This window comes from Asticcacaulis sp. P2_C5, from assembly GCF_056404555.1.
Map to the genome: position 1 here is coordinate 288,358 of NZ_JBFUDU010000004.1, position 111,574 is coordinate 399,931.

Sequence of the window (111,574 nt, forward strand, 5' to 3'; positions counted from 1 at the left end):
ACCGCATTTCGACAGCCCCAATGCCGACAACGGCTACGATATTCGCGACTATCGCCAGGTGATGGAGACGTTCGGCACCATGGCCGATTTCGACGCCCTGCTGGCCGAAGTCCACGCCGCCGGCATGAAGCTGATCATCGACCTGGTCGTCAACCACAGCAGCGACGAACACGCCTGGTTCGTCGAAAGCCGCAAGAGCCGCGAAAATCCGTATCGCGACTACTATATCTGGCACGAGGGCGACCCGCCCAATGACTGGACCTCGATCTTTCGCGGCCCCGCCTGGCAGAAGGACGACGCCACCGGCGACCACTATCTGCACCTGTTCCACGTCAAGCAGCCGGACCTCAACTGGGATAATCCCGCCTTGCGCGAGGAAGTCTACGACCTGATGCGCTTCTGGCTCGACAAGGGCGTCGATGGGTTCCGCATGGACGTCATCGCCTTTGTGTCCAAGGACCGCGTCTGGCCGAACCTGAACGGCCGCCGGCCCCAGGACGTCTATGCCAATGGGCCCAGGCGCGACGACTACCTGCGCGAAATGCGCCGCGAAGCCCTTGCGCCCTTCGGTGCGGTATCGGTCGGCGAAGCCTTCGGCGTGGCGCTGGATGAGACGCCATTACTGATCGACGAACGGCGCGGTGAACTCGACATGGTGTTCCAGTTCGACGCCGTGGATATCGACCGCGGCCCGGACGGCCGGTGGCGGCCGTGGTCCCTGCCGGAATTCAAGGCGATATTCACCCGGCACGATGCCGTATTCGATCGTCACTGCTGGCCGACCGTCTTCTTTTCCAATCACGACAATCCACGTATCGTTTCCCGCTATGGCGATGACGATCCGGCGTGGCGGGTCAAGTCGGCCATGGTCATGGCAACCCTGCTGCTGACCCTGAAAAGCACGCCCTATATCTATCAGGGCGACGAACTGGGCATGACCAATGTCGCCTTCGAACGGATCGAGCAGTTCGACGATATCTGGACGAAGAATGCCTGGCGCGAGGAGGTTGTCGAAGGCGGCGCCTCGCCTGAGGCCTTTATCGCCAACCAGAACAAGGTCAGCCGCGATCATGCTCGAACACCCATGCCATGGACGGCCGACGGCGGGTTCACGAGCGGTGAGCCGTGGTTCGCGCTCAATCCGAACTTCGGCGAGATCAATGCCCGAGCCGCCGTTAATGATCCGGGTTCGGTCTATCACGGCTACAGGCGGTTGATTGCCCTGCGGCATGCCAACCCGGCCCTTGTCTATGGTGACTACCTGGACCTGGCGCCGGATCATGCCCAGCTATTTGCCTACAGCAGGACACTTGGCGATGAGACCTGGTTGATTTTGCTAAATTTTTCCCGTGCGGCCGTGGTGTTCGACGTCCCGGATGGTTTTGTGCGGATCGATGGCAATTATCCTGACATGGCCGCCGATCTGCGCGGCTGGGAAGCGCGTATCTATCGCCGTGACGGCTAAGTCAGGCGCGCCGCTTCACACTATGCGGCGCACTGGCCAGCAGGTTGCGGATATTGGTCAACAGACGCTCCGGATCGAACGGTTTGGTCATGTAATTGTCAGCGCCCAGTTCGATCGCCGTCAATACTTCGCGATTGCCGTCGCGCGCCGACAGGACCATGAGCGGAATATCGCGGAACGACAGAAGCCGGCTGCGGCGGCGTAGAAATTCCGGCCCGTCCATATCGGGCATGCCCATGTCGAGCAGGATCAGGTCGGGCATAAAGGTTTCGAGACTGGCAAGTCCCGTCGTCCCGCTATCGGCGGTTTCGACCTGATAGCCTGCGCCGCGCAACACGGCATATAGCAGATCGCGGATGCTGGCATCATCCTCGATCGCCAGAATCTTGCCGGGCGTAGTATGTGAGCCTGTCATGGACGGTAGTCTCCCGCGCTGACCGAAAAAGGAGAAGCTGACACGGAAATCGTAGCAGGGCAGACTTAAGGCCTATGGAATCAATTCTTACGTCGACGTAACAATTGCAATGGCCGCCGTGACCATTGCCGTCATTCTGACCTGTGGGGCTTGCCCTGCCTAAGGCCTGAAAGTCCAGTAGCATCCCGCCCCGGCGTGTGGCATAGGCTCGGCGCATGAACGATCCCGTGCTCGAAACCCTTTGCCTGCCGCTCGACAGCGGCGATGTCCTGCCGCCTGCCGAAGGGCCGGTGCTGTTCCTGCGGGCGCGCTATGCCGATGACCTTAACGTCCTGCCGCGCGAAGCCTGGCTGTGCGACCAGAGTTTCAAGCCCGACCATGACGCCCTGGCGCGTCAGGGCTTTGCGTTACGCGAAGCTGAGGACGGGACACAATACGGCCTGACCTGCGTCCTGCCGCCGCGCCAGCGCGAAGAATACCGCGCCCTGCTGGCCCGGGCGATCCTGGACACGCGCGAAGGCGGCATCGTCCTGGCGGCAGTGAGCAATCTGGAAGGCGCCAAGACGGTCGAAAACGAACTGAAGGCGTTGTGCGGCAATGTCACCAGCGTGTCGAAGAACAAGTGCCGCGCCTTCTGGGCCAAGGTCGGGGCAGAGGTCGATCGGGAGATGGTCGGTGAATGGGCCAAGTTGGACGCGCCGCGCGAGGTCGCCGGCGGCCTGGTCAGCCGGCCCGGCCTGTTCGCCTGGGACAGGATCGATGCCGGCTCGCAGATGCTGGCCGATCATCTGCCGCAACTGTCGGGGCGCGGCGCGGACCTGGGTTCGGGCGTCGGTTTTCTCGCTCGCGAAGTGCTGCAACGCTGCAAGAACGTCAGCCACATGACCCTGTTCGAGGCCGAGGCACGCGCCCTGCCCCTGGCGCGGCAGAACCTGGCGGCCTTCGACGGGCGCTGCGATTTCCACTGGCACGACGTGACAAAAGGTGTGACGGGACCGTTCGACTTTATTGTCAGCAATCCGCCCTTCCATACCAGCCGCGCCGATCGCCACGACCTGGGCCAGGGCTTCATCCGGGCCGCCGCCGGAGCCTTGGACAAGGGGGGAGCCCTGTGGATGGTCGCCAACCGCCACCTGCCCTATGAAGAGACGCTGAAAGCCGTGTTCCGCACGGTGCTGACGGTCGCCGAAAATGGCCAGTACAAGGTCTTCCGGGGGATCAAATGAAGCTGGTCAAGCTTCTGGCCAATCTGGGCTATGGCAGCCGCAAGGAGGCCGCCGCGCTGATCCGCAACGGCCTGGTCACCGACGCGGCAGGTGAGCCGCTGGATGACGATTCGGATGTGGCGCATAGCGATATCCGCCTGCGCGGACGGCCGCTCGATCCCGCCGCCGGCATGGTTTTGCTGTTGCACAAGCCGACCGGCTATGTCTGCTCGACCAAGGACCGCGGCAAGCTGGTCTATGAACTGTTGCCCGATCGTTTCGCCGTGCGAAAGCCGGTACTTTCGACCGTGGGCCGACTCGATTCCGAGACGTCGGGCTTGTTGCTGATGACCGATGACGGCGATTTTCTGCACAAGGTGATCTCGCCGAAAAACCATGTCGCCAAGATCTATGAGGTGACGACCGCGCGGCCGATTTCACCAGCCTATGTGCCGGTCTTTGCCTCGGGCGAACTGATGCTGGAAAGCGAAAAGACGCCGCTGAAACCGGCCACCATGGAGATCACCGGCGAGCGTTCAGCGCGGCTGACCTTGTTTGAAGGGCGTTACCATCAGGTGCGGCGCATGTTCGCCGCCGTCGGCAATCACGTCGAGGCGCTGCACCGGGCGCAGATGGGCGAATTGACCCTGGATGGGCTGAAACCCGGGGCCTGGCGGCTGATGAGACCGGACGACATCGCCAAGGTTCTCAAGGATTAGGACATCCAGGTCGTCCTGCGGTTGGTGACCTTCCAGCGGCCGCCCTGCAGCGCGATGGTCAGTTCCTCACCGTGGCCGCACAGATTGCGGCAAACAAAATCCATCTTGACCACGGCAATCGTGTCGTCGGTGAATTGCGGCGCCCAGAAGACATAGCCACGATCCTGAACCGCCTGATTGACGCGTGGATCGTTCATCCGGCCTGCCGCAAATATTGGCAGCCCGGCCGCTTTGAATTCGTTCTGGCAGTCGATGACACCGCCATCGCTCTTGACATCAGCATCGAACGGACCGTCGCCGACCTGGCGCGCTACCTGGACGATCACATCGCAAGTCTGGGCCTCGGTCAGGGGACGGCGGCGGGCGTTGTCACGAGAGTCTCCCATGTGCGACTCGCTGTCGGACGCCGAGGCTTCGGGTGCCGGCGCCGAGGAACAGGCGGTCACCATCAGGGCAAGGGCGGCGGCGGAGATGATTTTCAGGCTCATGGGCATTTCCTCTTCGTCGCCAGCCTAACTCGCCTTTACGGCAAAATCACGCCGTCATGCCGTTGGCGTCAAGTATGGCCGTGGTCGCGCGTTTCATGATCTGCGCCACGTGATCCGGTGTGCGTCCGACGATCAGGGTGCGAAACACCTGCATGCTGGTCAGGCTGAACAACAGGTCCGCGACGTCCTTGCGCGCGGTGGCGCCGCCGGCAAGCCGCTCCAGCAGGGTGGTGATAACCAGACGGCGGCGTTCGTTGCGCGCCGCGATGGCTTCGGCAAAGTCCGCGTCGACGGCGGCGGCGTCGTGCAACCTGGCAAAGCCCGGATGGTTGCCCCAGAAATCGCACATGATGTCGATGGCATGCAGCAGGCCGGCCCGGCCGTCCGGATTCTGCATCGCTTCGACCATGCGCATGACCCCGCCACGAATGGCGTTTTCATCGAACACGGCTTCCAGCAGGCCGCGCCGCGAGCCGAATTGCTTGTAGACCGTCAATCGCGTCACGCCTGCCGCCTTGGCGACCGCTTCCATCGACATCAGGGCGGAACCCTCGTCCATCAGGCGGATGGCCGTGTCGAGCACCTGTCGGCGTTTCTCGGCCGCCGCCGCGTCGCGCTTCGGGCTGGCATAGGCACGGGTGTCAGGAATAGGGGCGTCAGGTATGGGCATTTTTTGACTTGATATTCAATTTACAAAGTGTATATCTAATTTAGGTGAACAGTCTGTATATTTAATTGCAACACGGATAGATACGGAGTCTGCCATGCAAATCGCCCTCATTCTAGCGGTTTCACTGCACGCCCTGGCCGCCATCTTCTGGATGGGTTCGACGGCCAACCTGGCGCGCATGGGAGGCCAGGGCGCGGAGATCGTTTTTCCGCGCCAGATGGGCGGTGTGGCGATCACGGTGCTGACAGGTGGGTTTTTGTGGAGCCAGCTCCACGCGGGTGGGTTCAGCACCTATGAGATGGTTTTGGGTGCAGGGATTGTGTGCGCCCTGATCGCGGCCCTGCTGCAGATCGTTGTGATCGGCGGGGCCTTGAAACAGCTAAAAGCGGGCGATGCCGGGGCGCGAAAGCGGGCTGGTATCGCGCATCGCGTTGCTGCCGGATTGCTCAGCCTGACGGTGATCGCCATGGTCGCGGCGCGGTACGTCTAATTCCTATGCCGGCCTCGGACTGGCCAGGGCAGCGTAGAGATCCGGCCGGCGGTCGCGGAAGAAACCCCAGGCGGCGCGGTGGGTGTTGAGATAGTCGAGATCGAACTCGGCGACCAGAACGCCCTCTTCAGCGGCACCGAAGGACTTGACCAGATCTCCACGGTTGTTGGCGATAAAGCTATGGCCATAGAAGGTCTGGCCGGCCGCCGTTACCCGTTCCGTGCCGATACGGTTCGACGCCACGACCGGGATGACATTGGCGACCGCGTGCCCCTGCATGACGCGCTGCCATGGGGCGGCGGTGTCGAGCGAGGCATCGTGCGGCTCGGAACCGATGGCCGTCGGATAGAACAGGACCTCGGCGCCCAGCAAGGCCATGGCGCGGGCCGCTTCCGGATACCACTGATCCCAGCAAATGCCGACGCCGATGTGGGCGTATTTAGTGTCCCACACCTTGAAGCCCGTATCGCCGGGGCGGAAATAGTATTTTTCCTGATAACCGGGACCGTCGGGGATGTGGCTCTTGCGATAGACGCCCAACAATTCGCCGCCGGCGTCGATGACGACCAGACTGTTGAAATAGTGCGGTCCTTCCTTCTCATAGATCGAGGTTGGAATGACGACATCCAGTTCCGCCGCCAGTTTTTGCATGGCCACGACGCAAGGGTGCGTACGCCACGGATGGGCGGTGGCGAACCACTTTTCTTCCTGGCTGACGCAGAAATATTCGCCCTGGAACAGTTCCGACGGCAGGACGATCTGGGCGCCCTGGGCCGCCGCGTCGCGCACCAGCGCTTCGGTCCTGGCGATATTGGCCTGAAGGTCCGGGCCATAGGCGGTCTGCAGGGCGGCGACTTTAACTGTACGGGTCATAGACCATTACTCCAACTCAGGAAAAAAGGCCGGCAGATCCGGCGCCTGGGGAATCACCCCTCCACCACTTCGTGGTCCCCGTCCCCATTCGCTTACGCCTTCGGCTGCAGCGAACAAGGAGGAGGGAGATAGCCTTGTTCCGGCCTAATAGATTACGCCTTCACCAGCGGGACCTGCTGGCTGATGCAGTGGAAACTGCCGCCACCGGTCAGTATGGCGCGCGATGACAGGCCCAACACCTGGCGCTCAGGGAAAAGGCTTTGCAGGGCCTCGACCATAAGCTCACCCGGACGTTCTTCATAGATCGGCACCACCACGCAATCATTGGCGATCAGGAAGTTCATATGGGAAGCCGGAATGATTTCGCCATCCTCGTCGACCACGCGCCCGGGGGACGGGATGCGCACGACCTGAAGCGGCTGGCCGCGGGCGTCGGTCTGCGAGGCCAACAGCCTGGCGGTCGCATCATAGACTCCCGCATTCGGGTCATCGCGGCCAAACGCGACGGGACAGGCCACGACGCCGGGCGCCACAAAGCGCGCCAGATTATCGACATGGCCATCGGTATGGTCGTTCATCAGGCCGTCATCGAGCCAGATGACCTTGCGCACGCCCAGAGCCTGGAACAGGGCCTGTTCGGCAAGGGATTGGGTCCAGCCGGGGTTACGGTTGGGATTGAGCAGGCACTGCCGTGTCGTCAGGACCGTGCCGTGGCCATCGTGGTCGAGCGCGCCCCCTTCGAGGATAAAATCCTCTATCTGGCTGACAAAACCGTCAGCCTCGCTGATCTGGCGGGCGACCTCGTCGTCATATTTCAGGTGATACTTGCCGCCCCAGCCATTGTTAAGGAAGCCCACCGGCAAGGCCTGATGCAGATCGTCGTCATCGGCATCGTCGGCAACATAGATGGGGCCGGTGTCGCGGAACCAGATGTCGCCGAAACGGCCGTCGATGATCTCGACCTTCTTCACATCGCTCAAAAGACCTTCGGCGGCGGCGCGCGCGCCCTCGCCCATCACCATCAGGCGGACATGCTCGTCACCGATCTCGGCCAGCACCCTGGCCAGGGCCGCGACCTCGGCCTGGGCTGGGATCAGGTCGTCCTGCCACAGGGTTTCATGGCTGGGAAAGCCGATCCAGATTGCCTTGTGAGCTTCCCATTCCGCCGGAACGATTCGTGTCATTCTTCTAACCAGTTGCTGATGAGCGCCCGCCTCTTACCATCGCACCAGGGGTTTGGCCATGGAAAACACGGCGCAAAAAAACGGCCTCCGGCGGAACCGGAGGCCGTCTGTTTTAGCAATGCTGCGGGTACTTAGAAAGCCGTGCGCAGCGACAGGACGAAGGTTTGCGGCGCGCCGACGTTCAGGAAGGGCTTGGTGCCGTTCTTGGTGGCGCCGGTATTGTCGACCACAGTGTAGGCGTTGTTCTGCGAGCCTACGCTGCCGATATATTTCTTGTCGAACAGATTGATGGCGTTCAGCTGCAGATAGGTGCCCGACTTAAGGAACGGCAGGTCGTAACGCAGCGAGCCATTCCACACCACGTAGTGCGGGGCAACGTCGTCATTGACATCGGTCGTAAAGCGGTCGCCGACATATTTGGCGTTCAGGTTCAGAGCCAGCGAAGACATGATCTGGTAGTCCATGCCGACAGTCCACATCCACTTGGGCATTTCGACCAGTTGCTTGCCGGCGGTCGGCAGGTAACGGGCAACACCGGCTGTGGTACGGGCAAAGTCGAGATTGTCCTGCAGTTCGGTCTTGGTATAGGTCACGCTGGCGCTCAGCACCAAAGGCTCAACGGGGTTATAGGCCGCCGAAGCTTCGAAACCCTTACGCTTGACGTCGCCGATGTTGCGGTCGAACGAAGCGCCCGAGTCACGGTCGAACGCCGTGACGATCCGGTCCTTGTCGGACGCGGCCCATACGGTCGCCGTCGCCTGGAAGGTCGGCGACTTGTAGCGGTAACCCAGTTCGACGGTCTGGCTGGTTTCCGGGTTCGGCGTGGCAACGCTGAGGCTGTTGGCGGTCACCAGGGCGACATTGGCGGCCAGGTTGGCCGAGGTCAGGGTCAAGGTGGGCGGCAGGTCGGTGCCGAACACGGCAGCGTAGTAGCTGTCGGTACGCGGCGACGACATCGACTCGGCGTAGGTGGCGAAAATCTGGTTCGACGCGTCGAAGTTCCAGGTCAGGCCAATGTTCGGCAGGCTCTTTTCAAACGACACGTTGCTCTTGTAGGGGGCGAAATACAGGGTCGTCGCACCTTCGAGCTGCACAACCTTATTGCCATCGGCCATGGTCGTCGTGCTGACGATCTTTTGCGTCGAGCAATAGGGCGCGGTCGAACCCGTGCCGTTGAGCGGCGAGTAGCAGTTCTGGTTCAGCTCGCGCTCCAGCTTTTGCTTGCGCACGCCGACATCGACCAGCAACTTTTCTTCGAAGAAGCGGCCGCGGTATTCGAACGACAAAACGTCGACATTGGCAAACGACAGACGGTCACGGCGGCGCCAGAAGGAGCCATCGCCATCGGCGGTCAGGATGCGCAGGTCTTCGTTCAGCTTGCCACCGAAGACGTCGAGCGGCGCGTTGTTTTCATCGACCAGGGTGGCCTCGCCAGTTTGGCGGTGACGAGCGCGATCGATCGAGTAACCGACGCGGATCGTCTGGCTGTCGGTCAGGCTATAGATCAGGCCGGTGTTCAGGCCGTAGCGGTGCGTGTTGGTCGTGTTCGGACGATAGATAGTAACCGTGTCGCCAAAGTCGTGGTCGCCGTTCAGATCGACGCCGGCGACCGTGCTGACCTTGGAGCCGCGCAGTTGCAGGCTGGTTTCCGACAGGGTCGAGTTACCGCCGCCATTGGCCAGGACGTACTGGAACTGCGGGTCGACGGTCACGGTCAGCTTGTCGCTGATGACCCACTTCGACTGGCCGCGGATATTGCCGGTGTTGGACGGATTAATATTGCCGGCATTGATGCTGTTGTAATCGTAACCGCAGGTCGGGAAGACGTTACCAGGCGCGCCGCCTACGTCGTTCGTCGTCTGGGTGGCGCAATCGGCCTGGGGCTTCGAGGGACCGAACATGAAGTGGTTGCGGTTTTCGTTCCAGTGGAACGACAGGCTCATGAACGAGCCATTGTCACCGACGTCCTGATAGATGCGGGCGTTGTACTGATTCTTTTGCAGGTGGGCGCGAACGTCCGGGTCGACGTTCGGTTCGCGCGTCCAGGTGTCGTAGTCCTGGCCGGTATAGGCGAAGAACAACTTGGTGCCCCAGGGACCGATCTTGCCGCTGTCGAGGCGGATGAAGGCTTGCTTGAAGTTATCCGAACCGACGCTGGCCTTGACGACCGCGCTCATCGTGTCTTCGGGCTTGCAGGTATTGTAGTTGATGGTACCGCCCGAGGCGGAGGCCGTCATCGAGTCGACGTCGGTGGCACCGGTCTGGACCGAGGCGGCGCAGATCAGTTCCGGCTCAAGCTGCTGGTTGGTATAGATGGCATAGTTGCCGGAGTCGTTGAGCTGCATGCCGTCGAAGGTCAGCGAGACCCGCGAACCATCCAGGCCGCGCATCATGACGTTGCCGCCCGACGAACCGAACGCGTCGTTGTTGGTGAAGTTGTAGCCGGGAATCAGGTTCAGGGTGTCGGCGATCGTCTGACCTGCCGAGCCCTTGGAGATCGTGGCCTGATCGATCGTCGCCTTGGCCTTGGGGCCGGTTTCGCGCTTGATCGGTCCGGTGGCCTTCTTCCCCTTAATGATGACTTCTGTCGTCTTGTCCTCGACCTGCTGAGTCGCGGTCGACTGGGCCAGGGCGCCAGAGGCTACTACCAGGCCGGCCAGGGCCGTACCGGCCAGGATGATGGTTTTATTCAGTTTCATTAGGAGGATCCCTCTCCAGATTTACGTACAAAGCAAAAACTTACCCTGCCGCACGGGACAGCGCGCAACAGCCCAGGCATGCCCAGGTTGGCTGTCAATCGTGGTCAGTAGAATTGTGCTGTTAATTCTTTAGTAGGTTTTCCGTCACTTTTTGAGCGAAAAGTGCAAACCTTTTGTGACGCTTGTCACATCAGCAACCTGTTGCAGCCTTATTGTCACACTATGTTGCTGTGCGGCAGGCCTGATTTTGCCGCAATTGCCGGCGTAATCCCTGATTTATTCAGCCATAGCCACCACATTTATGGCCTCAAAGCTAAAGACCGCCTAGATATGCGCATGTAACAATCGTTATCACATTGCGACGGCGGATATTTCAGACCTTTGCAACATCGTGATTATTTTGTGGCAAGACTGCCATAATGCTGCGCTGCACCGTGAGGTTTTCGCAACGTCAACTACGGGCAGGGATACGGCCCAGACGTCGATGGCTCTCCTCTTGTCATCCTGCATTTCTGCAATTTTGCAGCCTCAGGCGCAACAAAAACCCGGCCTGTTTGCACAGGCCGGGTTTCCGATTTTCGCTTGCGATGTAATCGCGTTCTGAACGCTTAGAACGTGATGTCGATCGTCGAACGACGGTTCAGGGGTTCCTTCACGCCGTCGCCGGTGGCGACTGCCGGTTGGGATTCACCCTTCCAGTCAACGGCCAGCTTCGAACCGTCAACACCGAGGCCAACCAGGGCATCAGCAACAGTCTTGGCGCGGCGTTCCGACAGGCGGATGTTGTAAGCGGCCGAACCGGAGGTGTCGGCGTGACCGACGACCACGACGCGAGCAGCGCCACCGGCCTTGGCATAATCAGCCGCGGCCTGGACCACCGACTGCGCATCCGATGTGAGAGCGGACTTGTCGAATTCAAAGTAGACGATGAATTCGCGGTCGCCATAGGTCGGCGCCGGGTTAACAGGCGGCGGAGGAGGAGGAGGAGGCGGGGGAGGAGGCGGCGGAGGAGGCGCCTGAACCGGCTCTTCAACAACCGGGGCCGGCGGCGAGCCGAAGGCCCAACGCAGACCGACCGACAGGGTCTGATCGCTCAGCTTACCCGAGAATTCGCCCGGCTGTTCCCAGCCAGCGCCCGTATCGGCATGACCAGGTTCCATGTCGTAGGCTGCGAGCGGCGAAACCATGCCGTCGAAGCTAGCCTTGCCAGCCGCCAGATAGCGGTAGGTGACGTCGAGGCTGAGGCGGTCGGACAGAGCCCAGGCGATACCAGCCAGGAACTGAGCGGCCGGAACCGTGTCGTCGCCAGCCATGCTGAGATCAGCAACGCCCTTGGACGGGCTGGTCGACAGTTGGCCGATCAGCTTCGTCTTGACGTGGTCAAGACCGACGCCGACGCCGACGAACGGATGGACCGAGGATTCCGGCAGGATGTCGTAATACAGATTGACCATGAAGGTCGTCTGATCGAGCGAGCCCTTCGGCGAGCCGCAAGGATCATTCGCGGTGCGGATGACGCCGACGGTGCAGAGCGCGGTGTCAACAGTCGTCGTACCCGGGATGGTCGGATAGTCACGACCGAACGGAGCGATGGCCGAGGTGATGTCGCCGGGGCGGTAGCCACCTTCGAATTCAACGCGCCAGTTGGGGTTATAACGGTAACCGAGACGGGCGAACCCAGCCCAATCGTTGTCCGTTCCGACGTCATACATATAGGCGCCACCGTCGGCCATATGACCCGTCGAAACGGCCTTGTAATCGCCCAGGGTGTTAGAACCGAGATCAACGGCTCCGTACCAACCCGGATATTGTTCAGCAGAGGCACCGGTTGCCCCCACTGCCATCGCGGCGAGAGCAACGCCCGCCAGCAAATTGAGTTTCATAGTTGTGCCCTCTCTTGGCCTTCGAACGAACAGCCGATCATCTCGACTGAAACTTTTAGTACACGACTTCATAACTTTCCGAAGTCGTTTTGCATAGCACCCAAATGCGACTTTGGTTAAAAAACTGCACTTTTCTATCCGCTTTGGCGAGAACTGACACCAGAAAGACACGCTTGTGGGGACGCGATCGTACAGAGCGATATAATGCGTGAACTTTACCGTAAAAAATCTATAGGCCCACATGGGGGGCATATAAAAATATCATAAGGCACGCAAAAAAGCTTGCGAAATATGCGGGCCTTGAGTAGAGACACCCGCTCTGATCGACCCCTGGGCGCGCAAACGCCCTGGAATTGGCCAAAATGCCTCCAATATATAATTGTATATAAAGGCGTTTTGATAATTCACCCCTGACGGAGAGGTGGCTGAGTGGTCGAAAGCACCGCACTCGAAATGCGGCATAGGGGCAACTCTATCGTGGGTTCGAATCCCACCCTCTCCGCCATTTTCTCCATGAAAAACAGCCCCGACACGGGGCCTTTTTTATGGTTTTATAACAGAGCAGCCATTCAGTCCCGATTGCGCGCGTATCGCCTGCGCGTTGCTGCGTTTTCGCCCGAAAGGCGACATTTTACTGCGACGCAACATACATTGTTTGAGCTCAAACGCCGCATGGCTCGCGCAAATGCGCGGCGGCCAATAAGCGTTTTCTGGCGCCCTTGCCAAGCTGCAATGATCGCAGCTTGGAATTACAGGTGCAATTTCAAGGCGATCTGGGCCTGGTTCTGGGTCTGCCTGGGGTCAAGGCCGTGCGACGCCCTGGCCGGCCGGTAGCTGCGGACCTGCATGACTTCGCACGCCACATCCAGGTGATCATTAAGCGGATGCAACCAGGCCAGTGTGGCGGCGTAGCCCCGGTCGGTATTGTCGTCCACAGCGCGCCGCGAATTGTCGCGGGCGGCGAAGTAGTCGATTCGCCCGGTCAGGCGTTCGACGCCCAGCTTGCGTGAAACCAGCAGATAGGCCGAATCAAAATTGACGTCGACCGCCCATTTGCCGTCGCGACCTTTCCAACCCATGGCCGTCTGGCCCATCATGTATTGGCCAAGGACCTCCCAGTTGGCGGCGGGCTGGTACTGGATACCCAGGTTATAGAAGCGCGTCGCCCAGCCCCACTGGCCGTTGCGGTCAACCTCAGGATCACCCTGATTGTCATAAAATTCGAGATTGACGGCGAACGGCGCCGGCGGGCGCCAATCGAGACGGACATAGTAGCCAAGGCGGTGATCGATCTCGACCACCGGCCGCGAATAGGCCGCCTGATCGTCGTCGAATAACTGGTACCAGCCCTGATCGTCGCCGTCCGGCAGGGCCAGTCCGGTCGAATCAGCCGAGGAGATGTCGTGCAGCGCCCAGCCGCGCCAGGCGAGAATCGTCCCGGCCGTGTCGTCACGGCTGAACACACCGGCCGTCGCGCCGAACTTCGAATCACCAGCCGCAACGGTTACCGTGCCTTCGACGCCGTCGACCAGGACTTCTTCGCCGATCCAACTGTTGATGGCCGAGGGCGTCAGGGTACGCGAGGACGTCCATCCGACGCCATCATGCTCCTGCGAGACCGGTGGGAACATCTGGCCGGCGCGCAGGCTGTAGCGCACGGCGCCCGTCGGCACCGGCTTCCATTTAATGTAGGCTTCCTCGACACCCAACGGATTGTGCTTGCCCGAAGGCGTATAAGAGTCTGGCACACTCTGGACCAGGACGTAGGCGGTGACAGTGTCGAGAAGGCGCGGCTGCCACAGCAGGGCGGCCTGGGCCAGATGGGCGCCGGCATCGCCGTCGCCGTAGCGCGTCTTGCCAAAGCCGCCACGAGTCCAACTGCGCTCGCCCTCCCCGCTGGTCAGGCGGACGTCGGCCCAGGCCTTTATGGTCTCGGCGCTGAACAGCTGGGTTTCGGCATGGGCTGAAGCCGGCAGCAGACACGGCATGGCCGCCATGGTTAAGACGGCGGCGCAGGCGGAAGAGATAGGCGTTCTGATCTGGGTCATGAGCGAACTTTGCGAGGCCTGAATTCGGGCATGCGCGCACGGGCGTCGGCCACGTCGCGGAAATCGGTAAGGAAGGGAATGAGCGCTTCAAACGGCATGGGCTTGGCGATACCGTAGCCCTGGGCGATATCGCAGCCCATGGCTTGCAGCAGGGTGAAGGAGGTGGCGGTCTCGACGCCTTCGGCCGTAACCTTCATACCCAGGCCGTGGGCCAGGTCGATGGTTGAGCGCACCAGCAGGGCGTCGCGCTGACCCTGCTCTATCTCCATGATAAAGGCGCGGTCGATCTTCAGTTCGTGGGCCGGGATCTGCTTGAGATAAGACAGGGACGACAGGCCGGTGCCGAAATCATCGATCGAGATTTCGACGCCGTGGTCGACAAAGGTATTGATGGCGGCCAGGCCGATCTTCGGGTCTTCGATGACCGCGGTTTCGGTAATTTCCAGGCATATCTGGCCGACGGCGCCATCGCACAGCGCGACCGTCTTGGCGTTGAAGGCCTCATCCGACAGCAGGCGGCCGGAATAGTTGATGCTCATATCGATATCGAAACCTGCGGCCTGCAGGCGTGCCTGGTCGGCCAGGACGATGGTCAGGACATGCTGGGTCAGGTCGCGGATGGCGCCGGTTTCTTCGGCGATCGCGACGAAGCGCTGGGGCGAGACAAATCCGCGTTCCGGATGGTTCCAGCGCACCAGGGCCTCAGCCGCCGTGATGCGGCCGTCGCGATAGCTGAACTTCGGCTGATAATAGACCTCCAGGACGCCGGCCTGCAGGGCGGCGAAGAGCTGGTCGGTAAGCAGCAGCGTATCGGCCAGTTCGGAATAGACCCGCGGGTCGAACAGGGTAATGCCTGTCTTGGCGGCGCGCGACTGGTCCAGTGCGATCAGGGCGCGTTCGATCATTTCATCGGCTGTCGGGCGTATATGACCAACATGAAAGATGCCCTGCGAAACATTAACGTCCAGGCTTTGATCATCGGTGACACGGATGCGCTTGACCAGGCGCGACGCAATGGCCTTGGCCAGCGGCAGAGCCTGATCGGCTTCGCACGGCGACAGGCACAGGCCCAGGGTGTCGGCCGATAGACGGGCGATAAAGGCTCGCTCGAACAATCGGGCCAGAATGCCCTGCAGCCTGGAGACCAGCGTGTGGGCATAGTTGCCGCCCCAGACAGCGCGGATATGGGCGTAACGTTCGATGCCGATGGCGACGATGACGACACCGGATTCCGGCCCGGAGTCCGGCTGTTCGCGCAGGTCGGCAATGTGGTCTTCGAAGGCCGACCGGTTGGGCATGTTGGTCGCGAGATCGGTCTTGGCCAGACGCATGATGTCGCGCTCGCGATCTTCGATCGATATCGCCATGTCGTTAAAGGCATGGGCAAGGTCGGCCATCTCGTCATTGGTCGAGATCTTCACCTGGCCCGAGCGGCCGTCGCGCAAGGCAGCGGCCGCTTCCTTGAGCGCCTGGATCGGCCGCGTCAGGGAGCGCGCCAGATACAGGCTGGCCATGATGACCAGCATAAAGCCGGCGGCGCCGATGGTGAACAAGACGGTGAGCAGCGGCTGATAGGCCTTGAGCGCAGAGCTGAGCGGGTAGCTGAGCAAAAGTACGCTGCGCTGATCGCCTTCCAGATTAGGCAAGGGCGTGGCCACCGCGATGACCGTGCCATGGTTGCTGGCCACCATGCTGACCGACTTGGTCAGCAGGCTCTGGTCGATGAAGAAACTTAAAGACGACGGCTTGTAGTCGCGGGTCTGGTCCTGGGGGCCCTGCCACAGGCCGCCGCGCGTCTGGGTCAGGATGCTGGCCTTGATCGGGATCGAGGACAGTCCCTGCAGATTGGCCATTTCCTCTTCGTCGAGTCGCGAAGCAAAGACAACCCAGCCCAGGCGATCGGGCGCCATGACGGGCGCTGCCACCGCCTGGTACGGGTGGCTGTCCACGGCGATGACGCCGATCTGCGATTCGTATTCGTCACGCGACGCCAGGGCATGGGCCAGGTTCTGTCCCAACTCCGTGGTATCGCCGACCAGGGGCTTGCCGTCAGGGCCGATAATCAGGCCGGTCTCCGTCTTCAGGCGCCCCTGCAGGTTGGAAAAGGCCGATTCGACCGTCGCCATGTCCCGGGTCGCCAGGGCCTGCTTGAAACCAAAATCGCGTGAGAGCAGCATGGCATTGGTCTGCAGGGCGTCGGATTTCAATGTCCAGATGCGCTTGAACACGCTTGCCGAGGCCTGCAACTCGTTCTGGACGGAATCTCGCGCGTAGGACACCACTGCCATGTAGCAGGCAAGGGAGATCACGAGCAGGGCCAGGGAAAACAGGCCGCCGAACATGACCGTCAGTTTGGTGCTGAGACGCTTGAATATCATCTTCTGTTTTTAGTCCTATCGACTCTGTCTAGTATGAACTGGCTAGTAGGAACCGGACATGGTCATCATCTGACGCACCTTGACCGAGAAGGCCTGGGTTGCGTTCGTCTTGCCGACCGCGAAGCTGCGGCCGGTTTCGTGATCGGGGGCCTCCATCAAGGGTTGCCAGACCTTGAGACTGCCCGCCCCTTCCGGCACGCCTTTGAGCACGACCTTGCCGGTGGCGCCGGTCGTGGCGAAGTAAGGGGTCGAGACGATTCGGATATAGGCCGACATCGAGTCGTGGATATTGCAGCCCAAAGCCTCCGTACCGACCTTGGTGAAGGTGACCGAACGCGTCTGGCCCGTGCCGTAGAGCGGCAGTTGGAAGGGCTGGGTCGGCGAGAAGGAATAGACGTGGTGGTTGACGCGATCCTGGTTGGGAAAAGCGACCGTCGCGCCGACCGGCACGGCCAGGACGAAGGGCTGGAACTGCACGCCCTTTTGCGCCATGACGTAGGCGCCTCCCTTTAGTCCTGCGGGAATCGCCGCTCCGGCTTCGGGCGTAAACGTGATCACGGCGCTGCTGACCGGCTTGCCCGCGGCGTCACTGACGGTCACGGTCACGTCGGCCGCCCCGGCTGCGGACGCTATGGCGAATATGGCGGCAAGCGTTGCCAGGCTTGGGAAAACGGATTTCATACCTGCTGAATATCACAACAGGTCTAAAACTCGGTTAAGCGGCACAAGCGAAGCGATTATTGTTCTGAAAATCGTATTGCCGGAGTCATATTAAGGCTTGCACTGGCCTTGGCGGCACCGTTACCAAGGTCCTTTTTATGAAACCTTCGCCAGAGAAAGTCGTTCACGCGCATGGCCAATTTCGCCAGTGATAATACCGCTCCTGTCCATCCGAACGTTCTCGCGTCCCTGAGCAAGGTCAATAGCGGCAATGTGCCGGCCTACGGCAACGACCCCGTAACTCAGACCCTGCGCCAAAGGATGGCCGAGGTCTTCGAGGCACCGGATGTAACGGTGTTTCCGGTGTTCAACGGTTCGGCGTGCAATGGCCTGGCCCTGGCGCAGATGATCCGGCCGTATGAATCTGTGCTGTGCCATCGCCAATCCCATATCCACAACGACGAATGCGGCCTGCCGGAGTTCTTTACCGGCGGCAAGCTGGTCGGCCTGGGCGGTGACGGCGCCAAGTTGACGGTCGAAGCCATCGGTGACCTGGTCGCGCGGACACTCGACCACGCGCCGCATACCTCGCGGCCGCGCGTCCTCAGCCTGACCCAGAGCACCGAACTGGGCACGGTCTACAGCCTGGAGGAACTCCGCGCCCTGACGGCCTTCGCCCGGGCGAACGGACTTTATGTCCATATGGACGGGGCGCGGTTTGCCAATGCGGTAGCGGCCCTCGCCTGCCGACCTGCCGAGGTCGTGGCGGGCGTCGACATCCTGTCATTCGGCGGCACCAAGAACGGCGCCATGCTGGCCGAGGCGGCGGTGATCTTCAATCCGCAATTGGCGGCGAACTTCGCCTATGTCCACAAGCGCGGCGGGCAGTTGCCGTCAAAGGCGCGCTATGTCTCGGCGCAGTTGGTGGCCTTGCTGGAAGATGGCCTGTGGCTGGACCTGGCGAGACATGCCAATGCCATGGCGCTGCGACTGGAAGCCGGCCTGCGGACGATGGAGGTCGGCATTATCCATCCCGTCGAAGCCAATGAGCTGTTCGTCAGATTGCCGGCGGAAAAAGCCAAAGCCGTGCTGGCGCGCGGGCACTTCTTCTATCTGTGGCCCAATGAAGGCGCCAACGCCTATCGCCTGGTCACCAGCTTTGCGACGACCGAAGATGATGTCGACGGGTTACTGGCGGATTTGAAGGCAGGCTAGAATTTTACGCCCAGGGCTTGATCCGGCTTTTTGATCGTAAACCAGATCACCACCACGACGGCCAGCATGACCGGAAAGGCCAGCAGGCTGCCTTCCGGACCGGTGACGCCACCGCCCAGCCAGGCCGGGCCGGACGTATGGGCTACAAAAAAGGTCCCGACCGAAGGATGGCCGCTGTCGGCCACACCATAAAGGAAGGATTGCGCCCAGTCCCAAGCGGCATGGAAACCGACGGCCCACCAGACGGCGCCCGTCTTCCAGACGCTCAGCGACAGCAGCAGCGCAAATCCGAAACCCATGGCCAGGCTGATAGGTGTCTCACCCGGATTGCCCGAATGGGCCGCGGCAAACAGGACGCCGAGGATCAGGGTGGCCCAGCGGAAGTTGAGGCCGCGCGCCAGGGTCTGCTGCAGGTAACCGCGAAAGGCCAGTTCTTCGGCGATCCCCACCAGCACGAAAGCCCCTGCCCATTGCAGACCGTACATCGTCATGGCGGGATTACCCAAAGGGTTGCGCTCGAAAGTGATCGCCTTGCACAGCCACAACAGGCCGATCAGCGCCGAAAGCGCCAGGAGGCCGAAAAAGACGCCTTGCAGAAAGCGCGGCAGGGCGTTCTTCAGCCCGAAGCCCACCGCGGAGGCTTTTCGCCGCTCAATCACCAGCATGACGAAGGTGGCGATGACCAGGACGCCGGCAAGGATCCCTTCCTGAAACAGGGTGCTGATGGGGTCGAGTATATTGGGATCGCTCTTCGGTGCGTGGAAGTGCACGGCGTGCAACCCGATATTGAGCGCGACGACAAGCGCCACGCACAGGATCGCAAACAGGGCGACGCCCCAGCCGGCGCGCAGGCCCTGGGAACCGATGAATATCGCTGGCTTTTTACCGCTCGTTGCGATCTCGTTATCCGTCACCTGAGGCCCCTGCTATTCTGAATTGTCACAGGTGATACGAAGTGCGCCGGAGCCTGGCAACTTAACATTGTTTCATGAAACCGGCGGGCATTCCGTTCAACCCACGAGCGCCGCCAATAACGGCACCAGGGCGGCGCTGACCGGGGTCGGTATGCCGTGTTTCAGCCCCTTGCGCACGAGCACCGCGTTGCGCGCATCCCACTCACTTTCGCGTCCGGCGCGGACATCCTCCAGCATCGAATTGCTGTCGCTTGGCGATGCCGACATGTAACCCGCCATCTGTTCATCGAGCACGCTGTCGGGCAGTTGCGCCCCTTCGGCACGGCCGACGGCTATACATTCGGCCAAAAGCGCACGGGCAATATCCGCAACACCCGCGCGATGGAAAACGCCCATGGGCTGGCGTGTCAAGGCCAGGACTGCGCCCGCCGGGGCATTGACGCACAGCTTGCGCCACATCTTTGTCGTCAGGTCGGGCGTGGTCGAGGCCATGATGAAACTGCTCTCGAACAACGCAGTAAAGGCCCGGCCGGGTTCGTTGTCCTGGACGGCAAGCGTGGCCCTGCCGCGCCACGCGACATGGCCCGACGCGATTTTGACGCCCGGTATGTCGACCACCACCGGCACGACCGGCGTTGTATCTGTGACAAAGGGGGCAAGGCGGTCAGCGTGTTCAACGCCGTTCTGCAGGACGGCAATGCATGTTTCCGGACCGGTAGCCTGACGGATGGCTTCGGCGGCGGAGGCGGTCTGATGCGCCTTGGTGCATATCAGGACCCAATCGGTCACCGCCGGCGGATTGGACAGTTGTGCCGGATGAAGGCGGAACAGGCCGTCGCGGTCGTCGACGATCAGGGTGGCAAAGGGCTGGCGCGACACGAAGGCCACCTCATGGCCGTTGTCGATCAGGGCCGCCGCGACGGTCAGGCCGACCGCGCCGGGGCCAATCAGGGTAATGGAGGACATCACGCACCTTGTCAGTTGGGTTGCGCCGAATTATCACGGGAGCATGTCCAAAACCACACCCGCCACCCTGTTTTTGAGCAAGCTCGGCATTGCGTTCGATCTGCACCCCTATGACTATGATCCGGATGCACCGCGCGTCGGCTTGCAGGCAGCCGAGGCCCTGGGTATCGATCCCGACCAGACCTTCAAGACCTTGATGGCCGAGGCCGATGGCAAGGCCGTGTGCGTCGTTGTGCCCTCGCCGCTTGAGGTCAGCATGAAGAAGCTGGCCGCGCATTTTGGCGCCAAGGCGGCGCATATGATGAAGGTGCCCGACGCTGAGCGGCTGACCGGGTTCAAGGTCGGGGGGATTTCACCTTTCGGCCAACGTAAATTGGCGCCGACGGCGATCGATGAGACGGCGCAACTGTTCGACACGGTCTATATCAATGCCGGCCAGCGGGGGCTGTTGCTAAGCATCGCACCCGAAGATGCGGCGCGCGTGCTGGAAGCGGGGTTTGTGGATTTGATGGCGTAGGAAAGCTTGGAACCGCGAATGAACGCGAATAAACGCGAATTTTAGGTTAGCTGGACGTTTTCGAGAACCTATTGAACTGTAGCGAGCAAAGCTCGCAAACCTATTCGCGTTCATTCGCGTTCATTCGCGGTTCCAAAAAACCTTTAACTCCCCCCGAACCAGTTATAGCCCTTGTCTTCCCAGTAGCCGCCCGGATAGTCATTGGTGACAAAGATTTCCATGATGTGCTTCGGGTTTTTGTAGCCCAGCTTGGTCGGCATGCGCAGCTTCATCGGGAAGCCGTAATAGACGGGCAGAGTCTTGTCGCGGAAGGTAAAGGCCAGCAGGGTCTGGCTGTGCAGGGCCGTCGGCATGTCGATCGAAGTGTAATAACCATCGGCGCATTTGAAGCCGATATATTTGCACGTCGTGTCGGCGCCTACCCGCTTCAGGAACTCGGAAAAGACCACCCCGCCCCATTCACCTATGGCGCTCCAGCCCTCGACGCAGATATGGCGGGTGACCATGGATATCTGCGGCAAGGCATACAGCGCCGGCAAGTCCCACTCGCGCTTGTCGGCGATCTTGCCCGACAGCTGCAATCTATAGCCCTCCGCCGCGACGACCGGCGCCTGGTCGCGGCCGTAGAAGGCGTTGAACGGAAATGGATCGGTGATCATCGACCGGCTGTAGACCGGGGCCTTGTCGTTCGGATCGAACAATAGCCACTGAGCACCGTCATTGAAGCGCGAAATCCGGTTGAGGATCTTTTTGATCGAGCCGTGGTCGTGGATCAGCACGCCGGTAGCGATCGACAGCCCGCCCAAGGTCAGCAGATTACCGAACAGGCGGCGCTTCGACGGATCCTTCAGCAGGCCGTTGGCCTCCTTCAGAATGGCGTCCTTGTCCTTCTTGATGTCGTCCGGGATGTTGCGATCATTCATGTCAGCGTCCCCACAGCATGGCCTTGATGGTCTTGGGCACCAGAAGCGCCATGACCACGTGAACCAGGATAAAACCAACCATCAGCGACATGGCGATAAAGTGAACCAGGCGCGCGCCTTCGTAACCGCCCAGAAGCGTACGCAGGATCGGAAACTGAACGCTTTTGAACAGGACAAGCCCTGAACAGATCAGGACGATGATGTCGAGCATGGCGAACAGATAGGCCGCCTTCTGGACGTAGTTGTAATGGCGGATATCGGCGTGGCTGAGCTTGCCGGTAAAGGTCGCCACCAGGTCGCGGAAGATGCCCGGTATCGACACCGGCGTGAACTGGCGGCCGAAGCGCTTGGTGACGATCACCATGACGAGATAGAAGAAGGCCGTGCCGAACAGCAGCCACATGGCGGCGAAATGCCACTGCAGCGCGCCGCCCAGCCAGCCGCCGAGGGTGACGCAGTGCGGAAAACCGCGCGCGATGCCGCCGTGACAGTTCGGGGAGGTAAAATGCAGGAAGTTGGTGGCGTTGTAGATCCGCCAGCCACTCATGATCAGCAGGACAATGGCCACGGCATTGCACCAATGTATGGCGCGCAGCCACCATGGATGGATGGAGCGCTTGTCACCAGGGTCATTGTCTGAGTGGTCTGCCATAATGCCTCCGCCCTTCGCTAAAGCTTCGGGCGGCGGGCCGCCCAAACTCCATAGATCGTTACTTAACATGAATACGCCCGAAACCAATCGCGGGTTACATCTTGAATTTTGTGCATTTCAGTATAAAAATAACGACAACTTCAGGAGGTTCCATGGCCAACGCCAAGCTGTTCAGAATGATCAACTGGTATCCGCCGATGATCGGGGCCGGGATCAAGGTGGTCGAGACCAATGCCGACGTGACGCAGATCACCGTCGAGATGAAACTGCGCTGGTGGAACCGAAACGTCGTCGGCACGCAGTTCGGCGGATCGCTGTATATGATGTGCGATCCGTTCTTCATGGCCATACTGATGACCAATCTCGGGCGCGATTACGTCGTCTGGGACAAGGCGGCGTCGATCCAGTTCCTGAAACCCGGCCGGTCGCACGTCAGGGCGCATTTCCATATCCCGCCGGAGGAGATCGCCCGGGTAAGGGGCTTGGCCGATTCCGGCTCAAAGGTCGAACCGGAATATGATGTCGATATTGTCGGCAGCGATGGCGTCCTGGTCGCCCGGGTCCACAAGGTGCTGTATGTCCGACGCAAGGACAAGGATGGCAAGCGCCCGAAAGCGTGATAGGATCTGACGAAAATGGGGGGATTTTGATGCGCAAACTGTGTCTGACCATGGCAGCCATTATGCTGGCCGCCTGCACGCCGCCACAGGGCGGCGACTCCACTGATGCGCAGTCAGTCGACGCTGAACAGGCCAGCAAGACGGCGGCCGATCTCGCGTTTCTATTAAAGAATCAGGCATTTTACCGCAAAGAAGAAGCGCCTTTGCTGGCAGCGCAGGGCGCCCTGGCGGTGCGTGACGGTGACCTGCTCACCGTATCTGCCGCGGGCCACCCGATCGTCACGTTTCAGGACCATGTAGACGGCTGTGTTGAAACCAAGGTCTGTCTGGTCTGGGCATTCAAGGGGCCGGTCGAGTTGGCCGCGCCCGGGACACCTGGGCGAACCGCCTATGCCGCGATCGAGCGGACGCACGGCTATGTCATATCTAATATCGCTTTTGTCGAGCCCGGCCACGGACTGACCTGGTTTGGTCCCTCCCCGATGACCTCGCCGGACGGGCGCTTTGTCGCAGATGGCTCGCTGGGGACGGCCTCGGACGACGACTTCCTGTGGATCAGCGACTGGACCACGCCTTACCCTCACAGGCGTTACGTATTCACGGCCGGCTGTGAAGTCCTGAACTGGTTGTCACCGGTGCAGTTCCGCGCCATCTGTTCGCACCTTGACAGCGAGGCCTATACGGTGGCGACTGTGACGCGAATGAAGGACGGCAACTGGCGGCTGGTCGAAACCGCCGAGATCGAACCGAGCGATGACAACAATACCGATCCAGTGCCAGGATCCATACTGTCGTTGCTGACACTCAGCTCCACCACCGCGGCCGATCAGGAAGCCGCTATGGACAGCGTCGCGGAACGACAAAAACCCGCCGTCCTGGCGGGGCGAACGGGCGAGGGCATTAACTGGCGCCCCTAACGTTTGACGCAATGCGGCGAAAGGCATACTCTCCTTAGAGTATCGAAGGGGAGCAAGATGCGCGATAAGGGATTGTTTCGGTTGCTGGCGTTGGGCGGACTGGCCGTACTGGCCGCCTGTACGGCCAAGCCAGTGCCGCCTTTGAAGGTGACGCCACCGGTCGCGACAGCCGTACCCGCCGCTCCCAGGATCGAGATGAGGCTATATGCCGACGAAGCTCCTGCGCTGGGGGCCTATGCAGGCTATGCGCGACGTGAAGGTGGCAAGCTCGTTATCTCCTATGACGGCCACGATGTCGTGCGACTGACCAGTTCGCCGGCAACGGATTGCGAAGGCTGGGAAACGTGCAGCCTGTGGCGCTTTGCCGGCCTTATCGGCCTGGAGGACCACGGTGTGATCCAGCCCTTTGCCGTTGTGTCGCGCGAACACGGTGAAGGCCTGCAGACCATCGTGATCGACCGCCAGGGCCGCCTGGAATGGAGCAGCGGCAAGCTGCTGCCTTCCGCCGATGGCCGCTTCGTGGCATCCGGCGAGACCGCGTCGATGCTCGGTGACGGTTTCCTGCAAGTCATCGAATGGCCCTATCCCCGGGCGACTTATCAGTCCTTCTCGCCCTGCGAACCGAAGGCCTGGGTGTCGGCAGGCGTGCTGAAGTTAAGCTGCGCCGATGACGACGAAGGCAAGGCAGTCTTCGGCGCCACCATGACGTGGAACAATGGCACCGGCTGGAAGATTACCGCTGACAATCCTGCCGACTCAGGCCGTCTGAAACCGGTGACGCTGAAGGTCATGAGCGCAAAACAAGTCAGGGATCTCGCCGCCTGGGAAACGGCAAAGGGCGTTGAGCACCTGAATTAGGGAAGCTTGAAGCCGCGTTGTACGCCTTCGCGGGCGCCGACTCGATCCAGCCAGGCCAGGACATTGGGATGATCCTGCACCATGGGCTCGATATGGTCCTTGACGCGCACCCGATACTGCGAAATCCACGGCCAGATCGCCATATCGGCAATGGTGTAGTCGTCGCCGGCAACATAGGGAGCTTCTCCGAGGCGCTTGTCGAGGACGCCCAGCAGACGGCGGCATTCCTTGGCATAGCGCTCGACACCGGTCGGAGTCTGTTCCTTGTCCGACACCACGAACCAGCCCAGTTGGCCGAACATCGGCCCCAGGCCGCCCATCTGCCACATCAGCCACTGGATCGCGGTATAGCGCGCAGGCCCTGAGGGAGCGAGGAAGCGGCTATATTTGTCGGCGAGATAGATCATGATGGCGCCGGATTCGAACAAGGGCAGAGGCCCGCCTTCGGCGGCATCGTCGACAATGGCCGGGATCTTGTTGTTGGGCGAAATCTTGAGGAATTCGGGATCGAATTGCTCGTCCTTGCCGATATTGACCGGATGAAGGTCGTAGGGAACGCCCAGTTCCTCCATCATGATGGTCAGCTTGCGGCCATTGGGCGTACCCCAGGTGTAGAGATGAATCATGAGGGCTCCTTCAGTTATTGCAGAAATTGGCGTGAATACGGCCATTTGCAAGGGCGGTCGGGCTTGCGGCTGGGGATGTTTTGGCCGAAAGTCACTTCATGTTGCGGCGTGAAGTTCTTGTCGGTCTGGGTATGATGGCGGTGACGCCGGCTGGGGCGCGCGATGTCGCCACCGTCAAGGCCGATATCCTGCGGCTGGCGCGCCAAATCACGGCCACTCAAACTACGGCGGCGGCGAAGGCGGGTCGGGCAGCGTTGCGAGCGCAACTGGACGGCCTGGTGCAGGAGCTTCTGCATCTGGTGCCGCAAAAACCGTTGAAGCAACGCCTGCCGCAGTTGATCGGAACCTGGGCGACTGTGCTGGCGCCATCGGACAAGCCCGACCAGGGCCGCAAGAATCCGCGCATCGCCGTCGACAAGGTCATTCAAGTGGTCAATGGCGCCGGCTGGTACTACAACATCATCCCGTTTATTGACGCGATCCATCCGGAAAAATCGAAGACCGGCCTGTTACGCGGCGAGTACGGCTTTTCAGATACGGAACCGACGGTGCTGAAAATCCATTACACGCGTTTCTACGGTTGCCTCGGCGGACTGGACGATCCGGCGCCGTGGCGGTTCGCCGCACTGGAAGAGGCCGGAAAGCTGCCCAACCGGGTCAATATCGTTCCCGACCTGCTGCTGCACGTTATCCTGCCCGACGAAACGGTCCTGGAGGTGTGGTCCGACAACGAGCTGCGTCTGGCCTACGGCACCAGGGGCAAGCAGAGCGGTAAGCGCAGCCTGTATGTGATGCAGAAACTGGCCGCGTGACGGGCAAGATGCCGCATTGCCGACAGCGCAGTGCATGCTATCGTGATGTCATGGCGGAGGCGGACTATATCGAACTGGTCTATGACGGTGATTGTCCGTTCTGCTCGGCGTCGGCACATATGGTGCGACTGAAACAAGCCGTCGGGCAACTTCGTATTCACAATGCGCGCGACATCACCGATACGCCCCTGATGGCGCAGATCCGCGCCCAGGGCTTCGACCTGAACCAGGGTATTATCGTCAGCTATCAGGACCGGTTGTACCATGGTGAGGACGCGCTGTATCTGCTGGCCCTGCTGGGGTCGGAAAACGGTTGGCTGAACCGGCTGAATGTTGCCCTGTTTCGCAACCGCCGCACCGTCGCCCTGGCCTATCCCTTCCTGAAGGCTGTGCGGAGCTGCGCCCTGTTTTTGAACGGGAAGAAGCCGATATGACTGAGCCGACATCTCTCCCGATCTTCGCAGACGTGTTCGGTGACCAGTGGGAGGCCTTGCCCCCGGCATTGAAGGCGCATTACGCCAACCGTCCGTTCAGCCATGACGTCGTCACCCACCACGGCCAGCTTGACATCACCCTGTCGCCCATGATGCGGCGCTTCAAATGGCTTCTGCGGCTCACCCGCGTGCTCGTGCCGTTCGAGGGCCATGGCGTTCCCTGCACTGTCTATACGCGCAGCGATCCGAAATCGAAGACCTACATTTTCGAGCGCCATTTCTTCCCGCCGGACCAGGCGGAATATGTCTTCCGCTCCGAATTGGTGTGCATAAAACCGCATGTCGTGGTCGAATATTTTGCCTTCGGTGGCGGCTGGAAGGCGAGCTACTATTACGAAGGCGACAAGGTCATACTGCGCCATCTCGGCTTTTGCTGGCGGGTTTTCGGGATCAGCATCCCCCTGCCCGACTGGCTCGATATATTTGCCGGCCAGGGTGGAGCCTTCGAGCAGTCGACCGGCGACGACCGTTTCCGCATGAAGACCGAGTTGAACCACTTTATGCACGACGGGCCGATGATCGGTTATGCCGGGGAATTCACGGTGACGGAGGTCAGACTTGAGCCGTGACGATCTGAGCCGGGAGGTCCTGATCCTGGGAGGCTACGGCAATTTCGGCAAGCGCATCGCCGCAGGACTGGCGCGGCACGGCGTGGCCATGATCCTTGCCGGCCGTGACGCGGCCAAGGCCGACGCCCTGGCCGCAAGCCTGCCCAGGGCGCGTGGGCTCGCCATCGATATTCACCATGATCTGGTCGGCGTGCTGAGGCGCGAGAAGCCCATCGCGGTCATCCATACCTGCGGGCCGTTCCAAGGCGCGGATTACAGCGTAGCGCGGGCCTGTATCGCGGCGGGCATCGCCTATATCGACCTGGCCGACGGCCGAGATTTTGTAAGTGAGTTTGTTGGGCTCGATGCCGAAGCAAAGGCGGCCGGTGTAGCGCTGATCACCGGCGCCAGTACGGTGCCGGGGTTGTCGTCGGCGGTGATCGAGCATTATCTGCCGCAGTTTTCACGCATCGACAGCGTTGATTTCGGTATCACGCCAGGCCAGAAAACCGAGCGCGGCATGGCTACGGTGCAGGCCATCCTCAGCTATGTCGGCAAGCCCCTGCGTCCGTGGCCCGGCAATGTCGACGCCTATGGTTGGCAGGATATGCGGGTACACACCTATCCTGTGTTCGGCCGGCGCTGGCTGGCAAATTGCGAAATTCCTGATCTGGACCTGCTGGGCCCGGCCTATGGCCTGAGCGCAATCCGTTTCGGCGCAGGGGTCGAGTTGGGTTTCATGCAGTGGGGATTATGGCTGATGTCATGGCTGGTGCGCTGGGGATGGCTCAGCGATCTGACGCCGTTCGCCGCCCCCTTGCTCAAGATCAGCCGTTGGTTTGATTGGCTGGGCAGCGATACCGGCGGCATGCATATGATCCTGCGCGGCGTCGGACACGATGGACAGTCTCTAACCCGGACATGGCATGTCGTGGCGGAAAAGGGCGATGGCCCGAACATTCCGTGCGTTCCGGCCATTGTCCTGGCGCGCCGGCTGGCGGCGGGTGAAGTGCTGACGCCCGGCGCCCGGGCCTGTGTCGGGCTGGTCAGTCTGGAAGACTATCTGCGCGAACTTAAACCCTTCGCGGTCAGCACGTGCGAGAACTGACAGCGCATTACCAGGCTAGGCTCAAAATAGCTCCGACCAGTTCGCCGAGCAGAACCGCCAACCAGGGTTCTCCATCGGCGTTGCGCGCGCCGTGAAGCCTGCGGCGGTGCGTTGCCCCCGAGCTGCGGCTCAGGGGCAATACATCGTTCGGATATCTATCCACCCAGGAAGTCCGACTTGCCAAGGGGGACGCCTGAATGTCGCAGAATGGCGTAGGCGGTGGTCACGTGGAAAAAGATGTTCGGAATGGCAAAGCCGGTCAGATAGCTAAGGCCGGTAAATTCCATCGTACGGCTGGGAAATTTCAGCACGATTTCACGCCCTTCGGCGCCTTCGAAACCGGATTGCGGCACGCTGCTTACGAAGTCGATCGTCTTTTGCAGGCGTTCGTGCAGTTCGGCGAAGGTCGTTTCTTCGTCGGCATAGGCGGGGTTCTCGACGCCGCCGAGGCGGGCAGCCAGGCCCTTGGCATTGTCGCTGACGATGCGAATCTGGGCAACGAAGGGCAGCATGTCGAGCGCCAGGCGGGCATTCAGCACGGTCGCTTCCTTGACGTTCTTTTCGGCGGCCCAGGCCTCGGCCTTGCCCAGAATGGATTTAAGATTGGTAAGCGCACGCAGAACAATCGGCACGGACGCGTGGTACATGTCGATCTTGGTGATGGTTACGGCTGTATCTGGCATGGAAACCCTCCTGTATGATCCGTTGTCGGACCCGGCGCATATAGGAAGGCGAAGCTATGAATGCGAGGCATCTTCGCATGGATTAAGTGGAAAATCTGCGCTCCGTTTAGTGCTTTTGCTGCGCGATATAGTCCAGTTCGCCCATGGCCACCGCATTGCCGGGCTCGAGCCGAAGCGATTCTTCATAGGCCGCCCTTGCCTCGTCCAGCCGCTGCAGTTCGACCAGGATATAACCGCGCTTGCGCTGCAGGGCCGCTTTTGCCTTGTCGTCGAGCGTGTCATGTGCGGCCAGGAAATCATCGACCAGGGCCAGACCTTCGTCATTGCGACGCAGGTGGCTCAGGGTCAGCGCCATCTCATTAATCAGCGTAAAGTCGTTGGGATCGTTGCGCAGGCCGCGCGCATAGGCCTTATACGCGGCGGCGAACTTTTCGTGCTCGAAGCGGATCCAGCCGACGATGAAACCGAGCTGGCCATAGGGCAAGGCGCCGTACTGGACGACCGATACCTTCTCCAGACCCGGCGTACGGCTGACAAAGGCCGTCATCAGGAACATCTGCCCCATGTCGTCGGTGTAGAGATTGATCTTGTCGCCACAGCGTTCCGAACTGGACGGGACGTCCGGCGCGCGGTCCAGCGCCGCCTCGAGCTTGCGCGTCATGGAATCGAGCGTCGACATGTCATGCGCCTGCATAAGGCCGAAGGCCTCCAGCGCCAGATCGCGGTCCTTCTGCTCCTGCACTGCGTCGTGCTGACGGCAATCGACAATCTTGATATCGCTGAAGGCCGCCGGCGATGCTTCATCGGCATATGTGCCGGTCGCAAATGCGCCCAGAGTCAAAACCGTAGCCAGGACGGCAAGGTTACAGAATTTCATGACAAGTCCCCCTCCAGATAGCCTGTCACACTCAATCATAAACCGCAGCGACGGGCAATGGGCTGACCTCGCCACACGACTGACGCAATTTCCGGCCAGCATGGAGAAAATTTGCGGTGAGCGGCCGGGGCGGTCTTGCAAACCAAAACAGTAACCATTATTGTTACATTTGTAGTTTTCGACTCACCCCGAGAAAGATTCCCCCATGAAAGTCTTCCGCTCCCTGTTCGCCGTCTCCGCACTGGTCCTTGGTCTCGCGGCCGCGCCGGCTTTTGCCGCCGACACCTATACGCTGGACCCTAACCATACTTTCGTATCGTTCGAATATTTCCATGGCGGATTTTCGCATATGAACGGCAAGTTCATGAACGCCGTCGGTACGGTCACGCTGGACGACGCCAACCCGGCTGCGTCTTCGGTCGAGGTCACGTTCGCCATCGCCGGCGTCAACACTGGCGTCGTCAAGCTCGATGACCACCTGAAGAGCCCCGATTTCTTCGACGCGGCCAACTTTCCGACAGCCACTTTCAAGAGCACAACCGTGGCGCTCACAGGCGCCGATACGGCCGATGTCACGGGTGACCTCACCATCCATGGCGTGACCAAGCCCGTTACCCTGCACGTCAAGCTGAACAAGCGCGCCGATGACAAGAGCAAGTCCGGCTTTTCAGCGACGGGTTCGATCCTGCGCAGCGACTTCGGTGTCGGCAAGTTCGCGCCGATGGTCAGCGACCAGATCGACCTGTATATCGAAGCCGAAGCCAAGAAATAACCAGTAAGCAGGAGGCCGGGATGAAGGCGTTCATATTGGCAGGTCTGTTGGCGGCGCTGGCTTTACCGGTGTCGGCCGAGACCTATAAGATCGAGGCGAAGCACAGCTCCGCCCAGTTCACCTACGAACATTTCGGCCTCTCGCACCCCAATGGCAAGATCATGGGCGCCAATGGCACCCTTGTCCTTGACTGGGACCATCCCGAAAACAGCACGGTCGAGTCCAGCCTCGACATGGCCACCCTGACCACGGCCCTGCCCGAATTCGACACCCTGCTGAAGAGCGACAAGTATTTCGACGTCACCCAATATCCCAGCGCGACCTTCAAGAGCACGGCGGTGGAGGTGGTACCCGACCCGACGCGCCCTGCCGATGCGGCGGCAACGGATGGCCCGAGACACGCCAAGGTGACCGGTGACCTGACCCTTCACGGCGCCACCCAAAGCGTCGTGCTGGACGTCACCTACAACAAGAAGGCGTTCAATCCGGCCCTGTTCAAGACCGGCGTCGGCTTTACCGCCACGACCCACCTTAGCCGCAAGGCGTTCGGTCTGAGCAATCTTGAACCGTTCGTCGGTGACGATATCGACCTGGTGATCGAGGCGGAAGCTTATCCTTAGGCTCTCGATCAGTAAACTTGCCCCCTCCGTCTCGCTTCGCGAGCCACCTCCCCCGTAACGCCCTGTGGGCTACGGTGGAGGACTGGTTTTTAAGTTTCCCAAGGCCCTCTTTTCAGTCCTCCACCGCTTTGTCGAGCCGGCCTGCGACCCGAAGCCTTGGCGAAGGGTTGAGGGGGCACCTTAAAATTCAACGGATTCACGAAAATGACAACGACCAAAACGCCTACCGTCTATATACCCCATGGCGGCGGGCCGTGCTTCTTCATGGCGTGGAGCCCGGCCGACATGTGGGACGAAATGGGCGCCTATCTCAAACGCCTGCCGGCCGATATCGGCGAACGGCCGAAAGCCATTCTGGTGATCTCCGCCCATTGGGAAGCGCCCGAATTCACTGTCCAGACCAAGCCCGCGCCCGGTATGTTGTTCGACTATTACGGCTTTCCTCCGCATACCTATGAGCTCAGCTATCCGGCGCCCGGCTCGCTCGCCCTGGCCCAGCGGGTGCGCCAGCTGGCCGACGCCGCAGGTATCACGGTCGCCGAGGACGCGGAGCGCGACTACGACCACGGCGTATACATTCCCCTGCTGATGTCGTGGCCCGACGCCACCATCCCGACCATCCAGTTATCGCTGAAACAAGGCCTGGACGCGTCCGAACACCTCGCCCTGGGCCGCGCCCTGGCGCCCTTGCGCGACGAGGGGGTACTGATCCTGGGCAGTGGCATGAGCTATCATAATCTGCGTCGGCTGATGCAACGCGACAGCGGCGGCAATATTCGCCACGTGTCGCACGACTTCGACGCCTGGCTACAGGAGGTCGTCGCCGGGGATCGCGACCGTCTCAAGGGCTGGGCCGGCGCGCCCAATGCCCGCGAATGCCATCCGCGCGAGGAGCACCTGATCCCGCTGATGGTGGTGGCCGGTGCATCGGGCAACGACGCTGTTCGCATGACCTATCACGAGGACAGCCTGGGGCCGACGGGCGTCGCGATCAGCGCCTTCCAGTTCGGATAAGGACCTCTACTGGGTCAGCGGTTTGACCGCTTCTGTTGAGGTGCTCAGCGGATAGACATAGATCCCGGCCGCCTTGGACCGGGTCTCGATCTCCTGCAGACGCTGCCTTCGCCTGGCCGTGACCGCCTCGATCTGTTGCGGCGTAACTTGATCCTTGATGGTGGCGAAGTCCTCCTGAGCATTGACCTCGCCGCGCTCGGCGGCGATGGTCATCCAGACATAGGCCTCGATGTCGTCGTTCTTTACGCCTTCGGCATTGTAATACATGCGAGCCAGTTGATACTGCGCCTGGGGCAGGTTCCAGTAGGCCGCCATTTCGTACCACGGAAAAGCCTGGGCCGGGTCGGCCTTGATACCGCCGCGGCCGTTATAATAGATCTCGCCGACCGTATAGGCCGCCCAGACGCTGTTGGCGCGCGCCGCCTTCTTGCCCCAGTCCAGGGCCAGGTCCATCTTTCCGTCGGCTTCGTACATCCGGGCCAGATTGCCCATGGCCGAACCCAGCCCCTTGTTCGCTGCCTGTGTGTACCAGTTGAGCGCCGTCGCGCGGTCTGCCGTCACAGGGCCACCGCGCTCGTAATAGCGGCCCATGGCGTCCATCGAAACCATGTCGCCGGCGGCCGCCGCCTTTGAATACCACTGGAAGGCCAGGGTATCGTTTTTCGCCGTGCCCGCGCCGCCTTCATAGGCCGAAGCCGTCATCAGCATACCGGAAACATTGCCCTTCTGCGCCGCCTTTTGGTACCAGTAGAAGCTCAGCTTGTAGTCCTGCGGCAGGCCCTGGCCCATAAAGTAGCGCCGGCCCATCTCGTAGTCGCAGACCGCCTGCCCCGCGGTTACGCAGGCTTGCAACTGATCGAAGGTCATCTGCGTGTTCTGCGAGACTTGCGACTGGCCCGCAGTCGGTTGCACAGTCGACGGGATGGTGCCCGCGCCGACCGATCCTGCGGCAAGAATGGCGATCAGGGTGCCGCTTAGCGACATGACGGTTTCCTCACTATGGTTTTGAGCAAAACGATAGCAAGATTGGCGCCGCTAATCTACTTGCACGTAGCGCAATTGATCTGCGGCGGCGTACCGTCATAGCTCGGCTTTGCGGCGACATAGCCCGGCAGGTCGCTGTCGGAAAGCGCGACCACGAAGATCATGTTCGGATCATCGGTGAAGTCGTTGTCGCCGGAAATCCACAGGGTATGCACGGTCTGGCCATCCAGCGCGATATCAGGTCCGAAGGTCATGCCTTCGATCTTGGCCGGAATCTGGGTCGGTGTAATACCTGTACGGCCCGCCAGATCCACGAGATCGAGCACCTGCACCTTGGCAACGGCTTTCGGCAGCAAAGCCGCTTCGCCGGCCAAGTCATCGACCGGGACGGCGCCGGCGAGATCGATCCGATAGACGCGCTTGAATTTGGCTTCCGGGTTGTCCGGATCGCCCAGACCCTTGCCATCGCGTTCATCGACAAGGAATTCGTGGTTATTGACGGCCAGGATTTCGTTGACGCCGCCGTACTTAACATTGCCGGACTTGCCGATATTATCGAGAGCGTAGGCATATTCGTGGGTCGCGCCGGACGCGATATCGAAAGTGACAATGCGTACGACACCTGCATCGACACTGTCGGGACGCCCGTCCTGGCGCAAGGGCGCCTGCATGATGCCAACTAATGTCTTGCCGTCCGGAGTCAGGGCCAGGCCTTCCATGCCCTTGTTGCCAGAACGGCCGGAAGTATTGCCGGCGTCTTCCGCCGGGCCAGTGGCCGCCGGGTGTGCGACAGCCAGGTTAGCCGGCAGGTTATAGCCCCACAGGCGCTCGCCGGTCAGACTGTTGAATCGGTAAAGGACGGGGCCATATTCGTCGGAAATATACACCGTGCCGTCCGGAGCGACGCGAATGCCTTCCGGGTCCAACCGGCCATTGGCCGGATCACTCGACGGTTTAGCGGGATCGAAATTGTCCGAACGGCCGCTGAAATACCATGACTTGCCGGTGTTGATCGCTGGCGCACCGGCAGGCAGAGCGTACGGCGTTCCGCTGCCATAAACCAGCGGCGTCGCGCTGGACAGCAGGGTTGTGGCGACCAGTTTCGGTTCGACGGTAAACGGCAGGGATGCGCCCGGAGGAGACGGCGTCAGTGCCATGTCGATCGTCTGGAAACGCGGAATGTAGGAGGTCGTGTGGTCGACCGCGGCGTTGTAGGTTTTGGCATTGGGACCGCGGTCCGGCAGGGCGACGAAACGGTCCAGGCCGAGATAGCTCAGACCCGAGCCGATGCCACCGTACATGTTGCCGGCATTGCCGTTTTCCAACGGAGCTGCGGTCTCTTGCGACAGGTCGGAGGCACCCGACGGTATGCTGACCAGCGCAATCAACCGGGGCTCGGACTGGGCTGTAACGGCGAAACCGGCGATCAGGGCGGCAAGGCAGAGGACGTAACGGCGCATGACAAACCCTTTTGAGATGATCGCCTGTCAGAGCAGGGAATTATGACACGGTCAAGACAGACGGGTCGCGGACATTTTGACAAACTTTGCCAAAACAGATATGTTAGCGAGGTCAGGAGCACGCCATGGCCACGATGAACATATCCCTGCCCGACCAGATGAAGGCGTGGGCCGAAGCCCAGGCTGAAACCGGCAAATACAGCAATACCAGCGACTATGTCCGCGACCTGATCCGCCGCGACCAGGAGAAGGCGGAAAAGATCGCCACCATGCAGGACGTCGTCACCAGAAGCCTGGCCAGCGGCGTCAGTGCGCGCTCAACGAAAGACATTCTGGAAGCTGCCAAGGCGCAGGTACGGGCTGAGGCCAAGACCTGACCGTGGCTTTTCGGCTAACTGAAGCGGCTGACGCCGATCTCATACGTGTCTTCAGGGAAGGCGCGTACCTGTTCGGTCTTCAGCAGGCTGAAACCTATTATCTTGCGCTCGAAGAACGATTCGAATTTTTGGCAGCCAATCCACGGGCCGCGCGCGAACGGCGCGAAATCGATCCGCCGGTTCGCGTTCACCCTTACAAAGCGCATTTGATACTGTACCGGATCGACGGCGACGGCATTTTGATTGTCGGCATTCGTCACAGCCGCGAGGATTGGCTGCCTTCGGACCGATAAGGTTTCGCATATTCCCGAGGCGTTATGCATATTGACTGCATAACGCCAACATGCTTCGCCTGTCGGATCAAACGCGAACCGAAAAGGCGCCATGCATGCCGATTTCCCGCCCTGCCCTCGTCCTTGCCGGTCTGCTCTCCTTATGGACGGGCGACGCAATAGCGGAAGACGCCACGCCGGTATGCCCGGTCGCCCCGGTTCTGTCGCCGGAGTTGGCCGGTTGGGTCAACAAAACTCCCCTGATCGGGACAAGCCTGCCGCTAAGCGGCGCCGTCACAGCGCCCCTCAGTTTACACACAGAGGTTACCTTCCAGCCGGCGCCCGACAAGGCGCCCGATCCGGCAGGCTTCGGCGGCGTCTTCCAGTTGGAGATCCCGACGGCCGGCACCTACGGCCTCGCGGCGGGTTCGGCGGTGTGGATCGAAGTCGTCCGCGATGACAAGGCGTTGACGGCAGCCAGTTTTGGCCACGGTCCGGACTGCTCCGGCATCCGTAAGATCGTCTGGTTCGCATTGGAACCTGGCGTCTATCGGGTGCAGATCGTCAATGGCCGCGCTGCGACCGTCGACCTGATGGTTATTTCACCGGCCCCTATAGCCCCATAAACGACAGCATCAGGAAGGCGCAGAACAGCACGAAATGCGTCGTGCCTTCGATGGCATTGGTTTCGCCGTCGTGCAGGTTGATGCCGGCGACGATCAGGGTCAGGAAGGTCATCACGGTCTGGGAAGGCGTCATGGCCATCTGGATCGGCTGGTTGTGAATGAGCGCCAGCAGTTCCATGGCCGGCACGGTCAGCACCACTGTCGACAGGGATGCGCCCAGCGCGATATTGACGACCGGTTGCATGCGGTTGGCCATGGCCGAGCGCAGGGCGGTGAGGATTTCCGGACTGGCCGATATGGTCGCCACGACCAGGGCCGAAAAGACCGGCGGTACGCCTGCCCCTTCCAGACCAACGTCCAAAGCCTGAGACATGACCTCGGCCAGTAGGCCGATAATCACCAGACCCGCCACCAGTATGGCGGCGGAGTGCCAGGTCTTGCCGCCATGAACGTGGTGTTCCACACCGGTTTCAGCATAGGTGTAGCTGAAGAAATAGCTGTGCTTGGTCGTCTGCAGGCGCAGGAACATGGCGTACAAAAAGACCATGATGCACAGCGAGAAGACAGAATAGACGTGCCAGTGGGCTTCGCCGATGAATTCCGGCACCAGCATCGACACGCCCATACCGGTCATGATCATGACGATATAGGTGTTGCTCGATTGGCCGTTATAGGGCTGGGCGCCGTGACGCAGACCGCCCAGTATGGCCGCGATCCCCAGTATGCCGTTGATGTCGAGCATGACCGCCGAATAGATGGTATCGCGCGCCAGGGTCGGCGACGGATCGTGGCCCATCATGATGCCCAGGATCACCACCTCGACCAGAACGGCCGACAGGGTCAGGATCATAGTGCCGTAGGGTTCACCTACCTTTTCGGCCAGGACCTCGGCGTGGTGAGCGACGCGCAGCGACGCCAGGATGATGATCCCGACCAGACCAATGCCGGCAACCAGCGACGCCGCCTGCCCGGATTCGAGGATCATGTGCTCAAGCGGCAGGGCAAGGACGGCCGTCAGGCCGGCAATGATCAGGAACAGTTCTCTTTTGACAAGGGCAAGCATGACGATTCCGTGGAGGTTATCCTTCCTCGTCACCGCTTCGCAGCTAGAAATCAAGCTTATTTGTTGGCTTTCTCACCGGCGGCGAGGACAAGGAACATATAGTTGGTCTCGCCGCCGCCCATGACATATTCGGTTTGCTGCCAGAAATAGGGCCAGACCTTCAGTTCGGGCAGGTCGGGCCGGATCAAAGCCGTACCTGAAATCACCCCGCCCGGTATGTACGACCAGTCGGCGCGGTTGGCGCCATAGGCCGTCGTCGCCGACACCGCGCCGACGCCCGAGGCAAAGGATTCGGTGTTCTGGCCAGGGTGTACGCCCAGCACAAAGTTGAGCGCTTCCATCTGCAAAGCATCGGGCGTCGCCTGCGGCCAGGCCTTACGGAAGAAGTACTGGTCGACGCCGAATTCCTGGATCTGCCAGCCGGCGCCCCAGATATAGGGCACATAGGGCACGCCATAAGGTGTCTCGGTCGCTTTCTGGGTCAGGCCTGCCTGATAGGTTTTGACAGCGGCCGCGACATCGCGCTGGAAGCCCTTATCCTTGATCAGCGGCATGGCCGAGGCCAGGACGGCGCCCGTCTGGTCGATATGGGCGACGATCTCGGGCTTGAGCGCCACCAGACGCTTGATCACCGCCGGGTCGTGCGTCGTCTGGGCCAGTTCGGACAGGACGAAAACCTTGGACCGCAGGGAGGTCGCGCGGTCATAGGCCTTGACATACAGGTCCTTCGCGGCGGCCTCGGAATCGGCCGACAGTTGCGGATTGCTTGCCTTGATAACGCGCGACGCGGTCAGCAATTGCGCCGCCGTATCCAGTTCGCGATTGGGATTGTCCTCCGTGAAGACGTAGCGATCGTCGTCGATGCCTGAGGTCGTGCCGGTCTGTTCACCGGGTTTGAGGCTCGAGTCGTAGTTGAGATTGTCGGTCTGGGTCGAGATGTCGCCCAGCAGGGTATATTGCGCCAGATGCGGCTCGATAATGCCGCGATAGATCCGGCCCATGGATTTGTAACCGCCGACCACTGACAGCAGGCCGTGCTCGATCTGCTGGATCGCGTCGTTCTTGCCATCAGGCTGATGGATCTCGGCGACGCGCGTCGTTTCATCGATCGAGGTGGCGTCGTAGTCGAGCCCGAACTCCTCGACCATTTTCGACAGCAGCCACACTGTGCCCATCTGCGATTCGACACGCAGGTCGTAGTCGCCGGCGTCGTGCCAGCCGCCATGATCCAGCCCCGGCACGCGGTCGCCGGGCTGGTACTTCGTCAGGGTCGAACCGCCCTGCAGATAGCCGTCGAAATGGTTGAGATTAACCGGCGCCATTCGAACATCGTCCTTGTGGTCCAGGCCGTGCCAAGTGCGGTATTTCTCCCTGACCAGCATATGGCACATCTGGACCGGCAGGAAATATTCCAGGGTCGGCTGCCAGACATGGCGGTCATAGACGTCGTCGCCGATGCGGAAGACGTGGCTGGTCTGGCCGCGATAGCGCAGTTCGTACATGCCGGGTTCGGTCACGGCGCTCAGGTCGGCGGTCAGGTAGTTGTAGCGCAGGAACTTACCCCAACCCTTGGGCGCATAGGTCTCAACCAGTTGCGCACCCTGGTCGGTCAGCCTGAACAGGGTCAGAGGATCGGCCTGGCTGTCGCGCGCATCCTGTTCAATGATGATGGTCTTGGCCTGGTCCGGACGATAACCGACCTGAGACACCTGGACTACGGGTGCGTAGCGCCAAGCGGGATCGACATTGGGCGTAATGACCCAGGTGATGGCGTCCTTCGTTGCGCCGGGCCTGGTGATTTCGCGAACGATATACCAGCCGTTATTGAAGTTGCCGCGGCCATCCAGCAGCTCCAGTTGCCCTGTCCGGCTTTCGATCTTCATGCGTTGCAGGTTGCTGTCGGGCGCGATGGTCAGGCTTTTGCCGTGGCCGAGATCGGCGGCGACCGTAACGCCATGATCGTCGCGCATCGGACCGTCGGCCTGACGCGGGAAGATGCCCGAGGTCTGGTCCATCAGCCACGCCTTGCCGAACAGGTCGCCGGGAAACAGTTCGAAATTGAAGCCAACCTTGCCTTCCCATTCGGCCGGCAACGGCTTGTCGAGGTCGACCGAGACCTGGAAGGCATTGCCCTCCAGCGGCGTGACGCGAACATGGTAGCTGAAGTTCAGGTCGGGATAGTCGATCGGATTGAAGCCGGTACGGTTCTTCGAGGCGTCGGGATAATGCAGGGCCTGGCTGACGGTGTTGGTCGCGGCGTCTACCTGCATCTGGCCGTCGCCAGCCGGCATGGGCGACCATTGGCCTGGGCTTGGCTCCAGGCGCAGATCGCCATTGGCCGCCACGCGAACGCCATGCTGGATGACGGTGACGCCGGTCTGGTGACCGTCGGGATAGATGTCGGCAAAGACCGTGACATTGAGGCCGGGCGTTTCGAAATAGCCCTTGTCATTGAGTTTTAGATTGGGTTCGGCCCAGGCCTGGCCAGCATAGGCAACACCGGTCAGAACCCATACGGCCGCTGCCGCCATTAAAGCGCGTTTCATTGTGACTTCCTTCCCAAGACGGGCCGTGTCTCCGGCCTCGTTGTAATCCATTACAACGACATTACAGGCGGGCGTAATGCGGCACAAGGGCGGATTTGATCTGTTTCAACTATCCGCCCAGCGGCGCAACAGATTGTGATAGATGCCGGTCAACTGGACGATCGACGGATCGTCCTGGCCCGTTTTCGACCCCAAGGCCTGGAGGGCCGTATCCATCTGAAATAGGGTCGTACGCGCGGCGTCATCGCGCACCAGGCTCTGGATCCAGAAGAAGGATGCCGTGCGCGCACCGCGCGTCACCGGCGTGACGTGATGCAGACTCGACGCCGGATACAGGATCATGTCGCCGGCAGGTAGCTTGACGCTGTGGGCGCCATAGGTGTCCTCGACCACCAGTTCACCGCCGTCATAGTCGTTCGGATCGCACAGGAAAACCGTCGCCGACAGGTCCGTGCGGATACGGAAATTCGTCCCGCGCAACTGGCGAATGGCGTTGTCGATATGGGCGCCGAAAGCGTGGCCGCCTTCGTAACGGTTGAACAAGGGTGGATAGACCTTGGCCGGCAGGGCGGCCGAAACAAACAGCGGGTTGTTGGCCAGTGCGGTCTCGATCATCGCGCCAACTTCACGCGCCGCCGGTGAGCCTTCCGCCAGCTGGACATTATGCTTGGCCTGGGTCGATTGATAACCGGCGGTCACCGCTCCGTCGATCCACGATGCAGCATCGATCAGCGCACGCGCCTGGACGACCTGATCCACGTTCAGCAGGTTGGGGATACGCAGCATCATGATCCGTTGTCTTCCATAGCAAAATGGCGTTCATCCAGCCAGGCGGTCATCTTGTCGACAAAGGCCGGGGGCGCGGACTGCCGCGCTTTGGCGAACAGGGCACGCGCTTCGTTGGTACGGCCCTCTTCGGCCAGGAAACGGCCGTAGTTGAAGTGGCCACGGAAATCGCCGCTTTCCGATGCCCGGCGGTAGTGGTCGCGGGCGCGGTCGAGGTTCTTTTCAACCTCCCAGCCGTCTTCATAGAAACCACCGATGATGTTGAGCGACTTGGCGTGGCCCAAGACTGCCGCGCGGCGGTACAGGACCAGGGCTTCGGCGCGATCCTGCGTCACGCCACGCCCCAAGGCCAGAAGCGTGGCCAGGTTATACATGCCCCAATCGAGCCCGAGATCGGCGGCGCGGCGATACCACGGAGCGGCGGCTTCATCGCTCGCTATGGCGCCCCAGCCGTTTTCGTAACAACGCCCGACCATGTTGGTCGCCATAACGTGGCCCGTCTGCGCCGCCTTGATAAACCAGGCGAAGGCAGCGGCAGGATCGACGGCGACGCCCCTGCCATCCAGCAGGCATTGCGCGTACAGGGCCTGGGCCTCAGCGACACCGCGTTGCGCCTGTTCGCGCAGCCACGCCGCCGCCGCTTCGGGCGGGCCATTCAGTATGGCTGCGATGTCATCGCGGCTGAGGTCGTCGGCAGGTGGGTCGCTCATGCTTTGACGTATCAGAATCTGGAGTTGAGCGACACCACGACCGAACGACCGGCGCCAACGGTGGCATAGTGATTGGTATAGGCCTGGGTGAAATAGACCTCGTCGGTCAGGTTCTGCACATTGACCTGCAGGCTCAGCTTTTCATTGACGACATAGACGGCGCTGGCGTCAAACCGCGTGTAGGACGGGATGAACTTGGGCGCCAGGGGATTGGCGTTGCCGTAGACCTTGGCCATGTAGTTAGCACCGCCGCTGACCGACAGGCGCGGCGTGATCTTGTAGGTCGTCCACAGCGACAGACTGTCCTTCGGCGTATTGGGGAAGGGCTGTCCATCCAGCAGACCGGCCGCAGCACCCGCCCCGCCATTTTTGACCAGGATGGCGTCGAGATAGGTATAGCCACCGAAGATGTCCCATTTGTCGGTAATCGAGCCCGACAGGCCGATTTCCAGGCCGCGAAGGCGCTTTTCACCAACCTGGGCAATGCTGCCATCGGTCTGGGTGATGCGGGCATTCCTGGTCTCGATCTGGAAGACCGCGCCGGTCAGGGACAGCCGGCCGTCCAGCGTATCCCACTTTCCGCCGGCCTCGAGGGTCTTGTCCTTCTGCGGCTTCAGGCTGGCATTGATCGCGCTGGACAGGGCGCTGCCGTCAACACCCTGGGCCAGACCATTGCCGGCCGGAGTCGCGGCCGTCGAATAGGACAGGTAGAAAGCACTGGCGGCCGTCGGCTTGTAGACCACGGCGACCTGGTAATTGATCAGATCATCCTGGCGCTTGAAGGTCGTGCGGGCAAACGGGGTGGTGGTCGCGGCGGCCGTGACGAAGGTGGCGTCGTAGCTGTCGAAACGCGCCCCCAGATTGGCCTGCCAGTGTTCGTTGAACTCGATGGTGTCGAAGGCGTACAGCGCCTTGGTCACCGTCTTGGCATTGGTCGGATTGTTGGCGCGGACGATGGTGCCGGTAAAGGCGTCATGCGGATCCGGGTTGAACACCGACGTACAGACCTTGGCGGCAATCGCCGATGCCGGGCAGGTGTTGAGCGAAGCGATCGCTGTCCCGTCCTGGAAGATGGTGTAGCTGTCGTTCTCGCCTTCTTCCTGGGACAGTTCCAGGCCGCTCGAAAAGTTGTGCTTGATCGACCCGGTCATGAAGATGCCGTAGAAGTCCGTCTGGTTGGTCAGGGTTTCGACCTCGCTGATGCGGTTATTGCCGCGGCGCCACAACAGGCCATAATAGATATTGCCCTTGCTGTCGTCGGGCAGGGTCCAGATATAGTCCTGGGCGCTCTGGCTGTAGCGCGTGGTGTTGCGCAGGTGCAGGTCGTGGCTGAAATCATGCTCGAAACGCAGGGTCGCCATATCGACTCTTTCCTTGCGGAAGTCGCGATCGACCAGGCCGTAGAAGGTGTTGCGGTCAACCTTCAGCGGCGAACCGTCACCCGTCTCCAGGACGCGCGGCATACCGTCGGTGCGGGCCGCAAAGGTCGGGTTGTTGTACGGCAGGCCGCTGTCGGGCAGGTCGTCGCTTTGCAGGTGATAGTAGCTGGCGGTGAACTTGTTGTTGGTCCCGAGGCCAAAGGCGATCGACGGCGCGATGCCCCAGCGGCTCTGATGGACCTCGTCGCGGCCGGCAACGCCGGCATCGTGAACCAGGGCGTTGAAGCGGACGGCGACGCCGTCGCCGATAACATGGTTGATGTCGAAGGTGGCGCGCTTATAGTCGGCCGAACCGATCCCGACCTGGACCGTCGTGAAGTCCTGGCGCGTCGGCGCCTTGTTGTTGATATAGATGCCACCACCGGCGCCGCCGCGACCGGCATAGGCGCCGCTGGCGCCCTTGACCACTTCGATGCTCTCGACATTGAACACTTCGCGCGACTGCGAACCGATGTCGCGCAGTCCGTCGACGAAGGTGCTCGACTGGGCGTCATAGCCGCGCAGGAAGGGACGGTCACCGACCGGATTGCCGCCCTCGCCGGCCCCGAAAGTAATGCCGGGCACGGTACGCAGCGCGTCGACCAGGGTGGCAGAGCCTGTGCTCTGGATCAGTTCCTGCGGAATGACGGTGATCGATTTCGGCGTATCGCGCAGCGGCACCGGGCGCTTCGGCTCGATATTGCGTTCGCCCTTGATGATCACCTCGGTCGCATCGCTATTCGCATCGCCCGTTGCATCGGCTGCCATCGTTTCGCCATGAGCGGCGCCACCGCTCAACATGGCAAAGGCAAGACTGGCGGCGCCCGCCGCCTGCAGCGCTACGGCGCCCCGATGTGAACTCAACATAATATAGCCCCAACTACGCAGAATGCGAATTATTTGCAAGATGAATTGCGAATAAGTCGCAATTCGGACGGTGTCAATCGGAAAATGACATTCATTCGCATTTCCAGTGCGTCTCGGACGGACCTACGCCGTTTTCGGTTGATTTGGACAGTCTTTACAAAGCCGCTGGCTGTTGCCATATGCGCGATCATGCCCAAACCTGTTGCCCCTGAACCTGTAGCTTCTGTGCGCCTGGATGTCTGGCTGTGGCGCGCCCGCTTCTTCAAGACACGCGCCTTGTCGGCGACACTATGCGAGTCCGGCCACCTGCGACTGGAGCGTTTCGGCCAGATATCGCGGGTGGACAAATCGTCGCAGGCCGTCAAGCCGGGCGACAGGCTCATCTTTACCATCGGCGCCCGCCTAATCGATATCGAAATTCTCGATACGGGCGAACGGCGCGGTCCGGCCAGTGAGGCCCGGGCGCTCTATCAGGCCTCAGGCCCTATATCGAGCTAATGCCTCCGTTTAGAACAAATGGCTTTCGCAGATTCGGGAAATGCTTGACATTGCGGGCTTAAATTAGCATGACGCCCGCACCATATTGTGTGTGTTGCGAACCTCTTAAGGCCTGCCTGCCATGACCTATATCGTCACCGACCCCTGCGTGAAATGCAAGTTCATGGACTGCGTCGAGGTGTGTCCGGTGGATTGCTTCTACGAAGGTGAAAACTTCCTGGTGATCAATCCGGACGAATGTATCGACTGCGGTGTCTGCGAACCGGAATGCCCGGTCGATGCCATCAAGCCGGATACCGAGGACGAAGGTACCAAGTGGTTGGAAATCAATACGAAATATGCCGCTGTATGGCCCAATATTTCGGAAAAAGGTACACCGCCGGCCGACCGCGAAGACTTTGAGCGCGAAGAAGGCAAGTTCGAAAAATATTTTTCCGAAAAGCCCGGCGACGGTAAATAGATACCATTTCGCATCCGCAAACGGTTGAATCCGGGCGGTTTGGGGTCGGGGGCGCCGATTACTTACAAACGCTTTATTTTGTCGCAAAATTGTGATATAAAGTTTCGTATTGCAAGAGTCGGCACGGCCCCGCCTCTGTCCTCGCGGACATCCTTTGGGCCATTTCGATCCGCGCAAATCTTCGTTTGTTTTATGCGTTCAGACCGGTATCCTTCTCCGGCCCTCGAACGCGCCATCGACGCAGGTCGGATGCCAACCTTGTCTTAGTCAGGAAATTGCGCGCACAGTCAGCCCCTGGGGGAAAGCCTCCCTCTCGGAACGTTTTTTTGTGCGCTTTCATCGTGCCTGCCTCTCCCCGGCGCAGGCCTGATGGCTTCTGACACTTTTTTGAGATGATGGTTAACAGACCGTACTGCCTTTACTTTGAGCGAAAGGGACGCACCCATGTCCGCAGACACACTCACCATTTCCCGTTATGATTTCTCGGTTGGCGACAAGGTCGTCTATCCGGCTCACGGCGTCGGCACAGTCGCCGCGGTCGAGACCCAGGAAGTCGCCGGTTATGCGCTCGAAGTCTTTGTCGTCACCTTCGACCACGAAAAGATGACCCTGCGCGTCCCGACCAAGAAGGCCAAGACGGCCGGCCTGCGCCATCTGGCCGCCGAAGCCGTCATGTCGCAAGCGCTTGTCACCCTGAAGGGCCGCGCCCGCATCAAGCGCACCATGTGGTCGCGCCGCGCCCAGGAATACGAAGCCAAGATCAACTCCGGTTGCCTGGTCTCGCTGGCCGAGGTCGTGCGCGATCTGTACCGTTCGGACAGCCAGCCGGAACAGTCCTATTCGGAACGCCAGCTGTATGAGTCGGCCCTGGACCGCATGGCCCGTGAAGTCGCCGCCATCGAAAAGATCGATCGCGACGCTGCCGTAGCCCTGCTCAACAAGAACCTGACCAAGGCGGCGTAAGCTTCCCGTCAAACCAAGACAAATGGCCTCCCGGTTATGCCGGGAGGCCATTTTATTTTTGGACCAAAGGCGTCTTAAGGCTGGGGCCGCAACGTGATGCGGGCTTCCGTCGTTATGACGATGCCGCCGTTAAAGCGCGCCAGATCGTAGCAGGCGACCAGACCGTCATCATAGGTCCGGCTGCCGTCCGTGGTTACGATCGTGACGGGGACAGTCGCAGCGATCGCGACCCGATCCGGACCACAAACCTTCTGATCCTTGCCATTACTGGCCAGGCGCGTGCCGTCGGTCTGGGTGGTGACCGAGGCGCCGTCGCCGAACGCGAGACCGCCGGCCGAGGCCAGGGTGATATCGCCGGCGACAGCCGGGACGGGCATGGCCATGACGATAAACGGGAGAACAATGCTGCGTAACGAATGGATCATGGCGGCTTCCTTTCGGTCGAATGCCCAGCTTATAGCATCGCGAGGTCACGACGTCCTTCAACTCTTTGTGCCGGTTAAACCAGCAAAGCCGCATCAAACCTAACTGCGTGAAAGCCTGTCGGCTGAACCGGCAGCGACCATTTCGAACAGACCATCGCAGGCCATGAACACGTCCCAACGCGCCACGCCCAGCCTCGCTGCGACGGCATCAATCACCAGCAGTTCAAGGCTTTCCTCGCGCTTGCCCTTCCACAACTTGTCGGCAAGCGCCACGACCCGTTCCTCGAAACGGACGTCCGGCCCCTGCCAGGCGGCGTGGGACACGCAGCATTTCGCAATCTCTGGCTGGACGCCGTGCGCCAGCATCAGTGACTGGCCCGCGACCTCATGCACCGAACCGGGCCCATCCAACTCTTCCGGGCGCACTATCTTGCCTGCATCATGAACAGCGACGCCCAAGCGAACCAGGTTTGCGTCGAAGTCCATTCTCATGTCGCGGAGGCCGTCGATCAGGATATCCGCAGCCTCACCTACCAGGTGGAGGTGACGGAGCAACCGCTCCGGCGCGCGCAAGGTAACCAGTAGCGCGTGAGCATCCTCACGATTCTTCAGCGGCTCCTTCTTCCTATTACGTGCGCCGCCCGCCTCTTCCTCGTCTTCGTTGGAGCGTCCGCGTACATTAAATACCGCCAGTGCATTCTGCGCCGTCTCGGCAACACGTTGCGGCCAGCCGGTTGCGACAAAGGCATCGTCCGCCATTAACGGAGGTGTTTCGAGGCTGGCAGCGTCCATCATCACATACACGACGGCCAGAGCGTCATGCTCGTCCGGCGTCATCGCCGAATTGGGCCAGATCACTGGATCGGAAACCAGGAAGTCGAAGTCATTGAAATAGTTGTTAAATCCCCAGTGCTGAACGTAGGCGTCACCTTCTGCCAGGGACTCTAGCTGTTCTATTGCCCGGTTGCGCAGACGCTGGGCGACAAGCTGTTCTGAAACTTTCTCTTCCATGCATGTGATGTAGCCCAACTTACCATGGCCGGAAAGCCACACACGGTAGTTTCGTTTCCAACCAACTTGCCCAGCCACCTAGTCTGCTGTAAGCACACCGTCGTTCGAAACTTCCTTATGGAGAGCCGCATGTTGTTCGCAAAGAACAAGCCGCCCGCCTCTCCCCTCGGCCACATCGGCGCCTGAGGGCGTCTCACCCTGCCCGAAAATCTGTAAGGAAGGCGCGTCCGCATGTCCGGGCGCGAACACATCATGTATGTGCGGTTTGTCACGCCGCTTCGCGACCGGGCTACCGGCGCGGAGACGGGTTTTTTCCGCGCCAGTTGGTACCTGCGCCGCGTCGGCTGTCCAGACTGGATCCACCGTGAACTCGAATACCAGTTCGGCTGGTTCAATGAGCACCTGCCGGTCCCCAATCGCGTCCAGCGTCAGTTCCGGCGTGGGCGCGCCAGTATCGCGGGCGTGTGCTGGTTTCGCTCGGAAGCCAGGGAATGCATCGAGCGGGCGCGTTACTGCGCCTGGCTGATCAGCGAGGGCGGTGTTCCAGTAGCGCCCATCAAGCTGCGGAGTCCACGCGAGATTATCTGGTGCGACGACCACCAATTGGTCATTCGACCGGATTCGGATACGCCCCAGGCCTTCCCCGGCCAGAGGTTTATCGAACGCGAAACTTAGTAGCTGACGTTATTGGGGCGCAGAAGCAGTTCACCGTCCGCACGGCTGGAATAGGCCGTGCCGCCGAAATCCGAGAGATTGTAACAGGCGACCAGACCGTAAGGGTACATGGTCTCACCGCGCACCGTCTCGATCGTGGTGAACTGCGTGCTGGCGATCGCAATCTGGTCGTGCTTGCAAACGACGTGCTTGTGACCGTCACTGGCCGCCCAACTGCCGTCGGACCGCGCCTCGACCTTTGTACCTTCGCCGGCGGCGATGCCGGTACCAGCCTTGATAATGGCGGTCAGGTCTTTAGCAGCGGCCGGCATGACCAGAAAGAGGCTGACGCCGGCTATAAGACACAATAGAGTACGCATAATCCCCCCGAGACGGAACGGCATCCTTACCGCAACTGCGAAGGTAGCCACCCATTGTGCGTTTTACAAGGCAGGCCGCCGGCAAAATTGCGGTTTTCCCCTTGACCGTCGTCCGGGCTTTGCCTATAGAACCGCCTCCCGCGCGACGGAAGGGTTCCGATCGCGCCCCAGTCATTCTATGCGAAGGTATATCACATGTCGCGTCGTTGCGAACTCACCGGTGTCGGTCCCCTGGTCGGCCACAGCGTGAGCCACTCAAATGTCAAGACGAAGCGCCGCTTCCTGCCGTCCCTTCGTCAAACCGCCCTGGCCTCCGAGGCCCTGGGTCAGTCCTTCCGCCTGAAGATCTCGAACGCTGCCCTGCGCACGCTCGACTTCCGCGGCGGCCTGGACGTTTTCCTGGTCAAGGCTGACGATGCCGATCTCTCCCTGCGCGCGCGCCGCCTGAAGAAGCAGATCAAGGACAAGCTGGCTGCGAAAGCCTAAGTTTTTGGGCCTAAGCTTTTCGGTTACCGAACACATGAAAAACCCCAGGCTGGTCCTGGGGTTTTTTGTTGCGTAGGTTTACGAGAATCAGTGGGTCCAGTCGAACATCAGCAGCTTCGGCTTGCCGTCGTCCTCCAGGCTGTCGGAGACGAGATACAGCCGATACCCGCCCTCCGTTTTGACCGCCGCCACACCTTCATAATTGTCGGCCGGCAGGGGGGGCGCGATCCGGGCCAACTCACCGGCATCGACCAGGCTATGCCCTTCCAGGCGCAACAGGCTCACGATCGACTTCAGATGAAAGCCATCGAAATAGCGATACAGGGCCAGGGCCTCGTCGCCATGGCCTGGCACAGGCGCCAGGCCGCTCAGCTTATATAGAAAGCCCGGTACCGATGGCCCCTTGATCGCCGTGCAGCCGGCGCCCGACCGCTCGCATAGCCAGAAGCCGCCCGATTCGGCGCCGGCCAACAGACGGTCGCCAAGGATGGCAATGCCTTCCAGACCTTCATTATTGGGCAGTTTCTGAATACCGCCGGTGGCCAGCGCCATCGGCGTACCGTTCCAGCCTACACCCGGCCCGAAGACCATGATGCGCTGAAAACGTTCGTAGGACACATAGTGGGTGCCGTCGGCGGCGATCGCCAGGCCTTCGGCATCGTTGAAGTCACGGTTGATCGATGTCTTGCCGTCGGCGTCGCGCAGCAGGTCGATCTTGACCGGGCTGGTCTTCATGCCGCCTTGACCGTCCGGCACCAGGTCGAAGCGGATCATGGCGCCGAGATCGCTGACGGCCTCTACCTTAAGGCCCGTGTCCGACGGTGTCAGTTGCAGGTCCGACAGGCCCATGACCTGGGACGTGCCGTGGGCGTCGATCTCATAGCCGCCGACGTAGCGCACTGCAGGGTTCAGCGGATGGAGATCGCTGGCCTTGGGCAGCGGTTTGAAGCTGACCGATTCGCTGCCATAGGGCACAAGTTCTGCATGAGCGGGCAGTGACGTAAACAGACCGAGCAGAACCAGATGCGACCATCTCATCATGTGACTTTCTTTATTCCACCGTCAGCCAAATGACCGTGATTTTGGATGACATGCTAGCCGGCAAGCGCCACGGGTACACTTAGTACCCGCTAGCGCACATTCTGCGTTGCGCTAACGCTTCGCTTCTTGAGCGTGGGGCTCCGCCCTCACGAAAAAAACGATTCACTGGATCGTTTTTTTCGTTCGATGCCAAAAGCACGCTTCATTTGGTTTCCTCGAAGAGTTCGGTGAGCTTATCCATTAGCCCGCCGGCGAGATGTTCGACGTCGATCAGGGTCAGGGCGCGCTTGTAATAACGCGTCACATCGTGGCCGATGCCGATCGCGACCAGTTCGACGCGTTTTACCGTCTCGATCTCGTTGATCGTCTTGCGCAGATGGTTTTCGAGATAGTGGCCGTTATTGACCGACAGGGTCGAGTCGTCGACCGGCGCGCCGTCGGAAATCACCATCAAAATCTTGCGCTGCTCCGGCCGGTTGACCAGGCGCGAATAGGCCCATTGCAGGGCCTCGCCGTCGATATTTTCCTTCAGCAGGCCTTCGCGCATCATCAGGCCCAGGTTCTTGTGCGTCCGGCGCCACGGGCTGTCGGCCGCCTTGTAGATGATGTGACGCAGGTCGTTGAGCCGGCCGGGATTCTGCGGCTTGCCCTCGCGCACCCACTTCTCGCGCGACAGCCCGCCCTTCCACGCCTTGGTGGTGAAGCCCAGGATCTCGACCTTGACACCGCAGCGTTCCAGGGTCCGCGCCAGGACGTCGGCGCAGATGGCGGCGACCATGATCGGCCGGCCGCGCATCGAGCCCGAATTGTCGAGCAACAGGGTCACCACCGTGTCGCGGAACTCGGTGTCCTTTTCCTGCTTGAACGACAGAGGCGCGCTGGGGTCGATGATCACCCGCGTCAGTTTCGAGGCGTCCAGCACGCCCTCTTCCAGGTCGAACGACCACGAACGGCTCTGTTGCGCCAGCAGCTTGCGCTGCAAACGGTTGGCCAGACGCGACACGACGCTGGCCAGATTGGCCAGTTGTGCATTCAAAAAGCCGCGTAGCCGTTCCAGTTCTTCGGGCTCGCACAATTCCTCGGCCGTGACCACCTCGTCGAACTGGCGCGTAAAAACGTCGTAGTCCTTCTTGATCTTGCCGTCGAAGGGCGCCTCGTCGCGACGCTCGGCCTCACCCGCCTCACCGTCCGGCGTCTCGTCGGTCGCCGATTCCGACGCCATCTGCGGATCGCCCGACATCTGGGTGTAGTCGTCCTCACCCTCCTGCGCCTGTTCCTGGCCTTGCTGGTCTGGTTCAGGCTGCTCGGGTTGCTGCTCGCTGTCGTCGCGTTCGTCGTCGTCGGGGGCGTCGTCTTTTGGACTATCGCCGTCGTTCTCGCCCTCTTCGCCGGCGTCCTTTTCCTCTTCCTCGGCATCGAGACTGTCATCGACCAGGTCGAGCGACGTCAGCACCTTGCGCGCCTGCTGGGTAAAGGCCTTCTGGTCGTGGATCAGCCCGGCCAGCCGTTCCAGTCCGTCACCGGTCTTTTCGGCGATCTCATGGCGCAACATATTGACCACGCGCTGGACCGAGGCCGGAACGGGATCGCCGGTCACCGCCTCGCGCGCCATCAGGCCGAGGATTTCCGGAATGCCGATATCGGCCTTGTCGTCCTTGCGCATCAGGCCCGATCGTTCAAGATCGTTTTCCAGCGCCGACTGCAGATTGACGCGGACACCGGCCATGGCGCGGGCGCCGATAGCGTCGATGCGGGCGGCTTCCAGGGCGTCGAAGGCCTCGCCCGAAACATGGTCGCGCGGGCGGGCGCGGGCATCGATAGCATCGTCGTGATGGGCGTGGCGCAGCGCCATGCGGTCGGCCTGGCCACGTACACGCTGCGCCAGTTTCGGCGCCAGGTCGCGCGGCGGATGCGGCAGGATCAGCTTGTGGCCTTCCATCCGCGGCCCGTCCGAGCCGAACACGACCTCCAGGTCGGCATCCTCCGCCAGGGCGCGGGTGGAATGGACCAGCGCCTTCTTGAACGGTTCGGACAATATGGTCGGCTTTTGCGCCATGGAGTTCCTGTTGATCCGCCCTTACGGCGGTTTCGTAGGGATCCACAGATTACACCGATTACACAGATTAAGAAAAATGGCGCTTCGCGCCTTTCAAATTCGAACATTCAGGCGCTGAACTATCGAATAAATCTCTGACAAATCTGTGTAATCGGTGTCATCTGTGGATAAAAATCTTACGTCGGCTACGCTATCCACCGGCAGCCCTAGATGACCTTCACCTTCAGGGCGGATTCCTTCACATCGGTCCCGAAGGCCCGCTGATAGAATTCGGCCAGGGTGTGGCGTTCCAGTTCATCGCTCTTGTTGAGGAACGACAGACGAAACGCCAGTTCCGGATCATTGCTGAAGATCAGGGTATTCTGCGCCCAGGTGATGACAGTCCGCGGCGACATGACGGTCGAGATATCGCCATTGGCAAAGGCCGAACGCGACATGTCGGCGACGCGGACCATGGCGTCGATCATCGGCCGGCGCTCGGCGGTATCGAATTCCGGCACCTTGGCCAGCACGATCTGGACCTCGGCTTCGTGGCTGAGATAGTTGAGCGTGGTGACCAGGGACCAGCGGTCCATCTGGCCCTGGTTGATCTGCTGAGTGCCGTGATAGAGCCCTGTCGTATCGCCCAAACCGATGGTGTTGGTGGTCGAAAACAGGCGGAAATACGGGTTCGGCTTGATGACCTTGTTCTGGTCAAGCAGGGTCAGGCGCCCCTGGGCTTCCAGCACGCGCTGGATGACGAACATGACGTCCGGGCGGCCGGCGTCGTATTCGTCGAACACCAGGGCGACGGGGCGCTGAATGGCCCAGGGCAGGATGCCTTCGCGGAATTCGGTGACCTGCTGGCCGTCCTTCAGGACGATGGCGTCCTTGCCGATCAGGTCGATCCGCGAAACGTGGCTGTCGAGGTTCACCCGAACCATCGGCCAGTTCAGCCGGGCGCCGATCTGCTCGATATGGGTCGACTTGCCGGTGCCGTGGAAGCCCTGCACCATCACCCGGCGGTCATAGGTAAAGCCGGCGCATATGGCCAGGGTCGTCTGCGGATCGAAGCGATAGGCGCTGTCGATTTCCGGCACATGGCTATCGCGGTGTGTGAAGGCCGGCACCATCATGTCGGAGTCGACGCCGAAAACCTCGCGAATGCTAACCTTTTTATCGGGCGCGAGCGACAACAGGGGGTCTATATATTCGAGTTCGGCAGGCATGGCGGGCTTTCGGGCGGATCAGGGCTTTCGGGGCGAAACAACGTGGTTTCAGCTAAGACTTAGACGCCCGCGACACAACCCAAATATTGACCGTGAACGAAGTTTTTTGCGGCTGTGACGGCAAAAGAAATTTGGAACCGCGAATGAACGCCAATGAACGCGAATAGATAAGGTGAAGGCACTTATGCAAAGACAGAGCGCTTCCCGTAAAAATGGTCCGGAATAGCTTGCAAATTCGCGTTCATTCGCGTTCATTCGCGGTTCCAAAAATGCGAGATCCACCATGTCCGCCGGCCGCAACCGACTGACCATCGTCCGCTACTATAAGGCCTTGGAAGACGCCGATGGCGACGCCCTGTTCGCGCTCTACGATCCGACCGTGATCCAGACCGAATGGCCGAACCAGCTCAAACCCAACGGCGATGAGCGCACGCTTGATCAGCTGAAGGCCGATTTCGAACGCGGCAAGGGCGTCATGCAAAGCCAGGCCTACGATATCAAGACTTTGATCTGCACCGACGATACCGCCGCCGTCGAAGCGACCTGGAAAGGCACCCTGGCTGTTCCCATCGGTAAGCTTCAGACCGGCGACGTCATGACGGCACATATCTCGACTTTCTTCACCCTGAAGGACGGCAAGATCACGTCACAACGCAATTACGACTGTTTCGAAGCGTTTACGTAAGGTAATCTATCAGGAACAGGTGATAAAACACCGTCACCAAAAAGCCCAGCATGGCAACAAATATCACTCCGCCGACGATCCGCAGCCAGATCACCCACAGGCGCAGCTCCGGTCCCATGTCCTGCGAAATCGGCTTGTGCATGAACAACTGCCAAACCATGTCACGTCGCCTGAGACGATTCTCCCACCACGCACCCGGTTTCAACGGTTCCTCACCACGCACCTCGCGGCAATAGGCGATATACAGATCAGCGACGCGATGCTGCAAAATTGCGAAGCCGCCAAGGCAGGCAAGGACGCTATAGCCCGCGATTGCAGCGCCATGGGTCTGCCACCAGGCCGTCCAGTTCATCATACCCCCCTCCACCGCAATCATGACTCGTCAGGATACACGTAACGGAAAATTCCACCCGAAGACATAGGCCATCACGGCCAGGACAATTGCCACCAGAGTCACGCGTAGCCACACCACCTGGCGCCTTAGCGCCGGCGGCATGCGCGGGTCGTCGCTCAATAGCATCTCGATGAAGGCGAAATCCTGCATCACGGAGCTGCTCCACGACGTGCTCCAAAGATTGGGGATCACCCGGCCATAGGTCTCCCACTGGAAACGTTCATAGGCGGAATAGGCTACGCAACTCAGGACACAGGCCGCACACAGCAGACCTATCACCACTCCACCCATGCCATTGACCAACACATATGCCAATGCCCTGCCCTCCACTTGCGCCCAAATCTGGCATATCAGACTTAAGAATCGATCAAGGCTCGTCCGGGTACTGATAACTGACCAGTTCATCGAGAAACGGCGCCTCGTCCAGATCCTCCATGGTGGTGCGCGATGGCCAGTCATTGACATGGACGAACCACGGTACGCGACCTTCGGAGCCATATTCGATGTCCGGCACGATCCCTCCGGGATGGTCGAAGGCGCCGATCGACAGGGCCATGCCGTCGGGCGCCTCATAGGTCAGCGGGGTTCCGCATTGCGGACAAAAGCCGCGCTTGACCAGGTTCGAGCTTTGAAAGCGTTTCGGCTCCGTCTTCGTCCAGCGAACACCGTCCGCCTCGCGCACCGACACCAGCGGTGCGAAGACATTGCCGAACGCCTTCTGGCACATGCGGCAATGACACACCGAGGCCCGGCCCAGCCGCCCCGTCACTTCGAACCGCACGGCGCCGCACTGACACCCGCCCTTGTATATTTCGATCATGGTTTGCCTCCGCCGAATCGTTTCCTATATGACGATACGCAGTTCCGGCAGCAAGGCGAACCATGCTCCATTCCTTCGACTCCTTGGCACTCGACAATCCGGCCTGGTCGGCACTGAACGGCCGCCACGCTCATCTTGCCATCGGCGACGGCCCCGTCCGCCGCTATCCGGCCGAGGTCTCGCCCTTTGCGGCCATTGAAAACCACGCCGCCCTGACAGTACTGGCTGAACGGATGACCGAAGGTGACACCGCCGTCCTGTGGTCGCCTGTCGATCTCGATACGCCGGACGGCCTGGAACTGGTTATCCGCTTTCCGGTGTTGCAGATGGAAGGGGCCGGCTTTCGCCCGGCGGAGGTGACCGATGACGTGCCGCCCCTGACCATCGACGACGTCCCCGATATGCTGGACCTGACCGCCCTGACCAAACCCGGCCCCTTCGGCACGCGAACGCGCGACATGGGACACTATATCGGCCTGCGCATCGACGGTCGCCTGGCTTCCATGGCCGGCGAACGCATGAAGCCCGACGGCTATAGCGAGATCAGCGCCATCTGCACCCATCCCGATTTCCAGGGCCGCGGCCTGGCGCGACGGCTAACCTCGATCATGGGCAAACGGATCCTGGCCGAGGGCCTGACGCCGTTTCTCAATGTCCTGCCGGAAAATGTCACGGCCATCGGATTGTACGAAAGCCTCGGCTTCAAGCCGCGCCTGGTGAATCAGGTCCACCTCTTCCGCAAACCCGGCGGTGAAGCGGCGACAGACGGCTTTTTCAGCAGCCTGTAGCGAAAACGGGGCCGCGCATGGCGGCCCCGTCCCGTACGCTTACACTCAACCCAATCAGAACAGGAAGTCGGTCGAAGCCATCGAGGTGACATTCATCACATCGATCGAGAAGTCGGCCGTGCCGTCGCCATTGACATCACCATAAACACGGACGAACTGGCTGCTATAGGCGGAGGCACCGAAATACTGCGTCCAGGCGGTACCGGCGTGGCCCGCACCCGGCGCGGCCGCACCGCCCCAACTGAACGCCTGATTGCCGGACAGCAGTATATTGGCGTCCATGATCGACAGATCGATCCTGTCCTGACCGGCGGCGAAGTCCTGGATTCGGTCGATGCCCGTGCCGATATTGCTGTCGGTCAGTGCGGAGAAGAAAAACACGTCATTGCCCACGCCGCCGTACAGATAGTCGCTGCCGCCTTCGCCGTAGATGCGGTCATTGCCGCCTTCGCCATAGACATAGTCGTTGTCCGCCCCAGCGCGAATAAGGTCATCACCGTCCTCGCCGTGGAGCTGGTCGTAGCCCCCGCCACCATTGACGAGGTCGCCGCCATTGCCGCCCCACACCGTGTCATTGCCGTTCTCGCCGATGACGTAGTCGTTACCGTCATTGCCCGCGATCACGTCATTGCCTTCGCCGCCATAGGCATAATCCGCGCCGGTGCCACCGGCCATGGTATCGTTGCCGGCATCGCCGTACAGCAGATCATTGCCGGTTTCGCCCCACACCCGGTCATCATTGTCGCCGCCACGCAGAACGTCGTTGCCGCCTTTGCCATACAGCGAATCCGCGCCTGCCATGCCTTCCATGGTATTGACGTCGTCATTGCCAGTGATGGTGTTGGCCAGGGCGTTGCCGGTGATTTCGGTGGCCCCGTGATAGCCGACCGAGGTGCCACGCGGATCGTTGACATGGGTCAGGTTCTCGACATTGGCGCTCATCACGAACCACGGGCCATAGAACTGGATCGTGTCGACGCCTTCATTGGCGTTTTCGACGATGGTCGTGCCCATGCCTTCGACGACGTAGGTGTCGTTGCCGGTTCCGCCGAACATGGTCGCCGTGCCCCACTTGCTCATGATGGTGTCGTTGCCGGCGTCGCCATGCAGCCGGTCGCTTCCCGGACCACCGTCAATGCTGTCGTCACCGTCGCCACCATAGATATAGTCGTCCTGTGAGGAACCGGTCGAGTCCCAGATCGAGCCGCCACTCAGGTTGTCGTTGCCCAGGCCGCCATAGATGATGTCCTGGCCATCGCCGCCATTGATACCGTCATTGCCGTCGCCGCCCCAGATCGTGTCGTTGCCCTCACCGGCGCTTACCCGGTCATCGCCACCGCGCATGTCGAAATAATCGTTTTCGCCCCAGGAATCGACCGTGTTGGCCTGGTCGTTGCCGATGCAGGTGAAGTTGCCGCCATACTCGCCGTGATATTCTTCGATATTGGCGCCGAAAACGTACTTGGTGAATCTGCCGTGGACGACATCGTAGCCCTGGTCGGCATATTCGATGATCGTGACATTGGCTTGGTCGTTCTCGAAGGTCCAGTAGGCGTCGTCGCCGGTGCCGCCATAGGCCTTGTTGTGCAGCTCCATCGAGAAGAAGTCATTGCCCGAGTCGCCGTACATCACGTCGTAAGCGCCTCCCAGGCCCCCAAAATAATCGTTTCCATCACCGCCATGCATGATGGCGACACCATCGTCGAATTGGTTCGTCCCGTGATCGAAGTCGTCGTCGCCGGAACCGCCGTAGACGGTCGCAGTACCCGAGCCGTTGATGTAGATCTTGTCGTCGCCCGACCCCATGTCGACCCAGGATGTACCATCGACGTATAAGGTAATGTCGTCGTTACCGCCATAGGTGCGGATAGTGTAGTCGTCGCCGTCATCCCAGTTGCTGCTGCCGATCGCAACCGTGTCGTTGCCGTCGCCGTAGTTCAGAGTGTGCTTGGTCATTGTTTTTCTCCCGATGCTCCAGGTTCGGAGCTGATGGGAGGATGTTTAGGTGCGCCATGTCAGCGGTTGATGTCGCAGGGCGCAGAATTGTGTTTCAATTGTTACAGCCCAAAGCGTAAAAAAAACGGGACCGCACATGGCGGCCCCGTCTCGCACGCTTACGCTTACAGTAGGAAGTCGCTCGCCGCCATCGAGGTGACGTTCATAACGTCGATCGAGAAGTCGGCCGTACCGTCGCCATTGACGTCGCCGTAGACACGGACGAACTGCGAGCTGGAATTGGTGGCCGCGATATACTGTCCCCAAGCGGTACCGGCGTGGCCCGCGCCCGGTGCGGTCATGCCGCCCCAGCTAAAGGCCTGGTTGCCGGACAGCGCGCCGTTGGCGTCGATTGCCGAGATGTCGATCTTGTCCTCGCCGGCGGCAAAGTCGCGGATCATGTCGATACCCGTCGCAATATTGCTGTCGGACAGGCTGGCAAATGCGAAGACGTCCGCGTCCCACCCGCCATAGAGGTTGTCGCTGCCACCGTCGCCATACAGCCGGTCGTTGCCGCCGTCGCCATAGACATAGTCGTTCATCGCCCCGGCGTGGAGCGCGTCATTTCCCCAGCCGCCCGACAGGTTGTCGTAGCCGGCGCCGCCGGTCATAAGGTCGTCGTCATTGCCGCCGTTGATCGTGTCGTTGCCGGCCTCGCCGATAAGGACGTCGTTTCCGTCACCACCGTCGACATAGTCATTGGCGTCGCCGCCATAGACGTAGTCGGCGCCGGTACCGCCGAACAGCGAGTCGTTGCCGGCATCGCCGTATATCAGGTCGTTGCCGCTATCGCCGTAGATGCCGTCATTGCCGTCATTGCCATGCAGGACGTCATTGCCGCCCTGGGCGTAAATCACATCTGCGCCGCCCATGCCGTCGATGATATTCACATAGTCATTGGCGAGAACCATGTTGGCAAGGTCGTTACCGATGATGTGGCTCTCGCCCTTGAAGTTGTAGAGCGTGCCGTCCGGATGCGAAATATAGCGCAGGTTCTCGATGTTCGCCTCAATGGTATGGTACTTGCCGTAGAACTCGATCGTATCGATCCCCTCATTGGCCTTTTCGATAAGCGTTGCGGCGCCGTCTATACGATAGATGTCGTTACCGATGCCGCCATACAGGTTGCCGAACCCATGCGGGGAGGTCAGGATATCGTTGCCGGCCTCGCCGTAACAGTTGTCATAGCCGGTGCCACCATCGATATAGTCGTCGCCGTCACCGCCGTGGAGCGTGTCCACATCGTTGCTCCAGTCTCCGCTGGCGTCATAGCCGCCGCGCAGGGTATCGTTGCCCGCGCCGCCAAAGATCACGTCCTGGCCGTGGCCACCATCACCCTGGTCATTGCCGTCACCGAGATAGATGGTGTCGTTTCCGCCGCCGCCATAGACGCCGTCATTACCGCCGCGCATGTCGAAATAGTCGTTGCCGCCCATCGCATACACGCTGTTATTCTGGTCGTTGCCGACAGCGGTAAAGGTCTTGGTGAAGCGCATCTCGTAGTGTTCGATATTGCTGCCAAAGGTGTACTTGGCGAAGTTGCCGTGGATCGTGTCGTCACCACCGTTGGCATATTCCACGATAGTGTAGTCAGCCTGGTTCGTCCCATCCAACCAGTAGTCATCGTCGCCGGTTCCGCCGTAGGCTTTGTTGCCAGTGCCGAGCGACAGAAAGTCATTGCCTTCGTCACCATACAACTGGTCAGCGGCGCCATCGAGGCCGACCAGGGCGTCGTTACCGGTACCGCCATGCATGATGGCGACACCGTCATCAAAATCGTTTCCGTGATGCGTCAGGTCGTCGTCACCGGAGCCACCATAGGCCGTCGTCGTACCCGAACCGTTGATATAGATCGTGTCGTCGCCCGAGCCCAGATTGACCCAGGAGGTGCCGTCGACATACAGCTTAACGGAATCATTGCCGGCGCCGGTCGCGATATCGTAGTCATCGCCGTCGTCCCAGCTCGACGAACCGATTTGAACCGTGTCATTGCCGTCGCCGTAGTTCAGTGTGTGCTTGGTCATTGTCGTTCTCCCTGCGCCCCGTGTATCGGAGCTGATGGGAGGACGTTTAGAGCCGCCATGTCAGCGGCTGATGTCATGAAGTGCGCTATTGTGTGTCAATTGTCACAGAGGCAGCCGCCGATGCTCACAACGTGGCCTTACCAGTGTTCATAACCGTTCGTGAGATTCGTGGTCAAAACCTGGCAAGGACCGGCCGCAGCCAGGACCTTAAGCCAGGCTCATCTTCTTTAAAACCTTATAGGCCTTGATCACGCGTTGCAGCTTATCCTCCGCCGAACGGTCGCCGCCGTTATTGTCCGGGTGGCAGCGCTTCAGCAGTTCGGTATAGCGCACACGGATCGTCTCGGCATTGACGCCGACTTCCAGGTCGAGGTCGGCAAATGCCTGGCGCTCGATCTTGCCATACTGGCGTGCAGCCTGGGCCGGTGTCTCCTTGGTGGGGGCAGCCCCGGCGCCGAATACACTGTGCGGATCGAAGAAGGTCTTGGACTGGGTGCCCTTGGCGGCGATATTGGCTGCCTCGCGCGACAGGCGCGACGCACGAAAAGCCCAGGTCGGGCGGTCGCCGGTCGCGGTCGCTTCGCGATGGCGGCGCGCCTCACCTTCGCTCATGCCGGCGAAGAAGTTCCAGTTCTTGTTATATTCGGCGGCGTGACCCGAGCAGAAGTTGTAATACTCGTTCATCATATCGCGCGACTTCGGCGCACGCGCGCTGGCCGCCTTGTGGCACTCAGGCCATTCGCACGGTTTCTGACCAGGTTTCAGTTGCAGGACATCGTCTTCGGGACGGCGCAGATGTTCTTCGCCTTCCTTCGGCGGCCGAATGCGCATATCCATGAATTTGGGCTTGTACTTGAAACCTTCGCTCATATGATGACGTCTTACCTAAAACCTACTAACAAACAAAATCTAACCCGCAAAGAGGGCCGAATTATGGGATTTGTCGTGGACCGAATTCGGCTGAAGCTCGAACGGGCCTTCTCGCCCCAGCGCCTGGAGATTCTCGACGACAGCGCCAAACATAGTGGACATATGGGTGCGCGTGAAGGGGGGGAGAGCCATTTTTCCGTCCTTATCGTATCTGAGAGCTTCGAAGGGCTCAACCGTGTGGCCCGGCAGAGACGGATCAATGCCGAATTGGCCGAGGAACTGGCCGGCCCCATCCATGCCCTGTCGCTGCAAACCCTTACGCCGGCGGAAGCAGAAAACAGTTGATTAAGCTGTTTGTGGCATAGTCACGGCATATTTCCACACCGGGGCGCAAAACGTGCTGCAAACGCTAAACCGATTACTTAGCAACAGGTTCTGGGCCAACCGGTCCGGCAATGCCGCCATGATCATGGCCCTGGCGCTTCCGGTCGTGCTGCTGGCCATCGGCGGCGCCATCGACTTCAGCCGCATGACCCAGCTGCGCAAGGAAATGCAGGACGCTGCCGATATTGCCAGCCTGGGGGCGATCGCGCCCAACTCGATTGCTTACAAGGCAAAGGTCAAGGGCGATGACGATTTCGCCTCGGCGGGCGGTGAAAAGCAGGCACGCGCCATCTTCTTCTCCAACATGTCGGGCTCAAACGAACTGTCGATGTTCAAAGTGGCCGCCCAGTTCAGCCAGACCGACACAACCCTGACGACCGCTGTCCTGGTCAAGGCGCGCTACCGGCCGTACATTCTGGGCCTGATGGGCAAGGCCTATTTCCCCATCTCCGTCACCTCGACCTCGACCTCGACGATGGCGCCCTATATGGACTTCTACCTCTTGCTCGACAACAGCCCGTCCATGGGGCTGGGCGCGACCTATGCCGATATCGACAAGCTGATGGTGGCGACCACGGGCAAGTCCGAAGGCACCTGCGCCTTTGCCTGCCACGAAAGCGGCGCCAATGCCGGCAATGACTATTATACTATCGCCAAAAAGGCCGGCGTTACCATGCGCATCGATGTCGTGCGCCTGGCAACCCAGAACCTGATGACGACCGCCAAGAAGACGCAGAGCAAGACCGGTCAGTTCCGCATGGCCATCTACAATTTTGGTTTGGCGGCGGACCAGATCGATCAAAAGAGCCCGCCAGCCTACCAGATCAGCGCGCTGACCACGGATCTCGACGCCTCGGCCAAAAATGCCGCCGCGATCGATTTGATGACCATTCCTTACCAGAATTACAATTCCGACCGCCAAACCAACTTCAAATCCGTCTTCAGCTCGATGAACGCGCTCATCTCCGCCGCCGGCGACGGCACCTCAGCCAAGAAGCCGCAAAAGGTGCTATTCTTCGTCTCGGACGGCGCGACCGACAGCTATGACTGTTCAGCTTCAGGCTGCCGTCGCCTCGGTCCGCTGGATGTCACCACCTGCAAGGCCATGAAGAACCGTGGGATCAAGGTCGCGGTCCTCTACACCAAATATCTGCGCCTGGTCGATAAGTACAAAAACCAGTGGTACATCGACAATATGGACAAATATGTATCGCCCACCGAGCAGTTGTCGGCTGAGATGAAGGCCTGCGCCTCGGACGGCCTGTTTTTCGAGGTCGGCCCGAACCAGGGCATTTCCGAAGCTATGGCCGCCCTGTTCGCCAAGGTCGTCACCAGCGTGCGAATCAATTCCTGACGCTCAACGGCACATGGCGGCGATCTCGTTGGTGTCGCTCAGCACCGGCACGTCGGGCGTCCAGATATTGATGCCCTTTTCCTGCGCCGTGCGTTCGATCAGCGTCCCCTGCCCGGCCTTCGGTCCCGTCTCGTCATAGGCCGCATCGCTTTCCGCATCTGCCAGTGTGACGTAGGACACGCCCTGCGCCTCAAAAGCGTCCAGCACCTGGGGCAGCATTTCGCCGGTAAACGCCCCCACGTGGATCAGCAGGACGTGCGGAATATCGTGGCCATAGACCTTTTGGGCCAGCAGCCGCGACCGCTTCATCGACGCCACGACGTCGCCCATATAGCGCGTTTTCAGGGCCTCGACCGTGGCGGTATCCCCCTTGGCCATGCAACGGGCATAGGTATCCGTATAGGCCCAGTCATTGAAGCTCATCGACACGTCGGCGACCTTGTAGCCGTGATCGGCGACATAGGTCATGATCTCGGCGTGGGTCTGGTCCGAGCCCGCGACGAGGAACGGAAAGCGTAGCCAGTGCCAGTCCTGGCCGGACATCAACTCGCCCAGCAGCGCTTCGTTGCCGGCGATATCGCCCTCGAAAGCCGCGGCTGTGTTCTGGCCGGAGTTCATATGGGTGTAGCCGTGATTGCCCAGCGGATAGCCTGCCGCCCGCCAGGCAGTCAGGACGCCCTTGCTGTCGGGCTCGCGCTCCAACTGGACGCCGTTGATGAAACCGTAGGCTTCGGGGACCTTGTGCGCCTTGAAGGCAGCCAGGAACTTGTCGGCGACCTGCTGGCGGGTAACGCCGGGCGGCAGGCTGCCGTGGGCCGAAAGGTCGTCGACCGTGATGGCCAGCTTGAAGCCTGACGGCTTCACTGCGTCGTCGGCATGGGCGCAGGCGGTCACGGCCAGGGCGGCTGCTAAGCCGGTCAGAGTCAAGCCAAGGGTGCGTAGACAGTTCATAAGCGAAATCTCCCAATAGACGGGCTCTGCATGGCCGTTAGCGCTAACCTGCACGCATCGCCGGCGCCCCGCAAGTCCGCGATTTGCCAAATCAGAGTTTCACTTGTAATCATTTACCCGCAACATGGTCTGGGAGGGCCTAAAAATGAACGGTAATATCTTTCTGCGTACCAGTATGCTGTTCCTGCTCGTCGGTATCTGTCTCGGCCTCTATATGGGCATGCACGAAGAGTTTACCCAGGCGCCGACCCATGCCCATATCAACCTGCTGGGCGGCGTGTGGTTATTCCTCGCCGGGCTGTTCTACAACGCCCATCCGCAGATCTCGAAACGCCTGACCCTGATCCACTACTTTCTGGCGGTGATCGGCCTGCTGGTCTTTATCCCCGGTATCTGGGGGGCGCAGATCCAGGCGCCCTGGTTCGGTCCGGTCGTCGGCATCGGCTCGTTGCTGACCGCCGTGCAACTGATCTATTTCACGGTCATGGTCTTTATGGCCACGGGCAAGAAGCCGGCCTGATCGGATACCAAAGCTTACTCAGATTATCGTCTCCTGCCGGGCCAGCTTTTCAAGAATAGCCTTCATCCGTTTGTCACGCGTTTCCGGACGTTTGGCGTTGTGCAGGCGGAAATAGATGGAAAACAGGTTGGCCCGGTTCAGGGTGTCGTAAAACGCTTTGGCGTCAGGATTTTCATCCAGCGCCTGCAAGAAGTCGTCCGGAATGACCATGTCGGACGACCCGGCATAGGCCGCATCCCAGCGTCCGTCCTGACGGGCCGCCTCGACATGCGCCAAACCGGCCGGCTGCATCCGGCCCTCGGCAATCAGGCGTTCGACATGGTCACAATTCTTCTTCGACCAGTTCGACCGCGCCTTCCGCGGCGAGAGGCGTTGCAGGTAGGAGACGTCGTCCAGCGACTGCCTCTGGCCGTCGATCCAGCCCCAGGCCAGGGCCGTGACGACGCAATCTTCCCAGGTGACCGAAGGCGTTCCACTCTGCTTCTTATGAAGCTGCACCCATAGTTCACGCGCAGTGGCATGGTTTACCGCCATCCAGTCCGACAGGTGCTGCGGCGTGGCAAAGGGCAGATATTCCGTCGGAGTCATACGGCGCCTTCTGTGGACAGGGGATTGGCCAGTTCCTCTACGTGTGTCTCCTGCCAAACTCTGGCAGCAGTCATCACTCTCCCGTATCAGGCAGGGCCAGTTCGCCTGTACGCGAGGCCTGCGCCACAGCAGCCTCGTAGGCTGACTGCATCCTGGCCAGCGCCGACCTCTCCGGCCGTGGCGCGTCCAGATGGAGATGCCGCAATTCGTCCATAAACTCGGACCAGAGCTGCGAACCGCCGTCTTCGAGAATTTCGGCACGTATCGACAGCTCTGTCGATGCGAGCGTGTGACGCAGGCCCCAACTGCCCATGATGGCCATCAAGGGGACGAGGTCGATGGCTTTCGCCGTCAGACTGTAGACGGCCTTCTGCTTATGGCCCGGGTCTCCGCTGCGCGCGAGAAGACCATGGGCGGTCAGGCGTTTAAGGCGATCGGCCAGAATATTGGAGGCGATCCCCTCGATGCTTCCACCCAACAGGGCGCGGAAGGTTCGGCTGCGGCCGAACATGATGTCGCGAAGGACGATCAGGCTCCAGCGGTCGCCGAAGGTTTCCAGGGTGAGGTTGATTGGACATCCTGAGCGTCGCCGGTTCATCGCATTCATCCATCAAACTAGTTGCAAATTGGTGGTGGTTTTAGCCGATATGGACTGGTAGCACAGCGCAGGTGATTTGCAGAGGATGACCAGTATGATCACAGTTTTCGGCGAAGGCAGGGGCTTCCGGGTTGTGTGGCTGCTGGAAGAGATGGGGCTGCCATATACCCTGAGGGGCGTGGACTTGCTGGCCGGTGTCGAGAACGACCCTGAGTTCCTGGCCATCAATCCCGCGGGCTTCATCCCGGCTCTTCAGGACGGCGATGTGATCATGGTCGAGTCGATCGCGATCATGGAGTACCTGCTGGCGCGCTATGGCCAAGGATCGCCGCTCGCCCCCGGCCCGCAGGAACAGGCCTTCCCCCTGTACCAACAGTTCCTTCATCTTGGTGAGGCCGGCTTGGCCGGCTCCATGTACTTTGTCTCCGGCGCCCGTAATATTGCGCCTGAAGCTGAGCGGAATAACTGGAGCGCCCGCCAGGCGCTGGACGTGTTCGAAACCCGGTTGAGCCTGGTGACCCGGCAGCTGCGGCGCTCGCCGTATCTGGCCGGTGAGTCCTTTACAGCGGCCGATATTTCGGTGGTCTATGCCCTGCAGATGGCGAGACGAAACGTCGGCTACATTCTGGGGGAGACGGAAAAGGCCTATCTCGCGCGGATCGTCGAACGCGACGGCTATAAACGGGCGTTGGACACCTGTAAGGCCACCAAGGGATGGTGGTCCTCAGGCCCGGCTGACGCGTAGATGTTCACCGCAACAGGGGATCGCTGGAAATTTCTTCCCTCATGTCGATTCCGGCCTTGCCCGTTCGATGTGTTGACAGGGGCGTCAGCAGTGACATGGTGTCATCCGGCGGACGAACTGAGGCCTGAACAAGAACGGGAAAAACCATGGCGACAATTACCCCCAATGCCCCGGAAGACGCTCGTATAACATCACAAATCGATGCGTATATTTCCAGCCAGCCTGAGCCAAAACGCAGCGACATGCGCGACCTGCACCGCATCATTCAGGATGTGATGCCCGGATGTAAATTATGGTTCCTGGACGGAAAAGACAGTGAAAACAAAACTGTCTCCAATCCCAATATTGGATATGGACTTTACACGATCACATATGCCGATGGAAAAACCAGAGATTTTTATCAGATTGGCCTGAGCGCAAACACAACGGGGATTTCCGTTTACGTCCTCGGGATCAAGGACAAGACCTACCTGGCGCAAACCTACGGGAAAACTCTGGGGAAGGCGAGTGTGAGCGGCTATTGCATCAAGTTCAAATCTCTCAAAGATATCAATATGGATGTCCTTCAAGAGGCCATACGATACAGGGCGTCCATCGTCGAAGATACCGGAACGATCGAGACGGTAAAATAGAGGAGAGATATGACCGCTTCAATGTGCGAATACAGCTAAGTGGCCATATCCCGGTTACTCGGTCAGCCTCGCAGCAAAATGCTGTTTTCTGCGCTTGCCGTTATCACCGACGCGCTTTCCAGATGGGTCAAATCGGTCGACCGGGTCGTTGTAAGGATTAAGGAGACACACACCCAGGCCTCTCATATCCTTTGTATTGCGGGTCACCAAGATCATCCCATTGACCTTGGCGACGGCAACCATCATGGGATCCTTCTCGTTCACACCTTTTTCGGCAACAAGCCGTGCTGCCACCTCGGCAGCCGAGGCGTCAAAAGATGCGATTCTATCGCGATGATACGCCTCAAGATCGTCAATAAAGGCAAGGCCGGACAGGGCGCCCGGATTTACCGTGTCTTTCGCCAGCACCTTCTGCACGCCGAGGCGCGCTTCATAAAGGGTGTGAGCGCTCAGCCAGATCTCGCTGTCATTGACCGTGCCAAGCCATTTTATGACCGCACAGTTTTTCGCCATAAGTCCGCGTACAAGATTGGTGTCGAGCAGATAGCGGGTCAATCGCCGCTCGAATCTGTTCCGTCACTGCCAAACATGACGTCCAGCGTCTCCTCGTCGAGGCCGTTGGCCATATGGCTCAAGGTGCGCTTCAGACTAAGCGACGGATAGGGCTTGCCCTTCTTAGGGTAGACTTCAGCATAGTCGATGGCCGCCCGAACCATTTCGATCGTCAGCGAAGGATAATCCTCCGCGATGTCTTCGATGGTCTGCGATTTGTTGAGCGCAGCCACGCGATAGGCGGAAATATCCGTGCCCTTGAAGACAACGTCGCCATCCATGGCGACGAACCTGGCCTTCAACGCCTCAAGGCTCGCTTCGCGCGCTTTAAGCTCGGCATCTATAGGCGCCAAGTCGTATCTGGCGTTGCGAAGCTCGAGAACTTTCTTCTTCAAACTCAAACTACGCATGGAATGGAAGACCGAGCGACGTAAGTCCGGACTGAAGTCATTTCCCCAGTATTTCATCAATCGGAAATAGCGAAGGTCTTCGGGCGTAAACTTCCGGGCCGTATATCTGGCGCGCAGTTCCTTCGGCTTTTCGTTCGCATTGAACACGCCTTCGTCGAACTCGCGCGTGAGCACCTTCGCGGGACGCTCGGTTACGAAAGCTGCTTCATTGACGGAGTAGGCTCTGTTGTGCATGGCTTACCTTCTAATAAATCCGATTATGCGGACGAATTAGAAAAAATGCAAGCCTGATGCCGTTATCGCACTCGGTTAACAGCCCGCCCCTACGCCGCGAACTTCTGCGCCGCTTGCCGCGTCAGGGCTTCCAGTTCATTGAAGCGTTCCGGATTGGCGTCATGGAACACGAAGCACGTTTTGCTGGTCGACATACGCTTGAGGCTTTCCGGCACGTCCAGGTCGCGGCCTTCCTTCATGGCGAGCGGCGGCAGGTAATAGGACACATTGTTGCCGCTCAGGCGCACGGACCCGAACCACACCGGATCCTTTGCCGCCATGATATTGCGCGCCACATTCAGGGTCAGTTCGCCCGACGCATCCTTGCCGATCTGCATGGCGGGAGCGGCGCGCACCATCAGTCCGCGCAAGGCGATATAAACGGAATAAAGGTCAGCCATTTTTGTCCACTCAAACTGGGCCGCTGTCTCACGGCTATTTTAAGAAGCGATTATACGCGCCAATTACAAAAAATTCCCAAACGCGGCGCCAAAGGCCACCAAGCCCATTGCCAGCCCATCCTAACAGGTATAGTTTCATTAGATACGATTACATTCGATACCGGGACTCGATATGCCTGCAAGCCTGACCACAGCCCCTGCCCAGACCGGCCTGATGGATGCCCTGGGCGACCTGCCGCTCGACCCCATGCTGGCCTTGCTGCAATTGCTGCGCAACGACCCACGCCCCGGCAAGATCGACCTCGGCATCGGCGTCTATCGCGACGCCTCCGGCCACACCCCCATCCTGGCCTCGGTCAAGCGCGCCGAACAGCATCTGGTCGACACCCAGACGACCAAGGACTACCTGTCTCCCGAAGGCGATCCCGGCTTTATCGCCGCCCTCGCCCCCGTCGTCCTGGGGGCAGACCGCGCGCACGATGAACGTCTGTGGGGCATGCAGACGCCCGGCGGCACCGGTGCGTTGCGCCTGGCCGCAGCCCTGATCCAGCGCACCAATCCGGATGCCCGGGTCTGGCTGGGCACGCCCACCTGGGCCAACCACGCCATGCTGATGCAGGTCGCCGGACTCGAAGTGATCGACCATTCCTTCTTCGACATCCTCACCCAGACGCTCGAGTTCGACGCCATGATGGCAGCGCTCGAGCACGCCCGTGCCGGCGACGCCGTCGTCCTGCACGGCGCCTGCCACAACCCGACCGGCGCCGGCTTCAACCGCGACCAATGGCGCGCCATAACCGACCTGGTCGCCCGTCGCGGCGTCATCCCACTGATCGACAGCGCCTATCAGGGCCTGGGCCACGGCCTGGAAGACGATGCCTGGGCGATGCGCCACATCCTGGCTCATGTGCCGGAAGCCCTGGTCTGCGTCTCGTGTTCGAAGAATTTCGGCCTCTATCGCGACCGTATCGGCGCGCTCTGGGTCCAGGGCGCCAATGCCGGCAGCGTCCGCCGCGCCCGCGCCAATCTCAATCCCATGGCGCGCCTGCTGTGGTCCATGCCACCCGATCATGGCGCCGCCGTCGTTCGGACGATTCTGGAAACGCCGGCGCTGACCAGCCTGTGGCACGGCGAAGTCGACGCCATGCGCGACCGGCTGAACAGCCTGCGCCGCAACCTGGCTGATGCCCTGCCGGAATTTGCCGCGGTGGCCGGCCAAACCGGCATGTTCAGCCTGCTGCCGATCGGCCGCGACGCCGTGGCGCGCCTGCGCAACGACCATGGCATCTACATGATGGACAGCGGCCGGATCAATATTGCCGGACTAAATGACGACAATCTCACGGCCTTCGCGACGGCCGTGCGGTCGTGTCTGTAATCACCTAAGGAGAGCGGATCATGGCACATATCACAGCGGAAAACCCCCTGGGTCTTGACGGTTTCGCCTTTGTCGAATTCACCGGCCCCGACGCCGCCGGCATGGCCGGGCAGCTTGAGATGCTGGGCTTCACCGCCTTCGCCCGCCATCCCTCGCGCGACATCACCCTGTACCGCCAGGGGCGCATCGCCTTTGTGCTCAACAACCTCGGTACACCCCAGGCGCAGGTCTTCGCCGACCTGCACGGTCCGTCAGCCAATGGCATGGCCTTCCGCGTCGATGACGCCGCCAGGGCCTATGACCTGGCCCTGCAAAGCGGCGCCCGGGCGGTGACGGGAGGCGGCCTGCTCGATTCCTATGTTCTGGAAGGGATCGGCGGTTCGCTGCTGTATCTGGTCGATCACGACGTCTTTGCCGGCTGGACGCAGATTGCCGGTGCGGACAAGGCCATGGCGGCCAACAGCGTCGGTTTCGATGTGCTGGATCACCTGACGCACAATGTGAAGCGTGGCGAGATGCGCACCTGGTCGAGCTTCTATCGCAACATCTTCGGCTTCGAGGAGCAGAAGTATTTCGACATCAAGGGCCAGGCGACCGGCCTGTTCAGCCAGGCGATGATCGCCCCCGACGGCGCCATCCGTATCCCGCTCAACGAAAGCCAGGACGACACCTCGCAGATCGAGGAATTCCTGCGCCAGTATAATGGCGAAGGCATCCAGCATATCGCCCTGACCACGTCCAACATCTATGCCACGGTCGAAAAGCTGCGGGCGCGCGGCGTCAAGCTGCAGGACACGATCGACACCTATTACGACCTGGTCGACAAGCGCGTCCCGGGCCACGGCGAGAACGTCGCGCGGCTGCGGGCGAACCGTATCCTGATCGATGGAAATGTCGGCGACGAGGGCATCCTGCTGCAGATCTTCACCGAGAATACGTTTGGACCGATCTTCTTCGAAATCATCCAGCGCAAGGGCAATGAAGGCTTCGGCAACGGCAATTTCCAGGCGCTATTCGAGTCGATCGAACTGGACCAGATCCGAAGGGGTGTCATTAAAGTCGCGTGACGGAGCCATAAGGACCGGTTCCGCACCCACCTCCCCACTCGTGGGCTAGGCGATTCACACATCTCAAAAAGGCAAGTAAACTCAGTAAGATTTTGGTGTGAGATGTCAGGGCTTCGACGCTAAAATCCGGAGCCATGTTTACGCAGTAGCTAAGGCCCCCCACCGTCACGGCTTACGCGCCGAAGACGCGCGAGCGCCGCGCCACCTCCCCCGCTCACGGGGGAGTATAAGAAAAACAAATACTTATACCGCCCCGTGAGCGGGGCGGGGGACCGCCCGAGACATTGCGAAGCGTAGCGCAGCTTTGGCGAAGGGTGGTGGTGGGGGCCTTCGGTCGTTCGGTCACTCAAACCAAGCACATATGTGCATACCCTAGCACTCGTGGGGAGGTGGCTCGCGAAGCGAGACGGAGGGGTTCCAGCGCAGTCGAATCCTTACCGTCCGCGCCGCAACTCCGCCCTTACCGGCCCGTCCCCTCCCCTCCTCACACCGTTGTGAGTCGCCAAGTCTTTCGCTGCAGCGCAACCTTCGCTATCCTGCCATTGGGACGGGCGAACCGGAGTCACAGATGTTGAAACTGCACGGCTATTGGCGCTCCAGCGCTGCCTACCGCGTCCGCATTGCCCTCAATCTGAAGAACCTGCCCTACGAACAGGTCACCCATGATCTGCGGACCGGCGCCCAGAACAGTGCAGCCTATAAGGCCTTGAATCCACAGGGCCTTGTGCCGGCACTGGAACACGACGGCGAGGTTATTACCCAAAGCACTGCCATCCTCGAATGGCTGGAGGAACGTTTCCCCGAGCCCGCCCTGTTGCCGGCGACGCCCGACGCCCGTGCGGCGGTGCGCGCCATGGCCGCCCTGATCGCCTGCGATATTCATCCGCTCAATAATCTGCGGGTTCTGAAAACCCTGAAACATGACCTGTCCGCCGGCGAGGACGTCATCAAGCGCTGGACCAAGGGCTGGATCGCCGAAGGCTTTTCGGCGCTGGACCAGTTGATCGCTCAACAGGGCCACGGCTTCTGCTTCGGCAATACGCCGACCCTGGCCGACTGCCTGCTGGTCCCGCAAATGTTTTCGGCCCAGCGCTTCGAGGTCGACCTGAAGCCCTATCCCAATATCCGCGCGGTAGGCGAACACTGCGCCGACCTGCCGGCCTTTAATCGCGCCCATCCCCGCCACCAGCCCGACGCGGACACGGTCAACGCTTGACGAACCAGCGCGTCTTTGTCACCCCGGCCGGCGTCAGTTTGGGCCCGCTCGACCAGATTGCTCCGGGAGGCGCGCGCAATTTCGTTTTGCAGATCGGCGAGGCCTATTTTCATGGCTTCGTCGTTCGCCAGGAGACGCAGGTCTATGGCTATGTCGATCGCTGCCCGCACGCCGGCATGCCGTTGGCCCAGGAACTGGACGATTACCTGACGCCCCAAGGCGACCTGATCGTCTGTTCATGGCACGGCGCCTTGTTTCGCATTGCCTCGGGGCTTTGCATCGGCGGCCCATGCGGCGGGCAGTCGCTGACCCGATGGCCGGTCACAGTCAAGGACGACCAGATCGTAACCGCGTAGCTACCACCGCCCCGGCACAGGCACAAAGCGAAACGCCCCCGGTACGTCGTCGGCCCGAATTTCAAACGATTCCAGCTGGTTCAGCATAAATTCCCGATGGCAAAAGTCATAGAAGCTTTGCCGGGCGTGCGCAGAGGCGAGGTCCGAAACCGCTGTTACCAGTGCGTCCAGTCGCACCTTGAGTTTTGTGGCGGCATAACCGATCAAAACCAGGCACCTGATATTTTCACGGTAATCCGTCCTGAAGCCCTCGATAATATGCAGGGTCAGGGCGTCCCTGAGCACGGACGGATCATTTTGATTGATCGCCGTTTCCGCGAGATATCCACTGAGTCCCAGCAATTTCATGCCGACGGAGGTGTTGACCAGCGCCGCCGAAGCCACCTCTCTTTCAGACTTCGACATTTTCCGAAACGCCCCGGCAAGGCGTGAAGCGGTCCCGAGCTGTACCTCAGCCGGCGGCCGGCGACGCAGGCTCAGCCCTTCAAGACCGGCGATCTCAGCGCGAAAATCCTCAACAGCATTCATGACAAGAGGCTCATGGATCTGGGAACGATGACGAGCAACAGCTTATCACAAAAACGCAGATGATTGCCTACTCACGCGATCAAGTCTTAGATGGAGGTATGAGTTATTACCACCCAGCCGTTCGGAAAGCCGTCCATGTCCAAACCACGTCTCATTCTGCCCCTGCTACTCTGTCTGGCAGGTCTCGGTCTGCGTGCCGGCCTGCATGCTTTTGACGCCTACGCCGTCCAGCACTACACCGACAACGGGGCAGCCTTGCTATGGGTCGTTCCGCCTTCGTCGATCTACCTGTGGATCATCGGCCTGACCAGTTGGGCTCTGGCTATCGGCGGCACAGTCTGGTTTATCGCGTCGATTGTTCGCAGACTGACGCTGCGTCGCGCTACATGATCGCAGCACGTCTGCTGCACGCCCCCACTGGTTCGGCGAAACTATGTGCTTGTCAGTCAGCAGGTTTTGGCCTGATACTGCCTGTATCAGTAAAAACGGGCCGCTCGATCGGGAGGCGCACGCCCGTTCATTCAGCCGGGGGAAGAATGACACAGTTCCGCAAGTCCATGATCCGTGCAACCGCGATAGCCGGAATATTGCTACTCGCGTCCTGCGCCACGGGCCAGTCCTATCAGGGTCTGACAGCTTCTGAACCCGGTGCGGAGGTGACCTTCGCCAAGAGTTACCAGGGCCTGAGAGTTGGCGTGTCGGCGTTGCAAATGTATATGCTGAGTACAAGTCAAAACTGCGAAAACCTGAAGCTGGCAGCGAGCTTCACCTGGACCAATGGGGCTGAGAAAACATTGCGGCTTCCGGCGGGGGCGCCGACCTATATCTATAGCCAGACCAGCTATCTTTACACCAGCAGCGTCTCGATGATCGCCGGCAGTCCGGCCGCCAATGTTGCAAGCGAAAAATGCGGGAACGCGGTGCAATTCACGCCCGAGGCCGGCCATGCCTATTCCGTACGCCAGACGACGAGTTTCCGCGTCAAGACCTGTCCGATTGATATCATCGACAAGGCGACCGGGACCAGCGTTTCGGATCTCAAGCCGGCGCCGAAAATGGCCCAATGCGCCTCCTACACCGGATAGCGGCTGCGCGGCGTTTAAGCTCGCAATATTGCAGATTATTGCATTTTCCCGGGGGCTATGTTAACCGCCGAACATGTCAGCCAGCCATAAGATTACACAGCAACCCGCGGAACCGCTGGCTTCCGTTTGCCTTGCTGTATCCCCGCCTGATTTGACCAGGGTCGGCCTCGCCGGAGCGCCGCCCCCACCGGCCGCGCTCAACGCGCTGCACTAACCTACCCGGTCAAAAGTCTCGTGTCGTCACGGGACGCAAACTCAATTCAGGTGTTATCATGCTAAATCGTCTTGCGTCGGCCCTGGGGCCAACGACGGTCTTCGTCTTGCTGTGGAGCAGCGGAGCCATTGTCTCCGAAATCGGACTTCGGCACGGCTCGCCCTTTGCCCTGCTGATCTGTCGCTACCTGATCGCGTTCGTCGTTCTGGTCGGCCTTGCCGCCTGGAACCGTAAGCTGCTGCCGGCAGCGGGAACGCGGCTGAGGGCTTTTCTCACCGGCTTCTGTATGGCGGGCCTCTATTCGACCTGCTACCTCTTCGCGCTTGATAAGGGCATAACGCCGGGCGCACTGGCCACCTTGCTCGGCATTCAGCCCATACTCACGCTCTTTCTTACTGAGCGTAAGATTACCAGGGCCCGTCTTGTCGGGTTGCTCCTGGCCATTGTCGGCCTTGGCTTTGTCGTATCGGAAGGCCTGATGTCGATGCGATTCAATATCGTGGGCTTGATGTTCGCCGCCCTTTCCCTGGCCGGCATTACCCTCGGCTCCATTCTGCAGAAGCAGGAAAAACAGGCGCCGTGGGAAGTGCTGCCCGCTCAGTACGCGGCGGGCCTGCTGTTCGCAGGTGCTGTTTCACCCTTTGGCCCGTTCCATGCATCGTGGGATGTGGGTTTCGTCCTGCCGGTCCTGTGGCTGGGCCTGGTGATTTCCGTCGGCGCGACCTTCCTGCTCTATCGCTTGATCGCGCGCGGCAATCTCGTCGATGTCACCAGCCTGTTCTATCTGGTGCCGGGCGTCACTGCGGTCATGGATTGGTTGGTTCTGGGCAACCCGATGTCGGCGCCGGCGATTATGGGCCTGGGCCTGATCGTCACCGGACTCATGCTGGTGTTTCGGCGACCGCGGGTTTGAGACAGAGACGCGGCGAGCGGAAGGAAAAACGCCTTCCGCTCGCCAATAGCCGGGCCAGGGTGATAGGAATATCCGAACCTAGTGATGATCACCGTCTTCGTCGTCGTGTTCATGTTTCAGCCAGGTGCAGAGTTCTGGCGGCAACAGCTTCTCATAGGCGTCGTCACTGCCGACAAACTCGCCCAGATCCTCGACACTGACAAATCCGACATTGGGAAACTTGCTGGCCGCCCGGCGCAGGAAGCGGAAGTCCGCATTTCCGATGCCGACCATGATGTAGTAGATCTGCGATTCCGCGTGTTCAGCCTCGCTCAGTATCTCCCAGGCGGCCTCGTGATCGGAGTTCTCGCCATCGGTCAGGAAGTAGTTGATGGCCGGCGTTCCTGAGCGCGTTTCCTCACCATAGGTCTCACGCGTCAGTCCGAAGATCATGCCGAGCAAGCCACCCGGTGAATTTTCTTCGATCAGGCCATAGGCCATCAGGTTGGACCTCAGCACGGGAGCGTAGTCCGTCGTGCCGCCAATAATGCCGTTCAGGCTCGCGTTCGTCAGGATTTCGCGTTCCACATAGTCCGTGTAGTTTTTTGCCGTGACGGGCCTGATCGAAGCCATGTTCTCACCGCCGGAAAACACCCAGGTGTCGATGCGTCCGTCATCGTCGAAATAGAGGGCCACAGGCAGGATACGTTCGATGGCCGACTGCACGGCGCCCGAAAGGTAGAGATTTTTCATCGAACCCGAGACATCGATATTGATCCCGACCTGCGCCGGGATCCGCTCGTGAATACCCTGTTTTTGCAGAACAAAACCGACGCGCCGGATTTCCTCTTCGGGCTTCTGCAATTTGAACGTGGTCATGGGCTTCCCTTTCGCTGAATCTGGCCGTCAGTTTGGCCGCTTTAGGTGTGACAAAAGTTGCTGGTGGGCTTTGAGAGCGGCTTCGAAAATCCCGCTGTCCTGCGATTTCATACGCCTGGCCAGGAGGGCGGCGGAAAACGCCGCGTACCAGGCCGGCAATTCTTCGCGCGTAAAATTCTTCCCGGACAGCCCGAACTCATCCATGCTGCGCGCGAGCACCTTAAGGGTCTGCTGGCCCACCTCAAGCGTCGCGCGCGTCGCAGACAGGCTGCTTTCGCGGTTAGCCAGAGCCTCTCTTTGCGATTGATAATGTACGGTCAGGCCCCGATCGTCGCGGATGGATGTGTCGATATAGGTGACGATAAAGCGACAGGCCAGGACATGCGCGCTGAGCGATTGCGACAGGGTGACATAGCGCCGCGAAAGCCGCTGAAGCGTTTCGGCAAAACTGTTGATCACCGGCATGCTGGCCTCAAGCGTCTGTGACAACGCCTTGATCCTGGCAAATTCCACCGCAAAACTGCGCTCGGTCAACCCGCCCTGAAAAAACTGCTTCAGCTTTTTCAGGGGGCCGGGGCTGCCGGCAAACACCTGTTCCGGATCGAGTTTTTCCAGGCGGTCAATCAGTTCGAGATAGTTGGTCTTGATCGACGTCAGGGCGTCATCGCTGACCAGGTCAAGCTCGGCCTCGGCGAGCTTGCCATGCTCCGACTGCAGGGCCGCGCCAAAACGCACCACGTCCTCGAAATGGTGATCGTCAAGATTGACGCCGTTCACCGCCTGCAAGGCCTCCGCCAGCACATGGGGCGCGGCGTCCGCGTCCAGCGCCTTCAACTGTTGAAGGTCGCAGGGAATGCGGTTGCGCGCCTTGCCGGCCGCCACTATTTTCGGCCGGTCGCTTTTTGCCGAAGGCGCCGTCGGGGTCCCAAACAATATGGCGGGCTTCTTTTCCAAATGCCTTGGGTCCCGCAGTTGACGTGCAAATTATTGCAGATAGGCGTTGATGACGTCACCAAGGCCGGCGTTCGAAGCGGCCCCCACGGCATGGAACTTCCACGAACCGTCCTCCTGCTTGATGAAGGACGCCACCTGAATGGTCGTCTTGCCGGCAAATTCGGAGGTCAGTTGATAACGGCACAGTTCGGAGTCCATGGCGTCACAGACCTCGATATAGGCATTTCTGACCTTGCCGAAATGCTGGTTCTTGCGTTCGGCTTCGTGGATGGAGGCCCAGACCGCGAGCTCGGAAATTTCGTCGGGCAGTTTTGCCAGCTCGATCTTGAACTCCTCGCGGAAACCCTCGTCATGATGTCCGCCGCCATGACCGGCCTCTTCTTCCTCGCCTTCCTCTTCCTTATGGCCCATGCCGCCACGTCCCGTGCGATCGTCACGTTCATGCCACATCGATCCGTCGTCGGTCTGAAACGAACCATCGGGGTTCTTGAGCAGTGAGCCCTCCCGGTTACCGGGCCCGCGGACAAAGGCATAGCACAGGGCGTGCGAACCATCATTGTAAAGGCGCGCCCGATTGGCGTCGCCGCGCGGATGCACCAGGGCAAAACAATGGACATCGAGATCGAAGGCTGCTTCCGAGCCTTCAGGCGGGTCCCAGACAAGGCCGGAATGGATCAACTGGATTTCTTTTTCGAGTTGAAAGGACTGGCCCTTGCTGAGCTTGAACGTCGCCATCGTGTAAATTCCCTATCGTTATCGCGCTTTTATCGACCAGGCCTTAAGAGGCAATCGGCCGATCGACAGCCAGTTGCCGCGCCTGTTCCAGCTTGACGCGGGCGGCGGCATAACGCTGCTTGTTGCGCTCACCTTCGGCTACAACCTTGTCCGCAATCACCCGCAGGCGCTGGGCCGCGCCGAGCACCAGGTCGGCATCGGCCAACCGCGCTTCGCCGGACGCCTTAGCGGCGTCGACCGACACGTTTTCCAGAACGTCCAGCCCGTAACCCTGCAGGGAAGCGCGAAGTTCACGCCGCATGAGGTTCATCTGCTGCACGGACTGCGTCTGGAACAGGGCATGCAGGCGGATCAGGATGGATTTCACATCGTTGAATTCGGCGTGGGCCGAGGTCACCGTGTCGGCCAGGGTCGCAAGGGCGGCGCCGCGCGCCAGGCCGATCGAATCAAGATCGGTCGGCGCCTTCGCATAGGCGCTCTCCAGGACCAGGACGCGGTTCTGGAAAAGATCGACCTTTTGCGCAAAATCCCGCGCCTGCTGGACCTTCAGCGGATCACCCGACTTGGCCAGTTCCGTCTGGTTGGCGAGTTCGGTCTGGGCCAGGGCCAGGATGTGCCGTCCGGCCTCGACATAGACGCCCAGGGATTCAATATTGTCGCGATAACCGTCGGCCAAGGTGCTCATGCGCGACACTTCACCAATCAGCTTGGTGGTCTCGCTTTCGATCTGGACTTCCATAGGCCTGATAAGATCGGCCAGCGACTTGGCCTTGCTTTGCAGCATGCCGCGCACCTCATCCGTCACCCGCTTCAGGCGGGCGGCCGGATCGCTCAGGCCAAGCGCCATCAATATCCGTTCGAAGAACCCGGCCTGCAGCTTCTTGCGAATGCTCTGTTCAAGTTCCCCCAGGTCGGCCCCGTTTACCCCATCCTTGATGGTGCGGAACAGTTCAAACAGGACGGGCGAATCGGCCTTGGTAATTTCCGAGAGAATATCGTCGAGCTTGGCGCCGAAGCTCGAAATCGCCTCCTGGCCGAAGGTGACGACCATATGCTCGGCCGTTTTGACCAGGGGCGCCTTGCGGGCCATGTCCTCGGCCACAACGCGCTTTTCGGGCGGCAGGATAACCTTGACCACCGCCGGCAGATTGCCCGTCGGTGCGGGCTGCAATTCGATCAGGGCGTCAGTTTCGGTCTTGGTTATTGTGGTATCCGACATTGCCATTGCTTCCCCATTCTGGCCCGACGTAACCTTTCACGTGGGCTTTTATCTATCTTTTTTCAAGCCACTATACACAGAAAAATCAGGAATCGCCTGTTTTGTGTTAGCGTCGAAACCCAAGTTACGACGAGACATCAGAGGGATTAATAATGGTAGCCCAGACCCGCTTCAACATCCAGGGCATGGACTGCGGCGCCTGCGCCCGAAAAATCGATACCGTCGTGCGCCGCATGCCGGGCGTCAAGGACGTCAATGTCTCGGTAACGTCCAATGCGATGACTGTGGTGCACGAGACCGGCGCCGCGGTGAATGAGGCCATCCCGCAAAAACTGAAAAGCCTGGGCTATGGCGCAACCCTGGCTCCGGTGAGTGCCGGAAACCTGAGCCCGCAGAAAATTGAACATGACCACCATGCCGGATGTGACGGCCATGATCACGAAGGTCATGACCACGCCCACGATCATGATCATGGGGAGCACGATCACGAGAGCCATGATCACGAGGGTCACGACCATGAGGACCATGATCACGAAGGTCACGACCATGAAGGTCACGATCACGAGGGCCATGACCATGCCGGGCAGGATCATGCCGAGGCAGCCGCAGACAACCGCGGCCATGTTCACGAGGCGCACGACGGTCCATGGTGGTCGTCCAACAAAGGCCGGTTGACGATCGCCGTCGCCCTTGCCTCGGCCGCCGCCTGGATCCTGAACCATTTCGTCCCTGAATACGGCAAATGGGCCTTCATTGCCGCCGTGCTCGTCGGCCTGCTGCCCATTGCCAAGCGGGCCTTCATGGCCGCAATCAACGGCGTCCCCTTCACGATTGAAAGCCTGATGACGGTGGCGGCGACGGGCGCCATGTTTATCGGCGCCACGCAGGAAGCGGCCTCGGTCATACTGCTGTTTCTGATCGGCGAAATGCTCGAAGGTGCGGCGGCCGGAAAGGCCCGCCAGAGCATCAAGGCCCTCACCTCGCTTATGCCCAGTACGGCCATGTTGCGTGACGGCGACAGCTTCCGGGAGGTTCCGGCCAGCACATTGCAGGTCGGCGATACCATCATGATTCCGCCGGGCGATCGCATCTCCGCCGACGGCGTCATTGCGTCCGGCGAAGGCAATATCAACGAAGCCTCGGTCACCGGCGAAAGCCTGCCGGTCTTCAAAAAGCCGGACGCCGTCGTTTTTGCCGGCACGGTCAATGAAGACGCCACCCTGCTGGTTCGCGTGACCGCCCAGGCTTCCGACAATACCATTGCGCGGGTGGTGCGCCTGGTTGAGGAAGCGCAGGAATCGAAGGCGCCGATGGAGCGCTTCATCGATCGCTTTTCCTACTACTATACGCCGGCGGTCTTTCTGACCGGGCTGCTGGTCGCCATTGTGCCGCCCCTGCTGTTGGGCGCCTCGTGGTCGGCATGGATCTACAAGGGCCTCGCTATTCTGTTGATCGGCTGTCCGTGCGCGCTGGTCATCTCGACACCGGCGGCGATTGCGGCATCGCTGTCGACGGGTGCGCGGCGCGGACTGTTGATCAAGGGCGGCGCGGCCCTCGAAGGCCTGGCCCGCATCACCACCGCCGCCATCGACAAGACAGGAACCCTGACGCAGGGCAAGCCCGTCATAACCGACATTATCGCGGTCACCGGCAGCGAACTCGACGTGCTGGCCATGGCCGCATCGCTGGAGGTGGGCTCAACCCATCCTCTCGCCACGGCCATCATGAAAAGGGCCGAGGCCGAAAAGCTGAAGATCGTCGCCGCAAGCTCCATTGTTGCCGTGGGCGGCAAGGGTGTGGTGGGCCAGGCGTCGGGCCAGTCGCTTTTCCTGGCCTCGTTACAGGCAGCCCAGGAAAAAGTACAACTCGATCCGACCGTCCTGAAGCAGATTGAAGCCCTGCATGGCGACGGCAAGAGCGTCTCCGTTCTGCTCGCGGATGCAAGCCTTGTCGGCATTATCGCCATGCGCGACGAACCGAGGGCCGATGTGAAGACGGGCCTGCAGGCCCTGCGCGATCTGGGCGTGTCGATCGTCATGCTGACGGGCGACAATCGCCGTACGGCGGAAGCTGTCGGGCGCGACCTGGGCATCGATGTGCGGGCTGAACTGCTGCCCGCCCAGAAGCTGCAAATCATCCGCGACCTGCAAAAGGCCGGGCAAAAGGTGGTGAAGGTCGGCGACGGGATCAATGACGCACCGGCCCTGGCCGCCGCCGATATTGGCATTGCCATGGGCGGCGGGACCGATGTTGCCCTTGAAACCGCCGACGCCGCCATTCTTCACGGCCGGGTTGGCGATATCGCGTCGATGATTCACCTGGCCAAGGCCACCATGGCCAATATCTGGCAAAACATCACCATATCGCTGGGGCTGAAGGTCGTTTTCCTCATCACAACTATACTGGGCCTGACCGGCCTGTGGCCCGCCATCCTGGCCGACACGGGCGCCACCGTCCTGGTCACGGCCAATGCGTTGCGGCTGCTGAAAAAGAAATAAGGCCTCGGCAGGCCTTCGCGGGTGCGCGGAAAATGTCGCACCCGCCCGTAATGCGTCACGTCCCAGCGCAAAATCTGTGATGTCGCAAATTCGTCGTTGAACCGACACCGAACCGTTGTGCATTTCTGCGACGAGCCCCCCTCGTTCCTGCGGCGCGCCTATATGCGCCCGCCTTCTTACTCGGGGTAGCCTTCATGTTCTCGACGTTTTCATCCAGCCTGAAGCACATGCTTCTGGTTTCCACGGCGCTTGTCGCCACCGGCCTGGCTGCGCCGGTCCTCGCCCAGGACGCTGCTTCGGCCGGCGATGGGCAAGATACGACCGACGTCGGCGACAAGACAATGACCACAGTCATCATCAAGGCCGAGCGCTCGCGCGCCGCCGCCAATGCCCCGACCAAGTCGAGCATCGACGCAACCCAGCCGCAGTCGATCATTTCGCGTCCCTATATCGAGCTGGTTGTTCCGGAAACCGGCGATTTCACCTCGGTTGCCAATATCGCGCCTTCGATCTCGGGCAACAGCGGCAACGGCGCCGGCTATTCCGATACCAAGTTGGTGCTGCGCGGTTTCCAGGACGGCGAATACAATGTCACCTATGACGGTATCCCCTATGGCGACACCAATGACCCGACCCACCACTCCAACACCTTCTTCCCCGCCTCGACCATCGGCGCCCTGACCATCGATCGCGGCCCGGGCGCGGCGGGCGACCTGGGCCAGGAGAATTACGGCGGCGCGCTGCACATGTTCTCGAACAAGGTGAAGGACGATTTCGGCTTTACCCAGAAGGTTTCTGTTGGCAGTTTCAATTCCTGGCAGACGGTGTCGATCCTGCAAACCGGCAAGATCGAGCGGCTGGGCGGCCTGAAGGTGCTGCTCAATCTGCAGGAACGGGGCACCGACGGCGCCCTCAGCTATTTCAGCCTGAAAAGCAGCAACCAGTCGATCAAGGCCGAACTGCCGCTGGGCGATCACTGGACCGCGTCGGCCTTGTTCACCCACAATATGAACTACAGCCACCAGCCCGATAATGACGGCATCACCAGGACCCAGGAAGCCCTGTACGGCAAGAACTTCTACCTCAACAACGACCCCAACAGCTATAACTACTACAAGTACAACAACATCCTGAAGCACACCGATTTCGGCTATGTTCGCGTCAATGGCGACCTGGGCGGCGGCTTCACGGTCGAAGATACGCTTTACACCTACTTCTATTCCAACAAGACGATCTCGGCCCTCGACGCCACAGGCGGCACCGGCTACGGCACGTCGGCCACCTCCACCCTGGCTCCCGATGGCGTGACCAGCGTCAAGGGCGTCCTCAAGGTCGCCGGGGCAGGCGCCGGCGACATCCCCGGCTACGACAAACTCAACCACTATACCGTCAACGGCAATATCCTGCGCCTCAACAAGCAGTTCAGCTTCGGCGTGCTGAAGGTCGGCGGCCTGATCGAAACCTCGGATACCGAGCGTCACCGCTATGACCTCGACATGAACTTCCAGGGGGTCGCCGGCAATATGGTCCGCGATCCGCGTGAAAAAGCGTGCACCGGTCCCCTGCCGGTTCCGGCCGCCGGCACGACAAACCTCCCCTGCCCAACCGACGACAAGTCGGTACAGCTCGATGAGCGTTCCTACTGGTGGCAATATCAGGTGTTCGGCGATTTCGCCTGGACCCCGACCGACAAGCTGACCATCACGCCGGGCCTGAAGATCGTCAACATGACCCGCGCCGTCTCGGGCAAGATCAAGGCCAAGCCGCTGGCCTATGTCGCCCCCTGGGCCAAGGCCAAGTATGGCGCCACCCTGCCCTTCCTGACGGTGAACTACAAACTTCAGCCCAACTGGTCGGTTTACGGTCAATACGCCAAGGGCTTCGTCCTGCCGCCGCTCAGCTCGCTCTATGTCAACACCCTGACCGTCAGCACGGGTGAACCGCAAACCACGGTCAACTATCAGGCCGGCACGGTCTACAACGCCGGTCGCTTCTCGATCGACGGCGATATCTACAAGATCGATGTCGACAACAAATACACCTGCAACAACGATATCTGCTTCAACCAGGGCAAGGTGGCGTACAAGGGCATCGAAGGCCAGGCCGCCTACGCCTTCGACTTCGGCCTGACCGCCTTTGTCAACGGCTCGATCAATGAAGCCAAAAACAACGACCCGACCCATGCCAATTTCAAGAAGACGATCGCCAAGGCGCCTGAGAGCACCTTCGCCATGGGCGGCATTTATCGCAAGGGCCCGCTGAACCTGGCCCTGACCTACAAGGTGGTGGGTGAACAATGGGCCGATGACGCCCAAAGCGCGGCCTACAAGCTCGAGGCCTACAATGTCGCCGATTTCGCGATCTCGTACGACTTCGGCCATGTTTCCGCCAAGCTGGGCGTTGACAACCTGTTCGACAGCCGCGCCACGACCAAGGTCGCCATCAACGGCCTGGTCGGCGCCTACAACACCGACCAGTACTTCTTCCAGTCGCCGCGCAATGTCATGCTGACCCTGACCGGCAAGTTCTAAACGACCGTCGGCCGAAAGCGTTGAAGGGGCGCGGATGGTGAAAACCACCCGCGCCCTTTTCGCGTCTGGTCAGATGGGCTGAAATTTTTGGCGTTCAGGATTATTGACGTAAGTATCGCAAACGACGCAGGCCCATGTAGGACCATGTCATGAATGCAAATCGCAAGATCGGACGAGCACCTTGCGGCCTTCAACCGCTAGATGGAGGCGCCACGGAGGACAAGACGATGACAGCGGCGCTTCACAACTACCATACCCGAATGCAGCGGGTGCTGGACTACATAGACCAGCATCTCGACGGCACTCTGGACCTGGACACGTTGAGCGGTGTCGCGGCCTTCTCGAAGTTCCATTTTCACCGGCAGTTTACGGCGACCTTCGAGTTGTCCGTACATAGCTATGTCCAGCTGGCCCGTATGAAGCGCGCTTCACACCGGCTGGCCTATCGCGACGCCGAAAGCGTCACGGACATAGCGATGGATGCCGGTTACGATGCACCCGACGCCTTCGCCCGCGCCTTTCGGCAAAGGTTCGGGCAATCGCCTTCGTCGTTCCGCAAGTCGCCCGACTGGGAGCCGTGGTTTTCGGCCTTTGAGCCTCTCGACAATGCAAGGAGCAAAATCATGCAGAAGACCTTTACCCCTGACGACGTGACACTTCGCGACGTATCCCCGACGCCGGTGGCGATCATGGAGCATCGCGGCGATCCGGCGACGCTTGGCGCCACCATCCAGCGCTTCATCGCCTGGCGCAAGGCGGCAGGCCTGCATCCAAAGACAAGTCCGACCTTCACGGTTTGGCGTTCGGAGCGGCGCCCGACCTCGCCTGCCGATTACAGCGCCGACCTGTGCGTCGGAACCGACCGACCGATGGACCCCAACGACGATCAAGTGAAGGCCGGCGTGATCCCGGGCGGACGCTGCGCCGTGCTGCGCGTCGTCGGCAATACCGACAATCTGGAGCCCGCCGCGCTCTACCTGTATCGCAACTGGCTTCCGGCCAGCGGCGAGGAAGCCCGCGACTTCCCGATCTATTGCCAGAGGCTGAGCTTCTTCCCGGAGGTACCGGAGAACGACGCTGTGGCGGAGCTGTTCCTGCCGCTGAAATAGGGCGTTTTCACCGCAATTCGGCCTGCGGCGGTCAATCGCAGCCGCGGGTCTCGTTTTCACACAGGCTCGCCCAAGCGCGGCAGTTGGCCATCGACCACACCTTGCCAGTCATAAATGTTGTGTACTCACAACATTTTTATTGACGGTCGCGCGAGGCAATGTAATGTATACACAACATTATGTTAGAAGGGCACAACAATATGTACAGCTGGCCAAGGTCTCCTGCTTACGTCGTCACGTCGCTATGTCTTTGGTTGATTTTCCTCGCTGCCATTTTCGGCGTTACCTGGGGCAAGTACAACGGCTGGCCTAAGGTCGCGCTGTGGGCTCTGGCAGCCGTGCCTGCCGTCACGGTCGTTATCCAGACCTTCATGGCCTACCGGCTTATTTCGAGACAGGATGAGTTCGTCCGCGCGCTCACAGCAAAACGTATGTTGGGTGCCATCGGAGCGACAATTGCCGTTGTCGTCGCCTACGGGCCTTTTCAGCAACTCCTTGGCGCACCCTACGTTCCCGTCTGGCTCATCTACCCGCTGTTTTGGTGCCTGTTCGGCCTGGTAAGCGGGTTTATCCGTGATGGCGGACGCGCATGAAGAGCAGGATGAAGGTTCTGCGGGCTGAGCGCGACCTTACCCAAGAGCAGCTTGCCGTCCTCATCAATGTCTCACGCTATGCCATCAACGCGCTTGAGACCGAGCGGCATGACCCGTCACTCGACCTTGCCTATCGCATTGCAGCTGCGTTCTCCCTGCCTGTCGAGCAAGTATTTCCCAACCCCTATTCGAAAGACTAACACGATGAGACTTCAAATCTCCTGGTTGGCCGCGGTCGTGGCCAGCCTCGCTCTAGCTTTGCCTGCGTTTGCCGGCGATTTTAAAAGCGACCGCATCACTGTCACTGTTCACGGCGAGGGGCGGGACGTTGTCCTGATTCCAGGCTTGTCGTCCTCGGCCGACGTTTGGGACTCAACGATCGCAGCCCTCCCCGGCTATCGTTATCACGTCGTCCAGGTAAAGGGGTTCGCAGGCACTCAGCCGGAAGCGAACGCAAGCGGTCCCGTCGTGGCGCCGGTCGCGGAAGAAATCGCCCGATATATCGGCACCGAAAAGTTGGAGAACCCTGCCTTGGTCGGTCATTCCATGGGCGGCACCCTGGGCATCATGGTTGCGGCCCGCCATCCGGGCCTGGCATCAAAATTAATGGTGGTCGATATGTTGCCCTTTATGGGGGCCATGTTCGCTCCGAATGCGACCCCGGAATCGGTCGCCCCTGTTGCAAGCCAAATTCGTGATGGCATCATCGGTGCGCCCGAGGCTTCGCGCAAAGCCATGGCCGAGCAAACGATTGCCGGCATGATCAAGGCGGAGTCCTTTCGTCCGATCGCCATCAAGCACTCGCTCGACAGCGACCCAGGCACATCGGGTCAGGCCATGTATGACCTTATCACGACGAACCTGTCCCCTGAACTTGCTAACATCCAGGTACCGCTGAGGGTGCTGTGGGTCCTGCCGCCAGGTGCGCCCATAACCGCTGAGCAGATGGAGGGTTATTATCGCATGGCTTACGCGAACGCGCCCGACGTGACGATGCGGCAAATCACCGACAGCTACCACTTCATCATGTATGACCAGCCCGAGGTGTTCCAGGCCGAGCTAAAGACCTTTCTGCAATAAGCCTGTGACGCCCCAGGAAAATGGGCACCCTTGCCGGCTTTCATCCAGGCCCCAAAAGCCTGGATGAAAGCTGTGACACAGGGCTGGCTCAGGAGCGTTCGTTCGCTTTGCGGGCCTGGCGTTTTCGGCGTCACAGCGTCACGCGCTGGCCCGTGTGACAACCTGTGACGGCCTGCCCGCTCCGACACGCCCAGGCGTCACACATGTCACACCCCCCTTATAGGGGTGTGACATGTGTGACGGTGTGACCGGGGGCACCCAAAAATAAATTTGCGTGTTAAGACATTAATATATTACCTTATTTATGCCAAAAACAGCCATTTTCATGTATTACAACAATTACTTGACATGCATTTGACGCGCTTCAAAAACCGTATTATCCAGTCATGACCGTCCAGCGATGGACAGGCCCGGGTTATCGGACACGATAATCCTGCGTAGCCATGAGCGCTTGGCGCTCCTCCCTCCACGACCTGCTAAAACCTCCTCTTCCCGCCTGCGGGGAGAGGGTGGCGCGAAGCGCCGGGTGAGGGGCATTCCACCGTCAAAACAGCCGGTGCGACCGTGCAGACCAGAGCTCCCGCTATCGGCAATGAACAGCTTCCCCCCGCACAGGATATCAACCGCCCCCTGACCGGGCCGCTGCATCTGCAGTGGAATGCCCCTCACCCGGCGCTTTGCGCCACCCTCTCCCCGTAAACGGGAAGAGGAGGTTTTATGCCCCTTTCCGCCGCTCCATCCGTCCAATCCTGAGGTAAAGCCATGAATGCCGTGACGTTAAACCTGGCCAGCGTCGAGGTCGAGCAGGCCCTGTGCGGGGCCTGCCTCAACATTCCGGCCGCCGTCAACAACGCCCACGGCGTCACGGCCAACCACTTCGCCTCCCCGGTCCTCGGCCGGATGTGGCAGCTCATCCAGGACCTGGCGCTGACCGGCGGCGATATCGCCCCCTCGGTCGTCGTGTCGCGCCTGAAGGCCGATCCGGAGTTCGCGTCCATGGGCGGCAAGGGCTATCTCGCCGACCTGATCGACAAGGCGCCCTGCTCGGCGACCAGATGGTGCGCGAACTGGCCAAGGGCGGACCGGTGGGGCATGTCCTGGCCTATTTCGGCGCCGAACTGGACAAGATCCAATCGCTCGACACCAAGACCTCGCGTTACGCGCCGGAGCCCTTCGCGGCGGTCGCTCCCGTGGCGTCGCCGTGGCTGATCAAGGGCGTCCTGCCGTCGAAAGGCGTCGGCTTTATCGTCGGCCAGACCAAGGCCGGCAAGAGCTTCCTGGCGCTCGATACCTGCCTGCGCCTGGCGGCCGGCGCACCGAAGATCTTCGGCGCAAAGGCCAGGCGCTCCGGGGTGGTCTATATCGCGGGCGAGGACGACAATGGCTGTCGCGCGCGCGTCCTGGCCTGGCGCCGGAAACACCACCGCGCAACCCCCATGCCGTTCGAGCTGATCGGCCAGGGGCTGAACCTGCTCGACCCTTCCGCCGTGCACGACCTGAAAAAGGCCCTGCACGCCGCGTCCGATCGCTTCGGCGCCATCGGCTGTCACCTCGACGTTATCGTGATCGACACCCTGTCACGCTGCGCACCGGGGGCCGATGAGAACAGCTCCGCCGACATGTCGCGGGCCTTCCACGCCCTGGAAGACATAGCCAGGTCGACCGGGGCGCTGGTCCTGGCCGTCGCCCACTTCGGCAAGGCCGGCGCTGACAAGGGTATCCGCGGCTGGTCCGGCCTTGACGCCAATTCGGACGCCACCCTGACCGTGGAACGCTCGACCGACGATGACGGTCTGCGCGTCGTCACCTTTGCCAAGGTCAAGAACGGCGTCGACGGCGGCCAGATTGCCTTTCGGCTGGAAGAGGTCGGGCTGGGCATGGTCGATGACGATGGCGACGAACTGACCTCATGCGTCGTGGCCTTTGAACCCCTATCGGACAGGCCTGAGCGGCAGAAGCGGTCACGTGTCCTGAGCCGGCCGGAACAGGTCGTTTTCGCCGCCATCTGCCATGTGACGGACCATGAAAAGACGCTGCCCCTGCCCGCTTCCATCGAGGGCCAAAAAACGTGGATGAAGGCTGTGACTCGGGAGCAGGTCAAGGCCCGATCCCTCGCCACCGGCCTTGCCGGCGACGACAAGGGCGGCACGGTCCGGATGCGCTTTTCTCGCGCCCTGGAAGGCCTTGGCGCGACCGGCAAGGTCAGGATCGAAGGGGATCTGGTGTGGTTGATTTAGAGCGACAGGGTCAGATCAGGTCACGTGTGACCGGCTGTGACGCCTCCCGTCTGCAGACCCGTCTACGGTCACAACAGTCACACACTCCCTATAGGGGTGTGACTGTTGTGACCGGGTGACGCTGGCCACGGTTCAAAAAGGCATAGAGTGAATAACGACTCTGACCTCTTAAATTCCCGCTTTTCCCGTGCTTTGGCAGGCCTTAGCGCGGCCCGAAAGATCAAGATCGAAGGCGACCTGTTATGTCTGATCTAGGATGACGGGGTCAGGTCGATAACGACACTAACCTCATTTTTCTTGCAGAAAAAAGGAGCAGAGTGGTCGGCGCTCACGTCGTCTGCGTGCTCAGCAAATGTCCAGCTATCGACGATTACGAGGATGGCTTTCGATTGACGGTTGCATCCCATAATGTCAGGAGTCGCATACGGATTATACGCGAAAGTCGATTCCAAATTGAAAACGCTCCCTCAAGTTGTTGCAACTGCTGAACAATTGCCTTTGATCAGCCAAAACCGGCGAGGTGTTGAGATCATCTGCGGCGCAGCGGGAAGCGGGAAAACATCTACTGCTCTCCTTCGCCTCCGTTCCCTGAGCTATATGTTTGATGAGCGTAACCAGCGAGAACAACGTGACGAACCGGTGCGTGTGCTGGTGTTGACTTTCAACAGCACTTTGGCGGGTTACGTGACGGCCCTTGCTGAGCAGCAAATTCAAGGCGATGGAAACATTTCCATTGAAATAGACACCTTCGGTCGGTGGGCACGCAACTACGTAGGCGCCACAAATATTGTAGATTCTGAGGCGACCAGAGAAAAACTTGAATCGTTGGCGCGCGGAATCGACGGCCTCAGCCGGGATTACGTAGTAAAGGAAGTGGAATATGTTTTAGGAAGGTTTGAGCCAGAAGATTTAGAAGATTATATTGTAGCAACTCGGGCCGGCCGAGGCTCAACGCCAAGAGTTCTACAAGGAACACGCAGAATAATACTTGACGAAGTGATATTTCCTTACTTGGCCTGGCTTGAAGAGAACGAAAGCCTAGACTGGAACTTGCTTGCCGTCAAAATGGCTAGGGAGATTACTCCGCTCGATTACGATATTATCGTGGTAGACGAGACACAAGATTTTTCCGCAAACCAACTGAGGGCTGTGCGTCAACATCTTGCGGCTGAACACGCTATAACCTTTGTAATAGACACCGTGCAACGAATCTACGCTCGCGGGTTTACGTGGGCCGAGGCAGGTTTCGACGTCAGACCCGAACGTTCGCATGTGCTCAGAATAAATCACAGAAACACAGCAGAAATTGCGGCATTTGCCGCCGGTATCCTTGAAGGAATAAGCGTAGACACAGATGGTGCCCTTCCAGATCTCACAGCAACAAATTCCCATGGCCCACGCCCTATAGTTTTGAAAGGGAGATACTTTCCACAACTTAACTGGGCTATAGATTTTATTAACAATGAGGTTAATTTGGCTGAGGAATCTGTAGCTTTCCTTAAACCGCGTGGCCAAGGATGGTTTAAGGATGATAAGAACAAGCTGAGCGAAGCCGGTATTGAGTTCGTCGATATAACTCGAAATCCGGATTGGCCAGATGGAGACGTAAATGTGGCGCTCTCGACTTTCCACTCTGCGAAGGGCCTGGAGTTCGATTACGTATTCATACTTGGAATAAGCGCAAAAAACGCACCTTTTGCTGATGAGGATTCAGACGATCAAATTTTACTCCTCCGACGGCTTTTAGCCGTCGCGGTCGCTCGCGCACGAAAGCAAGTAATTGTTGGTTATAAGCCCGGCGAAGAATCACAAATTATTGAATTTTTCGTTCCAGGCACCTTTGACGAGCTTATGTTGTGAGCATTGAATTGGACATTCAGCGATGGGGTATTTCTGAGGTACTCCATTTTACGACCAACCGCGGCATTGTCGGCGTCTTGGCCACAAAAGAGCTTTTGTCACGGCATCGGCTACCGACAACAGACTATTTGCAATATGTGCTCCACAACAATGCTGCAATTCGTCCCGAAGCGGCTACCTATTTCGATAAGAGCCAAAATTGGCTGGATTTTGTGAACCTGTCGATCTCTGAGGTCAATAAGCGTTTTTTGAGCGTGTCCCAACGGTGGCATGAACGCGCCGACGTCTGGTGGGGGATATTGGCGTTTGATCCCGTCATTATGACCCATCCAAAAGTGGTGTTCGCCACGACCAATAACGGCTATGATCTTTGCAGACGAGCTCCGGGCTATGCCGGATTTAGCGCACTTTTTTCGCCGACTATAGACCGAAAACCACAGCCTTCGGGAATTGGTATTTGGAGAGCACTCCGCGGACTACGAGCTGCAAATCTACCCACCTGCGAGCAGGCCGAAATTCTATACCCGGAACGAGTCCCAGTAGCGTATTTGCGACGAATATATGTAAAGGTACCAGAACAGCGCGACCTCGTGAGAGGCTGGCTACGAGAATTTGGCATAGGCGGCGTTGAGGTTCTTGTTGCGCCAGAGAAATTTGTAGGAAAGCCGAATTGAACACCGAATTGGCCTTTGATATTTCGGTCCTTGGCATGTCGAGCAAGATGGAGCGATCAATCGTGCTATCCGCTCTGTGGGCGGCAGCCGGCGACAGCATTGGTTGGATTACAGAGTTGGCAAGAGATTCCCATTTGATCTCCTATCGAACGGGTGGGTCTTCTGTCACTGAGCCAGTGGCTTGGCAAAGGAATATCGGCGGCCGCAATGGACCGAGAGTTGACCTGCCTGCCGGAACCTACTCCGACGACACGCAACTCCGACTTGCCGTTTGTCGGTCCATAAGAGGGAATGGAAGTTTTGACGCGGAGACATTCGCAAAAATCGAACTTACTGTTTGGCCAACTTACGCCTTGGGAGGCGGGTTGGGAACGAAGGCCGCGGCACTAAACCTGTCGAAGCGTGGAGTAAACTGGTTTTCGAACTTCTTTGCTTCCGGAGAGCAAAAATATGTCTACGGGGGTGGAAACGGCGCAGCGATGCGCGTTCAACCTCATGTCTGGGCCTCACGCCAGAAAGCCAATCGACTATACACGAACGTTTTAAAGGACGCCCTGATAACGCATGGTCATCCGCATGGTTTTTGCGGTGCGTTCTTTCATGCGATGGCGTTGGCTGATGCATTGGCTTCGAACGAAATCCCTCCGCCAGCAGCTTGGAAAATCTATGTCGAGCGATTCACCGACATTTCCGATCTTGTAAGTTCCGAACCGCAACTCGCTGCGTTCTGGCTAGCACCTTGGGAAAAGCTTAACGGTGAAAGTCTGCCGCATGCACTCGAAAGGACTAAGACTGAGGCTCTTAGCGACATCGAAAAAATTTCAGGCCTGCTTCAAACGGGTGGCGTCCATGCATATCGCCTAATTCTCGAGGAGCTTGGGTGCTTCAGCCCAAGATTCAGAGGATCGGGCCTTAAGACCGCAATTGCGGCGCTGGCCCTTGCCTTTCTGTTCAAAAACTCAAATCCGAGCGAGGCATTGGTCGTCGCTGCTAACGAACTCGAAAGCGATACCGACACCATTGCGACCATGGCTGGAGCTTTACTTGGAACCGTGGCATTGGAAGCTCCGGGTTGGCATATTCAAGACCGAGACTACCTAATTCGCGAGGCGCGGCGGCTGTTTGAAATTTCGGATGGCAATAGGAGTGAAAGTTTTAATTATCCTAGCCTTAGCCAATGGAATCCACCTACAAAACAGACTGACGCTGTTTCCTTATTCGAAAATGGTTTCGCGATAGCGGGTCTGGGGGTTCTGAAGTCCGTCAGCCGAGAGTATTCCGCAGGTGACGCCACTTGGCAGTGGTTTGAGCTGCCTTTTGGTCAAACGATTTTAGCGAAGCGTAAGGCAAAACTGAAAGATGCTATTGCGCTAAGCCAACTGCCAGGTATGCCGAGAAAGATGAACGTGGAAACCCCCAATACACGCATAAGCAGAAGTGGTGGTAATGCTGCTCAAAGTGACTTGCCCCTAGGAGACATATCTGGAAACCTTCGCACAGCGCCTTCCGACGCGCGAAAGTCAGTCGCTCCTGCATTGAATCAGGACTATCTAGATAGTCTATCCGATGAAATCATTCGATCAGGTTTTGACGACCTAACGCTTGGACGCCTCCTCAATCGTTACATCGACCGGACGCACTCGGTCGATCTGGCCGTCGCCCTAACTGCGATAGTGGCGAAAGCGAAATTGGCTCGATCGCGTCGGAGCTCAAGCTCATGATTTTAGATCGTGGGGAAATTTCGGGGACAGGTTTTCGTGTAAAACAGGGGTCGCGGTAGGGACGCTCATTACTGAGCGCCCCTACCGCGATCCTTCACATGACGATCGAACTCGTGCGCGCTGAGGGCGGCCAACTCACGACGCCCGTACTCGGAACAAACTTATCAAGTTTTCCAGTCTTGCGAGGAGGTCATCATAAGTGATGATATCGACGACATTGGCATATTTGCGCCGGAGTATGTCGAAGTCGAACTGTCGCTGAGCATCGAACCGATGCGACCGGCCACTGATCACCAAACCTTTCGGGTTCGTAACCTTGATTCCCAAGCCCGTAGGCAGTTGATCGGCGTATTTTGTTGTCAAAGCCCGTTCACCCAAGACGCCCCATTTGCTTAGGTGCATTAGATATTTTTCGGTCTGCATGATCGTGCCTGACAAAGCATATCTGGGGACGTAATTGTTACGGTATGTCCCATTGGCTAACAGTCCGTCTTCCGAAGGTTTCTTAATTTCGATTATGTCAAGATTTCCTGAGGCATCGACCAGGGCGAAGTCGATATACCTGTTCTTGGCCTTTCCGGGTTCGGAATAAAAATCTTTCACTTGCACGTTCTCCAGCACGGCGACATACTTTGGAAAGATGACCAGAAGAAAATCGACCATCAATTTTTGCCAGTCTTTTTCCGCATAACCTGTTTCTTCCAGAAGCATCTCTTGGATTCGAGCCCGGATGAATTCAAACTTCTCTACTTCCAACGCGTATAGTTGGTTGTTGCGCTTTAAAACGCCGCCAGTCTTTTTTCGCTTGCTTAGGTAGGTTTGATACTGCTGCTCCGCGTCCGACATGGTCCCAAAGAAGTCCTTCACGATGTTATGTATCCTGGCCCGGGCGTATCGGGTTAGCTCGGTGCTGGTCGGAAATTTACGAATTAGCTCTTCGAAAGCTTCGAGGGGCAACGAATCCTCCTTGGGGCCACCGACGATAATCGGCTGCTCGACGACCGCTTCCAAACCCTTAAAGATCGAAATATCGCGATAGGCGGAGAAAATTCGACGCTCGAGCTCGATTTCGCGCCCGATCAAGACATCATGACGAGTTCCCAAGACCGACTTTTTAATGTGATAATAGTCGTCATCCACATGTCCCATATCGAAAGTAAAGGACCTGGCAATCATGTCCTCTTCGGCCGGCAATTCGTCGTCATATGGGATCATATACTCAGGCAAATCACCGATCAGGTCCCTTTCCGTGAAGTGAAATACCTTAGCAATCGTCACGTTGTGAGCCGTATCGAGCTCATGTCGCACCCAATTAAAGTCGCGTTCGCCTGAGTATTCGAATTCCAGTGCCTGGTGGTTGACTTTGAAAATATACATGCTGCAGTTTCCGCTTCAGACTCTTCGCAGCGTGTAGTTAAACTTACGAACGATTAAGAAACTGCGATGGTCGTTACCGCCTTCATCTCCAGCCTAATTACTCTGGTTCAGCGAAGGGATAGGGAGCACGTTGAAAACAGCGCCGACTATCTCTATAACGATGTTAACAACGCAGCCTAGATCCTAATGCCATGACTTTGAAGACAAGTGACCTAAACGAATATGCCGCCGCAGAGCTGACAGGCATGTCGCCGCGACTTTTGGCCTGGCTGAATAAGTACGCGCCCAAACAGGGCGAAACTCGGAAATTAAAAGTTGCAAGGGAAGTTCAAGGCGCAAAGTTTTACTCGAAGGACGAACTGCTTGACTTCGATGTTTATCTCAGGAAGCCATGGCCATCGGTAGCGGGCAAAAGACCGAATATCCCCGCGGGCATTAAAGAAGAAATTAAGATCGAAGCTAACAACCAGTGTGCGATTTGCTCAAGTCATTCCGATAGTTGCGAAGCGGCCCACATTGTGCCGGTGTCAAAAACCCATAGCAACCATCCGTCAAACTTGATCTGGCTTTGCGCCAGCCATCACACAGAATATGACAAAGGCGTCCTCGGCCCACTTGAAGAGGACCTTGAATTTATCCCTAGCTTCAAGACAACCCTCCTTTACTATAAACGGTTGCTCTGGAGTACTCAGGGAAACATATGTCACAGACTATTCCTCGTACTCGATGCTTGCTCTGGATTGGAGGCCAAGCGGACCAGCGCCAAGACGCCCAATCAGAAGAAGGCGGTGGAAAGCCTGGCAAAACAGATGCTTGGAGACTTGAGTAGCCTGGCGCCAGTCTCGAAAGGCGACCCCAACTATCCAAAATGGCAAAAGCTCGAGAAAGAGGCAAAGGCGCTCTCAACCAATAAGGACAGCGTCGCGAAACGACTAAAAAAAGCTCAGGTAATACGCGACGAATTCGTGGCGGCCTCCGGCCATATCGTGTGCCCCGTCTGCCTTGGGTCAGGCGCTCGCGAAGGCGAAGACTGCCCGGCCTGCGCTGGAGAAAGAGAAATTCCCAAGGACTTGGCAAATCGCATCGATTTCGACGATTTCAAGAAGGTCGACTGTCCAGTCTGCGACGGGGAAGGTATTTTTCGAGGCGAAGATTGTCCAGGTTGCCAGGGTGAAGCCCATATCGATAAGCGCTTTGCCGACAAGATGGACACCAACGACTTCGCGTTTGTTGATTGTCCGCTATGCGACGGCGAAGGAGCGTGGGGAGGAGATGACTGTCCTGTTTGCCACGGGGATCGGCAGATAGAGAAGCGTCATATCGAACAGATCGATCTAAGGGATTACAAGGAAGTCGACTGTCCAGTATGTAAAGGCAAAGGGCGTCATCTGGGCAACGATTGCCTCGCGTGCCGGGGTAATCGAACTATGCTTCGCCACGAGGCAGACAGCATAGAATTAAGAGACTATGTTCTTGTCGATTGCCCAGCTTGCCTGGGCGTGGCCAAGAGATACGATGACTGCCGATGCTGTGGCGGCGAGCTGAAAATGATGCGCTGTCAGGCCGATCAAGTCGATGTGTCGGAATTCCGAGATTAGGTATGTCCGAAGAATTCGAAGAATTAGAAGAATTACGGTGACGCCAATTGTCAAATTAGCTGTCTCATTTTATTGGTCACTCGCAAGCATCGAAAGGGTCCCGTGAGGTTTGTGCAACGGTGAGGCATTCATCCACCCTTAAAACAGACTGCCGACCGTGCCCTGCACATCGCCGCCCGGTAACACCTCTTCATCCTGCTTGCCGCCAAGCCTGACGATCCTGAGCGATCCGTCCGGCAAGGGCTTTTGCAGCGCCTTCGCATCGTCCCACGGTGCCGTCATCCAGGTCCTGCACTCATCGAGCGTACGCAGATGGACCGGCATGGCCTTGGGGTGGACGGCGGCGACCTCAGCGTTCGGCTCAGTCGTCAGAAAGGCGTAGAACAGGCCTGAGACCGGATCGTCATTGACCTTGATCTTGCGCGTCACCTCGGCGCAGACCCCGGCAAAGAAGGTCAGGGGCCGGTCCTCTCCCAGCGAGAACCACGTCAGCTCCTTCGATCCGCTGGCCTGGTTGGGCTCGCAAAAGCTGGTGACGGGGACCAGGCAGCGATATTCCGGCGCCAGCCAGCGCCGCCAATGTGGCGAGGCCGTGTTGCGGATGTTGGTCACGCCCGGATCGGTCTTCTTGCCCTGAAGCGCAAAGGCCGGCGACGGCATGCCCCACTGGGCGCCGGTCAGGTCCAGATCGAAGGGGATCTGGTGTGGTTGATCTAGGGTCGCACGGCACGAAAACTCGCACCTCGCCACCCTGACGGCACCATGCTAGACATAAGCACCCTGTCAGCCGATCCCGACCTGAGGATACGAACATGTCCCTTGCCCGCCAGTCTCTTGCCCGCAAGGTTTCCGACCTTTTCGCCACGGCCTCACTTGCCCTGTATTTCACGGTTGTGCTCCTGCAACCGGCCAAGGCGGACCCACCCGGCGCGCCAGACTATGGACTGGCCTTTGCGAGTTTCGCGCCTCTTAATACCGACATTTACATCGCCGACGCCGATGGCAGCCACGCCCGGTCGGTCCTGCCGCATCCTGCCCTCGATTACGACCCGTCCGTCTCGCCCGATGGCCGGTGGATCGTATTTACCTCTACGCGGAATGGATCTGACGATATCTATCGTGTTCGCGTCGACGGAACGGATCTGCAACAATTGACGCATGACAAGGCTTTCGACGACCAGGGCGCGCTGTCTCCGGATGGCCGCTCGCTGGCGTTCGTCTCGGCCCGCAGTGGCCAGGCGGACATCTGGATCCTTGACATGACGACCGGGGCGTTGCGCAATCTCACGCATTACCAGGGCGGCGATTTCCGCCCGGCCTGGTCGCCCGACGGTCAGTGGATCGCCTTCTCGTCTGATCGCCAGTCGAAAAAACCGAAATTTACTTTTGTCACCGTCCAATCGACCGAACTTTTCGTCATGCGCGCCGATGGGACGGCGCTTCGCCAGGTGACCCACGACGATGCTTTTGCCGGCAGTCCGTCCTGGTCGCCGGACGGCAAACAACTGGTTTTCTATCAGACGGGCATCGACGATGTGCAAAAGATCGCGAGTCCGCGACGGCTGCGCGGAACGACCCAGATCGTGAGTCTCGACCTGGCGACAGGCCAGCGCGAGGTGCTGACCACGGGGAGCGGCGAAAAATGGTCGCCGGATTGGATGGCGGACGGACGCATCGGCTATGCCTCCGGCGGACCCGAAGGCGGTGTGGAGTTCGTATCGGGATCGGCAGGCGCACGAGGCGAGATGCGTAATCCGCACTGGTCGCCGGACGGCAAAGTCATGGTGTTTCAGCGCGATGTCGGCACTGCCTGGCCGCCACTCCAGGTGTGGTCCAGCCTGGATGCGCATTTCCAACTGGTGCGAACAGGTATTTTCCCGTCCTATGCCCCGCAGGGCGATCGTCTGGTCCTCAACGACCAGACGGCGGGCAACCTTCACAACAATATCCTGATAATGGACGAGGATGGCACCGGCCGCACCCTTGTGTTCAGTGACCCGCAACGCAGCGCGCTGGCGCCGGTCTGGTCACCACGAGGTGACCGCATCGCCTTTGGCCTGGGCGGATTTTTCCAGTCGGTAAACGGCCAGTCGATCGCGGACATCGCCGTCATGCAGAGCGATGGCAAGGATATGCAATTGCTGACCGGCGGAACCGGCAATTTCGGCCTGCCAAGCTGGTCACCGGATCAGACGCGCCTGGTCTATCGCGGGGCTGGAAAAGATTTGAACGGCCTGTTTATCGTTGATGTCGCCACGCATGCCGTGACCGTGCTGACCAGTGCCGCCGGTCACGAAAACTTCCCATCCTGGTCTCCCCAGGGTGATCGGATCGCCTATACCGGCGACCAGGACGGAGACTACGAGATCTACACTCTGCGCCCCGACGGCACGGATGTGCGCAGGCTGACCTGGTCCCCCGGCAATGATGCGCATAATGTCTGGTCACCTGACGGCAAATGGATCGCTTTCACCAGCGCCAGGGGCGGATTCAAGGACGAAGCACCTTTGCATCCCTATAATCCTCAGCCCTATGGCGATCTCTATGTCATGCGCGCCGACGGCACGGACGTGCGGCAATTGACGGACAACCAATTCGAAGAAGGCACACCCGGCTGGCTTCCGCGACCAGCGAAGACGAAACCTTGACGTGGACCCATTCGCACGCAGGTACGGTCGCGTGTCCCGAGCCGGCCGGAACAGGTCGTTTTCGCGGCCATTTGCGACGTGACGTACCTCGAGAAGCCTGCATTCCGAATTAGGACCTACCGGCTGCTATCTGACTTATAAATGCGTTTCGACTACGAAGCCTGAGCAGGTTGCCCAAAACGACGAGGCGGTCACGTTAGCAAGTGCCCTGGAAAGTCTCGGCGCGACCAGCAAGGTCAGGATCGAAGGGTATCTGGTGCGGCTGATCTAGGGCCAAGCCAAGTCTCGGCCCATAATCACACTGACCCTTTTTCGCGCCCGGACGCCTTCCGGTTCTTGCGCTGAGGCCCGAAAGACAGCCTTCGCCCTACCCCTGAGTAACCGCCCCAAAAAGCACCGTGAAGTCGCCTTTGGCAAGGTTAGCCGCCGGAATAAACAAGAAGATCGGATCGGCGTCGTTGATCCACATATCCATCGCCCTGTTCGACTCGATTAGAACAAGTAGGCGTAACGCGTCCGCGCCGGCGAAAAAGGCGTCGCGATTGTCCAGAAAATAGCGCACCTGATCGTCCTGATCATCGGTCCATGGCCGATAAATGGTTCCGTTCCTTAATCGTGACTCGATACGCTTCAAGGACAGCCATTCGTCCCAGTCCTTGATAAAGGCAAACCGCTCAAGGCCTTCCCGGCCGATCTGCCGGGCATGCAGAGCCAGGCGAAGGTCCGAACCGTCGTGATCGAACCCTTGCCCCAACAACCGGCCGATCGCGCCTGTGGGTTGCTGGCTAACGGCGTCTTGCAACCTTTCGAAATCGCCGTCGGGCGCCAGGGCCTCGACGGTTGCGTGAAGGTCCAGCCCCATGACCGGTACCGTGACGCCCGGCCGGAAAGCCTCGATGCTGACGGGCTTGAGCCGGTTGACATAGGCGCCATAGGCCTCTTCGCCTTCGGGCGCGGCCAGGCGCTCAAGGGCTGTGCCGGCAGGCGTCAGGATCGCCCGAACCGGTACGGGGTCGCCGGCGCTTTCGATATAGTCGACGAACAGGGACAACAAGCCTTCAGCCGGCAGATCGAGACACCCCGTACGCGTCCGGACATCCGCCAGATCGAGCTGCCCCAGGAAGCCGCAATATCCGTAGTCGCCGCGCGGCCACGCCGTGCCGGCGGCAAGATCGGGCGCGCCGCCCAGCCTTGTCCCGCCCAGTGGTGCACCGGCCGCGGGCTTACCTGCGATCATATGGAAACAGGGTTTCGCATGACGCAGAATCGCCTCTCGGGCATTCTCCAAACCGCACGCGTCAATCAAGGTGTTCAGATCGTCGAACGATGCGAGAGGCTCGAGCGTCTGCGCCTTCGGGGCCGGGTTCGGCTTCGAGCCGGAAAACACACGTCTCAGCCAAGACAGCATAAACCTACATTTCCGTTTGAACGCCCGATGACGCTCGGTTACCGGTAAGGTAGCCCGCCGTAGAGGCGTTGTGAAGCCCAACCGCGAGTATATGGGCCCGTTTTCGGTCGGCCCAATGCGCGCTTGAGCAAAATCCAGCCCCTGCGAGTAAGTCGGCCCTTGGTGCTATTCCGCCACACGGCCGGCAATGGCCACCAGACTCCACAGGATCGAGCCATCGGGCAACCGGCTTGTGGGCCGGGTTATGACCAGGCCACCAAGACCGTTGACATAATAGGACGTCCGCCGGTCGGCCACTGGCTGTGGCGTAACGTCACCACGGCAATCCGGCAGGCCGTTCGTCGTCTGGTCGGTCCATACCAGCCATTTGCCTTCCCTGCCCTTGTCTTCCGAGTGCCATTGGCCCTGCATCTTCTCCTGCCCGCTATCGATCACGAAGCTGCCGTTTGCCCGCAAGGTCCAACGCTCCCGGCAGACGGGCTGGCCGTCCGCGCGCTCTTCCGCCGTCTTCAGTTCATAGGTGCCGGCGATGCTCTTTGCTGCTGCGGCGCCGGTCGGCAGCGCACCTGTCGTCGCCAGGGTCGCCGTCATTATGACGCCACACACGGTTTTCGCCAGCCATCCAGACATCTATTCCCCCATAATCGGACAATCATTTAGCCCGCGGAGGGGCCGGGTCGGGTCAATAAAGTCACTGCCTTTTATCTTACGGAACGGGAGGGGTTTCAGCCGGCGTCTCCGCAGGCCACACCGGCACATCCATTGCGCTTTTGACATAGGGAACCTTCCCCGACATAAGGCCGAAGACGTCGCCGGTCTTTTCTGCAATGACGTCGGCATTGCTGAGCGTCTGCTCGGCCGAGATACACTCCGTGCTTTCGAATTCGCCGGTCACATAGTTATGGGAATTGAAATAGTGAAAGCAGGCACGTGGCTTGCCCGATGTCTCGGGCACGCCCCAGACGCCGCGCACGGCGCCACGATTGCCGGTAAACCACATTCGGTCGCTGCCGTCCGGAGCCGAGTATTCGACGTAAACGCCATAGCCCTTCTGATAGATGATCTTTGTCTTGTCCGTCAGGTTGTCGGTTAAGGCCGCGCGGATATCTTCGCTGGAAAGCGTTCTGAGCGCCTTCTTTTCCTCGGACTTCTTGTGTCTGGCGAGGTCGCTGAACGCGCGAGCGTCCTCCGGACTGAGCACAACCGAGCTATCCTGGGCCGCGGCCGCGACCGGCGCCAGGCTGAGCGCAGTGACAAGACATAGCCATTTCATTGGAAAACGCCCCCGTGTGACGGCGCCAATCCGGACGCGTCTGTAGCGGGAGTCTCGCAACAGCGCATCGCACAGTCAACGCTTTTCCACAGGCTCAGTCTGCCGCGGGTTACGCATGTCGCGATTATACCACACCCCCCGGGGACGAGGATGTCTACCGGCGCGGCATGGGACATGCCCCTCTCACCAAGACTGAAGAGCGAAGCTTATGCGCCAACCTTATTTATGCAGTCCAAAGCAATATCCCCGTTTTTCCAGGTATGGCTGATCCAGTGTCAAAGGGTCAGGTCAATAGTGACACTTGAATAAGAGGGCATGGTGAAGGCGCGCACATTTCCACACAGACGCTTTTGTCCGTCAATTTGATTGACGAAATACCTCTTGTGCGGATATAAAAATGGTTACGTACCATTTAGAGGCGGACGCAGGTGAATTTCCTACCGATCGACCCTCCGGAGATAGATTTACGCCTTGATTATCAAGGTGTATTTTCTCCAATTCGTAATGGTATCGCTCCCACGAATGGCAGCAGTGCCCCCGTCCTCCGGCTGTCCGATACGATCGCACAGCAGTTAGGCATGGACATAGTTTGCGGACTTTATGCCGTCGGCGAGGCCCTGCCCACGGAAATGACCCTGACCGCACAGTGGAATGTGTCCCGAACCGCCGTTCGCGAAGGGCTCACTATTCTCATCGATAAAGGCCTCGTTGAACCACGAAGAAAAGCCGGGACGCTGGTCACCCCGCGCTCACGCTGGCACCTGCTCGATCCCCTGGTGCTGTTCTGGATGCGCCTCGCCGAGCCCGACGAAAGCTTTATCCGGTCCCTCTTCGAACTTCGGCTGACCATCGAGCCCCAGGCCGCAGGATTTGCCGCCCGACGCAGGTCGGACCAGGACCTGATCCGCCTGCAAAAGGCCTTCGACATCATGTCCGATGATCGCCGGACCGAGGAGGCGGCCCGTCGCGCCGAGATCCAGTTCCACAGGACGATTATGCAGGCTGCCAACAACCCGCTTCTCCTGCCGCTGGCGGACTCCATCGAAGCGGCTGTCGTCTGGACAAATTCCTACAAGACAAAACGCAACATCTCCATCCGCGCTTCGTTGAATGAACACAGCATGATACTGGATGCCGTCCATCATCAGGATGACGCCCGGGCGCGGTGGTTGATGGAAGCCCTTATCCGCTCGGCGATAGAGCCGACCTCTGCCTGGTCAACGCCAGGCGGCGCTCGCGGACACGACAGTACCAGAGCCGCTTTGCACGCCTGAGAGCGACACCGTTGTACCGCTCTGACGGCCACGGCAAAGGCGGAGCTGGATACATATCATCGCCGCTCTGAAATTGTCCGACCTGAAAAATGATATACGTACCATCGGCAATCGACCTGCACTATCCTCACCTCTGCCTGCACCGAACGTTCAAGCAAATGTTTGATTTTGGCCGCCTCAGAGATTAACATTACAGATGGATTGGGATACGGCACACCGACATCGCCATGGACATTGAACCCGTACAGAAGCCAGGCCGCCGGGCGCGCAACGTCAGCACAATCCATGACGTCGCCAAACACAGCGGCGTCTCCCCCATGACCGTGTCCCGCGTCATCAATGGCGAAACCAATGTACGCGAAGAAACCCGCCAGAAGGTACTTGCCTCGGTCACCGCGCTGAACTACGCCCCCAGCACATCGGCGCGCGCCCTGGCAGCCCGGGATGCGACACAAATCGCCGTGCTCTACACCAATCCATCCACCTCTTACCTCAATGAGATACTGATCGGCGCCCTGACGCAAACAGGCCTCAGCGGCTGCCGGCTGACCATCGCCAAGTGCGAAGGTCTGGACGAAGCGGTCGAAACGGTCGAAGATCTGGCCGCCGCCGGGATAGACGGCGTCCTCCTGCCGGCGCCCCTCTCCAACTCCAATCGCGTTGCCCTCGCGCTCGACCGCGTGAATCTGCCCTCGATCGGCATTGCGGCCGCCCAGCAGCCACCCGGCCGCTCCATCATCGGTGTCGACGATCACGCCGCCGCTTTCGCCATGACCACCCGGCTGGTCGAATTGGGCCATACCCGGATCGGCTTCATTAAGGGCCACCCGAACAACCGCGCCAGCGATTTTCGCACCGAGGGCTTTCTCGCCGCCATGAACGCGGCCGGCCTCGATGTCGATGTCGACCTGATCGTGCAGGGCTATTTCGATTACCATTCCGGTTTCGACGCCGCCGCCGTCCTGCTGGGCCAACCCAACCGGCCCACGGCTATTTTCGCCTCGAATGATGATATGGCCGCGGGCGTTCTGGCCAACGCCCATAGTTTCGGCGTCCATGTCCCGGGCGAATTGACGGTGGTCGGCTTCGACGACACCACGACGGCGACGACGGTCTGGCCGGAGCTGACGACGGTGCGGCAACCGACCGTTCAGATGGCGTCCGAGGCGGTTGAACTTCTGCTGCTGCAGATCCGGGCGAAGCGTTCCGGCGCAAGCTATGAAGCGCGCCGAGAGCTTCGCGATTTCGAAATCATCGAGCGGCAAACCTCAGCACCAGCGCCAAAAGCCTGAATCGGTATGGCTTTAGAAAAGAAGAATATTAGAAAAGAAGAATAAGGGGGGCGGAGTCAGTTTCTGAACCATTCATGTCGCCATCGTGAGTCGATAATGACTCTGAACCTTTTCCGCGTTTCTATGCTCTATCGTCACTTTTATTTCCCTCCCGGTTGGAACCCGATAGATTCACACCCCCAGAAAATGCTTGGGCTTCAAAACCCCGGCCGAGATGTTTCTGGCAGAATTCAACACCGTTGCACTTGGTCTGTGAATCCATCCCCATTCCCGCCTTATAAAGGATAATCTGTATTCCAAGGCTCCATTAAGCACTCCTCATCTATATTATTGGCCAATAATATATCAGATACCTGTTCTAGCGTATACGCGACTTCGAAAAACTCGAACTTCACGTCATTTTCACCGAAATCCCAATTATTAGCTATACATTCCGAATTCACAAATACCTTTTTTACTGTATAAATTTGCATGACATTGACGGGAATTCTACTTCTGACAAGATTATTGATGCGAAGATAGCCGTCCGGCGTCCGATCAATGTAGTCTTTTTGTACCGCGGACACGGCCGCCCAACACTGATACCCAGAAATCTCGGACGGTAATTCACATACAACGATACCAGCGTTCATCACGAGCTGGTTTTTAATCTTCATTTTCATGACGTTCACCCGACCGGAAAGAAAATGTGGATCGTCGCTCCGCCGCCTTTTGGATTATCTGCAAATGCGGCAATTCGCCGTCTGGATTCTTCGGGCCGTGCCCGACAAACCGTACATGTGGTTTTGATAGTTCCTGCCGGTGTGGCCGAGGCAGCCATTGCCACCTCATTCCGGCTCGAATCGCGACCGTATGCGTTGCAGCGGCCGGGTTCAAGGATGTCATGAAAATTGGCCGTTGCCACGAAACCGTTACGGGAAACCGAAATGCCCATTATTCTTCTGTTAGGTTGATGCAGGGACGCCGAGTCAGGGCAATAGTGACCCTACCCTTTTTCTCGTAAGCCACGGCGACGATTATGGCCAATCCACAAGCTGAAGTGTTCCCTCGCTCCAAAGCTTCAATACCATTCGAGCGCTAAATGCGTCCAAGCCGCTTCCAGCAGCGACACCTTCAAGCGTATTGATTGCCGCCCCCTCTTCAATTGGTAAAAGATAAGTGGCCGCCCATGCCTGGACGCATTTATTTTCATTTTCTAACAATGAAAGTAACAATTCCAAGCCGTGATCAGGTAATTTTTTTAAATCGCCAAGCAGCGCAATGATGCGATCGTGAGCTTTATTCGATCGTTTATGGTCGCCAGTATTCGTAAAGCCGGCATGCGCCATACATGCTTCTATTAGTGCAGCTTTAACATTTTCCATTAGCAAAACTCAACATAATCTCCGAAATTGACTGAACCTGAATTGCGGTGACTTGATGCAAAATGCATAACTCCCCGGTACCCGTATTTAAGGGCCTGGAGCACCATTCTCCATGGGTTTCCAGACCCATTCCCTGAACCCGTCAGTCGCCTGTTTGCCGGACGCCGTCTAAAGCCTCGCCGCCAGACGCTACGACCAACACACCTTGTGCCATATTGCCATGGCACACGCCGACAGCCTTCAGTTCTTGAAACTGACCGCCATAGACGTGCCCTTGTAAACAACGGATTTTGTGACCGGAGCCGGATTGCCGCCCGTGCCCTGCCCCGGCTTCGCGATGACGATGTTCAGGGTCCTGGTGCCCACCAGGCCGGGGAAGGTTCCCTTGCGCGGGCCGATGGTCAGGATTTGCGTCTTGTCATCCCACGTCAGGTCGAAGGTCGCGAACTGACCCTTTTCGTAGTCGTAGGTTTCGTTGTCGTCCTCGTACACCGTAAAGGCGGCCTGGGCGCCGGGATAGACGCGGATCTCATACGGCGCGTCCGGTTTTTCCGTCGCATATTGCTGGAGCGGTCCCATGGGAATGATCGATCCGGCACGAATATACAGAGGCACGACGTCGAGCGGTGCCTCACGGACAACCGTCTGGCCTCCGTCGAACCGATCATTGGTGTAGAAATCATACCAGCCGGTGCCGGCGGGCAGATAGGTCGCGACCTTCAGGTCCAATGACTTTGTGGCGGATTTCAAAGCCTGGAGCTGGCTGGGCGTGCGCCACGACAGCCGCAGTCGGCGGTCCGCGGCGCCCTGGAAGAACTCGACCTTGACCGGAAGCGCCTGGCCCTTCTTCAGGGTGATTTTCGTGCTCTTGAAGCGATTGGCGCCATAGTCCCAATCATCGACGAGCAGCTTGCCATCGAGGAAAAGGCGGAAACCGTCATCGCCCTCGATGCCGATTTCATATTCCCCGTCTTCCGGCGCCACGATGCTGCCTTCCCAACGCGCCGAGAAATGGTCCACACTGTCCAAACCCGCCGGCGGCTGGGCCAGGGGCGGCCCCGGCCATCTCAGGTCAAGCGTCGCATCGATGGTTTTGCCCTTCGGCGTCTCGAATTTCTCGCCGGCGAAATATTGCCCTTCCAGTCCGGGCTGGCCCGACGGGGTGCGCAAATACGCGCTGGGGATGGTTTCCGCCGGCGGCTCCTGAACGTGGTACATCGCGTGGGTGACGGGATGGACCAGGATGGAGGACCCGAACATGAAGGCGTCATTGATGTTGAAGGTCGCGCGGTCGTCGGGAAAATCCATCGGCAGGGCGCGCATCAGCGTATAGCCGTCCGACGTCACCTTCCAGCTCAGGCTGTAGATATAGGGCAGCAGCCGGTAACGCAGGTTTACCGACTGAACCAGCGAGTTGTACATTTCCGGATCGAGATCCTTGAAAATGTAGGGTTCGCGTTCGATGCTGGTGCCGTGAACGCGGAAGATCGGGTTAAAGGCGCCAAACTGGAACCAGCGCGCGAACAGCTCGCGATAGGCCGGATTTTGCTCGCCGCCCTGGAATTCCGTAACAAAGAAGCCGCCGGTGTCCTGTGACCAGTATGGGTTGCCGGTGATCGTCACATTGGCGCCGCCGTTGATTTGCTCGCCGAAGGTCTTCCAGCTGGCAAAAATATCGCCTGACCACGACGCGGCGCCCGTGCGCTGGGCCCCGGCCCAGGCGGACCGCGTCAAGGTGAACACGCGCTTGTCGCTCGTCGCGCGCTGGCCGTCATAGGTGCCCTGCGTGGTCATCAGGCTGTACGGGTTGAGATACCGTGAAGCATCGCCCAGCGTGTTGTTACCCAGGCTCTTGATGTCACGCGCCACTTCGTAGGGATCCCAGCACGCGGTACCGACCTCGACCTCGGTGCCGTCCATCCACAGGGCGTCGACGCCCTTGTCCAACAGGCCTTTCTTGATGTGCTTGAAATAGATCTGCCGCCCCTTGGGGCTATAGGCGTCATAAATCCGCGCGTGTTTCGATATCCAGTGAAGCGGCGCGAAGCGCAGACCGCTGGCATCCAGCTCCCGGGCAAGGTCTGTGTCATTGCCAATCGACGGCCAGATCGACACCATCAGCTTCAGGTGCTCATCGTGCAGTTCCCGGGTCATGCCCTCTGGGTCCGGATAGCGTTCCGGGTTCCAGGTCATGCCGCTCCAGCTGCCGTCCTTGTCCGAACCCCAATATTGCCAGTCCTGGACGATGTAATCGAGCGGGAACTGCTTTTCCCGGAAGGTCCGCGCCACCTCAAGCAACCGGGCCTGGGTCTTGTAGCGTTCCTTGCTCATGAACAGGCCGAACGCCTGTTTCGGATACATCGGCGCCTCACCCGTCAGATGACGATAGGACTTCACGACGTCATCCATGGTGCTGCCGGCCATGAAGTAGTAGTCGACGCCGCCGGGGGCGCTTTCCGCCCACAGGGTGGCGCCGTCCGCGTCATCCTTGAACTTCATGATCGAATAGGTGTCCCACAGGATGCCGTATTTTTCCGAGGACATCATGACGGGAATAACGATACCCGTATTGGTCTGGACCAGCAGGATATCCTTGTTGCGGCGGTTGAGCTCACCTTCGTTGATGAAGCCGAAACCGAATATGCCTTCGTCGGGTTTAAGCGTGAAGGTGTTTTGCACTTCGTAGGTCGGGGCGCCGGAAATCTCGACCGGCTTGATCTGCTCAGGCGTACCCGCGCGTTCGCGCGTATAGACCCGGCCGGAAGGGTCCTGAAAGGTCAGCCCGCCGGACGCCTTGTCGATAACGATAACCAGTTTCTGCGACACGATGGTCACGGTGTCGGCCGTCTCCGTGACGTCGAAGGCGACGGGGTCCGGCTTGTCGACCACGACCAGGCTGGGGGCGGTCCAGTAGGACTTGCCGAGATTGGCATTCACCCGGACCGTATCCGGACTGTAAAAGATAATGTTCTTGGTGATGGCGCCGCGGGTGATCTGCACGCCATCCGCCAGGCGGACATAAGCGAAGCCTGTGGAAGCGGCCGGTTGCACGCTTTCCAGATGGCCATTGGCGTCGAGGCCCGTGGGAACAGCCGCGAACGCTGCGCCCGACACCAATGCCAGCGCCGATACACAGCCAGCCAACCAAAATGCTTTCATAGCCAAGTCCGTTATGTTTCCTGCCACGGGCCGTTATCGCCAAGCCCAATTGTGATAGCGCTATCACGCGGTTAGCAACAGTCAAGACAATTGTCTGACTTTTTGACACAGGTCTAAAGCAAGCGCTTAAAACTTCGCCACCAGATGATAATGGGCGCCGTCGAAAACCTGGCGGACCGCCGTCACCGCTTCGCCATCGCGCCAGGTTTCGCGCTCGACCCGCAGGCAGGCGCTGCCCCTGGTGATTTCCAGCAGACGGGAAATTTCGCCGTCGGCCACAATGGCGCTGATGCGGTTTTCCGCCTGGGTCCAACGCACCTGCTGCAACAACCAGCGGCCGGGCGAGATATGGGCGAAGTTGATGGTCAGCGCCTCGGGCACGGCGTCGAGATGGATCGTCCGGGTTTCGACGCATAAGGGCCGCCCGGCGCAGACATGGACCCCGGATACTTCCAGTTCACGGCCGCGCACGCGCTGCAAAAGCAGGCGGAACTGGTAGGTTTCGCCGCGCGCCTCGGTCTGGGCCTGAAGGTCGGGTATTTCCAGAACCGTCGATGACAATTGTGGCGCAGCGACGAAGGACCCGGCCTTGCGCCGGCGCTCGATCAATCCGGCCGCCTGCAATTGCGACAGCGCCTTATAGGCGGTCATGCGCGAACAGCCATAGGCCTGCATCAGTTCGGCCTCGGTCGGCAGGCGGTCGCCGGGCTTCAGTGCGCCCGACGTTATACGGCTGGACATGTCGTCATGGATACGGCGATGGAGGCTCATGACTTGAGCCTCGCCAGAACCGGCCGGACAGCCACCAGGATGGCATCGCGCTGGAGGTGACGGCCACCGGCGACGACCTTGTGGCCGCGCCGCCAGACGCAGTCGATGGCGTTCTTGCCAGCCGAGAATATCCACGCATCGAGCAGGTCGTCGCCGCTCTTTTCGATCAATCCGGCATGGATAAGATTGAGGCTGACCAGATCGGCAGTCTGGCCGACGGCGATGCCTGAACCCACGCCAAGCGCCTGGGCGCCGCCCCGCAAAGCCTTGTCGTATAAGCCCGAGATCACATTTCGCTTTTTCAGGAACAGACGCTGGGAATATTCCAGAAGACGCAGTTCCTCGGTCGCGTCGATACGGACATTGCTGTCCGAACCGATGCCGAAGCGGCCGCCTTCGGCGACGAAAGCCTCTGCTGGAAAGACGCCGTCACCCAGATTGGCTTCGGTGATCGGGCACAGGCCGGCCACGGCGTTTGAACGGGCCAGCATGGTGCGCTCGGAAGGGGTCATGTGGGTGGCGTGAACCAGGCACCAGTTCGGCCCGATATCGGCATGGTCGAACAACCATTCGACCGGCCGCTGACCGCTCCACGCCAGGCAGTCGGCGACTTCCTTTTCCTGCTCGGCGATATGGATATGGACCGGCCCGTCGCCGGTCGCCAAGGCCGTCAGTTGCTGCGGTGTGATGGCGCGCAGGGAATGCAGGGCTCGGCCGATAACCGTGTCCCCCGTTGCGTGTCGGCGACAATCGTCCAGCAGTCGGTTGAAGCCATCGATGTCGTGGATGAAGCGCTTCTGGCCATCTGTCGGCGGCAGCCCACCGAATCCCGAATGAGCGTAAAACACCGGCAGCAGGGTCAGGCCGATTCCTGTCTGTGCGGCCGCAGCACAGATGCGTCCGGCCATTTCGGCCGGATCGCCATAGGGGCGGCCATCGCTATCGTGGTGCAGGTAGTGGAATTCTCCGGCGCGGGTAAAACCACCTTCCAGCATCTCCATATAGGCCAGGGCGGTGATGGCCTCGATGTCATCGGGCGTCAATTGCGCCAGATAGCGGTACATCAGGTCGCGCCACGTCCAGAAACTGTCGTCGCCCGAACCGCGTTCGGTCAGTCCGGCCATGGCGCGTTGAAAGGCGTGGCTGTGCAGGTTGTTCATGCCCGGCACCACAGCGCCATGGCGTTCGGCGCCCGCCGGCGCAACACCGGTTTCAACCGCGGTGACAACGCCGTCCGTTACGGTGATACCGACATCCCTCGCCCAGCCCGCCGGCAAAAGGGCTTCACCGAACCACAAGGTTTCCATTGACATGACCGCGACTCCGTTCGATATTATGTATATACATAATAATCGCTGTTCGCTACGGGAACCTTGATGCGCATCTGGAAAAATGCCCGTCTGCTGACCATGACATCGGGTATGGATGTCATAGACGACGGCGTGATCCACGCTGACCAGGGCCGTATCACCTATGCCGGACCTGCGGCGACTGCGCCCCCGATCGAGGCGCCAGAGACGGATCTTGGCGGCAGATTGGTCACGCCGGGCCTGATCGATTGCCACACCCATCTCGTCTTTGCCGGCAATCGCGCCCATGAGTTCCAGATGCGGCTGGACGGTGCGTCCTATGACGACATTGCCCGGGCCGGCGGCGGCATCATGTCGACGGTCCGCGCCACCCGCGCGGCGTCAGAATCCGAACTGATCGCCCAGACCCTGCCGCGGCTCGACGATTTGCTGCGTCAAGGCGTCACCACGGTCGAGATCAAGTCTGGCTATGGCCTGACCCTCGACGACGAGTTGAAGATGCTGCAGGTGGCGCGCAACCTGCCGCGCAGGGTGCAGGTGGCGACGACCCTGCTGGCCGCCCACGCCGTGCCGCCAGAATTCAGGGATGCCGACGCCTATATAGACCATGTCTGCAACGATATCATCCCGGCCGCCATCGGTTTGGCCGATGCGGTCGACGCCTTTTGCGAAGGGATCGGCTTTACGCCGGCCCAGACGCAGCGTGTGCTCGAGGCCGCCCGCACCCATGGACTGCCGGTCAAGCTGCACGCCGAACAGTTGTCCAACCAGAACGGCGCGGCCCTCGCCGCGCGCTACAACGCCCTATCGGCCGACCATCTCGAACATCTCGACAGTTCCGGAATTACCGCCATGCAGGCCGCCGGCACGATCGCTGTGCTGTTGCCCGGCGCGTTTTACTTCCTGCGCGAAACCAAGCTGCCGCCGATCAGCGCCTTGCGTGCGGCCGGCATTCCCATGGCCCTGGCCACCGACTGCAACCCCGGCACGTCGCCCCTCACCTCCCTGCTGACCGTGCTCAATATGGGCGCGACGCTGTTTCGCCTGACTGTCGCCGAATGCCTGGCCGGGGTGACGATCAATGCCGCCCGCGCCCTGGGCTTGCGCAACGACATCGGCACGCTGGAAGCCGGCAAGATGTGCAATCTCGCGGTCTGGGACGTCCGCGATCCGGCCGAGCTGGTCTACTGGCTGGGCCGCAATCCCCTGTATTCACGCGTTTTCGAAGGCGAACCCGATGCTTGAAATAACTCCAGGTCAGGTCACGCATGACCAATGGTGTGCCATCTATCGCGGCGCCACCCCAAGCCTCGATCGGGCCTGCCTGGCCGGCGTCATCGCCTCGGCCGAGGCCGTGACGCGTATCCTGGCGCGTCATGAGCCGATCTACGGCATCAATACCGGCTTCGGCAAGCTGGCCAGCGTGCGTATCGGCGACGACGATCTGGAGACCCTGCAACGCAATATCGTGCTCAGCCACGCCGCCGGCGTTGGTGAACCTTCGGCGCGATCGGTTGTCCGGCTGATGATGGCGCTGAAACTGGCGTCCCTGGCCCAGGGCGCGTCGGGCATCCGTCTGGAAACCCTGCAGCGTCTCGAAGCCATGCTGGCGCGCGACCTGATCCCGATCATTCCCTGCCAGGGCAGTGTCGGCGCGTCGGGCGACCTGGCGCCACTGGCCCATCT

The 111,574-nt window shown here is 59.8% G+C and carries 112 protein-coding genes and 1 tRNA gene (2 of these 113 running past the window's edge); 56 read left to right on the forward strand and 57 right to left on the reverse strand.

Annotated elements, in window-relative coordinates:
- A protein-coding gene (locus tag AC1DXO_RS09355) for a glycoside hydrolase family 13 protein (RefSeq protein WP_476977856.1) crosses the window boundary here: on the forward strand, positions 1-1,465 show its 3' portion. Its footprint begins 161 nt before the window's first position; 1,465 of the gene's 1,626 nt are visible here — the last part of the coding sequence; its start codon lies off the left edge, out of view; the stop codon is at positions 1,463-1,465.
- A 1-nt stretch (position 1,466) separates the two neighbouring features.
- Here AC1DXO_RS09355 and AC1DXO_RS09360 read toward each other — a convergent pair whose 3' ends face one another.
- Positions 1,467-1,880, reverse strand: coding sequence for a response regulator transcription factor (locus AC1DXO_RS09360; RefSeq protein WP_476977857.1), 414 nt, complete (start codon positions 1,878-1,880; stop codon positions 1,467-1,469).
- Positions 1,881-2,095: 215 nt separating this feature from the next.
- Here AC1DXO_RS09360 and AC1DXO_RS09365 point away from each other — a divergent pair, with 215 nt between their 5' ends.
- Together AC1DXO_RS09365 and AC1DXO_RS09370 are read left to right on the forward strand one after the other, a co-directional pair.
- Positions 2,096-3,106 carry a class I SAM-dependent methyltransferase gene (locus AC1DXO_RS09365; RefSeq protein ID WP_476977858.1) on the forward strand — a complete coding sequence of 337 codons (1,011 nt, stop codon included), beginning with the start codon at positions 2,096-2,098 and terminating at the stop codon, positions 3,104-3,106.
- Positions 3,103-3,804 (forward strand): pseudouridine synthase, encoded by a 702-nt coding sequence (locus AC1DXO_RS09370; RefSeq protein ID WP_476977859.1) that lies wholly within the window; start codon positions 3,103-3,105, stop codon positions 3,802-3,804. The genes AC1DXO_RS09365 and AC1DXO_RS09370 overlap by 4 nt, the downstream gene beginning before the upstream one ends.
- On the opposite strand, the gene AC1DXO_RS09375 is transcribed toward AC1DXO_RS09370, so the two are convergent.
- On the reverse strand, positions 3,801-4,292 hold the full coding sequence (locus AC1DXO_RS09375; protein ID WP_476977860.1) for a hypothetical protein: 492 nt from the start codon (positions 4,290-4,292) through the stop codon (positions 3,801-3,803). The two genes, AC1DXO_RS09370 and AC1DXO_RS09375, sit on opposite strands and share 4 nt — an antisense overlap.
- Before the next feature lie 46 nt (positions 4,293-4,338).
- Complete coding sequence (locus tag AC1DXO_RS09380; RefSeq protein WP_476977861.1) at positions 4,339-4,962, reverse strand: TetR/AcrR family transcriptional regulator; 624 nt, start codon at positions 4,960-4,962, stop codon at positions 4,339-4,341.
- Between the two features lie 94 nt (positions 4,963-5,056).
- On the opposite strand from AC1DXO_RS09380, the gene AC1DXO_RS09385 reads away from it, so the two are divergent.
- Positions 5,057-5,452: a hypothetical protein gene (locus tag AC1DXO_RS09385; protein ID WP_476977862.1), complete on the forward strand. Its 396-nt coding sequence runs from the start codon at positions 5,057-5,059 to the stop codon at positions 5,450-5,452.
- Positions 5,453-5,455: 3 nt separating this feature from the next.
- On the opposite strand, the gene aguB is transcribed toward AC1DXO_RS09385, so the two are convergent.
- From aguB to AC1DXO_RS09405, 4 genes are all read right to left on the reverse strand, one after another.
- Positions 5,456-6,325 (reverse strand): N-carbamoylputrescine amidase, encoded by an 870-nt coding sequence (gene aguB, locus AC1DXO_RS09390; RefSeq protein WP_476977863.1) that lies wholly within the window; start codon positions 6,323-6,325, stop codon positions 5,456-5,458.
- Between the two features lie 152 nt (positions 6,326-6,477).
- Positions 6,478-7,509, reverse strand: a complete 1,032-nt coding sequence (locus tag AC1DXO_RS09395; RefSeq protein ID WP_476977864.1) for an agmatine deiminase family protein — start codon at positions 7,507-7,509, stop codon at positions 6,478-6,480.
- Positions 7,510-7,640: 131 nt separating this feature from the next.
- The gene (locus tag AC1DXO_RS09400; protein ID WP_476977865.1) at positions 7,641-10,208 is read right to left on the reverse strand and encodes a TonB-dependent receptor; all 2,568 of its coding nucleotides are present in this window, start codon (positions 10,206-10,208) and stop codon (positions 7,641-7,643) included.
- 608 nt (positions 10,209-10,816) lie between these two features.
- A complete protein-coding gene (locus AC1DXO_RS09405; RefSeq protein ID WP_476977866.1) occupies positions 10,817-12,091 on the reverse strand; it encodes an OmpA family protein in 1,275 nt (424 codons plus the stop codon).
- A 415-nt stretch (positions 12,092-12,506) separates the two neighbouring features.
- Here AC1DXO_RS09405 and AC1DXO_RS09410 point away from each other — a divergent pair.
- Positions 12,507-12,596: transfer RNA gene (locus AC1DXO_RS09410), tRNA-Ser, on the forward strand.
- A 244-nt stretch (positions 12,597-12,840) separates the two neighbouring features.
- Here the strand turns inward: AC1DXO_RS09410 and AC1DXO_RS09415 are convergent.
- The 3 genes from AC1DXO_RS09415 to AC1DXO_RS09425 are packed head-to-tail and all read right to left on the reverse strand — an operon-like array spanning position 12,841 to position 17,198.
- Entirely contained in the window at positions 12,841-14,139 is a 1,299-nt protein-coding gene (locus tag AC1DXO_RS09415) for a hypothetical protein (RefSeq protein WP_476977867.1), read from the reverse strand.
- The gene (locus AC1DXO_RS09420; protein ID WP_476977868.1) at positions 14,136-16,517 is read right to left on the reverse strand and encodes a putative bifunctional diguanylate cyclase/phosphodiesterase; all 2,382 of its coding nucleotides are present in this window, start codon (positions 16,515-16,517) and stop codon (positions 14,136-14,138) included. Before AC1DXO_RS09420 ends, AC1DXO_RS09415 begins: the two co-directional genes overlap by 4 nt.
- Positions 16,518-16,559: 42 nt before the next feature.
- A complete protein-coding gene (locus AC1DXO_RS09425) occupies positions 16,560-17,198 on the reverse strand; it encodes a cupredoxin domain-containing protein (protein ID WP_476977869.1) in 639 nt (212 codons plus the stop codon).
- Positions 17,199-17,369: 171 nt separating this feature from the next.
- Here AC1DXO_RS09425 and AC1DXO_RS09430 point away from each other — a divergent pair, with 171 nt between their 5' ends.
- Entirely contained in the window at positions 17,370-18,392 is a 1,023-nt protein-coding gene (locus AC1DXO_RS09430) for a threonine aldolase family protein (protein ID WP_476977870.1), read from the forward strand.
- Here the strand turns inward: AC1DXO_RS09430 and AC1DXO_RS09435 are convergent.
- Both AC1DXO_RS09435 and AC1DXO_RS09440 read right to left on the reverse strand, forming a co-directional pair.
- Positions 18,389-19,306, reverse strand: coding sequence for a CPBP family intramembrane glutamic endopeptidase (locus AC1DXO_RS09435; RefSeq protein WP_476977871.1), 918 nt, complete (start codon positions 19,304-19,306; stop codon positions 18,389-18,391). The two genes, AC1DXO_RS09430 and AC1DXO_RS09435, sit on opposite strands and share 4 nt — an antisense overlap.
- Before the next feature lie 96 nt (positions 19,307-19,402).
- The gene (locus AC1DXO_RS09440) at positions 19,403-20,272 is read right to left on the reverse strand and encodes a 2-dehydropantoate 2-reductase (RefSeq protein WP_476977872.1); all 870 of its coding nucleotides are present in this window, start codon (positions 20,270-20,272) and stop codon (positions 19,403-19,405) included.
- A gap of 43 nt (positions 20,273-20,315) precedes the next feature.
- Between AC1DXO_RS09440 and ybaK the strand changes: the two genes are divergently transcribed.
- Positions 20,316-20,789: a Cys-tRNA(Pro) deacylase gene (gene ybaK / locus AC1DXO_RS09445; RefSeq protein ID WP_476977873.1), complete on the forward strand. Its 474-nt coding sequence runs from the start codon at positions 20,316-20,318 to the stop codon at positions 20,787-20,789.
- A 143-nt stretch (positions 20,790-20,932) separates the two neighbouring features.
- Here the strand turns inward: ybaK and AC1DXO_RS09450 are convergent, their stop codons facing one another.
- Entirely contained in the window at positions 20,933-21,712 is a 780-nt protein-coding gene (locus AC1DXO_RS09450) for a molybdopterin-dependent oxidoreductase (RefSeq protein WP_476977874.1), read from the reverse strand.
- 1 nt (position 21,713) lies between these two features.
- Positions 21,714-22,364 carry a cytochrome b/b6 domain-containing protein gene (locus AC1DXO_RS09455; protein ID WP_476977875.1) on the reverse strand — a complete coding sequence of 217 codons (651 nt, stop codon included), beginning with the start codon at positions 22,362-22,364 and terminating at the stop codon, positions 21,714-21,716.
- Positions 22,365-22,516: 152 nt separating this feature from the next.
- Here AC1DXO_RS09455 and AC1DXO_RS09460 point away from each other — a divergent pair, with 152 nt between their 5' ends.
- Genes AC1DXO_RS09460 through AC1DXO_RS09470 form a run of 3 tightly spaced genes read left to right on the forward strand, consistent with a single transcriptional unit; the run spans position 22,517 to position 24,759 of the window.
- On the forward strand, positions 22,517-22,984 hold the full coding sequence (locus AC1DXO_RS09460; protein ID WP_476977876.1) for a DUF4442 domain-containing protein: 468 nt from the start codon (positions 22,517-22,519) through the stop codon (positions 22,982-22,984).
- Between the two features lie 29 nt (positions 22,985-23,013).
- The gene (locus AC1DXO_RS09465; RefSeq protein ID WP_476977877.1) at positions 23,014-23,901 is read left to right on the forward strand and encodes a hypothetical protein; all 888 of its coding nucleotides are present in this window, start codon (positions 23,014-23,016) and stop codon (positions 23,899-23,901) included.
- 57 nt (positions 23,902-23,958) lie between these two features.
- Positions 23,959-24,759 carry a hypothetical protein gene (locus tag AC1DXO_RS09470; protein ID WP_476977878.1) on the forward strand — a complete coding sequence of 267 codons (801 nt, stop codon included), beginning with the start codon at positions 23,959-23,961 and terminating at the stop codon, positions 24,757-24,759.
- Here AC1DXO_RS09470 and AC1DXO_RS09475 read toward each other — a convergent pair.
- Positions 24,756-25,385: a glutathione S-transferase C-terminal domain-containing protein gene (locus AC1DXO_RS09475; protein ID WP_476977879.1), complete on the reverse strand. Its 630-nt coding sequence runs from the start codon at positions 25,383-25,385 to the stop codon at positions 24,756-24,758. The genes AC1DXO_RS09470 and AC1DXO_RS09475 overlap by 4 nt on opposite strands.
- Positions 25,386-25,483: 98 nt before the next feature.
- On the opposite strand from AC1DXO_RS09475, the gene AC1DXO_RS09480 reads away from it, so the two are divergent.
- The 4 genes from AC1DXO_RS09480 to AC1DXO_RS09495 are packed head-to-tail and all read left to right on the forward strand — an operon-like array spanning position 25,484 to position 28,347.
- Positions 25,484-26,197: a hypothetical protein gene (locus AC1DXO_RS09480; protein WP_476977880.1), complete on the forward strand. Its 714-nt coding sequence runs from the start codon at positions 25,484-25,486 to the stop codon at positions 26,195-26,197.
- On the forward strand, positions 26,194-26,631 hold the full coding sequence (locus AC1DXO_RS09485; RefSeq protein ID WP_476977881.1) for a DCC1-like thiol-disulfide oxidoreductase family protein: 438 nt from the start codon (positions 26,194-26,196) through the stop codon (positions 26,629-26,631). The genes AC1DXO_RS09480 and AC1DXO_RS09485 overlap by 4 nt, the downstream gene beginning before the upstream one ends.
- Entirely contained in the window at positions 26,628-27,260 is a 633-nt protein-coding gene (locus AC1DXO_RS09490) for a DUF4166 domain-containing protein (protein WP_476977882.1), read from the forward strand. Before AC1DXO_RS09485 ends, AC1DXO_RS09490 begins: the two co-directional genes overlap by 4 nt.
- Positions 27,250-28,347, forward strand: a complete 1,098-nt coding sequence (locus AC1DXO_RS09495) for a saccharopine dehydrogenase family protein (protein WP_476977883.1) — start codon at positions 27,250-27,252, stop codon at positions 28,345-28,347. Before AC1DXO_RS09490 ends, AC1DXO_RS09495 begins: the two co-directional genes overlap by 11 nt.
- Positions 28,348-28,502: 155 nt before the next feature.
- Here the strand turns inward: AC1DXO_RS09495 and AC1DXO_RS09500 are convergent, their stop codons facing one another.
- Both AC1DXO_RS09500 and AC1DXO_RS09505 read right to left on the reverse strand, forming a co-directional pair.
- Positions 28,503-29,030: a DUF1993 domain-containing protein gene (locus tag AC1DXO_RS09500; protein WP_476977884.1), complete on the reverse strand. Its 528-nt coding sequence runs from the start codon at positions 29,028-29,030 to the stop codon at positions 28,503-28,505.
- A 106-nt stretch (positions 29,031-29,136) separates the two neighbouring features.
- Positions 29,137-29,907, reverse strand: a complete 771-nt coding sequence (locus tag AC1DXO_RS09505) for a tetratricopeptide repeat protein (protein WP_476977885.1) — start codon at positions 29,905-29,907, stop codon at positions 29,137-29,139.
- A gap of 205 nt (positions 29,908-30,112) precedes the next feature.
- Here AC1DXO_RS09505 and AC1DXO_RS09510 point away from each other — a divergent pair, with 205 nt between their 5' ends.
- From AC1DXO_RS09510 to AC1DXO_RS09520, 3 genes are all read left to right on the forward strand, one after another.
- Entirely contained in the window at positions 30,113-30,679 is a 567-nt protein-coding gene (locus AC1DXO_RS09510) for a YceI family protein (RefSeq protein WP_476977886.1), read from the forward strand.
- 20 nt (positions 30,680-30,699) lie between these two features.
- On the forward strand, positions 30,700-31,299 hold the full coding sequence (locus tag AC1DXO_RS09515) for a YceI family protein (protein WP_476977887.1): 600 nt from the start codon (positions 30,700-30,702) through the stop codon (positions 31,297-31,299).
- A gap of 204 nt (positions 31,300-31,503) precedes the next feature.
- The gene (locus AC1DXO_RS09520) at positions 31,504-32,313 is read left to right on the forward strand and encodes a DODA-type extradiol aromatic ring-opening family dioxygenase (RefSeq protein WP_476977888.1); all 810 of its coding nucleotides are present in this window, start codon (positions 31,504-31,506) and stop codon (positions 32,311-32,313) included.
- A 6-nt stretch (positions 32,314-32,319) separates the two neighbouring features.
- Here the strand turns inward: AC1DXO_RS09520 and AC1DXO_RS09525 are convergent, their stop codons facing one another.
- The gene (locus tag AC1DXO_RS09525) at positions 32,320-33,297 is read right to left on the reverse strand and encodes a tetratricopeptide repeat protein (RefSeq protein ID WP_476977889.1); all 978 of its coding nucleotides are present in this window, start codon (positions 33,295-33,297) and stop codon (positions 32,320-32,322) included.
- A 56-nt stretch (positions 33,298-33,353) separates the two neighbouring features.
- Positions 33,354-34,757, reverse strand: a complete 1,404-nt coding sequence (locus AC1DXO_RS09530) for an esterase-like activity of phytase family protein (RefSeq protein WP_476977890.1) — start codon at positions 34,755-34,757, stop codon at positions 33,354-33,356.
- A 125-nt stretch (positions 34,758-34,882) separates the two neighbouring features.
- On the opposite strand from AC1DXO_RS09530, the gene AC1DXO_RS09535 reads away from it, so the two are divergent.
- From AC1DXO_RS09535 to AC1DXO_RS09545, 3 genes are all read left to right on the forward strand, one after another.
- Positions 34,883-35,134 (forward strand): type II toxin-antitoxin system ParD family antitoxin, encoded by a 252-nt coding sequence (locus tag AC1DXO_RS09535; RefSeq protein WP_476977891.1) that lies wholly within the window; start codon positions 34,883-34,885, stop codon positions 35,132-35,134.
- Positions 35,135-35,136: 2 nt separating this feature from the next.
- Complete coding sequence (locus tag AC1DXO_RS09540; protein ID WP_476977892.1) at positions 35,137-35,427, forward strand: type II toxin-antitoxin system RelE/ParE family toxin; 291 nt, start codon at positions 35,137-35,139, stop codon at positions 35,425-35,427.
- 95 nt (positions 35,428-35,522) lie between these two features.
- On the forward strand, positions 35,523-36,032 hold the full coding sequence (locus AC1DXO_RS09545; protein ID WP_476977893.1) for a homogentisate 1,2-dioxygenase: 510 nt from the start codon (positions 35,523-35,525) through the stop codon (positions 36,030-36,032).
- Here the strand turns inward: AC1DXO_RS09545 and AC1DXO_RS09550 are convergent.
- The 5 genes from AC1DXO_RS09550 to AC1DXO_RS09570 all read right to left on the reverse strand — a co-directional run bounded on the left by AC1DXO_RS09550 (position 36,019) and on the right by AC1DXO_RS09570 (position 43,422).
- Entirely contained in the window at positions 36,019-37,095 is a 1,077-nt protein-coding gene (locus AC1DXO_RS09550) for a calcium:cation antiporter (RefSeq protein WP_476977894.1), read from the reverse strand. The two genes, AC1DXO_RS09545 and AC1DXO_RS09550, sit on opposite strands and share 14 nt — an antisense overlap.
- A gap of 56 nt (positions 37,096-37,151) precedes the next feature.
- Positions 37,152-39,641 carry a cellulase N-terminal Ig-like domain-containing protein gene (locus AC1DXO_RS09555; RefSeq protein ID WP_476977895.1) on the reverse strand — a complete coding sequence of 830 codons (2,490 nt, stop codon included), beginning with the start codon at positions 39,639-39,641 and terminating at the stop codon, positions 37,152-37,154.
- Between the two features lie 105 nt (positions 39,642-39,746).
- Entirely contained in the window at positions 39,747-40,430 is a 684-nt protein-coding gene (locus AC1DXO_RS09560) for a Fe2+-dependent dioxygenase (protein WP_476977896.1), read from the reverse strand.
- On the reverse strand, positions 40,427-41,137 hold the full coding sequence (locus tag AC1DXO_RS09565; RefSeq protein ID WP_476977897.1) for a tetratricopeptide repeat protein: 711 nt from the start codon (positions 41,135-41,137) through the stop codon (positions 40,427-40,429). Before AC1DXO_RS09565 ends, AC1DXO_RS09560 begins: the two co-directional genes overlap by 4 nt.
- Before the next feature lie 11 nt (positions 41,138-41,148).
- Positions 41,149-43,422 carry a TonB-dependent receptor gene (locus AC1DXO_RS09570; protein ID WP_476977898.1) on the reverse strand — a complete coding sequence of 758 codons (2,274 nt, stop codon included), beginning with the start codon at positions 43,420-43,422 and terminating at the stop codon, positions 41,149-41,151.
- 189 nt (positions 43,423-43,611) lie between these two features.
- On the opposite strand from AC1DXO_RS09570, the gene AC1DXO_RS09575 reads away from it, so the two are divergent.
- The 3 genes from AC1DXO_RS09575 to AC1DXO_RS09585 all read left to right on the forward strand — a co-directional run bounded on the left by AC1DXO_RS09575 (position 43,612) and on the right by AC1DXO_RS09585 (position 45,343).
- On the forward strand, positions 43,612-43,920 hold the full coding sequence (locus AC1DXO_RS09575) for an RNA-binding S4 domain-containing protein (protein ID WP_476977899.1): 309 nt from the start codon (positions 43,612-43,614) through the stop codon (positions 43,918-43,920).
- A gap of 121 nt (positions 43,921-44,041) precedes the next feature.
- A complete protein-coding gene (fdxA, locus tag AC1DXO_RS09580) occupies positions 44,042-44,380 on the forward strand; it encodes a ferredoxin FdxA (protein ID WP_476977900.1) in 339 nt (112 codons plus the stop codon).
- Between the two features lie 444 nt (positions 44,381-44,824).
- A complete protein-coding gene (locus tag AC1DXO_RS09585; protein WP_476977901.1) occupies positions 44,825-45,343 on the forward strand; it encodes a CarD family transcriptional regulator in 519 nt (172 codons plus the stop codon).
- A gap of 74 nt (positions 45,344-45,417) precedes the next feature.
- On the opposite strand, the gene AC1DXO_RS09590 is transcribed toward AC1DXO_RS09585, so the two are convergent.
- Both AC1DXO_RS09590 and AC1DXO_RS09595 read right to left on the reverse strand, forming a co-directional pair.
- Entirely contained in the window at positions 45,418-45,768 is a 351-nt protein-coding gene (locus tag AC1DXO_RS09590; protein WP_476977902.1) for a hypothetical protein, read from the reverse strand.
- Positions 45,769-45,867: 99 nt separating this feature from the next.
- Positions 45,868-46,779, reverse strand: a complete 912-nt coding sequence (locus AC1DXO_RS09595; RefSeq protein ID WP_476977903.1) for a hypothetical protein — start codon at positions 46,777-46,779, stop codon at positions 45,868-45,870.
- A 231-nt stretch (positions 46,780-47,010) separates the two neighbouring features.
- Between AC1DXO_RS09595 and AC1DXO_RS09600 the strand changes: the two genes are divergently transcribed.
- Positions 47,011-47,454, forward strand: a complete 444-nt coding sequence (locus AC1DXO_RS09600) for a hypothetical protein (protein ID WP_476977904.1) — start codon at positions 47,011-47,013, stop codon at positions 47,452-47,454.
- Here AC1DXO_RS09600 and AC1DXO_RS09605 read toward each other — a convergent pair.
- The gene (locus AC1DXO_RS09605) at positions 47,451-47,813 is read right to left on the reverse strand and encodes a hypothetical protein (RefSeq protein ID WP_476977905.1); all 363 of its coding nucleotides are present in this window, start codon (positions 47,811-47,813) and stop codon (positions 47,451-47,453) included. The two genes, AC1DXO_RS09600 and AC1DXO_RS09605, sit on opposite strands and share 4 nt — an antisense overlap.
- 195 nt (positions 47,814-48,008) lie before the next feature.
- Here AC1DXO_RS09605 and rpmB point away from each other — a divergent pair, with 195 nt between their 5' ends.
- Positions 48,009-48,299, forward strand: coding sequence for a 50S ribosomal protein L28 (rpmB, locus tag AC1DXO_RS09610; protein ID WP_476977906.1), 291 nt, complete (start codon positions 48,009-48,011; stop codon positions 48,297-48,299).
- Positions 48,300-48,386: 87 nt separating this feature from the next.
- On the opposite strand, the gene AC1DXO_RS09615 is transcribed toward rpmB, so the two are convergent.
- The 3 genes from AC1DXO_RS09615 to cobS all read right to left on the reverse strand — a co-directional run bounded on the left by AC1DXO_RS09615 (position 48,387) and on the right by cobS (position 52,604).
- Positions 48,387-49,340, reverse strand: a complete 954-nt coding sequence (locus AC1DXO_RS09615; protein ID WP_476977907.1) for an esterase-like activity of phytase family protein — start codon at positions 49,338-49,340, stop codon at positions 48,387-48,389.
- A 202-nt stretch (positions 49,341-49,542) separates the two neighbouring features.
- Positions 49,543-51,396: a cobaltochelatase subunit CobT gene (cobT, locus tag AC1DXO_RS09620; protein ID WP_476977908.1), complete on the reverse strand. Its 1,854-nt coding sequence runs from the start codon at positions 51,394-51,396 to the stop codon at positions 49,543-49,545.
- Between the two features lie 206 nt (positions 51,397-51,602).
- Positions 51,603-52,604 (reverse strand): cobaltochelatase subunit CobS, encoded by a 1,002-nt coding sequence (cobS, locus tag AC1DXO_RS09625; protein ID WP_476977909.1) that lies wholly within the window; start codon positions 52,602-52,604, stop codon positions 51,603-51,605.
- A 283-nt stretch (positions 52,605-52,887) separates the two neighbouring features.
- Between cobS and AC1DXO_RS09630 the strand changes: the two genes are divergently transcribed.
- On the forward strand, positions 52,888-53,289 hold the full coding sequence (locus AC1DXO_RS09630; protein ID WP_476977910.1) for a nuclear transport factor 2 family protein: 402 nt from the start codon (positions 52,888-52,890) through the stop codon (positions 53,287-53,289).
- Here AC1DXO_RS09630 and AC1DXO_RS09635 read toward each other — a convergent pair.
- The 3 genes from AC1DXO_RS09635 to AC1DXO_RS09645 are packed head-to-tail and all read right to left on the reverse strand — an operon-like array spanning position 53,282 to position 54,503.
- Positions 53,282-53,644: a hypothetical protein gene (locus tag AC1DXO_RS09635; RefSeq protein WP_476977911.1), complete on the reverse strand. Its 363-nt coding sequence runs from the start codon at positions 53,642-53,644 to the stop codon at positions 53,282-53,284. The genes AC1DXO_RS09630 and AC1DXO_RS09635 overlap by 8 nt on opposite strands.
- Before the next feature lie 27 nt (positions 53,645-53,671).
- A complete protein-coding gene (locus tag AC1DXO_RS09640; RefSeq protein ID WP_476977912.1) occupies positions 53,672-53,998 on the reverse strand; it encodes a hypothetical protein in 327 nt (108 codons plus the stop codon).
- A gap of 52 nt (positions 53,999-54,050) precedes the next feature.
- Entirely contained in the window at positions 54,051-54,503 is a 453-nt protein-coding gene (locus tag AC1DXO_RS09645) for a GFA family protein (protein WP_476977913.1), read from the reverse strand.
- A gap of 62 nt (positions 54,504-54,565) precedes the next feature.
- Between AC1DXO_RS09645 and AC1DXO_RS09650 the strand changes: the two genes are divergently transcribed.
- A complete protein-coding gene (locus tag AC1DXO_RS09650; protein ID WP_476977914.1) occupies positions 54,566-55,291 on the forward strand; it encodes a GNAT family N-acetyltransferase in 726 nt (241 codons plus the stop codon).
- A gap of 54 nt (positions 55,292-55,345) precedes the next feature.
- Here AC1DXO_RS09650 and AC1DXO_RS09655 read toward each other — a convergent pair whose 3' ends face one another.
- The 3 genes from AC1DXO_RS09655 to AC1DXO_RS09665 form a co-directional block, all read right to left on the reverse strand.
- A complete protein-coding gene (locus AC1DXO_RS09655; RefSeq protein ID WP_476977915.1) occupies positions 55,346-57,247 on the reverse strand; it encodes a calcium-binding protein in 1,902 nt (633 codons plus the stop codon).
- A 164-nt stretch (positions 57,248-57,411) separates the two neighbouring features.
- Positions 57,412-59,310 carry a calcium-binding protein gene (locus tag AC1DXO_RS09660; RefSeq protein ID WP_476977916.1) on the reverse strand — a complete coding sequence of 633 codons (1,899 nt, stop codon included), beginning with the start codon at positions 59,308-59,310 and terminating at the stop codon, positions 57,412-57,414.
- Positions 59,311-59,517: 207 nt separating this feature from the next.
- Positions 59,518-60,180 (reverse strand): J domain-containing protein, encoded by a 663-nt coding sequence (locus tag AC1DXO_RS09665; protein ID WP_476977917.1) that lies wholly within the window; start codon positions 60,178-60,180, stop codon positions 59,518-59,520.
- A gap of 63 nt (positions 60,181-60,243) precedes the next feature.
- On the opposite strand from AC1DXO_RS09665, the gene AC1DXO_RS09670 reads away from it, so the two are divergent.
- Positions 60,244-60,525 (forward strand): BolA family protein, encoded by a 282-nt coding sequence (locus tag AC1DXO_RS09670; protein ID WP_476977918.1) that lies wholly within the window; start codon positions 60,244-60,246, stop codon positions 60,523-60,525.
- Positions 60,526-60,577: 52 nt separating this feature from the next.
- A complete protein-coding gene (locus AC1DXO_RS09675; protein ID WP_476977919.1) occupies positions 60,578-61,918 on the forward strand; it encodes a TadE/TadG family type IV pilus assembly protein in 1,341 nt (446 codons plus the stop codon).
- Positions 61,919-61,921: 3 nt separating this feature from the next.
- On the opposite strand, the gene AC1DXO_RS09680 is transcribed toward AC1DXO_RS09675, so the two are convergent.
- Complete coding sequence (locus AC1DXO_RS09680; RefSeq protein WP_476977920.1) at positions 61,922-62,869, reverse strand: polysaccharide deacetylase family protein; 948 nt, start codon at positions 62,867-62,869, stop codon at positions 61,922-61,924.
- A 145-nt stretch (positions 62,870-63,014) separates the two neighbouring features.
- Here AC1DXO_RS09680 and AC1DXO_RS09685 point away from each other — a divergent pair, with 145 nt between their 5' ends.
- Positions 63,015-63,389 carry a hypothetical protein gene (locus AC1DXO_RS09685; RefSeq protein ID WP_476977921.1) on the forward strand — a complete coding sequence of 125 codons (375 nt, stop codon included), beginning with the start codon at positions 63,015-63,017 and terminating at the stop codon, positions 63,387-63,389.
- A gap of 18 nt (positions 63,390-63,407) precedes the next feature.
- On the opposite strand, the gene AC1DXO_RS09690 is transcribed toward AC1DXO_RS09685, so the two are convergent.
- Both AC1DXO_RS09690 and AC1DXO_RS09695 read right to left on the reverse strand, forming a co-directional pair.
- Positions 63,408-63,977, reverse strand: coding sequence for a YdeI/OmpD-associated family protein (locus AC1DXO_RS09690; RefSeq protein ID WP_476977922.1), 570 nt, complete (start codon positions 63,975-63,977; stop codon positions 63,408-63,410).
- A gap of 73 nt (positions 63,978-64,050) precedes the next feature.
- A complete protein-coding gene (locus tag AC1DXO_RS09695) occupies positions 64,051-64,575 on the reverse strand; it encodes a winged helix-turn-helix transcriptional regulator (protein WP_476977923.1) in 525 nt (174 codons plus the stop codon).
- A gap of 94 nt (positions 64,576-64,669) precedes the next feature.
- Between AC1DXO_RS09695 and AC1DXO_RS09700 the strand changes: the two genes are divergently transcribed.
- A complete protein-coding gene (locus tag AC1DXO_RS09700) occupies positions 64,670-65,320 on the forward strand; it encodes a glutathione S-transferase family protein (protein WP_476977924.1) in 651 nt (216 codons plus the stop codon).
- 146 nt (positions 65,321-65,466) lie between these two features.
- The gene (locus tag AC1DXO_RS09705) at positions 65,467-65,952 is read left to right on the forward strand and encodes a DUF1801 domain-containing protein (RefSeq protein WP_476977925.1); all 486 of its coding nucleotides are present in this window, start codon (positions 65,467-65,469) and stop codon (positions 65,950-65,952) included.
- A 54-nt stretch (positions 65,953-66,006) separates the two neighbouring features.
- Here AC1DXO_RS09705 and AC1DXO_RS09710 read toward each other — a convergent pair whose 3' ends face one another.
- The 3 genes from AC1DXO_RS09710 to AC1DXO_RS09720 form a co-directional block, all read right to left on the reverse strand.
- Positions 66,007-66,507, reverse strand: a complete 501-nt coding sequence (locus AC1DXO_RS09710; protein ID WP_476977926.1) for a PIN domain-containing protein — start codon at positions 66,505-66,507, stop codon at positions 66,007-66,009.
- Positions 66,504-67,148, reverse strand: coding sequence for a DUF433 domain-containing protein (locus AC1DXO_RS09715; RefSeq protein ID WP_476977927.1), 645 nt, complete (start codon positions 67,146-67,148; stop codon positions 66,504-66,506). The genes AC1DXO_RS09710 and AC1DXO_RS09715 overlap by 4 nt, the downstream gene beginning before the upstream one ends.
- 89 nt (positions 67,149-67,237) lie before the next feature.
- The gene (locus AC1DXO_RS09720; RefSeq protein WP_476977928.1) at positions 67,238-67,588 is read right to left on the reverse strand and encodes a hypothetical protein; all 351 of its coding nucleotides are present in this window, start codon (positions 67,586-67,588) and stop codon (positions 67,238-67,240) included.
- 172 nt (positions 67,589-67,760) lie between these two features.
- Between AC1DXO_RS09720 and AC1DXO_RS09725 the strand changes: the two genes are divergently transcribed.
- The 4 genes from AC1DXO_RS09725 to AC1DXO_RS09740 all read left to right on the forward strand — a co-directional run bounded on the left by AC1DXO_RS09725 (position 67,761) and on the right by AC1DXO_RS09740 (position 71,605).
- On the forward strand, positions 67,761-68,966 hold the full coding sequence (locus AC1DXO_RS09725; protein ID WP_476977929.1) for an amino acid aminotransferase: 1,206 nt from the start codon (positions 67,761-67,763) through the stop codon (positions 68,964-68,966).
- A 20-nt stretch (positions 68,967-68,986) separates the two neighbouring features.
- The gene (hppD, locus tag AC1DXO_RS09730) at positions 68,987-70,033 is read left to right on the forward strand and encodes a 4-hydroxyphenylpyruvate dioxygenase (protein ID WP_476977930.1); all 1,047 of its coding nucleotides are present in this window, start codon (positions 68,987-68,989) and stop codon (positions 70,031-70,033) included.
- Positions 70,034-70,601: 568 nt separating this feature from the next.
- Positions 70,602-71,249, forward strand: coding sequence for a maleylacetoacetate isomerase (maiA, locus tag AC1DXO_RS09735; RefSeq protein ID WP_476977931.1), 648 nt, complete (start codon positions 70,602-70,604; stop codon positions 71,247-71,249).
- Entirely contained in the window at positions 71,246-71,605 is a 360-nt protein-coding gene (locus AC1DXO_RS09740) for a Rieske (2Fe-2S) protein (protein ID WP_476977932.1), read from the forward strand. Before maiA ends, AC1DXO_RS09740 begins: the two co-directional genes overlap by 4 nt.
- Here the strand turns inward: AC1DXO_RS09740 and AC1DXO_RS09745 are convergent, their stop codons facing one another.
- Complete coding sequence (locus AC1DXO_RS09745; RefSeq protein WP_476977933.1) at positions 71,606-72,133, reverse strand: hypothetical protein; 528 nt, start codon at positions 72,131-72,133, stop codon at positions 71,606-71,608. It lies immediately after the preceding gene.
- Positions 72,134-72,268: 135 nt separating this feature from the next.
- On the opposite strand from AC1DXO_RS09745, the gene AC1DXO_RS09750 reads away from it, so the two are divergent.
- The 3 genes from AC1DXO_RS09750 (at position 72,269) to AC1DXO_RS09760 (ending at position 74,345) form a co-directional block, all read left to right on the forward strand.
- Positions 72,269-72,523 (forward strand): hypothetical protein, encoded by a 255-nt coding sequence (locus AC1DXO_RS09750; RefSeq protein ID WP_476977934.1) that lies wholly within the window; start codon positions 72,269-72,271, stop codon positions 72,521-72,523.
- A gap of 146 nt (positions 72,524-72,669) precedes the next feature.
- Positions 72,670-73,218: a hypothetical protein gene (locus AC1DXO_RS09755; protein ID WP_476977935.1), complete on the forward strand. Its 549-nt coding sequence runs from the start codon at positions 72,670-72,672 to the stop codon at positions 73,216-73,218.
- Between the two features lie 272 nt (positions 73,219-73,490).
- A complete protein-coding gene (locus AC1DXO_RS09760) occupies positions 73,491-74,345 on the forward strand; it encodes a DMT family transporter (RefSeq protein WP_476977936.1) in 855 nt (284 codons plus the stop codon).
- Between the two features lie 78 nt (positions 74,346-74,423).
- Here AC1DXO_RS09760 and AC1DXO_RS09765 read toward each other — a convergent pair whose 3' ends face one another.
- Genes AC1DXO_RS09765 through AC1DXO_RS09780 form a run of 4 tightly spaced genes read right to left on the reverse strand, consistent with a single transcriptional unit; the run spans position 74,424 to position 78,111 of the window.
- A complete protein-coding gene (locus tag AC1DXO_RS09765; protein ID WP_476977937.1) occupies positions 74,424-75,203 on the reverse strand; it encodes a VWA domain-containing protein in 780 nt (259 codons plus the stop codon).
- Positions 75,204-75,230: 27 nt separating this feature from the next.
- Positions 75,231-76,157, reverse strand: a complete 927-nt coding sequence (locus tag AC1DXO_RS09770) for a hypothetical protein (RefSeq protein ID WP_476977938.1) — start codon at positions 76,155-76,157, stop codon at positions 75,231-75,233.
- 30 nt (positions 76,158-76,187) lie between these two features.
- Entirely contained in the window at positions 76,188-76,892 is a 705-nt protein-coding gene (locus AC1DXO_RS09775; protein ID WP_476977939.1) for a TerD family protein, read from the reverse strand.
- A gap of 43 nt (positions 76,893-76,935) precedes the next feature.
- Positions 76,936-78,111, reverse strand: coding sequence for a toxic anion resistance protein (locus tag AC1DXO_RS09780; RefSeq protein ID WP_476977940.1), 1,176 nt, complete (start codon positions 78,109-78,111; stop codon positions 76,936-76,938).
- Between the two features lie 152 nt (positions 78,112-78,263).
- Between AC1DXO_RS09780 and AC1DXO_RS09785 the strand changes: the two genes are divergently transcribed.
- The 11 genes from AC1DXO_RS09785 (at position 78,264) to AC1DXO_RS09835 (ending at position 92,414) form a co-directional block, all read left to right on the forward strand.
- Positions 78,264-80,609, forward strand: coding sequence for a heavy metal translocating P-type ATPase (locus AC1DXO_RS09785; protein WP_476977941.1), 2,346 nt, complete (start codon positions 78,264-78,266; stop codon positions 80,607-80,609).
- A 194-nt stretch (positions 80,610-80,803) separates the two neighbouring features.
- Positions 80,804-83,140, forward strand: coding sequence for a TonB-dependent receptor (locus tag AC1DXO_RS09790; protein ID WP_476977942.1), 2,337 nt, complete (start codon positions 80,804-80,806; stop codon positions 83,138-83,140).
- 227 nt (positions 83,141-83,367) lie between these two features.
- On the forward strand, positions 83,368-84,249 hold the full coding sequence (locus tag AC1DXO_RS09795; RefSeq protein WP_476977943.1) for an AraC family transcriptional regulator: 882 nt from the start codon (positions 83,368-83,370) through the stop codon (positions 84,247-84,249).
- A gap of 200 nt (positions 84,250-84,449) precedes the next feature.
- Positions 84,450-84,842, forward strand: a complete 393-nt coding sequence (locus tag AC1DXO_RS09800) for a hypothetical protein (RefSeq protein ID WP_476977944.1) — start codon at positions 84,450-84,452, stop codon at positions 84,840-84,842.
- Entirely contained in the window at positions 84,839-85,042 is a 204-nt protein-coding gene (locus tag AC1DXO_RS09805; RefSeq protein WP_476977945.1) for a helix-turn-helix transcriptional regulator, read from the forward strand. Before AC1DXO_RS09800 ends, AC1DXO_RS09805 begins: the two co-directional genes overlap by 4 nt.
- A 4-nt stretch (positions 85,043-85,046) precedes the next feature.
- Complete coding sequence (locus tag AC1DXO_RS09810; RefSeq protein WP_476977946.1) at positions 85,047-85,922, forward strand: alpha/beta fold hydrolase; 876 nt, start codon at positions 85,047-85,049, stop codon at positions 85,920-85,922.
- A gap of 762 nt (positions 85,923-86,684) precedes the next feature.
- Entirely contained in the window at positions 86,685-87,131 is a 447-nt protein-coding gene (locus AC1DXO_RS09815) for a DnaB-like helicase N-terminal domain-containing protein (protein WP_476977947.1), read from the forward strand.
- A complete protein-coding gene (locus tag AC1DXO_RS09820; RefSeq protein WP_476977976.1) occupies positions 87,113-88,159 on the forward strand; it encodes an AAA family ATPase in 1,047 nt (348 codons plus the stop codon). The genes AC1DXO_RS09815 and AC1DXO_RS09820 overlap by 19 nt, the downstream gene beginning before the upstream one ends.
- 453 nt (positions 88,160-88,612) lie before the next feature.
- Positions 88,613-90,019 (forward strand): 3'-5' exonuclease, encoded by a 1,407-nt coding sequence (locus AC1DXO_RS09825; protein ID WP_476977948.1) that lies wholly within the window; start codon positions 88,613-88,615, stop codon positions 90,017-90,019.
- Positions 90,016-90,693: a DarT ssDNA thymidine ADP-ribosyltransferase family protein gene (locus tag AC1DXO_RS09830; RefSeq protein WP_476977949.1), complete on the forward strand. Its 678-nt coding sequence runs from the start codon at positions 90,016-90,018 to the stop codon at positions 90,691-90,693. Before AC1DXO_RS09825 ends, AC1DXO_RS09830 begins: the two co-directional genes overlap by 4 nt.
- Positions 90,690-92,414, forward strand: coding sequence for an ADP-ribosylglycohydrolase family protein (locus AC1DXO_RS09835; RefSeq protein WP_476977950.1), 1,725 nt, complete (start codon positions 90,690-90,692; stop codon positions 92,412-92,414). Before AC1DXO_RS09830 ends, AC1DXO_RS09835 begins: the two co-directional genes overlap by 4 nt.
- Before the next feature lie 135 nt (positions 92,415-92,549).
- Here the strand turns inward: AC1DXO_RS09835 and AC1DXO_RS09840 are convergent, their stop codons facing one another.
- Entirely contained in the window at positions 92,550-93,791 is a 1,242-nt protein-coding gene (locus AC1DXO_RS09840; protein WP_476977951.1) for a Shedu immune nuclease family protein, read from the reverse strand.
- 191 nt (positions 93,792-93,982) lie between these two features.
- On the opposite strand from AC1DXO_RS09840, the gene AC1DXO_RS09845 reads away from it, so the two are divergent.
- The gene (locus tag AC1DXO_RS09845) at positions 93,983-95,389 is read left to right on the forward strand and encodes a zinc finger domain-containing protein (protein WP_476977952.1); all 1,407 of its coding nucleotides are present in this window, start codon (positions 93,983-93,985) and stop codon (positions 95,387-95,389) included.
- 138 nt (positions 95,390-95,527) lie between these two features.
- Here AC1DXO_RS09845 and AC1DXO_RS09850 read toward each other — a convergent pair whose 3' ends face one another.
- Positions 95,528-96,139, reverse strand: coding sequence for an SOS response-associated peptidase family protein (locus tag AC1DXO_RS09850; protein ID WP_476977953.1), 612 nt, complete (start codon positions 96,137-96,139; stop codon positions 95,528-95,530).
- Positions 96,140-96,201: 62 nt separating this feature from the next.
- Here AC1DXO_RS09850 and AC1DXO_RS09855 point away from each other — a divergent pair, with 62 nt between their 5' ends.
- Positions 96,202-98,037 carry a hypothetical protein gene (locus tag AC1DXO_RS09855; protein ID WP_476977954.1) on the forward strand — a complete coding sequence of 612 codons (1,836 nt, stop codon included), beginning with the start codon at positions 96,202-96,204 and terminating at the stop codon, positions 98,035-98,037.
- A 367-nt stretch (positions 98,038-98,404) separates the two neighbouring features.
- On the opposite strand, the gene AC1DXO_RS09860 is transcribed toward AC1DXO_RS09855, so the two are convergent.
- From AC1DXO_RS09860 to AC1DXO_RS09870, 3 genes are all read right to left on the reverse strand, one after another.
- On the reverse strand, positions 98,405-99,445 hold the full coding sequence (locus tag AC1DXO_RS09860; RefSeq protein ID WP_476977955.1) for a DUF1963 domain-containing protein: 1,041 nt from the start codon (positions 99,443-99,445) through the stop codon (positions 98,405-98,407).
- Positions 99,446-99,610: 165 nt separating this feature from the next.
- The gene (locus AC1DXO_RS09865) at positions 99,611-100,075 is read right to left on the reverse strand and encodes a hypothetical protein (RefSeq protein ID WP_476977956.1); all 465 of its coding nucleotides are present in this window, start codon (positions 100,073-100,075) and stop codon (positions 99,611-99,613) included.
- Between the two features lie 76 nt (positions 100,076-100,151).
- On the reverse strand, positions 100,152-100,718 hold the full coding sequence (locus AC1DXO_RS09870; RefSeq protein WP_476977957.1) for a hypothetical protein: 567 nt from the start codon (positions 100,716-100,718) through the stop codon (positions 100,152-100,154).
- Between the two features lie 428 nt (positions 100,719-101,146).
- On the opposite strand from AC1DXO_RS09870, the gene AC1DXO_RS09875 reads away from it, so the two are divergent.
- Together AC1DXO_RS09875 and AC1DXO_RS09880 are read left to right on the forward strand one after the other, a co-directional pair.
- Positions 101,147-101,992: a FadR/GntR family transcriptional regulator gene (locus tag AC1DXO_RS09875; protein WP_476977958.1), complete on the forward strand. Its 846-nt coding sequence runs from the start codon at positions 101,147-101,149 to the stop codon at positions 101,990-101,992.
- A 227-nt stretch (positions 101,993-102,219) separates the two neighbouring features.
- Positions 102,220-103,284 carry a LacI family DNA-binding transcriptional regulator gene (locus AC1DXO_RS09880; protein ID WP_476977959.1) on the forward strand — a complete coding sequence of 355 codons (1,065 nt, stop codon included), beginning with the start codon at positions 102,220-102,222 and terminating at the stop codon, positions 103,282-103,284.
- Between the two features lie 275 nt (positions 103,285-103,559).
- On the opposite strand, the gene AC1DXO_RS09885 is transcribed toward AC1DXO_RS09880, so the two are convergent.
- The 5 genes from AC1DXO_RS09885 to AC1DXO_RS09905 form a co-directional block, all read right to left on the reverse strand.
- Positions 103,560-103,946, reverse strand: a complete 387-nt coding sequence (locus AC1DXO_RS09885) for a hypothetical protein (RefSeq protein WP_476977960.1) — start codon at positions 103,944-103,946, stop codon at positions 103,560-103,562.
- 354 nt (positions 103,947-104,300) lie between these two features.
- Positions 104,301-104,648 (reverse strand): hypothetical protein, encoded by a 348-nt coding sequence (locus AC1DXO_RS09890; RefSeq protein WP_476977961.1) that lies wholly within the window; start codon positions 104,646-104,648, stop codon positions 104,301-104,303.
- A gap of 240 nt (positions 104,649-104,888) precedes the next feature.
- Positions 104,889-107,807 carry a TIM-barrel domain-containing protein gene (locus tag AC1DXO_RS09895; protein WP_476977962.1) on the reverse strand — a complete coding sequence of 973 codons (2,919 nt, stop codon included), beginning with the start codon at positions 107,805-107,807 and terminating at the stop codon, positions 104,889-104,891.
- Positions 107,808-107,933: 126 nt separating this feature from the next.
- Positions 107,934-108,578: a UTRA domain-containing protein gene (locus tag AC1DXO_RS09900; protein ID WP_476977963.1), complete on the reverse strand. Its 645-nt coding sequence runs from the start codon at positions 108,576-108,578 to the stop codon at positions 107,934-107,936.
- Positions 108,575-109,891 carry a formimidoylglutamate deiminase gene (locus AC1DXO_RS09905; RefSeq protein WP_476977964.1) on the reverse strand — a complete coding sequence of 439 codons (1,317 nt, stop codon included), beginning with the start codon at positions 109,889-109,891 and terminating at the stop codon, positions 108,575-108,577. Before AC1DXO_RS09905 ends, AC1DXO_RS09900 begins: the two co-directional genes overlap by 4 nt.
- Positions 109,892-109,954: 63 nt before the next feature.
- On the opposite strand from AC1DXO_RS09905, the gene hutI reads away from it, so the two are divergent.
- Both hutI and hutH read left to right on the forward strand, forming a co-directional pair.
- On the forward strand, positions 109,955-111,133 hold the full coding sequence (hutI, locus tag AC1DXO_RS09910) for an imidazolonepropionase (RefSeq protein WP_476977965.1): 1,179 nt from the start codon (positions 109,955-109,957) through the stop codon (positions 111,131-111,133).
- Positions 111,126-111,574: the 5' end (the start) of a histidine ammonia-lyase gene (hutH, locus tag AC1DXO_RS09915; RefSeq protein WP_476977966.1), read on the forward strand. The gene runs 1,069 nt beyond the window's last position; 449 of the gene's 1,518 nt are visible here — the first part of the coding sequence; its start codon is at positions 111,126-111,128; its stop codon lies beyond the right edge, outside the window. Before hutI ends, hutH begins: the two co-directional genes overlap by 8 nt.

Bases quoted from the DNA above. Each gene is read 5' to 3' on its own strand.
- AC1DXO_RS09455 (WP_476977875.1), bottom strand. From the start codon at position 22,364: ATGGCAGACCACTCAGACAATGACCCTGGTGACAAGCGCTCCATCCAT.
- AC1DXO_RS09515 (WP_476977887.1), top strand. From the start codon at position 30,700: ATGAAGGCGTTCATATTGGCAGGTCTGTTGGCGGCGCTGGCTTTACCG.
- AC1DXO_RS09700 (WP_476977924.1), top strand. From the start codon at position 64,670: ATGATCACAGTTTTCGGCGAAGGCAGGGGCTTCCGGGTTGTGTGGCTG.
- AC1DXO_RS09520 (WP_476977888.1), top strand. From the start codon at position 31,504: ATGACAACGACCAAAACGCCTACCGTCTATATACCCCATGGCGGCGGG.
- AC1DXO_RS09395 (WP_476977864.1), bottom strand. From the start codon at position 7,509: ATGACACGAATCGTTCCGGCGGAATGGGAAGCTCACAAGGCAATCTGG.
- AC1DXO_RS09475 (WP_476977879.1), bottom strand. From the start codon at position 25,385: ATGATTCATCTCTACACCTGGGGTACGCCCAATGGCCGCAAGCTGACC.
- maiA (WP_476977931.1), top strand. From the start codon at position 70,602: ATGTTGAAACTGCACGGCTATTGGCGCTCCAGCGCTGCCTACCGCGTC.
- AC1DXO_RS09565 (WP_476977897.1), bottom strand. From the start codon at position 41,137: ATGAGCGACCCACCTGCCGACGACCTCAGCCGCGATGACATCGCAGCC.
- AC1DXO_RS09840 (WP_476977951.1), bottom strand. From the start codon at position 93,791: ATGTATATTTTCAAAGTCAACCACCAGGCACTGGAATTCGAATACTCA.
- AC1DXO_RS09870 (WP_476977957.1), bottom strand. From the start codon at position 100,718: ATGAAATGGCTATGTCTTGTCACTGCGCTCAGCCTGGCGCCGGTCGCG.
- AC1DXO_RS09615 (WP_476977907.1), bottom strand. From the start codon at position 49,340: ATGATGAGATGGTCGCATCTGGTTCTGCTCGGTCTGTTTACGTCACTG.
- AC1DXO_RS09630 (WP_476977910.1), top strand. From the start codon at position 52,888: ATGTCCGCCGGCCGCAACCGACTGACCATCGTCCGCTACTATAAGGCC.
- AC1DXO_RS09480 (WP_476977880.1), top strand. From the start codon at position 25,484: ATGTTGCGGCGTGAAGTTCTTGTCGGTCTGGGTATGATGGCGGTGACG.
- ybaK (WP_476977873.1), top strand. From the start codon at position 20,316: ATGTCCAAAACCACACCCGCCACCCTGTTTTTGAGCAAGCTCGGCATT.
- AC1DXO_RS09605 (WP_476977905.1), bottom strand. From the start codon at position 47,813: ATGCGTACTCTATTGTGTCTTATAGCCGGCGTCAGCCTCTTTCTGGTC.
- AC1DXO_RS09900 (WP_476977963.1), bottom strand. From the start codon at position 108,578: ATGAGCCTCCATCGCCGTATCCATGACGACATGTCCAGCCGTATAACG.
- AC1DXO_RS09705 (WP_476977925.1), top strand. From the start codon at position 65,467: ATGGCGACAATTACCCCCAATGCCCCGGAAGACGCTCGTATAACATCA.
- AC1DXO_RS09600 (WP_476977904.1), top strand. From the start codon at position 47,011: ATGTCCGGGCGCGAACACATCATGTATGTGCGGTTTGTCACGCCGCTT.
- AC1DXO_RS09790 (WP_476977942.1), top strand. From the start codon at position 80,804: ATGTTCTCGACGTTTTCATCCAGCCTGAAGCACATGCTTCTGGTTTCC.
- AC1DXO_RS09725 (WP_476977929.1), top strand. From the start codon at position 67,761: ATGCCTGCAAGCCTGACCACAGCCCCTGCCCAGACCGGCCTGATGGAT.
- AC1DXO_RS09360 (WP_476977857.1), bottom strand. From the start codon at position 1,880: ATGACAGGCTCACATACTACGCCCGGCAAGATTCTGGCGATCGAGGAT.
- AC1DXO_RS09765 (WP_476977937.1), bottom strand. From the start codon at position 75,203: ATGACCACGTTCAAATTGCAGAAGCCCGAAGAGGAAATCCGGCGCGTC.
- AC1DXO_RS09760 (WP_476977936.1), top strand. From the start codon at position 73,491: ATGCTAAATCGTCTTGCGTCGGCCCTGGGGCCAACGACGGTCTTCGTC.
- AC1DXO_RS09590 (WP_476977902.1), bottom strand. From the start codon at position 45,768: ATGATCCATTCGTTACGCAGCATTGTTCTCCCGTTTATCGTCATGGCC.
- AC1DXO_RS09550 (WP_476977894.1), bottom strand. From the start codon at position 37,095: ATGCTTGCCCTTGTCAAAAGAGAACTGTTCCTGATCATTGCCGGCCTG.
- fdxA (WP_476977900.1), top strand. From the start codon at position 44,042: ATGACCTATATCGTCACCGACCCCTGCGTGAAATGCAAGTTCATGGAC.
- AC1DXO_RS09655 (WP_476977915.1), bottom strand. From the start codon at position 57,247: ATGACCAAGCACACTCTGAACTACGGCGACGGCAACGACACGGTTGCG.
- AC1DXO_RS09785 (WP_476977941.1), top strand. From the start codon at position 78,264: ATGGTAGCCCAGACCCGCTTCAACATCCAGGGCATGGACTGCGGCGCC.
- AC1DXO_RS09465 (WP_476977877.1), top strand. From the start codon at position 23,014: ATGCGCAAACTGTGTCTGACCATGGCAGCCATTATGCTGGCCGCCTGC.
- AC1DXO_RS09810 (WP_476977946.1), top strand. From the start codon at position 85,047: ATGAGACTTCAAATCTCCTGGTTGGCCGCGGTCGTGGCCAGCCTCGCT.
- AC1DXO_RS09685 (WP_476977921.1), top strand. From the start codon at position 63,015: ATGAACGGTAATATCTTTCTGCGTACCAGTATGCTGTTCCTGCTCGTC.
- AC1DXO_RS09535 (WP_476977891.1), top strand. From the start codon at position 34,883: ATGGCCACGATGAACATATCCCTGCCCGACCAGATGAAGGCGTGGGCC.
- AC1DXO_RS09885 (WP_476977960.1), bottom strand. From the start codon at position 103,946: ATGAAAATGAAGATTAAAAACCAGCTCGTGATGAACGCTGGTATCGTT.
- AC1DXO_RS09670 (WP_476977918.1), top strand. From the start codon at position 60,244: ATGGGATTTGTCGTGGACCGAATTCGGCTGAAGCTCGAACGGGCCTTC.
- AC1DXO_RS09805 (WP_476977945.1), top strand. From the start codon at position 84,839: ATGAAGAGCAGGATGAAGGTTCTGCGGGCTGAGCGCGACCTTACCCAA.
- AC1DXO_RS09905 (WP_476977964.1), bottom strand. From the start codon at position 109,891: ATGTCAATGGAAACCTTGTGGTTCGGTGAAGCCCTTTTGCCGGCGGGC.
- AC1DXO_RS09510 (WP_476977886.1), top strand. From the start codon at position 30,113: ATGAAAGTCTTCCGCTCCCTGTTCGCCGTCTCCGCACTGGTCCTTGGT.
- aguB (WP_476977863.1), bottom strand. From the start codon at position 6,325: ATGACCCGTACAGTTAAAGTCGCCGCCCTGCAGACCGCCTATGGCCCG.
- AC1DXO_RS09430 (WP_476977870.1), top strand. From the start codon at position 17,370: ATGGCCAATTTCGCCAGTGATAATACCGCTCCTGTCCATCCGAACGTT.
- cobS (WP_476977909.1), bottom strand. From the start codon at position 52,604: ATGCCTGCCGAACTCGAATATATAGACCCCCTGTTGTCGCTCGCGCCC.
- AC1DXO_RS09570 (WP_476977898.1), bottom strand. From the start codon at position 43,422: ATGTTGAGTTCACATCGGGGCGCCGTAGCGCTGCAGGCGGCGGGCGCC.
- AC1DXO_RS09470 (WP_476977878.1), top strand. From the start codon at position 23,959: ATGCGCGATAAGGGATTGTTTCGGTTGCTGGCGTTGGGCGGACTGGCC.
- AC1DXO_RS09460 (WP_476977876.1), top strand. From the start codon at position 22,517: ATGGCCAACGCCAAGCTGTTCAGAATGATCAACTGGTATCCGCCGATG.
- AC1DXO_RS09890 (WP_476977961.1), bottom strand. From the start codon at position 104,648: ATGGAAAATGTTAAAGCTGCACTAATAGAAGCATGTATGGCGCATGCC.
- AC1DXO_RS09370 (WP_476977859.1), top strand. From the start codon at position 3,103: ATGAAGCTGGTCAAGCTTCTGGCCAATCTGGGCTATGGCAGCCGCAAG.
- AC1DXO_RS09635 (WP_476977911.1), bottom strand. From the start codon at position 53,644: ATGATGAACTGGACGGCCTGGTGGCAGACCCATGGCGCTGCAATCGCG.
- AC1DXO_RS09425 (WP_476977869.1), bottom strand. From the start codon at position 17,198: ATGAAATCCGTTTTCCCAAGCCTGGCAACGCTTGCCGCCATATTCGCC.
- AC1DXO_RS09665 (WP_476977917.1), bottom strand. From the start codon at position 60,180: ATGAGCGAAGGTTTCAAGTACAAGCCCAAATTCATGGATATGCGCATT.
- AC1DXO_RS09380 (WP_476977861.1), bottom strand. From the start codon at position 4,962: ATGCCCATACCTGACGCCCCTATTCCTGACACCCGTGCCTATGCCAGC.
- AC1DXO_RS09865 (WP_476977956.1), bottom strand. From the start codon at position 100,075: ATGTCTGGATGGCTGGCGAAAACCGTGTGTGGCGTCATAATGACGGCG.
- AC1DXO_RS09545 (WP_476977893.1), top strand. From the start codon at position 35,523: ATGCCGATTTCCCGCCCTGCCCTCGTCCTTGCCGGTCTGCTCTCCTTA.
- AC1DXO_RS09715 (WP_476977927.1), bottom strand. From the start codon at position 67,148: ATGCACAACAGAGCCTACTCCGTCAATGAAGCAGCTTTCGTAACCGAG.
- AC1DXO_RS09860 (WP_476977955.1), bottom strand. From the start codon at position 99,445: ATGCTGTCTTGGCTGAGACGTGTGTTTTCCGGCTCGAAGCCGAACCCG.
- AC1DXO_RS09490 (WP_476977882.1), top strand. From the start codon at position 26,628: ATGACTGAGCCGACATCTCTCCCGATCTTCGCAGACGTGTTCGGTGAC.
- AC1DXO_RS09505 (WP_476977885.1), bottom strand. From the start codon at position 29,907: ATGAAATTCTGTAACCTTGCCGTCCTGGCTACGGTTTTGACTCTGGGC.
- AC1DXO_RS09595 (WP_476977903.1), bottom strand. From the start codon at position 46,779: ATGGAAGAGAAAGTTTCAGAACAGCTTGTCGCCCAGCGTCTGCGCAAC.
- AC1DXO_RS09375 (WP_476977860.1), bottom strand. From the start codon at position 4,292: ATGAGCCTGAAAATCATCTCCGCCGCCGCCCTTGCCCTGATGGTGACC.
- AC1DXO_RS09400 (WP_476977865.1), bottom strand. From the start codon at position 10,208: ATGAAACTGAATAAAACCATCATCCTGGCCGGTACGGCCCTGGCCGGC.
- AC1DXO_RS09895 (WP_476977962.1), bottom strand. From the start codon at position 107,807: ATGAAAGCATTTTGGTTGGCTGGCTGTGTATCGGCGCTGGCATTGGTG.
- AC1DXO_RS09405 (WP_476977866.1), bottom strand. From the start codon at position 12,091: ATGAAACTCAATTTGCTGGCGGGCGTTGCTCTCGCCGCGATGGCAGTG.
- AC1DXO_RS09420 (WP_476977868.1), bottom strand. From the start codon at position 16,517: ATGATATTCAAGCGTCTCAGCACCAAACTGACGGTCATGTTCGGCGGC.
- AC1DXO_RS09720 (WP_476977928.1), bottom strand. From the start codon at position 67,588: ATGGCTGACCTTTATTCCGTTTATATCGCCTTGCGCGGACTGATGGTG.
- hppD (WP_476977930.1), top strand. From the start codon at position 68,987: ATGGCACATATCACAGCGGAAAACCCCCTGGGTCTTGACGGTTTCGCC.
- AC1DXO_RS09695 (WP_476977923.1), bottom strand. From the start codon at position 64,575: ATGAACCGGCGACGCTCAGGATGTCCAATCAACCTCACCCTGGAAACC.
- AC1DXO_RS09525 (WP_476977889.1), bottom strand. From the start codon at position 33,297: ATGTCGCTAAGCGGCACCCTGATCGCCATTCTTGCCGCAGGATCGGTC.
- AC1DXO_RS09845 (WP_476977952.1), top strand. From the start codon at position 93,983: ATGACTTTGAAGACAAGTGACCTAAACGAATATGCCGCCGCAGAGCTG.
- AC1DXO_RS09755 (WP_476977935.1), top strand. From the start codon at position 72,670: ATGACACAGTTCCGCAAGTCCATGATCCGTGCAACCGCGATAGCCGGA.
- AC1DXO_RS09745 (WP_476977933.1), bottom strand. From the start codon at position 72,133: ATGAATGCTGTTGAGGATTTTCGCGCTGAGATCGCCGGTCTTGAAGGG.
- AC1DXO_RS09440 (WP_476977872.1), bottom strand. From the start codon at position 20,272: ATGTCCTCCATTACCCTGATTGGCCCCGGCGCGGTCGGCCTGACCGTC.
- AC1DXO_RS09645 (WP_476977913.1), bottom strand. From the start codon at position 54,503: ATGATCGAAATATACAAGGGCGGGTGTCAGTGCGGCGCCGTGCGGTTC.
- AC1DXO_RS09660 (WP_476977916.1), bottom strand. From the start codon at position 59,310: ATGACCAAGCACACACTGAACTACGGCGACGGCAATGACACGGTTCAA.
- AC1DXO_RS09575 (WP_476977899.1), top strand. From the start codon at position 43,612: ATGCCCAAACCTGTTGCCCCTGAACCTGTAGCTTCTGTGCGCCTGGAT.
- rpmB (WP_476977906.1), top strand. From the start codon at position 48,009: ATGTCGCGTCGTTGCGAACTCACCGGTGTCGGTCCCCTGGTCGGCCAC.
- AC1DXO_RS09530 (WP_476977890.1), bottom strand. From the start codon at position 34,757: ATGCGCCGTTACGTCCTCTGCCTTGCCGCCCTGATCGCCGGTTTCGCC.
- AC1DXO_RS09365 (WP_476977858.1), top strand. From the start codon at position 2,096: ATGAACGATCCCGTGCTCGAAACCCTTTGCCTGCCGCTCGACAGCGGC.
- AC1DXO_RS09585 (WP_476977901.1), top strand. From the start codon at position 44,825: ATGTCCGCAGACACACTCACCATTTCCCGTTATGATTTCTCGGTTGGC.
- AC1DXO_RS09690 (WP_476977922.1), bottom strand. From the start codon at position 63,977: ATGACTCCGACGGAATATCTGCCCTTTGCCACGCCGCAGCACCTGTCG.
- AC1DXO_RS09800 (WP_476977944.1), top strand. From the start codon at position 84,450: ATGTACAGCTGGCCAAGGTCTCCTGCTTACGTCGTCACGTCGCTATGT.
- AC1DXO_RS09880 (WP_476977959.1), top strand. From the start codon at position 102,220: ATGGACATTGAACCCGTACAGAAGCCAGGCCGCCGGGCGCGCAACGTC.
- AC1DXO_RS09450 (WP_476977874.1), bottom strand. From the start codon at position 21,712: ATGAATGATCGCAACATCCCGGACGACATCAAGAAGGACAAGGACGCC.
- AC1DXO_RS09500 (WP_476977884.1), bottom strand. From the start codon at position 29,030: ATGCCAGATACAGCCGTAACCATCACCAAGATCGACATGTACCACGCG.
- AC1DXO_RS09560 (WP_476977896.1), bottom strand. From the start codon at position 40,430: ATGATGCTGCGTATCCCCAACCTGCTGAACGTGGATCAGGTCGTCCAG.
- hutI (WP_476977965.1), top strand. From the start codon at position 109,955: ATGCGCATCTGGAAAAATGCCCGTCTGCTGACCATGACATCGGGTATG.
- AC1DXO_RS09780 (WP_476977940.1), bottom strand. From the start codon at position 78,111: ATGTCGGATACCACAATAACCAAGACCGAAACTGACGCCCTGATCGAA.
- AC1DXO_RS09855 (WP_476977954.1), top strand. From the start codon at position 96,202: ATGTCCCTTGCCCGCCAGTCTCTTGCCCGCAAGGTTTCCGACCTTTTC.
- AC1DXO_RS09650 (WP_476977914.1), top strand. From the start codon at position 54,566: ATGCTCCATTCCTTCGACTCCTTGGCACTCGACAATCCGGCCTGGTCG.
- AC1DXO_RS09555 (WP_476977895.1), bottom strand. From the start codon at position 39,641: ATGAAACGCGCTTTAATGGCGGCAGCGGCCGTATGGGTTCTGACCGGT.
- AC1DXO_RS09415 (WP_476977867.1), bottom strand. From the start codon at position 14,139: ATGACCCAGATCAGAACGCCTATCTCTTCCGCCTGCGCCGCCGTCTTA.
- AC1DXO_RS09385 (WP_476977862.1), top strand. From the start codon at position 5,057: ATGCAAATCGCCCTCATTCTAGCGGTTTCACTGCACGCCCTGGCCGCC.
- cobT (WP_476977908.1), bottom strand. From the start codon at position 51,396: ATGGCGCAAAAGCCGACCATATTGTCCGAACCGTTCAAGAAGGCGCTG.
- AC1DXO_RS09680 (WP_476977920.1), bottom strand. From the start codon at position 62,869: ATGAACTGTCTACGCACCCTTGGCTTGACTCTGACCGGCTTAGCAGCC.
- AC1DXO_RS09750 (WP_476977934.1), top strand. From the start codon at position 72,269: ATGTCCAAACCACGTCTCATTCTGCCCCTGCTACTCTGTCTGGCAGGT.
- AC1DXO_RS09795 (WP_476977943.1), top strand. From the start codon at position 83,368: ATGACAGCGGCGCTTCACAACTACCATACCCGAATGCAGCGGGTGCTG.
- AC1DXO_RS09815 (WP_476977947.1), top strand. From the start codon at position 86,685: ATGAATGCCGTGACGTTAAACCTGGCCAGCGTCGAGGTCGAGCAGGCC.
- AC1DXO_RS09775 (WP_476977939.1), bottom strand. From the start codon at position 76,892: ATGGCGACGTTCAAGCTCAGCAAGGGCCAGTCCTTTCAACTCGAAAAA.